Origin of the sequence: Enterobacter cloacae complex sp. P16RS2 (assembly GCF_014982155.1) — a bacterium.
GTDB lineage: Bacteria > Pseudomonadota > Gammaproteobacteria > Enterobacterales > Enterobacteriaceae > Enterobacter > Enterobacter cloacae_M.
Genome location: NZ_JADCKW010000003.1, coordinates 1 through 110,517 on the forward strand (window position 1 = coordinate 1; position 110,517 = coordinate 110,517).

At 56.3% G+C, this 110,517-nt stretch carries 99 protein-coding genes and 1 pseudogene; 38 read left to right on the forward strand and 62 right to left on the reverse strand.

Features of this window, described 5'->3' with window-relative positions; genetic code table 11:
- From INF68_RS00660 to INF68_RS00795, 28 genes are all read right to left on the reverse strand, one after another.
- Positions 1–3,976: DUF6531 domain-containing protein (locus tag INF68_RS00660; RefSeq protein ID WP_193525200.1), on the reverse strand; the 3,976-nt coding region annotated here is incomplete at its 3' end.
- A 3-nt stretch (positions 3,977–3,979) separates the two neighbouring features.
- Complete coding sequence (locus tag INF68_RS00665; RefSeq protein ID WP_126786365.1) at positions 3,980–4,420, reverse strand: DcrB-related protein; 441 nt, start codon at positions 4,418–4,420, stop codon at positions 3,980–3,982.
- A 75-nt stretch (positions 4,421–4,495) separates the two neighbouring features.
- A complete protein-coding gene (locus INF68_RS00670) occupies positions 4,496–5,572 on the reverse strand; it encodes a hypothetical protein (protein ID WP_193525201.1) in 1,077 nt (358 codons plus the stop codon).
- Between the two features lie 3 nt (positions 5,573–5,575).
- Positions 5,576–6,016, reverse strand: a complete 441-nt coding sequence (locus INF68_RS00675; protein WP_223604326.1) for a hypothetical protein — start codon at positions 6,014–6,016, stop codon at positions 5,576–5,578.
- 208 nt (positions 6,017–6,224) lie between these two features.
- On the reverse strand, positions 6,225–6,731 hold the full coding sequence (locus INF68_RS00680; RefSeq protein WP_223825968.1) for a hypothetical protein: 507 nt from the start codon (positions 6,729–6,731) through the stop codon (positions 6,225–6,227).
- A gap of 1 nt (position 6,732) precedes the next feature.
- Complete coding sequence (locus tag INF68_RS00685; protein ID WP_126786367.1) at positions 6,733–9,318, reverse strand: type VI secretion system Vgr family protein; 2,586 nt, start codon at positions 9,316–9,318, stop codon at positions 6,733–6,735.
- 65 nt (positions 9,319–9,383) lie between these two features.
- Positions 9,384–10,802, reverse strand: a complete 1,419-nt coding sequence (locus INF68_RS00690; protein ID WP_126786368.1) for a serine/threonine-protein kinase — start codon at positions 10,800–10,802, stop codon at positions 9,384–9,386.
- Positions 10,803–10,826: 24 nt separating this feature from the next.
- A complete protein-coding gene (gene tssH, locus INF68_RS00695; protein WP_126786369.1) occupies positions 10,827–13,442 on the reverse strand; it encodes a type VI secretion system ATPase TssH in 2,616 nt (871 codons plus the stop codon).
- 38 nt (positions 13,443–13,480) lie between these two features.
- Entirely contained in the window at positions 13,481–14,524 is a 1,044-nt protein-coding gene (tssG, locus tag INF68_RS00700; RefSeq protein ID WP_126786370.1) for a type VI secretion system baseplate subunit TssG, read from the reverse strand.
- Positions 14,521–16,392 carry a type VI secretion system baseplate subunit TssF gene (gene tssF / locus INF68_RS00705; RefSeq protein WP_023312147.1) on the reverse strand — a complete coding sequence of 624 codons (1,872 nt, stop codon included), beginning with the start codon at positions 16,390–16,392 and terminating at the stop codon, positions 14,521–14,523. The genes tssG and tssF overlap by 4 nt, the downstream gene beginning before the upstream one ends.
- Positions 16,393–16,394: 2 nt before the next feature.
- Positions 16,395–16,958 carry a type VI secretion system baseplate subunit TssE gene (tssE, locus tag INF68_RS00710; RefSeq protein WP_023312148.1) on the reverse strand — a complete coding sequence of 188 codons (564 nt, stop codon included), beginning with the start codon at positions 16,956–16,958 and terminating at the stop codon, positions 16,395–16,397.
- Positions 16,951–17,763 carry a type VI secretion system accessory protein TagJ gene (locus tag INF68_RS00715; protein WP_126786371.1) on the reverse strand — a complete coding sequence of 271 codons (813 nt, stop codon included), beginning with the start codon at positions 17,761–17,763 and terminating at the stop codon, positions 16,951–16,953. Before INF68_RS00715 ends, tssE begins: the two co-directional genes overlap by 8 nt.
- A gap of 9 nt (positions 17,764–17,772) precedes the next feature.
- Complete coding sequence (locus tag INF68_RS00720; protein ID WP_126786372.1) at positions 17,773–18,771, reverse strand: hypothetical protein; 999 nt, start codon at positions 18,769–18,771, stop codon at positions 17,773–17,775.
- Positions 18,772–18,787: 16 nt separating this feature from the next.
- On the reverse strand, positions 18,788–19,585 hold the full coding sequence (locus INF68_RS00725; protein WP_023336024.1) for a PP2C family serine/threonine-protein phosphatase: 798 nt from the start codon (positions 19,583–19,585) through the stop codon (positions 18,788–18,790).
- Positions 19,582–21,339, reverse strand: coding sequence for a type VI secretion system-associated FHA domain protein TagH (tagH, locus tag INF68_RS00730; protein WP_126786373.1), 1,758 nt, complete (start codon positions 21,337–21,339; stop codon positions 19,582–19,584). Before tagH ends, INF68_RS00725 begins: the two co-directional genes overlap by 4 nt.
- An 86-nt stretch (positions 21,340–21,425) precedes the next feature.
- Positions 21,426–21,779: a T6SS amidase immunity protein Tai4 family protein gene (locus tag INF68_RS00735; protein WP_109845063.1), complete on the reverse strand. Its 354-nt coding sequence runs from the start codon at positions 21,777–21,779 to the stop codon at positions 21,426–21,428.
- A gap of 1 nt (position 21,780) precedes the next feature.
- Entirely contained in the window at positions 21,781–22,203 is a 423-nt protein-coding gene (locus INF68_RS00740; protein WP_109845064.1) for a putative T6SS immunity periplasmic lipoprotein, read from the reverse strand.
- Between the two features lie 67 nt (positions 22,204–22,270).
- Positions 22,271–22,753 (reverse strand): type VI secretion system tube protein Hcp, encoded by a 483-nt coding sequence (locus tag INF68_RS00745; protein ID WP_008502640.1) that lies wholly within the window; start codon positions 22,751–22,753, stop codon positions 22,271–22,273.
- Between the two features lie 681 nt (positions 22,754–23,434).
- Positions 23,435–24,100 (reverse strand): hypothetical protein, encoded by a 666-nt coding sequence (locus INF68_RS00750; RefSeq protein ID WP_025913122.1) that lies wholly within the window; start codon positions 24,098–24,100, stop codon positions 23,435–23,437.
- Positions 24,101–24,198: 98 nt separating this feature from the next.
- Positions 24,199–25,698: a type VI secretion system contractile sheath large subunit gene (gene tssC, locus INF68_RS00755; protein ID WP_014884232.1), complete on the reverse strand. Its 1,500-nt coding sequence runs from the start codon at positions 25,696–25,698 to the stop codon at positions 24,199–24,201.
- Positions 25,699–25,701: 3 nt separating this feature from the next.
- The gene (gene tssB / locus INF68_RS00760; RefSeq protein ID WP_008502644.1) at positions 25,702–26,226 is read right to left on the reverse strand and encodes a type VI secretion system contractile sheath small subunit; all 525 of its coding nucleotides are present in this window, start codon (positions 26,224–26,226) and stop codon (positions 25,702–25,704) included.
- Positions 26,227–26,301: 75 nt separating this feature from the next.
- Positions 26,302–27,318 carry a type VI secretion system protein TssA gene (gene tssA / locus INF68_RS00765; RefSeq protein WP_047741740.1) on the reverse strand — a complete coding sequence of 339 codons (1,017 nt, stop codon included), beginning with the start codon at positions 27,316–27,318 and terminating at the stop codon, positions 26,302–26,304.
- A gap of 11 nt (positions 27,319–27,329) precedes the next feature.
- A complete protein-coding gene (gene tagF, locus INF68_RS00770) occupies positions 27,330–28,046 on the reverse strand; it encodes a type VI secretion system-associated protein TagF (protein ID WP_126786374.1) in 717 nt (238 codons plus the stop codon).
- Between the two features lie 16 nt (positions 28,047–28,062).
- Complete coding sequence (gene tssM, locus INF68_RS00775) at positions 28,063–31,683, reverse strand: type VI secretion system membrane subunit TssM (RefSeq protein ID WP_126786375.1); 3,621 nt, start codon at positions 31,681–31,683, stop codon at positions 28,063–28,065.
- Positions 31,684–31,685: 2 nt separating this feature from the next.
- On the reverse strand, positions 31,686–32,924 hold the full coding sequence (locus INF68_RS00780; protein WP_033145801.1) for a DotU family type VI secretion system protein: 1,239 nt from the start codon (positions 32,922–32,924) through the stop codon (positions 31,686–31,688).
- 17 nt (positions 32,925–32,941) lie between these two features.
- Positions 32,942–34,285 carry a type VI secretion system baseplate subunit TssK gene (gene tssK, locus INF68_RS00785; protein WP_193525202.1) on the reverse strand — a complete coding sequence of 448 codons (1,344 nt, stop codon included), beginning with the start codon at positions 34,283–34,285 and terminating at the stop codon, positions 32,942–32,944.
- A gap of 28 nt (positions 34,286–34,313) precedes the next feature.
- Positions 34,314–34,817 carry a type VI secretion system lipoprotein TssJ gene (gene tssJ, locus INF68_RS00790; RefSeq protein WP_126786376.1) on the reverse strand — a complete coding sequence of 168 codons (504 nt, stop codon included), beginning with the start codon at positions 34,815–34,817 and terminating at the stop codon, positions 34,314–34,316.
- Between the two features lie 23 nt (positions 34,818–34,840).
- The gene (locus INF68_RS00795) at positions 34,841–35,335 is read right to left on the reverse strand and encodes a hypothetical protein (RefSeq protein WP_033145802.1); all 495 of its coding nucleotides are present in this window, start codon (positions 35,333–35,335) and stop codon (positions 34,841–34,843) included.
- 1,001 nt (positions 35,336–36,336) lie between these two features.
- Between INF68_RS00795 and INF68_RS00800 the strand changes: the two genes are divergently transcribed.
- Together INF68_RS00800 and INF68_RS00805 are read left to right on the forward strand one after the other, a co-directional pair.
- The gene (locus INF68_RS00800; RefSeq protein WP_126786377.1) at positions 36,337–38,625 is read left to right on the forward strand and encodes an FdhF/YdeP family oxidoreductase; all 2,289 of its coding nucleotides are present in this window, start codon (positions 36,337–36,339) and stop codon (positions 38,623–38,625) included.
- Positions 38,626–38,647: 22 nt separating this feature from the next.
- Positions 38,648–39,544: a LysR family transcriptional regulator gene (locus INF68_RS00805; protein ID WP_126786461.1), complete on the forward strand. Its 897-nt coding sequence runs from the start codon at positions 38,648–38,650 to the stop codon at positions 39,542–39,544.
- Here INF68_RS00805 and INF68_RS00810 read toward each other — a convergent pair.
- Both INF68_RS00810 and INF68_RS00815 read right to left on the reverse strand, forming a co-directional pair.
- Entirely contained in the window at positions 39,523–40,281 is a 759-nt protein-coding gene (locus INF68_RS00810; protein WP_126786378.1) for a phosphate/phosphite/phosphonate ABC transporter substrate-binding protein, read from the reverse strand. The two genes, INF68_RS00805 and INF68_RS00810, sit on opposite strands and share 22 nt — an antisense overlap.
- Positions 40,274–41,245: a fatty acid desaturase gene (locus INF68_RS00815; protein WP_126786379.1), complete on the reverse strand. Its 972-nt coding sequence runs from the start codon at positions 41,243–41,245 to the stop codon at positions 40,274–40,276. The genes INF68_RS00810 and INF68_RS00815 overlap by 8 nt, the downstream gene beginning before the upstream one ends.
- Positions 41,246–41,394: 149 nt before the next feature.
- On the opposite strand from INF68_RS00815, the gene INF68_RS00820 reads away from it, so the two are divergent.
- The 5 genes from INF68_RS00820 to INF68_RS00840 all read left to right on the forward strand — a co-directional run bounded on the left by INF68_RS00820 (position 41,395) and on the right by INF68_RS00840 (position 45,151).
- Positions 41,395–42,375 carry a GlxA family transcriptional regulator gene (locus INF68_RS00820; RefSeq protein WP_126786380.1) on the forward strand — a complete coding sequence of 327 codons (981 nt, stop codon included), beginning with the start codon at positions 41,395–41,397 and terminating at the stop codon, positions 42,373–42,375.
- A 78-nt stretch (positions 42,376–42,453) separates the two neighbouring features.
- A complete protein-coding gene (gene gap / locus INF68_RS00825) occupies positions 42,454–43,464 on the forward strand; it encodes a type I glyceraldehyde-3-phosphate dehydrogenase (RefSeq protein ID WP_126786381.1) in 1,011 nt (336 codons plus the stop codon).
- A gap of 281 nt (positions 43,465–43,745) precedes the next feature.
- Positions 43,746–44,450, forward strand: a complete 705-nt coding sequence (locus tag INF68_RS00830; RefSeq protein ID WP_126786382.1) for a hypothetical protein — start codon at positions 43,746–43,748, stop codon at positions 44,448–44,450.
- Positions 44,450–44,671, forward strand: coding sequence for a hypothetical protein (locus tag INF68_RS00835; protein ID WP_058841373.1), 222 nt, complete (start codon positions 44,450–44,452; stop codon positions 44,669–44,671). The genes INF68_RS00830 and INF68_RS00835 overlap by 1 nt, the downstream gene beginning before the upstream one ends.
- Entirely contained in the window at positions 44,672–45,151 is a 480-nt protein-coding gene (locus tag INF68_RS00840; protein ID WP_064672699.1) for a type VI secretion system tube protein Hcp, read from the forward strand. It abuts the gene before it with no gap.
- 48 nt (positions 45,152–45,199) lie between these two features.
- Here INF68_RS00840 and INF68_RS00845 read toward each other — a convergent pair whose 3' ends face one another.
- A complete protein-coding gene (locus INF68_RS00845; protein WP_109845073.1) occupies positions 45,200–46,387 on the reverse strand; it encodes an MFS transporter in 1,188 nt (395 codons plus the stop codon).
- 115 nt (positions 46,388–46,502) lie between these two features.
- On the opposite strand from INF68_RS00845, the gene INF68_RS00850 reads away from it, so the two are divergent.
- Together INF68_RS00850 and INF68_RS00855 are read left to right on the forward strand one after the other, a co-directional pair.
- A complete protein-coding gene (locus tag INF68_RS00850) occupies positions 46,503–47,459 on the forward strand; it encodes an AraC family transcriptional regulator (RefSeq protein ID WP_109845074.1) in 957 nt (318 codons plus the stop codon).
- A 102-nt stretch (positions 47,460–47,561) separates the two neighbouring features.
- Positions 47,562–49,247, forward strand: a complete 1,686-nt coding sequence (locus INF68_RS00855; protein WP_126786383.1) for an alpha,alpha-trehalase — start codon at positions 47,562–47,564, stop codon at positions 49,245–49,247.
- A gap of 62 nt (positions 49,248–49,309) precedes the next feature.
- On the opposite strand, the gene INF68_RS00860 is transcribed toward INF68_RS00855, so the two are convergent.
- On the reverse strand, positions 49,310–51,412 hold the full coding sequence (locus INF68_RS00860) for a TonB-dependent siderophore receptor (protein WP_193525203.1): 2,103 nt from the start codon (positions 51,410–51,412) through the stop codon (positions 49,310–49,312).
- A gap of 112 nt (positions 51,413–51,524) precedes the next feature.
- Positions 51,525–51,779, reverse strand: a complete 255-nt coding sequence (locus INF68_RS00865) for a GlsB/YeaQ/YmgE family stress response membrane protein (RefSeq protein WP_008502662.1) — start codon at positions 51,777–51,779, stop codon at positions 51,525–51,527.
- Between the two features lie 208 nt (positions 51,780–51,987).
- Between INF68_RS00865 and INF68_RS00870 the strand changes: the two genes are divergently transcribed.
- On the forward strand, positions 51,988–52,719 hold the full coding sequence (locus INF68_RS00870) for a flagellar brake protein (RefSeq protein ID WP_126786385.1): 732 nt from the start codon (positions 51,988–51,990) through the stop codon (positions 52,717–52,719).
- A 37-nt stretch (positions 52,720–52,756) separates the two neighbouring features.
- Here the strand turns inward: INF68_RS00870 and emtA are convergent, their stop codons facing one another.
- On the reverse strand, positions 52,757–53,368 hold the full coding sequence (gene emtA, locus INF68_RS00875) for a membrane-bound lytic murein transglycosylase EmtA (RefSeq protein WP_047652285.1): 612 nt from the start codon (positions 53,366–53,368) through the stop codon (positions 52,757–52,759).
- 107 nt (positions 53,369–53,475) lie between these two features.
- Here emtA and ldcA point away from each other — a divergent pair, with 107 nt between their 5' ends.
- Entirely contained in the window at positions 53,476–54,390 is a 915-nt protein-coding gene (ldcA, locus tag INF68_RS00880; protein WP_109845079.1) for a muramoyltetrapeptide carboxypeptidase, read from the forward strand.
- Between the two features lie 97 nt (positions 54,391–54,487).
- Positions 54,488–56,221 (forward strand): potassium/proton antiporter, encoded by a 1,734-nt coding sequence (locus INF68_RS00885; protein WP_109845080.1) that lies wholly within the window; start codon positions 54,488–54,490, stop codon positions 56,219–56,221.
- A gap of 94 nt (positions 56,222–56,315) precedes the next feature.
- Here INF68_RS00885 and dadX read toward each other — a convergent pair whose 3' ends face one another.
- Positions 56,316–57,386 carry a catabolic alanine racemase DadX gene (dadX, locus tag INF68_RS00890; protein WP_126786386.1) on the reverse strand — a complete coding sequence of 357 codons (1,071 nt, stop codon included), beginning with the start codon at positions 57,384–57,386 and terminating at the stop codon, positions 56,316–56,318.
- A gap of 9 nt (positions 57,387–57,395) precedes the next feature.
- Positions 57,396–58,694, reverse strand: a complete 1,299-nt coding sequence (locus INF68_RS00895; RefSeq protein ID WP_126786387.1) for a D-amino acid dehydrogenase — start codon at positions 58,692–58,694, stop codon at positions 57,396–57,398.
- A gap of 321 nt (positions 58,695–59,015) precedes the next feature.
- On the opposite strand from INF68_RS00895, the gene INF68_RS00900 reads away from it, so the two are divergent.
- Positions 59,016–60,548, forward strand: a complete 1,533-nt coding sequence (locus INF68_RS00900; protein ID WP_023293929.1) for a SpoVR family protein — start codon at positions 59,016–59,018, stop codon at positions 60,546–60,548.
- A gap of 71 nt (positions 60,549–60,619) precedes the next feature.
- Here the strand turns inward: INF68_RS00900 and fadR are convergent, their stop codons facing one another.
- Positions 60,620–61,339 carry a fatty acid metabolism transcriptional regulator FadR gene (fadR, locus tag INF68_RS00905; protein WP_023312180.1) on the reverse strand — a complete coding sequence of 240 codons (720 nt, stop codon included), beginning with the start codon at positions 61,337–61,339 and terminating at the stop codon, positions 60,620–60,622.
- 200 nt (positions 61,340–61,539) lie between these two features.
- Here fadR and nhaB point away from each other — a divergent pair, with 200 nt between their 5' ends.
- The gene (gene nhaB, locus INF68_RS00910; RefSeq protein ID WP_126786388.1) at positions 61,540–63,078 is read left to right on the forward strand and encodes a Na(+)/H(+) antiporter NhaB; all 1,539 of its coding nucleotides are present in this window, start codon (positions 61,540–61,542) and stop codon (positions 63,076–63,078) included.
- 143 nt (positions 63,079–63,221) lie between these two features.
- Positions 63,222–63,752, forward strand: coding sequence for a disulfide bond formation protein DsbB (gene dsbB, locus INF68_RS00915; protein ID WP_047652291.1), 531 nt, complete (start codon positions 63,222–63,224; stop codon positions 63,750–63,752).
- Between the two features lie 123 nt (positions 63,753–63,875).
- Here dsbB and INF68_RS00920 read toward each other — a convergent pair whose 3' ends face one another.
- The 3 genes from INF68_RS00920 to INF68_RS00930 form a co-directional block, all read right to left on the reverse strand.
- Positions 63,876–64,316, reverse strand: coding sequence for a YcgN family cysteine cluster protein (locus INF68_RS00920; RefSeq protein ID WP_024909872.1), 441 nt, complete (start codon positions 64,314–64,316; stop codon positions 63,876–63,878).
- Positions 64,317–64,409: 93 nt separating this feature from the next.
- Entirely contained in the window at positions 64,410–65,069 is a 660-nt protein-coding gene (locus INF68_RS00925) for a fumarylacetoacetate hydrolase family protein (RefSeq protein WP_029742142.1), read from the reverse strand.
- A 47-nt stretch (positions 65,070–65,116) separates the two neighbouring features.
- Positions 65,117–65,392 carry a YcgL domain-containing protein gene (locus INF68_RS00930; protein WP_126786389.1) on the reverse strand — a complete coding sequence of 92 codons (276 nt, stop codon included), beginning with the start codon at positions 65,390–65,392 and terminating at the stop codon, positions 65,117–65,119.
- 123 nt (positions 65,393–65,515) lie between these two features.
- Here INF68_RS00930 and minC point away from each other — a divergent pair, with 123 nt between their 5' ends.
- From minC to minE, 3 genes are read left to right on the forward strand one after another with little or no spacing between them, the layout of a single operon-like run.
- Positions 65,516–66,223 carry a septum site-determining protein MinC gene (gene minC / locus INF68_RS00935; protein WP_023312186.1) on the forward strand — a complete coding sequence of 236 codons (708 nt, stop codon included), beginning with the start codon at positions 65,516–65,518 and terminating at the stop codon, positions 66,221–66,223.
- Between the two features lie 23 nt (positions 66,224–66,246).
- Positions 66,247–67,059 carry a septum site-determining protein MinD gene (gene minD / locus INF68_RS00940; protein WP_023312187.1) on the forward strand — a complete coding sequence of 271 codons (813 nt, stop codon included), beginning with the start codon at positions 66,247–66,249 and terminating at the stop codon, positions 67,057–67,059.
- Between the two features lie 3 nt (positions 67,060–67,062).
- Positions 67,063–67,332 (forward strand): cell division topological specificity factor MinE, encoded by a 270-nt coding sequence (gene minE, locus INF68_RS00945; protein WP_008500504.1) that lies wholly within the window; start codon positions 67,063–67,065, stop codon positions 67,330–67,332.
- A gap of 73 nt (positions 67,333–67,405) precedes the next feature.
- Here minE and rnd read toward each other — a convergent pair whose 3' ends face one another.
- The 5 genes from rnd to INF68_RS00970 form a co-directional block, all read right to left on the reverse strand.
- On the reverse strand, positions 67,406–68,533 hold the full coding sequence (gene rnd, locus INF68_RS00950) for a ribonuclease D (protein WP_126786390.1): 1,128 nt from the start codon (positions 68,531–68,533) through the stop codon (positions 67,406–67,408).
- 71 nt (positions 68,534–68,604) lie between these two features.
- Positions 68,605–70,290 (reverse strand): long-chain-fatty-acid--CoA ligase FadD, encoded by a 1,686-nt coding sequence (gene fadD / locus INF68_RS00955; protein ID WP_126786391.1) that lies wholly within the window; start codon positions 70,288–70,290, stop codon positions 68,605–68,607.
- 203 nt (positions 70,291–70,493) lie between these two features.
- The gene (locus INF68_RS00960) at positions 70,494–71,075 is read right to left on the reverse strand and encodes a Slp family lipoprotein (protein ID WP_126786392.1); all 582 of its coding nucleotides are present in this window, start codon (positions 71,073–71,075) and stop codon (positions 70,494–70,496) included.
- Between the two features lie 37 nt (positions 71,076–71,112).
- Positions 71,113–71,808, reverse strand: coding sequence for a tRNA (adenosine(37)-N6)-threonylcarbamoyltransferase complex dimerization subunit type 1 TsaB (gene tsaB, locus INF68_RS00965; protein ID WP_126786393.1), 696 nt, complete (start codon positions 71,806–71,808; stop codon positions 71,113–71,115).
- Between the two features lie 66 nt (positions 71,809–71,874).
- Positions 71,875–73,785, reverse strand: a complete 1,911-nt coding sequence (locus tag INF68_RS00970; RefSeq protein WP_126786394.1) for an ATP-dependent DNA helicase — start codon at positions 73,783–73,785, stop codon at positions 71,875–71,877.
- A gap of 133 nt (positions 73,786–73,918) precedes the next feature.
- Between INF68_RS00970 and INF68_RS00975 the strand changes: the two genes are divergently transcribed.
- Positions 73,919–74,263 (forward strand): RidA family protein, encoded by a 345-nt coding sequence (locus INF68_RS00975; protein WP_109845087.1) that lies wholly within the window; start codon positions 73,919–73,921, stop codon positions 74,261–74,263.
- Between the two features lie 6 nt (positions 74,264–74,269).
- Here the strand turns inward: INF68_RS00975 and INF68_RS00980 are convergent, their stop codons facing one another.
- Positions 74,270–74,461: a YoaH family protein gene (locus INF68_RS00980; RefSeq protein WP_033145823.1), complete on the reverse strand. Its 192-nt coding sequence runs from the start codon at positions 74,459–74,461 to the stop codon at positions 74,270–74,272.
- Positions 74,462–74,522: 61 nt separating this feature from the next.
- Between INF68_RS00980 and pabB the strand changes: the two genes are divergently transcribed.
- From pabB to INF68_RS01000, 4 genes are all read left to right on the forward strand, one after another.
- Positions 74,523–75,848, forward strand: a complete 1,326-nt coding sequence (gene pabB, locus INF68_RS00985) for an aminodeoxychorismate synthase component 1 (RefSeq protein ID WP_126786395.1) — start codon at positions 74,523–74,525, stop codon at positions 75,846–75,848.
- A gap of 6 nt (positions 75,849–75,854) precedes the next feature.
- A complete protein-coding gene (locus INF68_RS00990; RefSeq protein ID WP_126786396.1) occupies positions 75,855–76,433 on the forward strand; it encodes a CoA pyrophosphatase in 579 nt (192 codons plus the stop codon).
- Positions 76,434–76,617: 184 nt separating this feature from the next.
- Positions 76,618–77,982 (forward strand): L-serine ammonia-lyase, encoded by a 1,365-nt coding sequence (gene sdaA / locus INF68_RS00995; protein WP_023312197.1) that lies wholly within the window; start codon positions 76,618–76,620, stop codon positions 77,980–77,982.
- Between the two features lie 130 nt (positions 77,983–78,112).
- Complete coding sequence (locus tag INF68_RS01000; RefSeq protein WP_126786397.1) at positions 78,113–79,711, forward strand: cyclic diguanylate phosphodiesterase; 1,599 nt, start codon at positions 78,113–78,115, stop codon at positions 79,709–79,711.
- Between the two features lie 6 nt (positions 79,712–79,717).
- Here INF68_RS01000 and yoaE read toward each other — a convergent pair whose 3' ends face one another.
- Positions 79,718–81,277 carry a CNNM family cation transport protein YoaE gene (gene yoaE / locus INF68_RS01005; RefSeq protein ID WP_109845092.1) on the reverse strand — a complete coding sequence of 520 codons (1,560 nt, stop codon included), beginning with the start codon at positions 81,275–81,277 and terminating at the stop codon, positions 79,718–79,720.
- Between the two features lie 462 nt (positions 81,278–81,739).
- On the opposite strand from yoaE, the gene manX reads away from it, so the two are divergent.
- The 5 genes from manX to mntP all read left to right on the forward strand — a co-directional run bounded on the left by manX (position 81,740) and on the right by mntP (position 85,895).
- Positions 81,740–82,705: a PTS mannose transporter subunit IIAB gene (manX, locus tag INF68_RS01010; RefSeq protein WP_032658500.1), complete on the forward strand. Its 966-nt coding sequence runs from the start codon at positions 81,740–81,742 to the stop codon at positions 82,703–82,705.
- Between the two features lie 46 nt (positions 82,706–82,751).
- Positions 82,752–83,552, forward strand: coding sequence for a PTS mannose transporter subunit IIC (manY, locus tag INF68_RS01015; protein ID WP_008500490.1), 801 nt, complete (start codon positions 82,752–82,754; stop codon positions 83,550–83,552).
- Positions 83,553–83,564: 12 nt separating this feature from the next.
- Positions 83,565–84,416 (forward strand): PTS mannose transporter subunit IID, encoded by an 852-nt coding sequence (locus tag INF68_RS01020; RefSeq protein WP_006810994.1) that lies wholly within the window; start codon positions 83,565–83,567, stop codon positions 84,414–84,416.
- A 55-nt stretch (positions 84,417–84,471) separates the two neighbouring features.
- The gene (locus INF68_RS01025; protein ID WP_126786398.1) at positions 84,472–84,930 is read left to right on the forward strand and encodes a DUF986 family protein; all 459 of its coding nucleotides are present in this window, start codon (positions 84,472–84,474) and stop codon (positions 84,928–84,930) included.
- A 398-nt stretch (positions 84,931–85,328) separates the two neighbouring features.
- Positions 85,329–85,895, forward strand: a complete 567-nt coding sequence (gene mntP / locus INF68_RS01030) for a manganese efflux pump MntP (RefSeq protein WP_029741998.1) — start codon at positions 85,329–85,331, stop codon at positions 85,893–85,895.
- Here the strand turns inward: mntP and rlmA are convergent.
- From rlmA to mgrB, 7 genes and pseudogenes are all read right to left on the reverse strand, one after another.
- Positions 85,892–86,707 carry a 23S rRNA (guanine(745)-N(1))-methyltransferase gene (gene rlmA / locus INF68_RS01035; RefSeq protein ID WP_126786399.1) on the reverse strand — a complete coding sequence of 272 codons (816 nt, stop codon included), beginning with the start codon at positions 86,705–86,707 and terminating at the stop codon, positions 85,892–85,894. The genes mntP and rlmA overlap by 4 nt on opposite strands.
- Before the next feature lie 65 nt (positions 86,708–86,772).
- Positions 86,773–88,491: a peptidoglycan glycosyltransferase FtsI gene (gene ftsI / locus INF68_RS01040; RefSeq protein ID WP_045355990.1), complete on the reverse strand. Its 1,719-nt coding sequence runs from the start codon at positions 88,489–88,491 to the stop codon at positions 86,773–86,775.
- 219 nt (positions 88,492–88,710) lie between these two features.
- Entirely contained in the window at positions 88,711–88,920 is a 210-nt protein-coding gene (gene cspE, locus INF68_RS01045; protein WP_001062678.1) for a transcription antiterminator/RNA stability regulator CspE, read from the reverse strand.
- A gap of 13 nt (positions 88,921–88,933) precedes the next feature.
- Positions 88,934–89,078, reverse strand: a pseudogene (locus INF68_RS01050) (DUF2627 domain-containing protein).
- A gap of 525 nt (positions 89,079–89,603) precedes the next feature.
- Positions 89,604–90,593, reverse strand: coding sequence for an MBL fold metallo-hydrolase (locus INF68_RS01055; RefSeq protein WP_126786400.1), 990 nt, complete (start codon positions 90,591–90,593; stop codon positions 89,604–89,606).
- A 23-nt stretch (positions 90,594–90,616) separates the two neighbouring features.
- Positions 90,617–90,907, reverse strand: coding sequence for a YebO family protein (locus tag INF68_RS01060; protein WP_126786401.1), 291 nt, complete (start codon positions 90,905–90,907; stop codon positions 90,617–90,619).
- 74 nt (positions 90,908–90,981) lie between these two features.
- Positions 90,982–91,125 carry a PhoP/PhoQ regulator MgrB gene (mgrB, locus tag INF68_RS01065; RefSeq protein ID WP_006175995.1) on the reverse strand — a complete coding sequence of 48 codons (144 nt, stop codon included), beginning with the start codon at positions 91,123–91,125 and terminating at the stop codon, positions 90,982–90,984.
- Between the two features lie 161 nt (positions 91,126–91,286).
- On the opposite strand from mgrB, the gene INF68_RS01070 reads away from it, so the two are divergent.
- Positions 91,287–91,526 carry a YobH family protein gene (locus INF68_RS01070; RefSeq protein ID WP_023312207.1) on the forward strand — a complete coding sequence of 80 codons (240 nt, stop codon included), beginning with the start codon at positions 91,287–91,289 and terminating at the stop codon, positions 91,524–91,526.
- Positions 91,527–91,594: 68 nt separating this feature from the next.
- Here INF68_RS01070 and kdgR read toward each other — a convergent pair whose 3' ends face one another.
- Positions 91,595–92,386, reverse strand: coding sequence for a DNA-binding transcriptional regulator KdgR (gene kdgR / locus INF68_RS01075; protein ID WP_023312208.1), 792 nt, complete (start codon positions 92,384–92,386; stop codon positions 91,595–91,597).
- Positions 92,387–92,565: 179 nt separating this feature from the next.
- Here kdgR and INF68_RS01080 point away from each other — a divergent pair, with 179 nt between their 5' ends.
- Positions 92,566–93,939, forward strand: coding sequence for an MFS transporter (locus INF68_RS01080; protein WP_126786402.1), 1,374 nt, complete (start codon positions 92,566–92,568; stop codon positions 93,937–93,939).
- A gap of 50 nt (positions 93,940–93,989) precedes the next feature.
- Here INF68_RS01080 and htpX read toward each other — a convergent pair whose 3' ends face one another.
- The 4 genes from htpX to INF68_RS01100 all read right to left on the reverse strand — a co-directional run bounded on the left by htpX (position 93,990) and on the right by INF68_RS01100 (position 98,413).
- A complete protein-coding gene (gene htpX, locus INF68_RS01085; RefSeq protein WP_014884290.1) occupies positions 93,990–94,871 on the reverse strand; it encodes a protease HtpX in 882 nt (293 codons plus the stop codon).
- 193 nt (positions 94,872–95,064) lie between these two features.
- Complete coding sequence (prc, locus tag INF68_RS01090; protein ID WP_126786403.1) at positions 95,065–97,113, reverse strand: carboxy terminal-processing peptidase; 2,049 nt, start codon at positions 97,111–97,113, stop codon at positions 95,065–95,067.
- A 19-nt stretch (positions 97,114–97,132) separates the two neighbouring features.
- On the reverse strand, positions 97,133–97,819 hold the full coding sequence (proQ, locus tag INF68_RS01095) for an RNA chaperone ProQ (RefSeq protein WP_014884292.1): 687 nt from the start codon (positions 97,817–97,819) through the stop codon (positions 97,133–97,135).
- A gap of 96 nt (positions 97,820–97,915) precedes the next feature.
- A complete protein-coding gene (locus tag INF68_RS01100; RefSeq protein ID WP_008500476.1) occupies positions 97,916–98,413 on the reverse strand; it encodes a GAF domain-containing protein in 498 nt (165 codons plus the stop codon).
- A gap of 132 nt (positions 98,414–98,545) precedes the next feature.
- Here INF68_RS01100 and yebS point away from each other — a divergent pair, with 132 nt between their 5' ends.
- The 4 genes from yebS to INF68_RS01120 all read left to right on the forward strand — a co-directional run bounded on the left by yebS (position 98,546) and on the right by INF68_RS01120 (position 104,297).
- Positions 98,546–99,829 carry a membrane integrity lipid transport subunit YebS gene (gene yebS / locus INF68_RS01105; RefSeq protein ID WP_023312213.1) on the forward strand — a complete coding sequence of 428 codons (1,284 nt, stop codon included), beginning with the start codon at positions 98,546–98,548 and terminating at the stop codon, positions 99,827–99,829.
- Entirely contained in the window at positions 99,798–102,431 is a 2,634-nt protein-coding gene (locus tag INF68_RS01110) for a PqiB family protein (RefSeq protein ID WP_126786404.1), read from the forward strand. The genes yebS and INF68_RS01110 overlap by 32 nt, the downstream gene beginning before the upstream one ends.
- A gap of 77 nt (positions 102,432–102,508) precedes the next feature.
- Entirely contained in the window at positions 102,509–103,951 is a 1,443-nt protein-coding gene (gene rsmF / locus INF68_RS01115) for a 16S rRNA (cytosine(1407)-C(5))-methyltransferase RsmF (protein WP_047173213.1), read from the forward strand.
- Between the two features lie 106 nt (positions 103,952–104,057).
- Positions 104,058–104,297, forward strand: a complete 240-nt coding sequence (locus INF68_RS01120) for a YebV family protein (protein ID WP_008500472.1) — start codon at positions 104,058–104,060, stop codon at positions 104,295–104,297.
- A gap of 34 nt (positions 104,298–104,331) precedes the next feature.
- Here INF68_RS01120 and pphA read toward each other — a convergent pair whose 3' ends face one another.
- A complete protein-coding gene (pphA, locus tag INF68_RS01125) occupies positions 104,332–104,976 on the reverse strand; it encodes a protein-serine/threonine phosphatase (protein WP_047173214.1) in 645 nt (214 codons plus the stop codon).
- 166 nt (positions 104,977–105,142) lie between these two features.
- Here pphA and INF68_RS01130 point away from each other — a divergent pair, with 166 nt between their 5' ends.
- Positions 105,143–106,084, forward strand: coding sequence for a VirK/YbjX family protein (locus INF68_RS01130; RefSeq protein ID WP_126786405.1), 942 nt, complete (start codon positions 105,143–105,145; stop codon positions 106,082–106,084).
- A gap of 517 nt (positions 106,085–106,601) precedes the next feature.
- Positions 106,602–107,273 carry an SOS response-associated peptidase gene (locus INF68_RS01135; protein ID WP_193525204.1) on the forward strand — a complete coding sequence of 224 codons (672 nt, stop codon included), beginning with the start codon at positions 106,602–106,604 and terminating at the stop codon, positions 107,271–107,273.
- On the opposite strand, the gene INF68_RS01140 is transcribed toward INF68_RS01135, so the two are convergent.
- Together INF68_RS01140 and INF68_RS23130 are read right to left on the reverse strand one after the other, a co-directional pair.
- Positions 107,266–108,531, reverse strand: coding sequence for a Y-family DNA polymerase (locus tag INF68_RS01140; RefSeq protein WP_193525205.1), 1,266 nt, complete (start codon positions 108,529–108,531; stop codon positions 107,266–107,268). The genes INF68_RS01135 and INF68_RS01140 overlap by 8 nt on opposite strands.
- Positions 108,531–108,836 carry a hypothetical protein gene (locus INF68_RS23130; protein ID WP_216786940.1) on the reverse strand — a complete coding sequence of 102 codons (306 nt, stop codon included), beginning with the start codon at positions 108,834–108,836 and terminating at the stop codon, positions 108,531–108,533. Before INF68_RS23130 ends, INF68_RS01140 begins: the two co-directional genes overlap by 1 nt.
- Before the next feature lie 112 nt (positions 108,837–108,948).
- On the opposite strand from INF68_RS23130, the gene INF68_RS01150 reads away from it, so the two are divergent.
- Both INF68_RS01150 and INF68_RS01155 read left to right on the forward strand, forming a co-directional pair.
- Positions 108,949–109,311, forward strand: coding sequence for a GtrA family protein (locus INF68_RS01150; RefSeq protein WP_193525207.1), 363 nt, complete (start codon positions 108,949–108,951; stop codon positions 109,309–109,311).
- On the forward strand, positions 109,308–110,225 hold the full coding sequence (locus tag INF68_RS01155; protein WP_193525208.1) for a glycosyltransferase family 2 protein: 918 nt from the start codon (positions 109,308–109,310) through the stop codon (positions 110,223–110,225). Before INF68_RS01150 ends, INF68_RS01155 begins: the two co-directional genes overlap by 4 nt.
- The last annotated feature ends 292 nt before the right edge of the window (positions 110,226–110,517 follow it).

The window sequence follows — 110,517 nt, forward strand, 5'->3', positions numbered from 1 at the left end:
ACGGATGCACCCACCCGAGCGCATTCGTCGCATACTGGTAAAGGTTTATCCCCCCCGCCAGCCCTATCGGGTCCTGCTGCGTAAACCGCCCGCAGTCCGGGTCGTAATACCGGAAGAGATTGTAGTGCAGCCCTGTCTCACGGTCCAGGTATTGCCCCTGCATGCGCAGGTTCTGAGAATATCCTGATACCTGCGTCTCGCTTTCCCGCAGCAGCTTGCCCCAGGCACTGTTCACCCCCTCCCAGCGCACCTGCCCTTCACTATCCGTCATCCGCTCCGGCGTGCCGTTGGGCTGGCAGTGGAACCAGAAGATCTCTGGAGCATTAACGCCATCAATACGTGCCAGCGGATCGTAGCTGTCCTGGTCGCTGTAGACGTAGGTCAGCGGCACATCCCCGTGCACCTCCTGCAGCAGGCGGAACCCTTCCCAGACAAACCGGGTGGTGACCGGCTTGCCGGTTGGCTGTCCGCCCAGCATCTGGCGTCGCGTTTTGCTGATGCGGCGACCGAGCGGATCGTAGCGGAAGCTGACCTGCGTCTGCGGTTTATTGCGGTCCCGCGGCTGGCTGATGACTTCCGTCAGGCGATGTTCACCGTCGTAGCGGTAGTGCCAGCGGGTCTGGCCGTTATCTTTCTCCACGGTGCGGCCGTGGATGTCATAGCGCCAGCGAATGCCGTTCAGCTGCGTCAGGCGGTTGTGCGTGACCTTCTCAGCAGATCCTTCCAGCGGGTTACCGGCTGCATCCCAGCGCCACTGCTCCTGGCCGGGCAGCGTGCCGTCCTGAACCAGCAGGCGCCCGGCGCTGTCGTACTGCCAGCGGTACCAGCTGAAGGGGTTATCGTCCCGCTCTTCCCGCACCAGGTTATTGCGGTAGTCGTAATCCCAGCGGCGGGACCAGCGGCGCGGCGACGGGCGCTGGGCATTGCCGGTAAAGACATCACGGCGATGCAGTCGGCCAAGACGATCGTATTCGCTGCGGGTGGTCAGCAGCCCCTGGGTGCGGCTGGTCTCCCGGTGGAGCTCGTCGCGGGTAAAATCAGAGACCGACAGCTTATCAAGAGCAATGCTGAGCAGATGCCCGCTGCCGTAGTAGAACTGCTTCAGCTCGCGGCCGTCGGGAAGCGTGACGGAGGTGCGGTTGCCCAGCGCGTCATACTCCCACGCCAGCTCGCCGAGCTCGCCCGCTTCGCGCGTCACGCGACCGAGCGCGTCATACTCAAAGGCGAGCTCCTGCTCTGCCTCGGTGGTCCACGCGTCGGCTGCAAGCGCAGGATGCAGCCCAATCCGGCTTAACAGCCCGGACGGCGTGTAGTGATAGCGGGTCTGCCCCTCCGGCGTGGTGCGGGCGACCAGCTGGCCGCTCGCACTCCAGGCGAAGGCGTGGGTGATGGCCTCCGGATGACCGGCGGCAAACGTGCGCGCTATCGTGCGTCCGCTGGCGTCGTAGCGATACTGCGAGGCTACGCCATCCAGCCCCACCTCTTCCAGCAGCAGCGAGTCCGCGCCCCAGCGGAACTGATACGCTTCGCCGTTTTCGTTTTCCAGGGCAATCAGACGCCCTCGGCTGTCCCAGCGGCGACGGACCTCTTCACCCTGAGGATTACGGGTGGCGGTTAAGCGCCCCGCCTCATCGTATATGAACTCGCTCTCTTTCCCGTCGGCGCCCGCATGCTTCACCGGCAGGCCACGTTCGTTCCATTTGAGCGATTCCGTCCAGCCTTCCGGGCGATCGAGCTGCACCGGACGCCCTGCAGCGTCGTAGCGATATCGCGTCTCTTCCCCGTCGGCGCCAGTCTCAGCCACCAGCCAGCCCAGCGGATGGTAGCGGTAGCGGGTAATACGCCCGGAACAGTCCGTCGAACGAACGATCTGCCCGGCCTCGTTGTACTCCTGGTAGCGGCTGTTTCCGGCGGCATCAACCTCTTCAACGACCTGGCCGAACGCGTCCCGGCGCAGCTGCGTCGTCTGCCCCATCGGGTCCACCACGCGCTTAAGGCCGTGATGTTCGTCGTACCAGAACCGGGTGGCGCTGCCGTCGGCTTCGATAATGGCCGCAGGAAGCGCGCGGTGCTCCAGCCAGGTGGTAGTGCGGGTATTGCCGTCGGGGTCGATCTCCTGAACCCGGTTGCCCATGTCGTCGTAGACGAAGGTAACGGCATTGCCGAGCGGATCGATGCGACGCGTCAGAAGCTCGTTCTCGTCCCACTCGTAGAGCCAGTTTTCACCGCGCTCGTCAACGTAGCGGACGATCAGATTTTGCGCGTTCCAGTAGTGGCGGCGCGTCTGGCCGTCGTAGTGCTCGACGGTCGTCAGCCCAGCGGCTAAATCGTAGCTAAAGCGGCACCCGTCCCCGGTGCTGGTGCGGTTTTCCACCACGCGCCAGTGGTCGAATTTTTTCCAGCGGTATTCGCTCTCCAGGCCGCCCGGCATCCGGTGCCAGACCATCAGCCCGTGCTCGTTATAGCGGTATTCACGCGTCACCACGCCGGAGGCGTCCGTCGCGCTCGCCAGCTGGCCGCGCGCGTCGTAGCCCCACTGCATCAGCGGCCATGTATGGCTACCGTCGAAATGGCTGGCAGCGGTAACGCGCTGCGGGAAACGTTCATCGTCATAGCGCAGGGTGACGTCTATCGCCCGCGGCTCGTCGTGAAGACCAACCAGCCTGCCGTGCTCGTCCCACTCCGTCAGCAGCGCGTTGCCGTATTCATCGCTGAGGGAGGCCAGACGCAGGATAGATGGATTCGCCCGGGTCGGTTTATACAGACGCCACACCGCGCCGTCATCGTCGGCAATCGCCACGTCGCCGTTCTCATTGCGGCGGATGATAATGCCTTCGCTGATGCTGTAAAACGCGCGGTCGACAGGGGGCAGCTCGAAGCTCAGCTCGCGCCCGGTTTCGTCGAACCAGGTCGCGTTGTCTTCTTCCAGCGCCAGATAGCTGTCAAAGGCGGTTGCCCAGCCCAGACCGAACAGCCCTTCGCGGGTGGTCAGGCTGTTGTAGCTGCGCTGCCAGCGAAGCGGAAAGCGCCCCGGCAGCGAGAAGTCGAGCTCGTCGTCGTCATTCAGCACCTTCACGCCGGTGGCGGCATGAACCGGGTGCGAGGAGCCAAACACGGCATTCACCGCCATATCGGCCAGCATCCCGCCGCCGGCTGCCGCCAGCGCGCAGGGCATGTTTTTCAGGATCTTGCCCGGACGCCCGCGCAGCAGTGAGAGCGCAATCATCCCCAGCGCCAGACCCGGCGTTTTACCGCTTTTGATATCGCGGACCGTGAGCGTGTCGCCTCCGATGATCACGTTCGGGGAGACGTCGTCGGAAACGGTGCCTTCGCAGGTGGTGCGATCTTTGGCACGCACCGCAGGCTGCCCGTTGATAAAGACGCTTTTAGAGCCTTCCGCCAGATACTGCGGTCCGGAGTGCTTTTCGCACGCCACCTTGTCTTCTTCCAGCGGCGAGGTTCCCGCGGCGGCAGAGGCCACGCTCGGCTGCCACATTTCGCTACCAAACTGACCGGCTGCGGATAGCAGCATGCCCGCGTAATCGGCAAAGCTGCCCGGCGACTGTGGCTCAGGAGACGGCGTATCGGCGGGCGTCAGCGTGCCTGCCGCGCGCGCGGCGGGGATTGCGTTGGTGAGAACGTTACTGGAACCGGTAGTGATTTTACCCGCAGGCGACGGCGGGAAAAGCGCATTGCCTAACCCCTCAGCGGCGTTGCTAATATCGTCGGTAATACCCGCGACGTTCGCCAGCACGCCACCGATAATCCCGCTTAACAGACAGCTGGATCCTATTGCCGCCACGCCCGCTGCGGCCGCCCCTGCGCCCAGCAATGGCGCCGCTACGGTTGCAGCTGCGCCTACCGCCGCGCCGATCACCGCATAGGCGGCGCCTTCCGCCACAATGCTGGTGATGTCAGCAAAAATGCTGGAGTGAATAATCTCGTCGCCCTTACGGGCCGCGTTGTTATCGCTCATGCCTTACACATTCCGGTTGTCGTTTAGCGTCAGACTCTGCTTAAGCGCGCTCCAGCGCACCTCGTCCTCTTCGGTAAAGGCTCTGAGTGCCGAGAGGGTAAAAATCATCAATACCGGTTTGCCCGGCGTTTGAACGGCCAGCTGTTTTTGCCACAGGTGCTGCCCGTTACGGTCAAAGGTGGTTTCAACTTCCAGCCCGTTAATTTTTCCGTCAGGCCCGGCTTTTACGTTCCGGAATTCGCTCTGGGCAATTTCGCCCATCTGAGGACGCAGCACATCCCACTGGCGGTGAAACTCTTGTTCGTAGTCGCTGCCATCGGGAATCACGCCGCGGCTGACCACCACGGACAGCCCGCTTTCGTCATCGCGAATAATATTCATGCTGTTATCCTGCCAGGCAGCAGGAAAAAGGGAAAACGAACCTTCCTGAAGGGTGTATTTCATAAGTGAACTCGGGATGATTAATATTGTGAGAAACAAAAAGGCCAATCCATGCTGGCCCTTTGGCTGGCTGTTTTATTATTTACGCCATTGACCTGACTGTTCGACTAAAACCTGGCTGCCTTTGCTGACAACCAATTTCGCGGGTGCATACGTCACAGTATAAACGATCTCGCCATTCTTGTACGTTGAGCCGATTATTTTACCTGCGTTGTCGTGCAATGTTTTTCCCTTTAAGGAGATCGTACTGTTATCACTTTTGCGCACGCCGAGATAAACCATCTGGTCACATTCGCTATCAAAATGACCACACCTGTTTATCAGCGAAATAGCGAACTTTTCGGTGTCCAGTTTTCTGGTTTCAGCGTGATGAACCGAAGCGGCTTTACGTAACGTATAACGCAGCGGAGTATAATCATTTCCTTTTTGTGGAGGCGTTACCAGACGCCATTCCATTTCACTCCCCTTTATTGCCAGAACAGCACGTCCGCCTGGGCCGCCAAATGAAGAGTTGAATTCAACGCTGGCGCGATTGCCAGCGATCGTACCGGTAAGATTACGCTCATCTTCTTCCGGGCAATCTATGCGGTTTCCTTTTTGGGAGATATAGCAATAAGACCCGGTGATACGGTTGCCTGATTCAGATAACCGCAGGGTTAACGTCGAGTCGCTCCCGGATTCTCCAGCCCACTCCCCGTCAAACGCGAGGCCTGATTGGCTGCTTTTTGCAAACTGCATCGTATTGAATCTGGCGGCCCATTGCTGAATATCGGCATGAATAACCGGGCTATTATCAGATGACCGATATTGTATAACGTCCGACTCCGGAACCACCCAGGCCGCAAAGATTTTGCCGTCAGGATTGATGACCAGCGCTGACGCATTCTCCTGGTAGAGATCCTTTAGCCAGCCTTCAACAAACAATCCGCCGCCTGCCGCGGTATGCGGTTCACCGAAGACATCAAAGTTATCAATAAAGGTCTGGTAATGATTTCCCAGCAGCGTCCTGAGACTGTCTGTCACTTCGCTGTCGTTAACGATGCGGCTAACCGTATCGAGCTTATTGTATTGCGATAATTCAAGCGCCGATGACGTTTCAACAACGCCTGTCAATAAAGCGGTGAACAAAACGGCTGCCAGATACTTTTTGGTCATAAATTATTCTGAAGAGCCATTGTTGTAATTCATGGTTATTTTCAAAACGTTGCCGTCTTTCATCTCAAACGAGAGCGCTTTTTTACCCAACTCGTAGGTAATCCACTGTTCCCCCGAATCATTGTCGACCTGACCGGTACCGTATGCGCTGTTCAATTCCTCTCTCGTTGAACCCACATGGATACCACGCGGCGTTGCGAAGCCTTCGGCAGTCACCGTAATTTGAGACACGATATAATCATCAACGCTTCTTTCCGCTTTATCCCACCAGAGATTAGAACTGAATATTTCTAACCCAGCCCTTTGATGCTGGAAGAATTTATAATTAGTTCCGTCAAAAGGAACCTCACCGGTAAAACTGCCTTCCACCGGCACGTCAAATTTAAGCGCGATATTAGAAGCCCATCTGTCGCCCAGGGCGATGGACTGGTCTTTGACCTTCACGGAAAAATCCTGTTTTGTCAGAACGGGCGGCATAGCCTCTGCCAAAACCACAATGCTACTCAGACAACTAAACATCAGGGAAAAACAAAGAAATATAGGCGTGTGTTTTTTCACGTTTATCGTCACTAACTTGATGTAAATTACGCTTTTCACGAATACTGCAAACCGGCAGCGAAATACCCGTGCCGGCATGAAAACACAACACTTATTAACGATCGTAACGCGACATAACGACTCTATTTAGGCATTCCTGGTTCATTACCGGAAAACTAAATGCCCATGCAAGTCCTCTCTCATCAGCAACGGTTCGGTATCCTACTGATTGTCCTGCGGTATTCCCTCGAGGAATGTTAGAAATTTTAACATCAGGGAAATGAGTTTTGACTTGTTCGAGCGTAATGCAAGGCTGTTCGATTACAAACGAGACAAGTGAGACACTATTATCCCCGTTTCCCCATAAACGAACATCTAAATCGCTGATACGTGTTCCATCAGATAATGTGAATGGAACTGACGTATAACGGTCTTTCACTTCTGGATTTTTTTGGACCAGTGGTTGATGGAAAAGTTTACTGACATCCTCGGTCTGTTTTCCCCAGACTGTTTTGAGTTCTTTAACAATATGCCATAACGAATCTTGGTTCATGTTTGTTTGTCCTGCGTAAGAAAAAGATGAAAATAGTGGGAGCAAAAAGAGGATGGTATTTTTTGTCATTCTACTTACCATAGAAACCCCCGTAATAATCGCTGTAATTGAGATCGGTACCCGAAGCTATTTCGCCTTTACCGTAGACTTTACCTATAGCTTTTGCAGCGTCAACCCGCGACAGCTCTCCATTTACCATTTTATCATAGGCTGCATTGTAAGCTTTGAGATTTTCCGGGCTTCCTGCTATATCAATATCAATACCGCCATTTCCCAGAATTTCACGCTGTATTTTGATATTATTCAAGGTTGCACCACCTTCATCCATAAGCTGGCTGTTAACGAAATTTTCTTTACTAGAATAGTCCGCTGCAACAGGATATGTTGCATGCCCTGCTTCATGAGCCAGTGTTTGTACTGTATTGGCCGTGTCTTCCATGTGTTCGGGATCCATAACGATCAGTTTATTATCCGAATCAGTATAACTTCCCCCTCCAGTCGCACCTGGTTGAATCGCCCATCCCTTGTCTTTCAAATCTTTTAGCTGAGTTTGAAGGGTCGGTGACTTGTTGATTTGTTTAACAACATCATCATTGAAAGGCATAACGTCTGAGCTATTCGGATTATTTTTATAAACATAATTCCCTTTCAAAGGCGGGGCTGTTGTTGACGCCGAAGCTGGAGCAGGTTTCGATTGGCCTGCTGCTGGAGCCGCAGCAGGGGCAGGACGACTAGCGCTCTCTTGCGGTGAAAACTTCGCCTGCACCGCCGCATCAATATCCCCTTTATGCCCCGAACCCGGTGCCGTTGTGCCCGGCTTGGTGCCAGAGGTATTCAGATGCAGCTTACCGCCCGTGGTGATATACCCATCCCCTTCCACGAAGAAGTTAAACTCTTTGCCGATGAGGTTAATCTTGCCGTTAGCATTCAGCTCAATAGCGCTCTCACCGGAGACCAGCCGCAGCTTCGTCCCGGAAGCAATAACGTACTGCTCCACCGCCGCGTCCAGCTTGCCTTTCCCCGTCAGGATCTCGGTTCCGCCTTTCACGGCCTGAGTCTGGTTCGCTTCCACGCGATGCAGTTCATTTTTCTTCACGTAATGGCTGCGCGCCCCGCCGACGCTGTGCGTTTCATCGTTCTTAACGCTGGTGTCCATGTTGCGCTCGGCCTGGATCCACACCTGCTCTGCGCCCGCCTTGTCCTCAAAGCGCAGGGCGTTGGCGTTGTCGACGGAACCGTCTTTCGTGCGGCTCATAAAGCCCATCTGCGTCGCCGCGGCCGGTAGCGCCCACGGCGGCATGCTCGCGTCGTTGTACACGCGACCGGTAATAATCGGACGGTCCGGATCTCCGTTGATAAAGTCCACCACCACCTCGTCGCCGACGCGCGGGATTTGCACCCCGCCGTAGCCCTGGCCCGCCCACGCGCTCGACACGCGCACCCAGCAGGAGCTGGTGTCATCGCCCTTCGCCAGCCGATCCCAGTGGAACTTCACCTTCACGCGACCGTATTTGTCCGTCCAGATACTCTCGCCGTTCGGCCCCACCACTTTCGCCGTCTGCGGGCCGTAGGTGCGCGGCCACGCCGTGGTCTGCGCCGGACGGTAGACCACCGCCGACGGGATGACCGTAAAATCGGTGCGATGAATGGTTTCACCCTCGCCGCTCGCGTAGCGGTTCTCTTCGAAGTGGTAACCCGCCGCCGTCACCAGATACTCGCCGTTGTCGCTGAAGAACGGCGCGTTGGTTAACGTGAAGGTGTGGCCAGGCGCAATCCCCGCCGCCGTGGCGGTGGCCTGAATCTGCTGATGCTCAACCTGCCAGCGTTCCTGACGGATACGGGCATAGAACTCCCCGTGGCCTTTGTCCACAAAGCGCCCCGGCCAGTCGTACACGTCGATGCTGCCCGGCTTTGGCGACGCCGGGTTCTGCTGGGCCTGGAACAGCCACGCGTTCGGCTTGCGGAAGTCATAGTCGTCGAGGCTGTAAATCCCCGGCGTCACGCTGTCCTCCAGCGCCCACTGGCTGATGCCCTCCTCATCCGTACTGCCGCCTGATGGCGTCTGATGGTAAGGAATAACCTCATAGCCGCTGAACGGCTGATGCTGCGTGGCGGCGTCGGTCAGTACCAGGGTGTGTTTGTCCGCCTCGTGGCTGAAGTGATAGGCAATCCCCTCCAGCTCCATCAGGCGGCTGATGAAGTCCAGGCTCGACTCCTGATACTGCACGCAGTAGTCCCACACCCGGTAGCTGCCGGTGAGTTTGTCCTCAACGTTGACCTGATGCTCACCCAGCAGGGTTTTGACAATCTGCGGCACCGTCTGCCCCTGAAAGATACGCAGGTTACGGTCGCGCTTCATCGGCCACAGGTCCGGCTCCACCGTCAGCTGGTACACCGCATAGCGGGTGCCCGTCAGCTCGACGGCGCTGACCGCCACGCGGGTAATCTTGCCGTTAACATAGCGGGACGTCAGCAGGCTCTGCGTCGGGATGGTCACCGTGACCGGCTGGCCCAGCAGCTTACTGCGGTCAATGCGCGCGTCCGTGCCGAGCACGGTCAGCGTCAGCGCGAACGACTCGGACATCGCCTCGCGGCCCGTCAGTTTCCAGAACAGAAGCCCCTCCACCGGGAGCTGAACGGTAATTCGGTTGAGCATAATCTTTATTCCATCTAGCTTATGCGATGCAGAAAAGAGGTTCGCATCTGTGACTGAGCGTAATTCTAAGGGTTCACCAGCCAGGTGCCGGGCTTCGCAATATCCAGCGTCTGGCTACGGGTTCTTCCGTTGCCCTGCAGTTCAATCTTCACCTCACCGGCTGGCAGCTTGAGCGATGCATAGCCGTTGGTTCCCGGGCGCAGCGCTTTTGGCTCGCCGTTTACTTTCAGCGTTTCGCCGTCGAGGATGCGGATATAGACCAACGCAACAGGGCTCGCGACAGGCGGTGGCGTCTGCTGGGCCGTCGCCTGCTCGTTAACCTTCGCCGTTTCCGGCTTCACGTCCGGCGCGTTTGCGGCGGTCTCAGTCGGACGCGTCTCTGCCGGTGGCTGTGCAGCCTGCTCTGGTGCATCTTTGCCGCCGCTGAACAGCATCGCGCCAGCGACAACGCCGACCAACACGCCTGCGGCAACCATGCCCGGGGTCTTGTAGCGACGCCAGTCGAGCAGCGAAGACGGCTGTTCCTCCTCCACCGGTACCAGCATCGTGCCGGGCTTTTTCGCCGCCAGCACATCGTTGATACCCGCGACCGGCATTTCAATCAGCGCGGCGAACTCGTCGATGGACTGCGGACGGTCCTCCATGTGCAGCGCCAGCGCGCGGTCAATGGCCTGCAGCAGCGGGATGGAATAGCCCTGCGGCATGATTTCCACCAGCGGTTTGCAGGTATCCTGAATTGAGCGCACCACGCTGACCGGCGGCGGAGAACCCACAATCAGGGTACGCAGCACCGCGCCGAGGGCATAAATATCCGTCCACGGGCCCTGCTCGCTTTCGTTGTCGTCGGTGTACTGCTCGATCGGCGCAAAGCCCGGGCGCAGCATGGTTTCCGTTTCGTCGGAGAGGTTACCGATGGTGCGGCGCGCGGAGCCGAAATCAAGCAGCACCGGCAGGCCGTTATCCTGAATCTGAATGTTATCCAGAGAGATGTCGCGGTGCAGATAGCCTTCGTCGTGAATGGTCTTGATTGCACCGAACAGCATCGGCAGCGTGCGGCGGATCCAGGCCTCGTTGATCAGCTCCGGTTTTTCTTCACGAAGGCGCGACAGCGTGGTGCCGCTGTAAAACAGCGTCCCCATGTAGGCCGTGTCGTTTTGCACCCAGAAACGCAGGACGTGCAGCAGGTTCGGGTGGTTAAAGCGCGCCAGCAGACGGGCTTCCTGAATAAAGCTGTTCAGGCCTGCGGAAAACGCTTTGCCAAAGCGCTCGCTGCGCAGCACCAGGGTCATGTCGTCGCCGCGCACGGCGAGCGAGGAAGGCATAAATTCTTTGATAGCGATAGTGCGTTCGAGCTGGTGATCCCACGCGCGATAGACGATGCCAAAACCGCCGCCGCCGATCACCTCTTTGATTTCAAACTCGTTGAAGCGGTACCCGACCGGGAGCGCGTTTGGGACAGTCCGATTGTTATCATTATCCGTCATCTTTTACAGTTCTCTTGATGATTATTACGCGGCAAACTGACAGTGAAACTCGCCCTGCTCGCAGGTGACGTGCAGACGTCGGTACTGCTCGTCGCTGCGGCTGGCGGTAAGTAAGATCTGGCTCATCTGAGGCAGCAAGGTGTTGGTCAGAATAGCATCCACCATGCGGCCGCCGGACTCCACCTCGGTACAGCGCTGAACAATCTGTTCCACCACGCTGTCGTCAAACTCAGAAATAATGCTGTGATTCTCTTCCAGACGACGCTGAATGCGCTTGAGCTGCAGGCGAACAATCTGCCCCAGCATCTCGTCGCTGAGCGGGTAGTACGGCACCACCAGCAGGCGGCCCAGCAGCGCCGGTGGGAATACCTCCAGCAGCGGCTGGCGAAGGGCGCCGCTTAACGCGTCAGGCTCCGGCATCAGCTCCGGATCGGCGCACATGGCGCTAATCAGGTCGGTGCCGACGTTAGACGTCAGAATAATGATGGTGTTACGGAAATCAATGTGGCGCCCCTCGCCGTCTTCCATCCAGCCTTTATCAAAGACCTGGAAGAAGATCTCGTGGACGTCCGGGTGCGCTTTCTCAATTTCGTCCAGCAGCACCACGCTGTACGGACGGCGGCGCACGGCCTCGGTCAACACGCCGCCTTCACCATACCCTACGTACCCCGGAGGCGCACCTTTTAAGGTGGAAACGGTGTGCGCTTCCTGGAACTCACTCATGTTGATGGTGATAACGTTCTGCTCGCCGCCGTACAGGGATTCCGCGAGCGCCAGCGCGGTTTCGGTTTTACCGACCCCGGACGGGCCGCACAGCATAAAGACGCCCACCGGTTTGTTGGGATCGTCCAGCTTCGCACGCGAGGTTTTCACGCGGCGGGCAATAAGATCCAGACCGTGACGCTGGCCGATAACGCGCTGGTTGAGCGTGTCGGCGAGGTTGAGCACGGCGTCGATCTCGTTTTTCACCATCCGGCCCAGCGGGATCCCGGTCCAGTCAGAGACCACCGCGGCAACCACGTTTTCATCCACCGCCGCAAACAGCAGCGGCTCATCGCCCTGCAGGGCGTTCAGCGCCTGCTGCCGTTCCGCCAGCTGGCCGCGCAGCTCGGTGCTATCATCATCGCCCGCCGCGAACAGCGCCGCGCGCAGGCGAATAATCTCCTGCACCAGGCCGCGCTCTTCTTCCCAGCGCCGGGCCAGGGCTTCGCGTTTTGTTTCATACGCGTCGCGTTCGGCGAGTAAAGCGGTCACGCGATCGGCGTCACCGGCTCCCACGCGCGCTTCGCGTTCAGCAATCTCAATTTCCACGTCCAGCGCGGCAAGGTGGCGCAGGCATTCTTCGAGCTGCGCGGGCGGCGCGCTCTGGCTGACCGCGACGCGGGCGCAGGCGGTGTCGAGCAGCGCAACGGCTTTATCCGGCAGCTGACGCGCCGGGATGTAACGATGCGACAGCTTCACCGCCGCGCTGACCGCTTCGTCGAGCAGCAGCACCTGGTGGTGCGTCTCCAGCGGCGACACGGTGCTGCGCAGCATCAGAATGGCTTTCGCTTCGTCCGGCTCGTGCACCTGCACCGTCTGGAAACGGCGGGTCAGCGCCGGGTCTTTCTCGATGTACTTTTTGTATTCCGCCCAGGTGGTGGCGCCGATGGTGCGCAGCTGTCCGCGCGCCAGCGCGGGCTTCAGCAGGTTCGCCGCATCGCCGGTTCCCTGCTGGCCGCCTGCGCCAATCAGGGTGTGGATCTCATCGATAAACAGAACGATCGGCGTGGCGCTGGACTGGACCTCATTGATTAACGCCTGCAGACGGGCCTCGAACTCGCCTTTCATGCCTGCGCCAGCCTGCAGCATGCCGATATCCAGCAGCCACAGCTGAATATTTTGCAGCGGCTCCGGAACGTCGCCGTCGGCGATACGCAGCGCCAGCCCTTCCACTACCGCCGTTTTCCCGACCCCGGCTTCCCCGGTCAGCAGCGGGTTGTTCTGGCGGCGACGCATCAGGATATCCACCATCTGGCGGATCTCCTCGTCGCGCCCGACAACCGGGTCAATCTTCCCTTCGCGGGCGCGGGCGGTCAGGTCCTGGCCGTACTGGGCCAGAGTCCCCTGCGCCGCAGGTACCGCACCCGCCGGTGCGTCTGCGGCGGCAGCGGCCTGCTGCGTCTCTTTGCTGTTGGCGCAGATAGCGTCGAACTGCTCAATCAGCACCTCGACGTTAAGGCGGGTGAACTGCGACGAGATGCTTTTCAGCACGTTGGCCAGGTTCCAGGTTTTAAGCATGCCGATCAGCAAATGGCCGCCGCGAATACGGCTGACGCCAAACTTCAGCGATCCAAACACCCAGGCGCGCTCCACGGCGCTGTCGATATGTTCAGAAAGATCGGAAACGGAACTCGCCCCGCGCGGAAGGACGTCCAGCGCGGCCACGATATCGCGCGTCAGCTGCTGTTCATCAAGGGCAAAGTGGCGGATGACCTGCTGCAGATCGCCATCCTGCTGCTGCATCAGCTGATGCAGCCAGTGCACCAGCTCAACGTACGGGTTGCCGCGCAGCTTGCAGAACGCAGTGGCGCTTTCCAGAGAGGTAAATAACAGCGTATCCAGTTTGCCGAAAAGCACGGCACGGCTAATTTCTGACATGTTAGTTTCCATTAACAATGATTCGGTATACGGAAGGATTACCGCTCTGCGCGATACACCAGATCGCCTCGCGGGACAGGCTGCGGCTGAAGGCCCAGCCAGGTGTTATAGCCTAATCGCCCATTGCTGCCGAGCGTGGTGCCCTGCACCGCGTCTTCACGCAGGATCACCCGCGTTTCCCATTCAAACTCCACCCCGGCGTACTGACGCACCCAGTCGCGCAGTTCGGTGACCCAGGCTTCACCCGGCAGAAAACGGTTGTACTCCTCCGCGCTTAACGGGCCAATTTCGATGCGAAACTTGTGCTGCACGTCGCGGACGGCGACGCCGAGAAAGGCGGATTCCCCCATGCGCGGCATGCGGCGCCCTGCGCCAAGCTGCGCCTGCTCGCGCGTGGAAAGCGGCATCCACTGCGGCACGTTGCTCACCAGCTTAACCGGCGCTTTAAAATAGTTGCGCAGGATCTTCTCCAGCCCCTCCGGATCCCGCCCGTGACGGGTCAGGTGTCCGGCGTGGGTAAATCGCGCATGCGAGCTCAGGCTGCCTTTGTTCATCTGCCCCGGCTGGCCCATGCCAATCAACGATGCCAGATACCCCTCAAAGCGCCTGTTGTCGGCGCGGTCCAGCGAGACGGTGGGCTGTGCATCCGCCCAGGCGCGGTAAAACAGCAGCGCAAGGCGGTGATGGAACAGATCGGCAAACGCGCTGAGGCTGGTGTCCTGATGATGATAAATACGCTCGCGGGCGTATTCGGTCATGTGGACCGGCAGCGGGCCGTTCGGGCCAAACAGGCCGAAGCTGAGGATAGATACCTCATGCAGCCCGCTCTCTTCCCGCTGACGCACCAGGGCCAGCGTCGACGGTGCAAAACTCATCGACGGCTGCTGACCGATGCGCAGCGGCTCAAATTTCGGCAGCGGCGCGCGGCCCAGCGGGTAGCGCTCGCCGCCCTGGGCATCAATGCGCCTTAACAGCTGAAACAGATCGTAGCGCCAGGGCGTCTTGCGAACCCCTTGCCAGAATGCGTCCGGCAGACGGGTCAGGCGATGCACGCGCAGCGGTGCAGTGGCAGCGTCACTCATATCAGCGCCCTTTTACCCATGCGCGGCGCCCAGTAGCCAATCTCGCCGCGCTGCTGACTTTTCAGGGTGAACTCCGTAAAGCTGTTGATGGACACCAGGCGGGCAAAGAGACGTTCCATCACGCTGCCAAAGAGCCACGGGCTGGCGCCGGAAAAGGCTCGCTCATCCACCGTCAGGGTAATGCCGATCCCGCGGGCGAAAACGACCGGGCCGGGTTCAGGCACGCGGCGGTGAACCGGCTCCAGCACGCAGTGGCGTACCCCCTCCACCTGACGCGCAACGGGCGTTTCTGCCAGGTTGGCGTAAAGCCCTAACAGCTGGCGCAGCGCGGCCGCGCCGTCTTCATTTTCGCTGTCCATCAGGCTGAGGTAGTTCATCTGCAGCTGGCTGATGAGCCGCCAGGTGCTGAACCCTTCCGCCAGCGCCGGACGCGGTGGCGTCGGGCCTTTGCGCAGGGTGAGGGATTTCACCGGCATGGAGTCGGCCATAATGAACTGCCCGAGCTCCTGCTGCAGCATCAGCGGCAGGTCGCGGCTGGTGCACAGCACCTCGGCAGAGATATAGCGCAGGTTTTCCTGCCACGGGGCGTGCTGTTCATCCACCAGCGAAACAAACACCTCTGAACCGATGTAGCCGGTACGTGTGCCGTAGCGCAGGGCGTGCTCGGACAGCACGCGCTGTTCGCGGCGAAGGGAAAAATAGGCCCCGTAGTTGCCCGCATCGCCGCTCCAGGTGCTCCAGAATGGACGAAACGTCTGGTCATCGCGCTGGCCGTCCGCGCTGCCATAGATTTTTTTGACCGCGTAAATTTCATAATCCAGCGGACGAATGTTATCGACCACCAGATGGTATTCATGCTGGCCTTCATTCAGCTTCTGACGCGCCGCGACCTTTGGGAAAAGGTTGATGACCGGGGTACAGTGCAGCGCCAGATGGCTGGCATCGACCACGCGCTCCAGCTGTTCATCCGACTTATCCAGCAGAATGAAGATGTCGAAGGCTTTTTCGCCTTCACAGCGTTCGATAAGCGTGCCCAGACCGCTCAGGCTGATGAAGCGGAAGCGGGCCGGAAAGGCGAAATACTCCTGCAGCAGGCGGTAGCCGTCAAAGTTGCGCAGATCGTCAGGAAGCAGAGCCTGGTCAGGCTCAAAGCCCTCCTGGCGCAGCGCGTCCGACGCCAGCAGCTGTCGCTGCGGCTGCGGGCTGACCGTCTGGCAGACGATCCCGGCGTGATGCTCCATCACCAGCTCCAGCAGCTTCAGCGCTTCAATGTCCGGACCGCCGAGGAAAAATTCCAGACGGTCGAAATCCAGGTGCCCGAGGTTTTGCGGGCCGTCGCAGGCGATGCGGATCCTTAAGGCGCTGCCGATCTGCCGCTGGCTCAGCCCCAGCTGCGCCAGCGGCAGATCGGCGGGCACGCCGCCCAGCTCGACCTTATCGATTTTCAGCGGCAGCAGGTTGACCTCGTGCGCCGTGGTATAGCTGCAGGTCACGCCGGTTTTTTTCAGCGCCAGGCTGTCCATCATGGTGCCGCGCGGCACAATGAAGCCTTTGCTCAGGTCGCCCCGGCTGCTGTCGGGTTCAATCTCCGCGATCGCCATCGACGGCGTGGGCGCGAGATAGTTAGGCGCAATCATCTCCAGCAGACGCTGGGAGAAGCGCGGAAACTCCGCGTCCATTTTCATCTGCACGCGGGAGGTCAGGAAGGCGAAGCCCTCCATCAGACGTTCGGTATAGGGGTCCGCCACTTCGATGCCGCGCATGCCCAGCCGTCCGGCGACTTTTGGGTAGCGTTCGGCAAACTCGGCCCCCATTTCGCGCAGGTAGGCCAGCTCGCGGTTGTAATATTCGAGCAGTTTACTTTCCATGATTACCCCGCATCTTTCAGTTCAAAATGGCCGTTTTCCAGATCGACATCGGTACGAAACAGAAACTCCAGCGGGTACGGCACACACCATAAACGCCCTTTGATCTCGATGGAGAGCACGTTGTGCAGATCCAGCGAGGAGGTATCAGACACGCAGCGTACCTGCAGCCCCTGCGGCAAAATGCGCGGCTCAAAATTGATGATGGCCTCGGTGAGCTTGCGCTGAATGTCGTGCCATTCGATATCCGACATCCTTTTCCCGGCCAGCGGCGCGACGCCGAAGTTGACCACCGAGCGCTTCACGTGCGGCAAGGCGCTCAAGTCGCCGGAGGCATCGTGGTTGATGGTGTTAAACAGCCACTGCAGATCGCGCAGGACGTTGCGCCGCAGGGCGGCGTGGGTGATCAGATTGCTGTTGGCCGACTCGCGCTTTTTTTCCGGGTCGTTATCGGTGAGACGATCCAGCAGCGAGGGCTGCATTTTGTCGCGCGCCCCCACCTTCTCCTGCCTGCTGCGGGCTTGCCAGCCGCTGCGCAGCAGATCGCCTTCGCCTGCGGGATTACTCATCGGCTCCATCCGTCGCAAACGTCACGAGGCTTAATGACAGCAGCGGGTATTCGCTTTGCTCGCTCAGCCAGGCCTTCTGGCCCCTGCCTTCGTAAAGAATGCCGTCTTCGTCGAGCGGCTGCCATTCGGTGGTGCGGCCTAATTTGACCGCATCAGTGGCATCGGCAGCAAACGGGTAACGCGCCGGGATCTGACACACCTGCTCCGTACCGTCGGTCAGGCGCACCAGCGCGTGACGCCAGACCAGATCGGTCACGCTGGCGGGCGCCTGGAAACGGATCTCTGCGATGGCGCTGAACGGCAGCCAGAAATAACGGCCGTTCACGATGGTTTCGCAGACCGGGCCGAGACGGGCATCACCATCCATCAGCCAGTCAAACGCCTGCGTCTCCTCGTTTTCGAGGATAATCTGGCCGGCGGTGGCCTCAGCCCGATCGAGGGCGTCCAGACGCAGCGCCCGGGCGCGCTCGCCCTCCTCGCTCAGCGCCGCGGCCAGGGTCGTCAGCCACGGCCACTGGGTTTCAGGCATAGCCGGACGCGCTTGTCCCGCCATCACCTGCGCGCGCTGCAGTTCGCCCTGAATGGATTGCTCCAGCAGCGTGACGGTGGGTTTCGCCTGAGGCTTCAGCGCCAGCCAGCTTTTCAGCTGGGTCAGCGCGCGCGTCCAGTTGCCGCTGAGGATTAAAAACTGCACGAACGCGGCGCGGAGGTCGGCATCTGCCGGACGGGCTTTGATTTCAGCCTCAAGGCGCGCCAGCGCATCGCTGAGCGACTCGCCCGCCAGGTGTTGATAGAGCGTATTCATAGACACTCCTTAATTCGCCGCGCGCCATGCGCCAACGGCCGGATCGCGCAGTTGAGGACGCAGGGTGTCAATCAGCACGATATTCAGCGGCGTGCCGGGTGCGACCCAGGCGCTCCAGGTTTTTTTCACCGCCGCGATACGCGCCTGCAGTTTTGCATCATCGCTGGCGGTTTCACGGGAGATCTCCACCGCTACGGTGCCGTTGCTTTTCCAGCTATTCAGGGCGCTATCGTAAGGCAGGATCATCCAGCTCTGGTCGCTGTCTGGGGTGCTGAATACCATGCGCTCTTTGTTGACGGAGGTGATCAGCGCGTTTTCAGGATCGGCGCTTTGATTCAGACCCGTCACCGGGAAGCCATGAATGTAGGTCACCGCCATCTCTTTCTGTCCGCCGTTGCGGGACTGCGAAACCACGGTGTGTCCGCTCAGCCAGCTGCCGTTACCGCAGCGGGTGGTGTCAGAATCCGGAATAAAGAGCGCCGGAGCGGAAGCGCCCCCTTCCCAGAAGGTGCGCAGGTGGCAGCCGTCCTGCAGGGTAAATTCCTGCCACGGCGTGCGGTCAGCCGCGACGGTGCGGGAAGCCACGTTCTGGTCCGGCGGCAGCAGCGCGCCGCTGGCTGGGGTTGCGGAGACGGTCGCAGCAGGCGCGGCCTGCTCCTGTTTCACCACCAGCGCCCAGTCCTGCGCTTTGCCTGCCGTACCCTGCGCCAGCGTGGTACCCGCCGGATCGTTGAGCGTCCAGCTAAGCTTATTCACTTTGCTGCACTGGTGTTCCAGCAGGGAGCCAAGACGCGGCACAAAGTTCTCCAGCACGGAGACGTCTTTCTTACCATTCGCCACAATGCGCAGCACCACCTCAGGCTTACACCAGCTCTGCGGCGTGTTGTCTTTGATGTTGTCGATCCAGATATCCAGCTTCTGCGCAGGAGACTGCACGATGCGGAAATTCTCAGCCTGCGCGGTGGAGGTGACCGCCAGAAGTGCCAAACCCGATAGCCAAAGTTTCATATCGTTCCTTGTGTGTCTAATCAGTTCCGCAGGGAAGAAATTGTGCTGCGTCAGAGAGGGTGTGCAGCAAAGTGGTGTCCTGAGGGTTGCCCATCCATACCGCCAGGGCAGTATAGTTATCCTGAGCATTCCCCTCCTGTTCGCCATTCTTTTGAATGATTTGGTTCATTAAGGTCAGCCACTCCTGCGGCGTATTGACCATATGCAGCGACTGCTTCATTTGCTCTTCGCTAACGCCGTGCCAGAACCCGTCGGTGCAGAGTAAGAATGCATCGCCGTCTTCAACCTGCACCACGTCGCTGTAGCTCGCTTCCGGCCCGCCGTTTTCAATCCCCAGCGCGAGGTACAGCAGATTGCTGTTGAGATCGTCGGTCTGGTGCCCGGCGTCTTTCATCTGCTGCACCAGGCTGTGGTCGGTGGTCACATGCCACAGCCATCCCCGGCGAAACAGGTACAGGCGGCTGTCTCCGGCGTGCGCCCAGTAGGCCAGACCGTAATCACGGTCAATGAACAGGCTGACCAGCGTCGTGCCCATCCGGCGATAGTCCTGAACGGCCTGCTGTTCGCTGAGGATGGTGCGGTTCGCCGTCTGCACGTAGTCGCGGATATGCTGCGCATTAAGATGTTTGTCGCCATCGAAGCGGGAGATAATGCTGTTGCGGGCCAGCTCTGCAGCCACCTCACCGCCCGGCAGGCCCGCGATGCCGTCGCAGACGACAAAGCAGGCTGAACGTTCCCCTATGGTTTCTCCCGTCTGATCCTGGTTGCTGGCGCGCGTCCCCTGGCGGGAGAGAGAAGCCGTTGCGATATTCATTTGTCTTCCGATCCGCTCTGTGAGTCTTTGTACTGATTCACCTCCATGTCGTACGCATGAAGGAACGCCTCGCCGAACAGGGTGTGGAAGTCATCCTCAATCTCGCCCGCCGTCTCGCCATAGCTGCGAACAAAATAGTCCCACAGGGCGGCTTTGCGGCTGCCCGGCAGCGCCAGACGAGAGGTCATCCCGTTCTGCTTCGCCTGCTCTTCCAGCTGTTCCGGGTTAAAGGACTGCAGCATCGCGGCAATGATGGCGCGGATACCGGAGATCATGCCCAGCTGGTGCGCCTGTAGATCGATAAGCGCGTCGCGCACGGATTTGGTGGGCGGCATAAAGCCCGGCATTGGGGTGCCGAACATCTGGATCAGCACGGTTTTGCCGGTCGGCAACAGCTTGAACGGGTTGTTGGCATCGTCCAGCACCATGGTCATATCGGCCTTCACGCCACGCTTGAGAATGGAACGCGAGGAGAGCAGCGCCACTGTCCCCTGAGAGAACATACCGAGGATTTGCCCGAGCTGACGCATATTTTCCCGGTCAAACTGCGGGACGGGCTGCATTTCGCTCAGACCCATGCCTTCCAGCAGCGCCTCCAGCAGCTCGCCCTGCAGCACTTCGCCCTTCTCACCGCTGTTCGCCGTAGCGGTTGGGGCGGCGGCGTTATTGACCGGGTCAATGCGCAGACGGCCCTTCGGGGCCTGAGCGCTGCTGCGCGCAACGGCCTGTGGCGTAGGCATGGTGAAGCCTGCGTAATCCGGTCGCGCGGGCTCTTCTTCAGCACGCGGTTCTTCCTGCGGCTCAGGGGCGAACAGCGGAGAATCGGCCAGCATGTTCTCTTCCTGCTCGGGTTCCGGCACTGGCGCAGGCTTTTCGTCAACAATGTCATCCGGATGGGTCAATGGCGCGCCGCCCATCAGCCCGAGCGGGTCGTCATTACGCGCGGCTGGCGCGCTGGCCTTACCGCCAAACAGGGCCAGCGGATCGAGCTCATCCGTCGCCTCCTCTTCTGGCTTAACGGGGTTCGTCTCGCCCGGCGGCACCAACGTTGACGGGGTGACGTCGTCAAAAATACTCTCTTTTTTGAACAACGCTTCGTCGCTGAACAGCGTGTCCGGGTCAACGTTCTTACGCTCGAGCTTTGGATCGCTGTCGTTGAACATCGCCAGCGGATCTTCAGCGTTACGCTCCGGGGCCGAAGGCTGGGAGAACGGATCGTGCGATGCAGCAGGCTGCGGTTTTGTACGGTTGCTGGAGATGCTGTCGGAGATGGAGAACTCCTGCATCAGGCTATCCCAGATCTCCGTTGGCACGGCGGTTGGCTCGGCCTTCCCGCGCGGTGCGGCGCTCGCCGGCTTCGGTTGCGCAGCGGGCGCGGCTGCCGGACGCGCCTGCTGATGCATACTGGCCGCCATACGGCTCACGGGCTGCGTATCGTGGATCAGTTCGGTGACTTCAATACGGTAGTCATCAATACCGAGAATGTCGCCATCCTGCAGCTCAACCTGACGCCCTCGCTCCAGCGGAATGTCATTTAATACCACGCGGGTGACGCTGCCACGGTTGGTCACGCGGCATTCGCCCTGGGCGTCAACGTGAACAATCGCCTGCAGACGAGAGATGGTGCGGTCATTATCCGGCAATACCAGATTGTTATCCGTACCGCGCCCAATGGTGCCGCCCGGGGCGTAAAAATCACAGCTGCTTTGCGGCGGCTGATGACCGGGTTTCGTAGAAATAATCGTGAATCGCATGGCGTATTCCTGCTGGTATGATTAGCGCTCAAACGCTGCCGCTCTCGGGGCGAGAACGGCGGCGTTTGGGGGCGATTCCATTGGTTCTATTTTGCGGTTTTGAGCGGACGAATCGCGTCGCTGTTGGCGATTAAGCTGCACTTTAAAACCTGATATTGACCCGGTTCGGTACCACCTACTTTCTCTTTCAGTAAAGAAACAATCACCTTGTCAGCTTTTTCAAAATTCTCAGCAGGGAGATTGCTTGCTTCCAGCCATGCGGCCGCACTGGCCTCTGCATCATCTTTGAGACTTTTACTGTCCGCAATCTTACTGATGCATCGATTTTGCACCCAGTTTTCTAAGATTTGTTGCTGAGAAAAAGCACTCACATCAGGAAGTGTTTGGGAACAAGCAACGGAGGCATTTAAAACCAATACAAGCAGCAATAAACGTTTCATTTCAGGCTCCAGAAAGTTGCGTTGGTAGGAATAATTTAAACTGGCCTGAGGGACCTTCTTCTAAAATGAAACGAGCCGCATAACGAATAGAACCGTTTTTCCCTGACACTTTCAGAGCAATATCATATTCTCCCGCTTGCCACGTAATCCCCGTCCACTGATGACATTGTTGGGTCGTTAACGTCACCTCAGGGCTAAACGTTGACGGCGGCGATATCGCCTTCCATTCATTTCCCGCGCGTTTCATTATGGTGGGTGAATGACTGGTGACAGGCGCGTCTACCCCAGAGTTAGCAGGAATAGCAAAGCAGGGCTCGTTGTTCTTTAGCGTAACCGAAAGTGACTGATATTGTGCAGGATGAGACACACAGGCGTTCGCCATTAACGTGACTGCAAACACACTGAATAACTTTTTTATAACCATGCCCGCCGATCCCAAGGGTTCTTGACGCTGATAAAGACCGGGGAAAATTCCCCGGCCACATGCGCAATTACGCTTCTTTGTTCTCTTTGATGTTCCAGCCAGCGCTACTTTCAGCACCTTTACCACCAGAAGTGGTCTGCTCCCAGTACTGCTGTTTCACTTTCGCAGCCTGGAATGCGTAGGTCACACCCACGGTGTCGCCGTTGTCTGCACCGGTGTACTGAACGGAAGTCACCAGCACATCTTCCAGCGTAATGCGGGAATATTCCACCTGCTGGCCGCCCGCTTTACACACGGACAGCTCAACCTTAGTCAGGTGTTTACCGCTGGCGCAGTGTTTCAGGATTGCTGTAGTGGATTTGTCGATCAAGGCATTAACGTGCAGATCGTTAAAGTTAACTTTACCGGCACCGCCGCCACCGCCAACGCTCATATTACCAGGCTGGGAAGCGCCCCAGGAGAAGGAGGTAATATCAGTCCAGCCGGTGTGGTTAGAATCTTTAGATTCGCCCGTAACACCCTCGACCTTCAGAAACATATCAATAGCCATAATATCTACTCTTCGTGGATGAAAATTATTGCTTTCGAAAAAGCACTTATATGGCAAACAGGAAAGCATGGGGCTGAATAAAACCGTCCATATTTTACCTCTGCCTCTAGCCTGACGAATTCGTACTTCGTACAGACTCTTCAGAGTGCCTGCAATTGCAACCACCCTAAATTTTGTTAGTTACACTTCATGGTAACTAAGCGCTAGACAATCATTCACTGTATCATCTAGAATATTTTCAATCGTCTATCATTCATCAAAGGCAACATAACATGAAGAAAATATTGTTATTAATACTTACCATTGTATTTTTAATTATCGCAATTTTCACAACTGTAGATCTTTTTCAGTCCACCTGGTATGTATTTTCATTAGAAAAAGTCACTACAACTTCTGCAGGTTTACTTTTTGGAAAATTACTTTTCCTGCTGGTCATACTTTTAGCATTTTACTTCTCGCTAAGATTTTTGCGCAAATCAAAGCCTTGACTTTAATTTTTCCGCAAAATAGTAAATAGCGATAGATGCAACTAAGAGAATGATTAATAGAGCGGCATTTATCGTTATTTCCAAAATGGTTACCGACCAATCAAAAACAAAAATATAATAGCCAAGAGTTGAGAAAAAAAGCATAAATGAAACAATAAGCATGAGATAGACTATAACGTACTTTGATGCTCTTTCAAACACGAGTAGCTCCTGCTAAAAACTGACTAAAAATCTCTTTATCTATGGCACCATGACTCTGTTGGAAATTTATAGCTTCAATAAATGGCTTAACATTATCTTCAACGAGAAAATATAACAAATCTAAATCGCCCGCACCACGCAACTCATAGTAAACATTTTTGTTTAATTTTAATAGATCGTATGAGGCATAAACTGAGCGAGAAATTGAAGCCCCCACACTTAATACACCAGTAAGCCCTGCAGAAACAAGAAATCGCGGCACAATTTTTGAAACGAATAGCGTAATTAATTCATTTACGAAAACCATTTTAAAGGCTATACCACCTACTTGCGACCCACCGACTTTTAGGAGAAGTTCCTTAGATTGTTCTTCAGATAAACCAGACAGATATCGTTTGACCACTGTATTGATTAACCGACGCACATCTTCTGATGTAAGCCCTTTTTTTATTAAAGTTAACAATCTAATTTTATCTGTTTCATTTCGCCACCGATGGTCTGTATCCAGAAAATCTTTTGTTAACATCCATAAGTCTTCTGGAATTGACATAAAACCATCGACCGCGCTGCGAGCGAAAATTTCTGGGCCACTTTGTTTACGCGTATCAAAAATTTTCAGCATGCCATCTGCAATTTCTTTTGGTGAACTCGTTCCCAAAGTTGATTCCTCCTGAGGTTCATGAATGTCGATGGCTTTCTAGATGAATTTTGCCAATGTAGTTTACTTTGCCGGCCCTCCAGGGCCGGCACTCATCATCACGCGTCTTTCGTCTTCAGCGACGGCAGTTTAGATACCAGACGCAGGGAAACGGTCAGACCTTCCAGCTGGTAGTGAGGACGCAGGAAAAACTTCGCGGCGTAGTAGCCCGGGTTATCTTCAATCTCCTGCACCTGCACTTCCGCAGCGGCCAGCGGTTTGCGGGACTTGGTCTCCTGAGAGGAGTTCGCCGGGTCACCGTCAACGTAGTTCATGACCCAGTCGTTCAGCCAGCGCTCCATCTCTTCGCGCTCGCGGAAGGAGCCGATTTTGTCGCGCACGATGCACTTCAGGTAGTGGGCAAAGCGGCAGCAGGCGAACAGGTACGGCAGACGAGAGGCCAGACGCGCGTTGGCGGTGGCATCCGGGTCGTGGTATTCGGCCGGTTTCTGCAGCGACTGCGCGCCGATGAAGGCGGCAAAGTCGGAGTTTTTGCGGTGAACCAGCGGCATAAAGCCGTTTTTCGCCAGCTCGGCTTCACGACGATCGCTGATGGCGATCTCGGTCGGGCACTTCATGTCCACGCCGCCGTCATCGCTCGGGAAGGTGTGGCACGGCAGGTTTTCAACCGCCCCGCCGGACTCCACGCCGCGAATCGAGGTGCACCAGCCGTACTCTTTGAAGGAGCGGTTGATGTTGGCGGCCATCGCATACGCGGCGTTCGCCCAGGAGTAGCTGTTGTGGTTCGCGCCGTCGGTCTGCTCTTCGAAATCAAAGCTGTCGACCGGGTTAGTGCGAATGCCGTAGGGCAGGCGCGACAGGAAGCGCGGCATCACCAGGCCCAGATAGCGGGCATCTTCGGATTCACGCAGCGAACGCCAGGCGGCATATTCGGTGTTCTGGAAGATCTTGGTCAGGTCGCGCGGGTTAGCCAGCTCCTGCCAGGACTCCATCTGCATCACGCCCGGTGCGGTACCGGTGATAAACGGACAGTGCGCCGCAGAGCCGATGCGCGCCATTTCACCCAGCAGCTCAACGTCCTGCGGGCTGTGGTCGAAGTAGTAGTCGCCCACGATGCAGCCAAACGGCTCGCCGCCGAACTGACCGTACTCCTGCTCGTAGATTTTCTTGAAGATCGGGCTCTGGTCCCAGCCCACGCCCTTGAAGCGCTTCAGGGTGCGGCCCAGCTCCTGCTTGGAGATGCTCATAAAGCGGATCTTCAGCATCTCGTCAGTTTCAGTATTGTTCACCAGATAGCTCAGACCGCGCCAGGCGCTCTCCAGCTTCTGAAACTCTTCGTGGTGAATGATCTGGTTTACCTGCTGCGACAGCTGCTCGTCGATACCGGCGATCAGGTTCTGAATGGTGCGGTAGGTGTCGTTGGAGAAAGTGACGGTGTTTTCCAGCGCCTGCTGCGCCAGCGTTTTAACCGCGCTTTCGACGGCTGAACGGGCCTGATCGGTTTTTGGGCGGAACTCTTTGTTCAGCAGCGCGCTGAACTCATCCTGGCTGAACGCCTGACCCGCCTGCTGCTCGTGTTGTTGAGTCTGGTTGCTCATCGATTATTCCTCGCTACCTTTCGCGCTTTCGTCATTTTTCGGCAACTGGCTCAGGGATTTGAGCAGTGTCGGATCCTGCAGAATTTTAGCGATCAGCTCTTCCGCTCCGTTTTTGCCGTCCATATAGGTCAGCAGGTTGGAGAGCTGGGTACGCGCTTCCAGCAGCTTGTTCAGCGGCTCGACCTTGCGGGCCACCGCATCCGGCAGGAAGTCGTCCATGCTGTCAAAGGTCAGATCCACGTTGAGCTTGCCTTCGCCGGTCAGGGTGTTATCCACCTGGAACGCCACGCGCGGCTTAAGCGCCTTCATGCGTTCGTCAAAGTTGTCGATGTCGATTTCGAGGAATTTACGCTCGTCGACGGCCGGCAGATTTTCAACCGGTTTGCCGACCAGATCGGCCATGACGCCCATCACAAACGGCAGCTGAATCTTACGTTCTGCACCGTAGATCTCTACGTCGTACTCGATCTGCACGCGGGGGGCACGGTTACGTGCGATGAATTTCTGCCCACTGTTACTCATTGCCATGATGTTCTCCATCAAAGATGCGCGGTGAAGGTGAAACGGCAGGCTCCATGCCTGTCGTCATAATGCCTGGACGCGTTATTCGCGGCGCCCAAAGATGTTTTCAAGTTGGTTAACGCCGTCTGGCGCCAGGTCGCGAATAATGTCCATAAAGTTAAGTTCTGACAGCCGCTGCACCCGTTCAATCATCAGCGGTGCGGGGTGGCTCGGTTCGTACTGCGCAAAATACTGCTTCGCTTTTTCCAGCATCAGCTGCGCGTCGGCGCGGCTGGTGACCTGCACGCTGCGCCAGTCGGTCACCGGCTGAACGGGCTGCGCTGCCGTCGACTGCTGCTCGGCCTGGGGTTCTGCCTGCGCCTCGCGGTTCGGCAGCAGCTTGCTGATGTCGGTTACCTGACACGCGCTGGCGACCAGTCCGACGGTTTTCAGCAGCTGCTCCATCTCGGGCACGCCGCTTTCACCGAGATGCCCGGTGAGCAGCTCGCGAATCGCCAGCAGACGTTCATTAATGACGATAACCGCGGCGGTTCCCGGCTGGTCGCCGCGGGCCAGCTCGTCAATCAGCCGTGGACGGCCGCCGGGATAGTCCGGACATTCCGTTTTGCTGCCGTCCAGCAGGGCCTGGGCATCCCGGAGCGAAATTTCATCGCCGTTTGAACGCAGAAGCGAGGCGTTTCGCACGGCGACGGTGAGGTCGGATTTATCGCTCAACCCCGCCAGGGCGTTAATGCGATAGAACGGATCGGTTTCGCCATACTCTTCCAGCAGCGGATAGAGCGTCTCCCAGTAACGGGCGATCGCCTCCTGCACCAGCAACAATCCGTCCGCGTAGCCCGCAAGCCCGCGGCGGCGCGTCCAGGCATGGGTTAACGCCAGCAGTACTCGAAGATCTTTGGTGCGGGTCAGCAGGCTGGTGGCGTATTTTTCCACCGTGTTCCAGTCAGCGGGCTCTGCCGGGATAATGGTGTCGCCAAACTGCTGTTCCGCTTTGCCCTGACTGGCCTGATTCATGATCTGGAAGTCGGCGTCGTACTCCAGGTTTTCGCCGCAGGGTTTTTCGGGGCTTATTGGCGCGAGAAATTCTTCAATATTCATGAGATCCCTGCTTATTCAAACATGGGCGGATAAAGACCGTGACGCCCCGGACGGGCGCCCCCTGCCGGGTCGAACAGCAGGGTGAAAAGCTGCCCGGTAAAGTTACCGCTGTGCACGTGGGTGTACAGCGGGTAGCCGTCGCAGCGGTTGGTCCACCAGTAGCTGGTCTGGCGCAGCGGATCGAAACACTCGGCCGCCTGAGGCCAGCCCAGCGTGCTCTGGCCGTCCTCGTCATAGCCAATCACATCAAGGATGTCGGAACGCTTTTGCGGCTCGACGGGCTGCGGCGGCGGGATGGTCATCAGCATCTCATCCAGCTGCGAGGCTGAAAAACTGTTGCGCACCGCGTGCAGCCCCAGGCGCCCAATCTGCTGGTACCAGCTTTCGGCCTGGCTGAGCAGGCTGGTCGACCACTCTGACGGGGCGAAGCTCAGCTGAAGGCAAACCGGATACTGGCGGCCAACGCTGTCGCGGCCGGGCAGCAGGCAGCCCATCTGGATCATCTGGCTTCCCAGCATCGGCGGTACCACAAAATTCCAGACTGGCGCTTTGTGAAACTGGCGCTCGCCGCTGCGCTGCTCTTCCTGCTGCCAGGCCAGCAGACCGACCTGGAACCAGTGTGACCACTGGCGCTGTAAAGTGTCAGGAAAGCGACGCTGCAAAAAATCTCCGGCGCTGGGTAACTTGCCATACCAGCTGTAGCGGTTCATCGCAGGGGTATTCGTCATACGGCTGTCCTTGCGGTTATGGGCATGAGAAACGGGGAAGCTGGAACGGGTTACGAATGCTGTTTGGCGCAAACTCCAGCGTGACCTGATGTCCGTCGACGTTGAAGGTGGCCTGACGGCTCAGGCTACCCGCGCCCGGGCTGGTGCTCGCTTTATCAAAGAAGCGGTTGAGCGCCCAGGCGCCGTTGGTGACCAGCGTCGCCGTGCTGCCGTTCGCCAGCCCCAGCTGCATGCGTACCTGGTTGGTGCCGCCCGGCCCCGGCCAGTTCATGATCTGCACGGCCTGCGGGCCGTGGCTGTAGCGCAGCAGCTGGCCGTCGACGTCCAGCGTCAGGTTCAGAATGGAGTTATCCATTCGCACGGTGCGAACCGTCACCTTGAAGGACGGCGTCGTGGCGCCATTAGCAAAGAAAGCGTCGCGAATCGACTGGGCCTGCTGGAACGGTCTCAGCAGCCCTTCGCTTCCCGGCAGCGTTTTACCATCGATGCCCGGCATAAAGCGCCAGTTTGCCTGCGTGGTATCCACTTTATTGGTCAGATTGTCGCGGAAGAAAGCGTCCATCAGCCCGGTTCCCGGCGCAAACATGCGCGCGAGATCGTCGGGGGTGACCTCGGTGCTGGCGCTGCGCACCAGCGGGTAACGGCCGGCAATCGCCTGACGGCAGAAACCGCCCACCTCAACGTTAATCCGCTTCCGCACGTTTTCGAGGTCGCGGCGCTGGGTATCGCTGCTGGCGCCCACCGCCATATTGCTGAACATGGTTTGCAGCCCTCCCGGCAGGCGACCGGCGCTGGCCTGCAGGCGGCTGATCGCCTCTCCGCCCGGTGCCGGCATGCCGCTGTTGGCCGCGTCCTGAACCGCAGTCAGGTAGCGATAGAGCTCATCCACCTGCTTGAGAAAATCATCAAACACGATGGTCTTCCCGCCCTTCTCCAGCGGCTGCGCCAGCTCAATCATCGGTGCGTAGTGGTCGGTGACCAGCTGTTCCGGTGCCTGGGTGACCACGGCGGCCTGGGTTGGCGCAGCGTCATTGTTGCTGAACAGCGCTTCCAGCGTGCGGGTGGCGCGGTTGCTCTGCGCCTGCGCTTTATCCGCATCTTCCGGCGCTGGCGCATTGCGTGACAGCGTCAGGACCTGGCTCAGGTTCTGCACCAGACGGCGCAGCGGCGAGTTTGCGCCGGAGAGCAGGCGCGCGGTGTTGATGCGCTGGGAAAGATCGGCGCTGTTATTGAGCTGAATGTCGGCGAGGAAGCGATCCCAGTTAGCGATAAAGTCGCGCATGTAGAGCTGGCGCACGGCGTTATCGATCTGCTGTTTATCCTCCTGCGCCGTCGCGGCCCCCAGCACCCAGGCGTCGTCCTCGTGCAGGGCGGAGGTTACGCTGTCAATCTGGCCGTTAAAGCTTTTCCAGTAACCGTCCGGCGTATACAGACCCGGCACGCCTTCGCTCACCGGCTTGCCGCTTTTGCGTGAAAACACCAGCTCGCTCTGCGGTCCGCCCAGGTCGGAAAGGGAGACCGGCTTGAGGTTGTCATCATGTTCCAGCAGGCGTTTGAGACGACCGTAAACGCGCGTGGAGAGCGGCTGCTGATTGATCATCGCTCTTTCGCGGGCCACCAGAGATTCATCCTGCGCGTACGGTGAGGCCTGAATTTTCGGTTCCAGCAGCTGCGTCAGGTGCCATTCAAGCTGCTGCAGCTGCGCCTTCGTGACGTTCTGCGGAAGATTTCGCTGCAGGTTGAGCATCACCCACGAATGCAGGAATTTACCGTCGTAGTGCTTTGGCTGATACAGCATCTGATAGGCTTTCAGCGCTTCATAGCTGTATTCCACGTCGCTGCCGTTGTCGTTGCGCAGCCAGGTGGTGATGTGCATGGCAACGGCAGGCAACAGCATCTGATCCAGCGCTTTCTGGTACAGCGACTGCGAGGCATCGCTGACGTCATCCCCGCGATAGAGTCCCATACGGCGGGATACGGGCGGATCGTTGACATCAAACGCGTCGCTTTTCGGCAGGTCAACCAGACCGTTCAGCAGCGGCAGCAGATCGAACAGGTCACGCTGGGTCTGGTTCTGCAGCGCCTTGCTCTGCTGATCCAGCAGCGGCACCTTCGCATCCACCTCTTCCAGATAGGCCTTGTTTTTGGCATAGCTGGTCAGCCACAGACCGCCGAGGATCACCAGCAGGGCCAGCAGCGCCGCGTAGCCGGACCAGGTCACCGCCCGGTTGCGCAGCTCCCACCAGCGGTTTTCGCCCGCGATCCCGGCTTCCTGGAAGATGACGTTTTGCAGGAGGTTCTTAATGAAGAAACTCTGACCTTTTGCCCCCGGGATCGGCGCTTCTTTGCTGACCGAATCCCAGTTATCCGCCTCTCCCCCTTCCGGTAGCGACAGCGCGCGGTTCAGTTCGCCCATCACGCGGTCGAACGGCATACCTTCCTGCGTCCCGCTGGCGAAGTAGATCCCGCGCGGAGAGAACTCGGTTTCGAAGTTGGAGCGGGCGAAGACCGTGCTCAGGTAGTCCGCCAGCAGCGGACGCAGCGCGGCGAACTCCTGCGGGAAGAGATACGCTTCGGCGCGGGTTTTCGCGTCATGCTCTTTCAGCATGGTTTCCGGCAGCCCGGCATCGAGGCGCTGCTGCAGCAGGGAAAACTCCTGCTGGAAGTTGCCCATCAGGTCGTAATCGGCGTGTTTGGTTTGCTCCCACGGCAGGGTAAAGCCCCAGATCTGGTCGCGCTGCGCTTTGTCGTAGTCGGCAAACCAGGCGCGGAAGCCTTTAAGCAGGTCGGCCTTGGTCACCATCACGTAGACAGGGAAGCGAATACCCAGCTGTTCATGCAGCTCGGACAGACGCTGGCGCAGGTTTACCGCCTGCTGGCGGGACGCCTCGGCGGACTGGGTGAGCAGGTCAGAAATGCTGATGGTGATGATGACGCCGTTAATCGGCTGGCGGCGGCGATACTTACGCAACAGGTTGATGAACTCCAGCCATTCGCCGGCGTCCTGTACCTGCTCGCTCTCCTGGGTGGTATAGCGGCCCGCCGTGTCCAGCAGCACCGCCTCATTGGTAAACCACCAGTCGCAGTTACGCGTGCCGCCAATGCCCCGCAGCGCGGTTTTACCGAAGCGATCCGCCAGCGGGAACTGCAGCCCGGAGTTAACCAGCGCCGTGGTTTTACCGGAGCCCGGCGCGCCGATAATGACGTACCACGGCAGCTGATAGAGATATTGCGTGCTGAAGCGCTGCGTCCACTGGGCGCCCTGGCCCGCCTTGCTGAAGTGCGCTTTTTTCAGCATCTGCGCGGCTTCATCAAAGCGGCTGGCGAGGATCTGCTCCTCGCTGTTCAGCCGCTTCTGCGGATCCGCCGCTTCCGGGCTGGCGGTGTTCTCTTTGAGCTTGTCCATCAGCTTGCGGTTCAGCCAGGCATTGTACAGGCGCGGCAGAATGTGGCCCTGCGCCCAGAGCAGATAGACCACGGCAATGCTGATAATGCGGTTCTGTTCAGACTCAAGCGGTCGGGTGTCCACGATGGACAACAGGGGACCAATCATCCAGATCACCGCCGCAAGCGCCGTTACGCCGAGGAAGCTCCACAGAATGCGGTTGGTCAAGATGGAAAGAAGTGTAGTCAGCATCCTTAGTTTCCTTGCGGCAATCCGTTCAGCTCGGCCTGAGTGTTTTCAGGCGACACCAGCAGAGTAATTTCCACACGGCGGTTACGGGCGCGGTTTTCAGGCGTCGTGTTCGGCGCCACCGGGTTAATCTCGCCCCGCCCTTCCGCTTTCACGCGGCCAGGCTGAGAGAGGCTTCCCTGCAGCATTTTCTGTACCGAGCGGGCGCGTTCCAGAGAGAGTTCATAGTTCGAGGCAAAGCGCGCGCTGCGGATCGGCACGTTGTCGCTGTAGCCCACCACCAGAATTTTGCCGCTGACGTTATTCATCGCCTGCGCAATGCGGTTGATGACCGGTTCATAGCGGTCACGCACGACGGTAGAGGCAGAGGCAAACAGCCCGTCGCCCTTCAGGATAACGACGCTGCGGTCCGCTTCGTCTTTCACCGCGACCAGGCCAGCCTCGATTTCAGGCTTCAGGAAGCCGCGCAGGTTCAGCACCGCTGGAAGCTGACGGGCCGGCTGCTGAATAGTGGTTTCCGGCAGCTGGGACTGATAAATCTTCGCCAGCACCGGGTTGGTGTTATCGCCAAGCCGCCAGTTAAGCACGATATAAAACAGACAGGCGATAAACCCGGCCAGCGCCACGCAGGCCCACAGGGGAACCATCGGCCGCCAGAGCTTGCGCAGCACCGGACGATCTTCCGGATGGGGAGAAAGCGGCGGCGGATAGCTGCCGCGCACGCCGCGGATCATCTGCCACAGCCGCTGCTTGATGGTTTCAAGCTGTGTGCGGCCATTATCCAGTACCCGATAGCGTCCTTCGAAGCCCAGCAGCAGGCAGTAGTTGATCATCTCCAGCAGCAGAATATGCTCGCGCGGGTTCTGCGACAGGCGCGCCAGCAGCTGGAAGAACTTCTCACCGCCCCAGGTTTCGTTATGGAAGGTCACCAGCAGACCGTTGCTTGACCAGACGCCGCTGCTGCCCCAGGGGGTGAGCGCGGCGGCCTCATCGAGCGCCGTACACAGGCAGTAACGCGCCCCGACGATCACTTCGTAGGGCAGCCCCGCCTGCTGGCAGCGGACTTCGAAACGGCGAATCTCATCGATCAGGCGCTGGCGTAACGCCACCTGATCGTCATGGGAGACCGAATGACGGATCTGCGGAATCGCGTTGAGCAGCGGATTGGCGGCCGCCACCAGCTGATTGTTGCTACTGGCTCCGGTAAACGCGGCATCACTGCCGGTGTCCTGTCGTTCCTGCATATTAAGCGCTCGCTTTATTATTCTGTCGGGCTACGGATGGCCCAAAACTCCATATCCAGCCCCGGGAACTCCCCTGCAAGATGCAGGGCGAATGCGCCGGACTTATCCATCTCGTGCCACAGCTCGCTGCCCTTCTCCAGTTCAAAGTAGCTGTAGCCGGCATGCCACGGGATCTGCGGCGGCGCGACCGGCATGGCGCGCAGCATAATGCCCGGCAGCTGAAGCTGAACCAGATCGCGGATTTTCGAGACCGGCGCGACCTTCATCTGCGCCGGGAAATGGGTTTGCAGGTGTTCGCCTGGCACATTGGCTTTTACCGCCAGCACGAACCCGAACTCGCGCACCATGCTGGTTTCAGGCACCGTGGCGATGTTCAGGCCGTGAGAGCGTTCGTTAAGCGGCAGCTGGATCGCGTGGTCTTCCATCACCAGCGACAGTCCCTGACGCAGCATCAGCATCAGCTTGCTGAAGCAGTTTGCCAGATCGTCATGATCGTAAATCGGCAGCACGCTTTCGGCGGTACGCTGCGACGTCCAGGTGGCTAGCTCGGTCGCAAACGGCAGCCAGCTGCGCCAGAGCGTTTCCGGATGCAGCAGCGGGAGGGTTTTTAAATGAGATACTTCGCCCAGATGACGGTTAACCAGCGACAGCAGCGTGAACTCAATCAGTTCGGAGGTGTTAAAGCGGCCAGGCTGGCGCAGACGACCGCCAATTTGCTGGCTGCGCTGGACCAGCAGACCGTGCAGATCGTTGATCATGCTGTAGATCTGCGGGCTGTTGTTGGCGTTGAGCATCGGCGGGATGTAGCTGTTGTCGAGCCGCACGTGGTTGTCGTTACGTTTCTCCGTCACAAACGCCACGCCGATGGCGGTCCATTCCGCCGTGAGGTCTTTTTCCAGCATCAGGGTCAGACGCAGGCGGCCAAACTGGACGGTGGCATCCCCCACCGACATGGCGTTGTCGTCTTCCACCTCTTGCTCGAAAGCGATGAAGCGCGCCAGCGAGGCCGGCTCTTCGCTAAAAACCACCTCTTCTCTCTCGCCGCGACGAACAGGCAGCGCGAGCACCACCTTTTCGTTGGTGAGGTTGTCAGGAATTTTCAGCGGTACAGGACCGTTGCGCCCGTTACGCACCTGGAAAAAGGTGCCGTCCGGCAGCAGGCCACTGCAGTAGCTCAGGGCAATGCATCCCTGACGAAGCATCGCTTCATCCAGTTCCACGTCAAGAAAGCCCCAGAGATATGACCGCTGTAGCGCGCCCCATTCACGAACATGGTTGAGCAGATAGCTTTCAGTCCGCTGAAAATGGTGTGGACGCAGGAACATGCCTTCGGTCCAGACGACCTTTTCTGCTTTCGTCATGATGATGTGTTTCCTGTGTTGAAGCGCGTTACTGGCTGATGACCCGAATGCCGTTCACGTCGAGAAAAACGTTGGCCTGAAGTTCATCCGCGGACCATTTCCAGAACTGGTAGATATGATTTTCGCCAGGCACAGGCAAAGGGAGTGAAACGCGCCATTTTTTGCCATCCAGCATCTGATACTCCGCCATCACGCCGATGTAGCGGGCCTCCGGAGAGCTTTGCCCGGTGAGGGTTTTGGACAGCTGTCCCGGCATCAGGAAGAACACGTCGCTGTTCAGCAGATTCGCGCCAAGCGTGGCTGACGCGTTGTTCTGCAGGGAGTAGAAGTCGCTGGACATGAAATCCGCATCGGATTTCAGCAGCAGCACCCGGACCTTAAGCGGCGCAGATTCATTGATTTGTGGATGAGCCTGAAACTGCAGATTGTAGCGGGAGGGGTCGCTGTGTGAAGACGACGTACAACCACTGACCAGGGCGAAAATCACCGCGTAAAAGAATAACCACAGCTTATGAAAATTTTTATTATTCATAAAAATGCGCTCATGAAAGCCGTTTAGTTCAGGATCCAGGTACCGTTAGCACTGTCTTTGCAGGCTTTGCTGTTGCCGTCGACGTCGACACAGGTCGCTTTTTTACGCGCCTTCGGACGAATGGCCTGTTTACGCACGGCGGCGTCGTACAGGTCGGCCTTGATCACGGCGCGCATCGGGACGTAACCAATCAGCTGATCGTTACCTTCATCGGCAAGCGCCATCCAGTAGTGTTCAACCTGACCCAGCACCACGTACGTTTTTCCGGTGTCGAGAGTACGGATAACTTTGCCGCCGAAGTCAGGACGGCTCATCAGGGAGGCCGGATACATGGCGCGATACGGTTCGTTGACCGGGTTGAACTCCGCCGGTGGCGTCACAGCGTGACGGTGGGTTAAGGTCACGCCGTTGACCTGGCTAGTCTCGATCGTATCGTCGTTGATCACAGGTTTCTGCGGCGCTTTACAGCCCGCCACCGCCATTACAAACAGAAGTGAAAACAGTACGCGCATTTTCATATGCTTTTCCGTAGCGATATTTCGATGATGAAGATAAGGGGGTGAAGTTTGACTTAGGTGCTATTGTTAAAATAGCCAGGATATTTTCGGGGCGTTACTATTTTAAGGGCATAGCTACCGCACGAGCCCTTCAGAATAAGGCCCAGTGTCTTCCTGACATATTTTGACAAACGGTAAACAAGTTTACATGAGCTTCGTCTCAATTCAATATTTACCGCTACGTAACTGTTGGTAAATGAAGCAGTCGGAAAATTATAGGATTAATCCTATGAAAAAAACCCGATACGACCTACACGCTGTTATTTTTCCACCGCACTACCAATCATGTTGTTGTATTACAAAGAAAAATAACAAAAGAGAACCACTTTCATTAACGCAATACTGCTATTATCGCCACTACCATAATTAGTAGAATTCGCGTATTGGTGAGGTCAGCAGAATATATGAACATGAATTATTTGTTGCACTAACAGGGTATCTTTAATATTAATCGTAATTTACGCTTAGAATAGTTCCGTATCCTCCATTCCGCGTGGCGTTAATTTCACGACTCAAAATAACTTTATATTTCGCGTTGCGACAATTACCCGGTCAGGCCTGAATTTTAATCGTCAATCATTAAGCCTGAGTTAACCATCCTGACATTATCGCAGCAGAAAATGCTCGCAATAGCCCGCCAGCTGCGAACATAGTTTATTGCTGCCGCCCACAGGCTTCATTCGAAACTTTATTGCTGCTACATCCTCTCCTGCTCGTCCCATCTATCTTGCCTACCGTTTGATAGATAAGATTTATTATTAAAATGATAAAATTTCGTTATAATTTCTTTAAATGTTTAAGCATCAGATCCAATAAATCACTGTAATAAAACGAATTTAAGATAAAGCATTTTTCCACGCCGCATGCGCGTAGCCATCCGGTCGTCATTGCTTTCGCTTATTGTCTTGTACAGCGCTTTTACGGGTTCAGACGTTGTGTGACCGAACAAATCAGGAGTGGGTATGAATAAGAAAAGACGCTCGGTGCCGGGTATCAGACACTATGACGGTCCTGCCGGAGGCTGGGGGGCGTTAAAAGCGACGGCTATCGCGGTGCGTACCCAAATGGATACCTTTGATGCTTCCGCCACGCTGCTGCGCACCAACCAGCCTGACGGTTTTGACTGCCCGGGCTGCGCGTGGCCGGATAAAGAACACAAGTCGACGTTCCAGTTCTGTGAGAACGGCGCCAAAGCCGTGACCTGGGAAGCCACCAGCAAACGCGTTACCCCCGCGTTTCTGGCCGAAAACAGCGTCTCCTCGCTGCTGGCAAAATCGGACTTCGAACTGGAAGGCTACGGTCGACTGACGTATCCCCTGCGCTATGATCGGGCAAGCGATACCTTCCGGCCCGTCGACTGGGAAGAGGCGTTTCAACGCATCGGCGAAGTATTGCGCGGGCTCGAACCGGACCAGGTCGAGTTCTATACCTCCGGACGCGCCTCTAACGAAGCGGCGTATCTTTTCCAGCTCTTCGCCCGCGAATACGGCACCAATAACTTCCCCGACTGCTCGAATATGTGCCACGAGGCCACCAGCGTCGGTCTGCCGCGTTCGATTGGCATCGGGAAAGGCACAGTCTCGCTGGACGACTTTGATAAGACCGAGCTGGTGATCTCCATCGGCCACAACCCCGGCACCAACCATCCGCGAATGATGGGGACGCTCCACGAGCTGGCCCGTCGCAACGTGCCGATTATCGTCTTTAACCCGCTGCGCGAACGCGCCCTCGAACGCTTCGCCGACCCGCAAAGCGTGATTGAAATGGCGACCTACGGCTCAACGGATATCGCCTCGACCTATTTCCAGGTGAAGGCCGGGGGCGATGCCGCCGCGCTGAAAGGCATTGCCAAACATCTGCTGGAAATGGAGGCCGAACGCGGTGACGTGCTCGACCATGCGTTTATTGCCGAACACACCCAGGGCATTGAGGACTTCACCGCCGATATCGCGCAAACCCGCTGGGACGAGATCGAGCGCGAGTCGGGCCTGAACCAGGCGGCGCTCCAAAAGGTGGCCGATGCCTATGCGAAATCAAATGCCACCATCATTACCTACGGAATGGGCATTACCCAGCACAATAAAGGTACGGCAAACGTCCGCCTGATCGCCGATCTGCTGCTGCTGCGCGGGAATATCGGCAAGCCCGGCGCGGGTATCTGCCCCCTGCGCGGCCACTCTAACGTTCAGGGAAACCGCACCGTCGGGATTAGCGAGAAGCCAACCCCGGCCTTCCTGAACCGTCTGAAGGACGTTTTCGGCTTTGAGCCGCCGTCTCACCACGGACACGATGCGGTGCAGGCCACGCAGGCGATGATCGACGGCCGCGCGAAGGCGCTCATCTGCCTAGGGGGTAATTTTGCCGTCGCGATGCCCGATCACGAGCGGGGTTTTCCGGCGATGGGTAACCTGGATTTGAGCGTGCACGTCGGGACCAAGCTCAACCGCACTCATCTTCTGGTGGGCAAAGAGACCTTTATCTTTCCGTGCCTCGGCCGCACCGAGCTGGATCTCCAGGCCACCGGCCGTCAGTCCATTACCGTCGAAGATTCCATGTCGATGGTGCACGCCTCGTCCGGCAAGCTGAAGCCCGCCTCGCCGTTGCTTCGGTCAGAACCGGCTATCGTCGCCGGCATGGCGAAAGCCACGCTGCCGGAAACCCGCGTGGACTGGCTAACGCTGGTTGAGGATTACGACCGCATCCGCGATCTGATCGAGCAGACCATTCCGGGCTTTGAGAACTACAACGCGCGGATCCGCGTTCCCGGCGGCTTTCGCATGCCGCTGCCGCCGACGCAGCGCATCTGGCCAACGGCGACGGGGAAAGCGATGTTCTCGGTGTTCGACGGCGTTCACGAGAACGCCAGCGGCGAAGGTGAGCACGTTCTGCGCCTGATCACGCTGCGCAGCCACGACCAGTACAACACCACCATTTACGCGCTGGACGACCGCTACCGCGGCGTGTTTGGCCGCCGCGACGTGCTGTTTATGAACGAAGATGATATGGCGCAGTCAGGCCTGGAACACGGCGACCGCGTGGATATCGAAACCGCCCTCCCCGGCAGCGTCCAGCGTCTGAAGGACATTACCGTGGTGGCGTACAGCATCGCGCCGGGCACCGTCGGCGCCTATTATCCGGAGGCCAACGTGCTGGTGCCGCTTGATTATCTGGATAAGGACAGCGGTACGCCGTCGTATAAATCCGTTCCGGTTCGCATCACCCTGCGCTCGAAAGAGATCCGCATGCTGTAAGGCTGCTCGCGCAGAGATAATGATGGATATTAAACAGTTAAAATATTTAATCGCGCTAGACGAGACCCGCCACTTTGGTAAAGCGGCCTCGCAGTGCAACGTCACCCAGCCGACCCTCTCCATGCGCATCCGCAGCCTGGAAGAGGAGCTGGGGCTGGTGCTGATTGTGCGCGGGCAGCGCTTTGAAGGGTTTACGCCGGAGGGGGAACGCATCCTCGCGTGGGCCCGCGCCCTGCTTGCCGCGCACGACGGGTTACAGACGGAAGCCGCGCTGTGCAAAGGCCAGGTGGTGGGTGAATTACGTCTCGGGATGGTGCCGCTGGCGAGCGTGGATCCGATGATCTTTATTCGCCTGCTGACGCAAAAATACCCGGAGCTGACCTACAGCCTCTATTCCATGTCCTCCGCGCAGATTGCCGACGGCGTCAGCCGCAATCAGCTTGAGCTGGGAATTTGCTACCTCAACAGCATCGACACCAGCCTGTTTGACGTTATCCAGCTGCCAAAAACCAAGATGGGCCTGCTGCACGACGTCCGCCATTTTCAGCTCGGCCAGGCAACGCTGACCTGGTACGATCTGACGGATTTTCCGCTGGGCTTCCTGACCAAAGGGATGCATTACCGGGCGCATATGGAGGCCAGCTTTAAATCTGCAGGCATCGAACCGACGTCCGTTTTCGAGAGCGACTCGACGTTCCAGATCATTCAGGCGGTTCAGAGCGGCGTGTGCTGCGCCGTCATGCCGCTGAACAACGGGCTGGAGGCACTGAACAGCAACTTCAGGATTGTCCCCATCGCCGACGCGAACATTGAGGCTCCCGTCGGCCTGATTATGCGCGGGCAGAAGCCCGTCTCCTCGCTGGCGCTGCGCTGCTTTACCGACGCGCAGGAGATTTATCACGCGGACAATGAGGCGTAGGCCTCGCGCGTCACCACGCTAAAACCGTCGATCAGCACCGCGTCGCGCATCTCCCGGTATTCCGGCGCATCCACCAGCTCGCGGAGCGCATCGCGAATGGCGTCAAGCGTTTCAGGCGAGGTGTTATGCGAGGTGATCAGCGGCAGTCCGGGCGTCAGCGGGGTGCGGTCAATGACCGCCAGCCCCGCAAGCCGTTCCGGCTCATGGCGCTGCAGCAGAGCCCAGGTCACACAGTCGATGGCTGCAATATCCCCCGCCCCGCGCTTCACATCTATCAGCGACTGGCGATGGCTACCGCTAAAGGACGTTTGCGCGAAAAAGGGACCACCGCTCGCCAGGGGAGCCACTTTTTTTCGCAGCGCATTGTAGCCGGACTGGGAATCCGGGGAGTTACAGACCGCACGACGTCCGCGAAAATCCGCCAGCGTGAGGTGCCGATCCTCCTCGCGCACCGCCAGAAAGCTGCGGTACTGGATCCCTTCGCAGCCCGGTGCCGCGTAGTGAAAACAGCCGACCACCTGCACGTCCGGGAGCAGCGTGACCAGCGGATAACCGCAGGTCTGGCTGAGGATAAGCGCAGGCTGTTGCCAGTGGGTCAGCAGATCGGACTCCGGCCAGCTGGGGTCACGATCGACGGTCACACCACGCGCGGCCAGCAGCCCCTTTACCGCCAGCCAGAGCGCGCGGGTGTCGGCGCGATCCACGGCATACATGGGAAATGCCAGCAGGTTACTCATACCCTTCCCCCTGTTGTTTTGCGGGATGAACGGTGACGTCAACGGGCCTGACCCAGAACTGACGCAGCCATTCACCATAGCCCCTGACGAGAAAACCGTGGTTTCGCCGCTGGTACGCCTCCCGGTTTTGCTCGTAGATGGCCTTCAGCCCGTACCAGGGAACGCCCGGCAGATCGTGATGTACTGAATGGTAGTTGAGATTCAAAAACAGCACCCGCCAGAACAGCCCCGCCTCATTAATAACGGAGCGCGCCAGCGGATCGTCCGCCGCGCGATGTTCGAAAAACGATCGGACCTTGGTCAGCGCCAGCGCCGGATAGCTGACCGCCAGCACAAACCAGACGGGTGAAAAACCGGTACGCGTCATCCAGGCGAAGAGCGCCACCAGCAGCAAAACGTGAACCAGCCACATCGCCATCGCCCGCAGGTGAAGGTGGCGAAATGCCGTCACGGCGCTGCCCAGCGTCTGCAGGATATCCAGCAGCGGGGCCAGCACCAGCCGCCCGGCGAAGGTATTTCGGGCGCGGATCGTACGCTTCTGCCAGGGGGAAAAGCGCGCCCAGCTCTCGTCGGTAAAATAGTATGACTCCGGGTCATCCACCGGATGGGTCAGGCTATGGTGCCGATGATGGGCGAGATGGGAGTCCCGATACAGGCCATACGGATACCAGACCGCCAGCGGGAGCGTGCCAAACAGCTGGTTGAGCCAGGCAAAACGCGTGGGGTGTCCGTGGATCAGCTCATGCTGCAGCGACATGTACCAGGCGGTAAACCAGATGAGCAGCAGCGTGGCGGGCAGCAGGCCGAGCGTTTGCCAAAACGCCAGCGTGGCAAACCAGCCTGCATAAATCGTGAACATTACCAGCCAGGTAGGCAGTTCGCTTCGCCATAAAAAACCCGATGCGAGATGGCGGATTTGTTCGCGTTGTTGCGGATGTAAATAGAGGGAGCTTCGTTGACTCATTCCTTCAGACGCCGTTTCGCCAGAGACAGAGCCCTGAAGATCGGGGATTACGCCTGAAATAACAAAGAACTTAAATCGCTTTGCTTTGCCAGAAACGTGGGGGTCATGCGTTTCTTGACTTATTCTGTAATAAAGGTACTTTTCAGGACATGAAGAAGATCCTGATTATTGTTCCCGACGGCGGCATGCTGTTTGAAGCCGCCGGTATCGCCGATATTCTGATGCAGGCCAACCGGCTGCATCCGGAAGGGCTTGCGCAGCCCCGCTACCGGATTATCATCGCCACCACGCAGCCTCACCAGGTGATTCACGGCCAGTCCGGCCTGAATCTGCTGGCGGACTATCGTCTGCCGGAGCTGGATCCGCGCGAACCGCTGGACACCATTATCATCACCGGACGCGGCATGAACGAGCAGGAGAGCACGGCGGTGGTGGACTGGCTGCACCTCGCTGCGCCGCACGCCCGGCGGGTAGCCTCTATCTGCGGCGGCGCGATGCTGCTGGCCCAGACCGGCCTGCTGGACGGTCGCCGCGCCACCACCCACTGGCGGCTGCTGGAGACGATGCAAGCCCAGTACCCGTCAATCCAGGTCGAAGGCGGCCCGCTGTATATTCAGGATGGCCCCATCTGGACCTCCGGCGGCGTGAGTTCCGGGTTCGATCTGACCCTGGCGCTGGTGGAAGACGACTACGGATTTACCCTCGCCCGCGACGTGGCGCAGGATATGGTGATGTATCTGCGCCGTCCCGGCGGCCAGCTGCAGTTCAGCCGTTACAGCCTGCAGCAGCCCGGCGCATCCGGTCCGATAAGCGAACTGCAAACCTGGATCCTGCAAAACCTGACCGCCGACCTGTGCGTGGAAAATCTGGCCGAGAAAGCGGCAATGAGCCCGCGTAATTTCACCCGCGTGTTTACCCGCGACGCGGGAGTTTCTCCGGCCCGCTACGTGACCGAAGCGCGTCTGGCCGCGGCCCGCCAGCTGCTTGAGCAGACCTATGACTCCCTTGAGCGCGTTGCCGAGCAAAGCGGGTTTGGCACCAGCATTAACCTGCGCCGCATCTTTGAGAAACAGCTTCACCTCACGCCCGGCGAGTACCGCCAGCGCTTTCACTGCCGCAAAATGGCGTAATATGATCCTTTTTTGTCGTTTACGCCAACCGGCCCGACGCCTACAGTGACTCCAGACAACAGAGATAAGGAGTGCACCATGGTTAAGGTCGGTATTAACGGTTTCGGCCGTATCGGACGTAATTTCCTGCGCGCGGCGCTGGGCAACCCGGATCTGCAGATTGTGGCCATTAACGATCTGACGGACAGTAAAACCATCGCCCACCTGCTGAAACATGATTCCCTTCTGGGCACGCTTCCCGCGCCCGTTGAAGCGGCAGACGGCACGATGCAGGTAGACGGGCAGCGAATCGCCGTATTTAGCGAACGCGATCCGGCGAATATCCCGTGGCGTGACGTCGGCGTTGACGTGGTGATTGAGGCCACCGGCTTCTTTACCGAGCGGGAAAAAGCGGCGGTGCATATCACCCACGGCGGCGCCAAGCGCGTCATCATTTCCGCCCCCGGGAAGAACGACGACCTGACGATTGTGATGGGGGTTAATCACGAGCAGTACGATCCAGCCCGTCACGCGGTGGTGAGTAACGGGAGTTGCACCACGAACGGCCTGGCGCCTGCCGCTCAGGTGCTGCATCAGCAGTTCGGGATTGAGCATGGCCTGATGAACACCACGCATGCCTACACCAACAGCCAGGCGCTGCACGATCAGCCGGAGAAAGACCTGCGCGGCGCGCGTGCGGCGGCGCTGTCGATTGTGCCTTACTCCAGCGGCGCGGCAAAAGCGCTGGGGAAAGTGATCCCATCCCTTGACGGCAAACTGACCGGGTACTCCCTGCGCGTACCGGTGCCGGTGGTGTCGATTGTAGATTTAACGGTAACGCTGAGCCGTAACGTGACCGCCGAAGAGGTGAACGAAGCGTTCCGCAACGCGGCCGCCAGCGGGCCACTGAAAGGTATTCTGGGCTATAGCGATGAACCGCTGGTCTCCAGCGATTATCAGGGCGACCCACGCTCCTCGATTATCGACGGGCTTTCCACGCTGGTGATTGGCGGGAACATGGTGAAGATCCTGGCGTGGTATGACAACGAGTGGGGCTTCTCAAACCGTCTGGTGGATCTGACAGTGTGGATGGATAAGAAAGGGCTGTAAGTCTTACCGTGAGGCCTGGTGGCGCTTGCGCTTACCCGGCCTACAAATTATGTCATCATCCAGTAATATCTCCCCATTCCTCGCTGAATATCTAATTCTCAATAATCTCAAGTTTATTTAACTCTTTCTAATTCATCGCATCAATTATAAAAACGCACCAATTAACTTAGAAAATAGGTTAATGTTTATTCTTTACTTTACGTTTAAAAGTGCGAGTCCGATCACTGTCCTTAGACGATAACGTAGACCATGATACACCCTGCACATAACAGGGCCATATTATGTATTATAGCAAGGAAATTATAGAAAGAATTGGATCCGATAAAGATCTCGCATTAAGGCTCGATCGTGCCGTGGCGGGGGTAAAGGATGGTGCCATCGAATATTTAAATAATCTTGGCGATGCGACCACGCGATTGCTTTATTATACCTCTTGCTTCACTGATAATTATCAGGATGTCTGTAAAAAATTGGGTTCGGAAGATTTGAGGTTTTTAGCAGGAGTCGCCGAGCTTGTTAAGCATAGAGATGTAATTTTTAGAATGGTAAGGATTTATATTGAAACGATGCTTCATAACAGATCCATTATTCAAAGAAAAATCATTCTCGAAAAATTAATACCATTTACAACAAACTATTCAGTAAAGCAAGTATCTAAGAACGGTTTGATTTATGCTGTCACGTCATACATCTGTTATGGTAATAAAATGAACGCGGCCGTAAAAAGTGCATTTATGAGAAAGGTTGGTTTGAGCACAGGAGGTGTAATTACCGTATTAAACCTTTACGCTATAGTTCAGCATGCGGCAGACAGCGCAAATACACTTAAAAAATTTCAGCCGTTATTTTACCATGCGCTGTATGTTGAAAAGCTGGAAATGATGTATTTCCTTATTGAACCGGTGATAATGAAAGCCGGTTATCTTAACTTAAACACTGCATCCGATAGCGAAATTGCTGATGCGCTGAATAGAATGATGCGATAATGTGGCAATCGATAAAAGCATTTTTGAAACAATTTTTAAAAAGTTTCTTACAAGACATTATGGATGATTTTTTTTGGTATGGCACTGGAATATTCGCCATCATTCTCGGTGCTGTCGTGGTGAGTTTTATAGAAAACGAAAAAATTGCACTACGAATCGTTGGGATTATTATATTAGTTGTGTACTTCATTGCATTTCGTTACAAAACAAAGGATCAATAAATGTCTACACCAGCACATATATGGTTTACTGACGAAAATAATGCTCCCGTATTAGGCGAGTGTTTAATGCCTACAAGATTGGGCTCTACCGAACTCAAATCGTTTAATCACTCCGTCTGGATCCCCACCAGTTCCAACACGGGAAAACTGACAGGAACGCGCCTTCATGTTCCCATTACCTTTGAAAAAGAAATAGATCGCATCACACCCCATCTTTTTCGTGCCGTATGTACAGGTAAAACCTTCAAAACGGCATTAATCAAAATGTATAAAATTGATGATGCCGGTATTGAGCGCGAATACTTCAATATCACTCTGGAAAACGTCAAAATAACTAGGATCTCGCCAGTATTGCACCCGCTCGGTATCGCAAGTGCGCATATGGAAGAAGTCGAACTCCGCTATGAATCGATTGAATGGAAATATTGCGACGGGAATATCATGTTTAAAGACACCTGGAATGAAAGAGCAACAGCATAGAACAATGAACGCCCGTTAAGTCCCTCTCCCAAAGGAGAGGGAAAAGGCTCACTCTGCTTTCACTTTCACGCCCATAAACACAATCACCATCGCCGTTACCAGCAAAAGACCGCTGCCCGCGAATACGCCGCTGGCACCGTTGAGGTCAAATACCGCCCCGCCCCCGGCCGCACCGGCACTGATTGCCAGCTGAATTGAGGCCACCAGCAGCCCGCCTGCACTTTCGGCTTCATCCGGAACGGTGGTAGCAAGCCAGGTTGACCAGCCCACCGGAACCAGACCAAATGCAAAGCCCCACAGCGCGACCAGGAACCCGTCCAGCATCGCCAGATGACCAAACGCCACCATCGTGAGCGCGAGAACGCCCATCGCAAACGGCACCAGCGCCAGCGTCAGGCGCAGATTACGAGCCAGCAGATGCCCTGCAACGGATGTGCCGACAAAGTTGGCGAGCCCAAAGCCCAGCAGGATCAGCGAAATGGTCTCCACGCTCGCCTGCCCCACCGTTTCCAGGAACGGGCGCAGGTAGGTAAAGAAGGCGAAATGGCCGCTGAAGATCAGGATGGTCGCCAGCATGCCGCCGATCATCCCCGGACGACGCAGCACGCGAAACAGCGTACTCAGGCTGCCGCTGCTCTCCGGCTTCATGGACGGCAGGACCCAGAGCTGCCACAGCAGCGCCAGCATGCTCGGTAGAATGCAGAGAACAAAGACGTTGCGCCAGCCGATCAGGCTGCCCAGATAGCTGCCCAGCGGCGCCGCGACCACCGTGGCTATCGATACGCTGGAGAAAATCACCGCCAGCGCCTTCGGCACTTTATCTGCCGGAACCAGACGCATCGTGGTCGCCGTCGACATCGCCCAGAATCCCCCGATGGCGATCCCCAGCAGCAGGCGGCCCATCAGCAGGACGTGCAGGTTGGGCGCAAAGGCCACCAGCAGGCTGGAGATAATTTGCAGCAACGAGAAAAACATCAGCACCCAGCGGCGGTCGATACTCTTGGTTGCCGGGGTGATCAGCAATCCGGTGACCAGCGCCACCAGCGCGGTAGCGGTGACGGCCTGCCCGGCCATTCCCTCACTCACGCCCAGGCTCGCGGCCATGGGCGTTAACAAACTCGCCGGCAGAAATTCTGCCGTAATCAAACCAAATACCCCCAGCCCCAGTGAATAGACGGCCCGCCAGGCGGGTTTTGCAGGCGCTACCGCCTCGCTCGCCGCGACACATGAACTCATCTGTTGATCTCCCGTTATAAAAATGTGACTACTGTCGCAAAAGAATAGAAGGTTCACCCTGGACGATCTATGACATATAATCTCCACTTATTGATTATTCGTCCGGAGTTGCGCCATGACCGTCCAGTCACCCGATCTGATCAGCGAACTTTTACGCGGCATGCGCCTGTCAGGGGTGAAATACCGGCGGATTGAAGCCAGCGCGCCGTTTGGCGTCGCCTTCCATCAGGCGCCCGGTAGGGCGCAGTTTCATTTCGTGAGCCACGGCAGCGCCCAGCTGCGGATGGAAAGCGGTGCGACGTTCGAACTGAGCAGCGGAGACGCCCTCTTTATTCCAGGCGGCAATTCCCATGCCCTACTCTCCGACGAGCGGGCCACCATTACCCCGGTCAGCGACTTTCCCAGCGAGCCTATCTGCAGCTCGGTGTGTGCCATCACCTGCGAGCCCTGCCCGGAAAGCGAGAACACCCTCATCTTTAGCGGGTGCATGGATTTTGAGCTGGGCGGGATGCAGCCGCTGATCAAGGCGATGCCGGAAGTGATGATGGTCAGCCGGCTGATGTCCACCTGGCCGGAGATCCACCCGCTGCTGGCGGCGATGGAGCGGGAATCCGTGGCGCGTCAGGCCGGGTACGCCGGGATCCTTGCGCGTCTGGCCGACGTGGTGGCGGCGTTAATCGTGCGCGGCTGGGTTGAAGGCGGGTGTGGTAAAGCCACCGGCTGGGTGCAGGTTCTGCGCGACCCGCGCCTGAGCCGGGCCATTTACGCCATGCACCAGCAGCCCGGCCTGAACTGGAGCGTGGCGGATCTGGCAAAAGAAGCGGGCACGTCCCGTTCCGTGTTCGCCGAACGGTTTCTGGCCGCGACGGGAACCACCCCGGCAAAATATCTCAGCGAGCTGAGAATGCGCCTGGCCATCCAGTACATTCGCCACGAAAATCAGCCGATTGAAACCGTCGCGCTGCGGCTGGGGTACGGCTCTCTGGCGGCGTTTAGCCGGGCATTTAAGCGCATCATTGGACATGCGCCGGGCACGCTGCGGGAAGCCAGCCAGACGCCGGAAGAGGTCTGACGGGTAGGCAATTATTAACGCGAAGCGGGCAATATTCGTCTAAGGTTTTCAGGTGATTGACAACAGCGGTCACGCTGTTTAGTGAAGACAGGAGACGAACTGATGATAAGACCTCGTACACTACGCCCCGCATTCTTGCCCCTTGCGTTAGGAGGCGCGCTGCTCGGCGTCGCGACTTGCGGTTATGCCGACGATAGCCCCGCAGCCCAGACAACCTCACCCGATATTTTGCTGGGCCCTCTGTTTAACGATGTGCAAAGCGCCAAACTGTTTCCCGATCAGAAAACCTTCGCGGATGCCGTCCCCAAAAGCGACCCGCTGATGATTCTGGCGGATTACCGGATGCAGCACACGCAGTCCAGCTTTGACTTACGCCACTTTGTCGAGATGAACTTTACGCTCCCTGCGGAAGGGGAAAAATATGTTCCGCCTGCTGGACAAAGTTTACGTGAGCACATTGACGATCTCTGGCCCGTGCTGACGCGCACCACGGATAAAGCCAGCAACAAATGGGATTCCCTGCTGCCGTTACCCAAACCTTACGTTGTGCCCGGCGGACGTTTCCGCGAGGTCTACTACTGGGACAGCTATTTCACCATGCTGGGCCTGGCAGAGAGCGAACATTGGGACAAAATCAGCGACATGGTGGATAACTTTGCGTATGAGATTGATACCTTCGGCCACATTCCCAACGGCAACCGCAGCTATTACCTGAGCCGCTCCCAGCCGCCGTTTTTCTCAATGATGGTTGAACTGCTGGCGACCCACGACAGCGATGCGCTGAAGAAGTACCGCCCGCAGATGGAGAAAGAGTATGCCTACTGGATGGACGGCGTCGACGGCCTTCAGCCCGGGCAGGCTAACAAACGCGTGGTAAAACTGGACGACGGCGCGATCCTCAACCGCTACTGGGACGATCGCGACACCCCGCGCCCGGAGTCCTGGCTTGACGACGTGAATACCGCCAAAAGTAACCCTAACCGGCCTGCGACCGAGATCTACCGTGATTTACGTTCCGCTGCGGCCTCGGGCTGGGACTTTAGCTCCCGCTGGATGGACGATCCGCAAAAGCTCGGCACCATCCGGACCACCAGCATTGTCCCCGTGGACCTGAACGCCCTGATGTTCAAGATGGAAAAACTGCTGGCCCGGGCAAGCCAGGAGAGTGGCGATGCCGCCAGCGCAAACAAGTATGAGGCGCTGGCCACCGCGCGCCAGAAAGCCATCGAGAGCCACCTGTGGAATGATAAAGAGGGCTGGTACGCCGATTACGATCTGAAGAGCAAGAAGGTACGCAATCAGCTCACGGCCGCAGCCCTGTTCCCGCTTTACGTGAAAGCGGCGGCGCAGGATCGTGCCGATAAAGTCGCCGCGGCAACTTCATCGCGCCTGTTGAAGGCGGGCGGTATTGCGACCACCACCGTAAACAGCGGCCAGCAGTGGGATGCGCCAAACGGCTGGGCTCCGCTGCAGTGGGTGGCGGCGGAAGGGTTGCAGAATTACGGCCAAGAGAAGGTCTCGATGGACGTGACCTGGCGCTTCCTGAAGAACGTTCAGCATACTTACGACCGCGAAAAGAAACTGGTCGAGAAGTATGACGTGTCGACAACCGGTACGGGCGGCGGCGGCGGAGAGTATCCGCTTCAGGACGGCTTTGGCTGGAGCAACGGCGTAACGCTGAAGATGCTGGATCGGGTCTGCCCGAAAGAGAAACCGTGCGACAGCGTGCCGGAGAATCAGCCTGCGGCGAATGATGAGGCTGCGCCGGTGAAAGCTGCGGCGCAGTAAGGGTATTGCCGGGTGGCGGCTACGCCTTACCCGGCCTACATTTTGAACTCACAGGGAGTTACTCAGAAACTATAACTCGCCCCTAACTGATACGTCCTGTCACGCCCAATCCAGCAGTTGGTCGCGTCGTAGCAGGTCAGCGTCTCTTTATTGGTGATATTCTGCGCGCTGGCTTTAAGCGTTAGCCCTGCCAGCGAGGGCAGGATTTCGCCCATCCGGTACGAGGCCGCCAGATCGTACTGCGTAGTGCCGCCCAGTTTTCCCGCATCGTTTGCCGGAGAGATTTCCATCGGCCCGGTGTAGCGTGCGCCAGCCCCCAGCATCAGTCCTTTCAGCGGCGTGTTGTCAAAGGTGTAATCCCCCCAGAGGTTGAAGGCATTCTCCGGCACCTGCGTTGGACGTTTCCCTTTGTACTTGTCATCTTGCGTATTGATCGCGTGGGTGTAGGCATAGTTAGCAATCAGCGTCAGGCTGTCCGTCGGGCGGCTAATGGCGGAGAGTTCTGCCCCTTTGGATTCCACTTCCCCGGTCTGACGAAAGTTCAGGAAGCCCGGATCGGAGGTGACGACATTTTTCTGCCGGATGTTAAACACCGAGGCGGTAAATGTGGTGGCGTAGTCGGCCAGCAGATATTTCACCCCGCCCTCCACCTGCTTGCTGGTGGTCGGTTTGACGTCTTTCGCCACGAGCGTGCCCTGCGGTGAGACCGGCGCAAAACCTTCTGAATAGCTTATAAACGGCGACAGACCGTTATCGAAGGCGTAAAGCGCGCCCAGGCGTTTGGTGACGCGATCCTGCGACACCCAGGCTTTATCACCGTTTTGCAGGTAGTTGGTGGTGACGGAGCGGTAATCGTCGTAGCGCAGGCTGCCCAGCAGGTTGAGGCCGCCAAATTCAACCTGATCCTGCAGGTAGTAACCGTTCTGCTGATAGCTCAGACGGTTTTTCTGGGCGGTATACAGCCCTAATGCGCTTTCGCTGATTTGCGAATAGTCAGGATTGCGCATATCCATGCCCGGCGTGGTCGACGCGTAGCGATAGTGGAAATGGGAGTTCAGCTTCTGATAGTCAAACCCGGCCAGCAGGTGGTGTTGCCAGTCGCCCAGCGCAACGGTTTTGGTCACCTGGTTGTCAATGTTGAAGCTCTTTAGATCTTCATCGGTGGTGTAGGCAAAGCGGTTGAGCTGATAGACCTCGCTTCCCGTCCCTGTCGCATAGACGCTGCGCTGGTGGGTATCGACGTCGAAATAGCGCGCCTTCTGGTTAAAGCCCCAGCCGCTGTCAAACTCATGTTCAAAGCTGTAGCCCAGCATCCACTGACGCTGCTTAAACCCGCTCCATTCGTCTCCTGCGTAATCACGCTTGCCCGCATATTTCGAGCGCAGGTAGGCGAGCGGCAGCGGGTTAGACGGCGTCAGGCTCGGGGTGTTTTGCGCCAGCGCGTCCAGGGTAAGGCGGGTTTTACTGTCCGGCTGCCAGGTGACGGACGGAGCAACCAGGTAATTTTCATACCGGGTGGTGTGCGGCTGATCGTCATTTTCCGTCGCTTTGCCCAGCAGACGGTAGTTCCAGTCGCTGTCGGCAATCTGCCCGGTTGAGTCGAGATAGCCCTCTTTCAGGTTGCGGTTGCCGGTGTTAACGCCGATCTCCGTTCGGGCTTCTCGCTGCGGTTTTTTACTTTGAATATTCACCAGCCCGCCCGGCGAGCCGCCGCCGTAAAGGACCGATGAGGGGCCTTTCAGGATATCAACGCTGTCGATCAGCAGCGGATCGATGCGCGCTTTGGTATTGCCGGTGACGTTATAGGGCAGCTGCAGGCCGTTGTAGAACTCCTGGTCGACGGTAAAGCCACGAATTTTATATTCGCTCATGTAGGAGGTATTTCCCCGAACCTCGGTTGAGACGCCTGGGGCATAGCGCAGAATTTCATTCACCGAATTCGCATGGCGCTTTTCAATTTCCGGCGCAGAGAGGGTCGTGATGACCTGCGGCGTTTTACTTTCAGCAACGGCCGATTTTGTGGCGCTGTTCGTCCAGGCCGGCAGCGCGCTGCCCTGCTCTGAGCCGGTGACGACGATAGTGGATTCTTCGGCGAATGCCGGGACCTGCAATGCCACCGTGACGGCGCCTGCCAGGGCGCAAAGCGTAAAACGTGAGGTATTCATAATGTCGTCTTGTTGTTAGATGCAATACGGAACGACAATTATTATCACTTAGATTAACAAATCAATACTCAGGCAAAAAAACGGCCCTCCGCAGAGAGCCGTTCATGTCAATTTATGCTCGTCGCAGTAACCTGAATATGCCCAGCACCACAATGGCACCCACGACAGCGACCAGAAAACTGTGCAGGTCGAAACCACTTATGTTGCCTCCAAAGCCAAACATCGTCGCCAGCCAGCCGCCCACAACCGCACCAACGACCCCGAGTACACAGGTCAAAATAAAGCCGCCGCCATCGTTTCCCGGCATGATCAGTTTAGCGATAGCGCCAGCAATAAGACCAAAGATAATCCAGGCGATGATACCCATAGCGATGCCCTCTTGCAGGTTTAACGCGTGCGCAGAAAACCTTCTGCACAGCTAACTTAAGTATAGGTCATCGCCGGAAAACCATTTTCATCTCACCGACTTATCTTTGCTTAAACAGGCAAAAAAAACTCACCGGTTTGTATTAAGTTTCATTGCAGATTGCCGATAACGCTAAGACAGTCTGTCATCAATCAAGGAGCCATCCGGCGTGAGTCATTACAGTGAGCAGTTCCTCAAGCAAAATCCGCTGGCTGTATTAGGGGTATTACGCGACCTGCAAAAAGGTGAAGTGCCGCTGCGCATCAGCTGGTCGAATAATCAGTTCATCAGCAAGATCCTTGACGCCTCGCAGGAGCGGCTGGTGATTGATTTAGGCAGTCAGGAGTATGAAAACCGCGCGGCGCTAAAAGCGGAAAATATCGCGGTGATGGCCGAAACGCAGGGCGCCAAAGTGGAGTTTGTCCTGTCGCGGCTGGAACTGAGCGAATACCAGGGACTGCCGGCTTTTGTTACCCCGCTTCCGACCAATCTCTGGTTTGTTCAGCGTCGTGAATATTTCCGCATCAGCGCCCCGCTCCATCCCGCCTATTTTTGTAAGGCCAAAATGCCTGACAAAAAAGAGATCCGCTTCCGCCTCTTCGATTTGTCGCTGGGCGGCATGGGCGCGCTGATGGATACGCCGAAACCGGAGGGGCTGGTAGAGGGCATGCGGTTTACGCAAATTGAACTGGATATGGGTGGCTGGGGTCGCTTTTATTTCGATGCGCAGCTGATTGCCATCAGCGACCGCACCGTCGTGGACAGCAAAAATGAAACCATCACCACGCCGCGTCTGAGCTTCCGTTTCCTGAACGTCGGGCCCGGCGCAGAGCGTGAGCTTCAGCGTATAATCTATTCCCTGGAGCGGGAGGCGCGGGAACGCGCAAATAAAGTTCTGTGAAGAAATCGGGCAGCGTGACCGCCGCCCGTCTGCGGCATTACATGGCATCCATCGCTTTCTGTACTTTCCAGATATAACGAGGCGCCTGTGGTGCCGGGTGATTTTTCGCCACATGCTCAAAGAATTCGTCTTTGTCCATGTCGTTAATCTCTTCTATCGCCTCTTTGCGGTCAGAGGAGAAGGTTCTGAGCAACGCGCCGGCACCGTTAACGTAAGACACCACCAGCGCGTACTGCATCACCTCCGGATCCTTAATCCCCTTCAGCACGCCATGCTCCATAATGCTCAGATAGGCCGTGCCCATTGAAATGTTGCGTTCCGGGTTTTTCAGCTCGCTGGTCGACGGCTGGCCGCTCCAGCCCATGTAGCGGTAAACCTCTCTCCCCGCCGTTGACGCTTTAAGCTGCATCAGCCCCACCGCATTGGATTTGCTGACAAGCGTGGGATTACCGCCGGACTCCACCGCAATGATCGCCGTGATGAGACGCGGGCTTACGCCCCAGGCCTTCCCGGCTTGCTCACTGATCGGCATCCACTGCATGGCACGTTTCACCGGCACTTCCGGGTTCCAGGGCGGGTTTTGATAATCATGTTTGGTACTACAGCCAGCGAGCAACACAATCAAAAAAGCAAACCATCTCAATTTCACGTCATCTATCCTTATAGCCGGTCATCGCGGTGCGCCGCCTCTTGAAGCAGGCAGCGTATAAGCGGCATGATATAGACAATTAGTTTCTCATTCAGCAAGGAATTGCCATGTCTCAGTTTCATCTTATCGCGCCGTCGGGCTACTGCATTAACCAGGACGCGGCGCAGCGGGGCGTTCAGCGTTTGCTGGAATCCGGCCACCAGGTAGAAAATCAGACGATTATCCCCCGCCGCCAGCAGCGTTTTGCCGGTACCGAAGCGCAGAGGCTGAATGATATCAATAGTCTGGTGAACCTGACGGGCGAAAACCGGATTGTGCTTGCAGTGCGCGGCGGATACGGTGCGAGCCGGCTGCTGGAGAGCATTGACTGGCAGGGGCTGGCGCTGCGCCAGCAGCAGGATCCGCTGCTGATCTGCGGCCACAGCGATTTCACCGTCATCCAGCTCGGGCTGCTGGCCCTGCATAACGTCATCACCTTCAGCGGTCCGATGCTGGCCGGCAACTTCGGCGCACCGGAGCTGGATGCGTTTACCGTGGAACATTTCTGGCGCGCGCTGCGCAATTCCACCTACAGCGTGGAGTGGCAAGGCAATGGACCGCACTGGGAATGTGAAGGCCAGCTCTGGGGCGGCAACCTGGCGATGCTGGTCTCGCTCATCGGCACCCCGTGGATGCCGCAAATCGAGGACGGCATTCTGGTGCTGGAAGATATCAATGAACATCCTTTCCGCGTCGAGCGTATGCTATTGCAGCTTTATCATGCCGGTATTCTTGAACGCCAGTCTGCGGTTGTGCTGGGCAGCTTCAGCGGCTCTGCTCCGAATGACTATGACGCGGGTTACTCCCTTGAGACCATGGTCGACTTCGTTCGCTCGCGGCTGGATATTCCGGTCATCACCGGTCTCGATTTCGGCCACGAGCAGCAAACCGTGACCCTGGCGCTGGGGGCGCACGCCACCCTGATCCACAATGATTCCGGCAGTCGGCTGACCATCAGCGGTCATCCTGTCATAAAGGCATAAAAAAGCTGTTATACCCCCTTAATAAAACGCTGTTGCCGTTGTTAATATGTTAGGGTTTTAGTAACAGCGTTAACATTGAGGTGGGAGTAAGAGAACATTGGATGCCGCAGCGATAATCAGCCTTTTCATTTTGGGTTCCGTCCTTGTAACCAGCAGTATTTTATTAAGTTCATTTTCATCGCGTCTCGGCATACCTATTCTTGTCATTTTCCTCGCCATCGGCATGCTGGCCGGCATTGATGGCATTGGCGGTATCCCTTTCGATAACTACCCCTTCGCCTACATGGTGAGTAACCTCGCGCTGGCGGTGATCCTGCTGGACGGCGGGATGCGCACCCAGGCAAGCTCCTTCCGCGTGGCCTTAGGGCCTGCGCTGTCGCTCGCCACGGTCGGCGTGTTGATTACCTCCGGCCTCACCGGAATGATGGCCGCGTGGCTTTTCCATCTCAATATCATGGAAGGTTTGCTGATTGGCGCCATCGTGGGCTCAACCGATGCGGCAGCGGTGTTTTCCCTGCTCGGCGGAAAAGGGCTTAACGAACGCGTTGGCTCCACGCTTGAGATTGAATCCGGCAGTAACGATCCGATGGCGGTATTTCTCACCATTACGCTTATTGAGATGATTCAGCAGCATGAAAGCGGGCTGAGCTGGATGTTTGCGTTACATATCCTGCAGCAGTTCGGTCTGGGGATCGTCATCGGCCTGGCGGGGGGATACCTCTTACAGCAGACGATCAACCGCATCTCGCTGCCCGCGGGGCTTTACCCCCTGCTGGCGCTGAGCGGCGGCATTCTCATTTTTGCCGTCACCACCGCAGTGGACGGCAGCGGTATTCTCGCGGTCTATCTCTGCGGGTTCCTGATGGGCAACCGCCCTATTCGCAACCGCCATGCCATTTTGCAGAACTTCGACGGACTGGCGTGGCTGGCGCAAATCGGCATGTTTCTGGTGCTGGGCCTGCTGGTCACGCCATCGGACCTGCTGCCGATCGCCGTTCCGGCGCTGCTGCTGTCCGCATGGATGATCTTCTTCGCCCGTCCGCTGTCGGTATTTGCAGGCCTGCTGCCGTTTCGCGGCTTCAACCTGCGCGAGCGGGTGTTTATCAGCTGGGTGGGCCTGCGCGGCGCGGTGCCGATTATCCTTGCGGTGTTCCCGATGATGGCCGGTCTGGATAACGCGCGGCTGTTCTTTAACGTGGCGTTCTTCGTGGTGCTGATTTCCCTGCTGTTCCAGGGAACCTCGCTCGGGTGGGCGGCGAAAAAAGCCAAAGTGGTGGTCCCGCCCGTGGGCTGGCCGGTCTCCCGCGTGGGGCTCGATATTCATCCGGAGAACCCGTGGGAACAGTTTGTCTATCAGCTGAGCGCCGACAAATGGTGCGTGGGAGCCTCGCTGCGCGATTTGCACATGCCGACCGAAACGCGCATTGCCGCCCTGTTCCGCGATAATGTCCTGCTGCACCCTACCGGCAGCACCCGCCTGCGCGAGGGGGATATTCTCTGCGTGATTGGTCGCGAGCGTGACCTGCCCGCGCTGGGCAAGCTGTTCAGCCAGTCGCCTCCGGTGGCGCTGGACCAGCGCTTCTTCGGCGATTTTATTCTGGAAGCCAGCGCCAAATTTGCGGATGTGGCGCTGATTTACGGTCTGGATGAAGGTGCTGAAGACGGTGATAACCCGCAAACGCTGGGCGAAATCATCCAGCAGCGGCTTGGCGCTGCCCCGGTCGTGGGAGACCAGGTGGAGTTTGCCGGGATGATCTGGACCGTTGCCGAAAAAGAAGATAACGCGGTGCGGAAAGTCGGTTTGAGGCCGATGGAAGAGGAAGTGGAGTAGTTTTTTTGCCGGGTGGCGGCTTCGCCTTACCCGGCCTACAAAACCCTCGAAAGTAGGTCGGGTAAGCGTTAGCGCCACCCGACACAAACATTTGTTACACCGTCACAACCGGCACTCTCGGTGCCAGCGCGCACATCAGTTCATACCCCACCGTGCCCGCCGCGGCAGCAACGTCATCAATCTTAATTTCGTTACCCCACAGCTCGACCGGTGAACCGATGCCCGCCTGCGGGCATGGCGTCAGGTCAACGGCCAGCATATCCATTGATACGGTGCCCACCGTTCCCGTGCGAACCCCATCGACCCAGACCGGCGTACCGGTGGGCGCGATGCGCGGGTAGCCGTCGGCATAGCCGCCCGCCACGATGCCAATCCGCTGCTCGCCTTTTGCCCGGTAGCGGCTACCGTAGCCCACCGTGTCCCCGGCCTTCAGCGTCTGCACGCCAATGATTTCACTGCGCAGGGTCATGACCGGCTTGAGGCCGCTGTTGGCGATATCCTGCCACTGACCAGAGGGAGACGCACCGTACAGAACGATCCCCGGACGCACCCAGTTATAGTGCGCCTCGGGATGCCACAGCGTAGCCGCCGAGTTCGACAGCGAGCGCGGGCAATCCAGCCCTTCTGCCGCCTGCTCAATGCGGACCATGGCATCGGCAATACCGTCGGGTTTTTCCGCGTCGGCAAAATGCGCCATCAGCGTCATTTCGCCCACGTTTTTCATGGCGCGCAGCTGCTGCCAGACCGTATGCACCCGCTCAGGCTGAAAGCCCAGGCGGTTCATGCCGCTGTTCACCTTGAGGTAGATATCCAGCGGAGCATGGAGCTTCGCATCCTGGATCGCCTTAATCTGCCAGTTGCTGTGAACGCTGGTGGTCAGACGGTACTTGTCCAGCAGCGGCAGATCGTCCGCATGGAAGAAGCCTTCCAGCAGTAGAATCGGCCCTTTCCAGCCGCGCTCGCGCAGCAGAATGGCCTCTTCCAGATTCAGGAGCGCAAAGCCGTCGGTCGCGCTCAGCGCGCTCCAGATACGATCGATACCGTGGCCGTAGGCATTCGCTTTCACCACCGACCAGACGCGCGCGCCGGGGGCCGCCCGACGAACAATTTGCAGATTATCCTTAAGGGCCTGCAGGTTCAGCTGGGCCAGAACAGGACGGGACATGACAACTCCTTAGCTATGCGCGCCGTGCAGGTGCTGTGGACGCGAAGGCGTAAACCCCGATTGATAGCGCGCGGCGCTTAAATCGTCAAACGGAATTGCCGGCGTGCGTCCGGAAATCAGGTCGCTCAGCAGCTGACCCGATCCGCAGGCCATCGTCCAGCCGAGCGTGCCGTGTCCGGTATTGGTCCACAGGTTTTTGAACGGCGTGCGGCCCACGATCGGCGTGCCGTCCGGGGTCATCGGACGCAGGCCGGTCCAGAACGTCGCCTGCTCAACAAAACCGCCGCGCGGGAAGAGATCGCCCACGACCATCTCCAGCGTTTCACGACGCGGCTGCAGCAATTCGGTGTTGAAGCCGACAATTTCCGCCATGCCGCCTACACGAATACGGTTATCGAAGCGGGTAATGGCGATTTTGTAGGTTTCGTCCAGAATGGTCGACACCGGCGCGCCGCTCTCTTCTTTCACCGGAATGGTCAGCGAGTAGCCCTTCAGCGGATAAACCGGAATGTCGAGAATGCCTTTCAGCATGGCGGTGGAGTACGAACCAAACGCCATCACGTAGGCATCGGCTTTGATCACCTCGTCGCCGCACTTCACGCCGTAAATTTTTTCGCCTTCCGACAGCAGCTTGTCGACAGAGGTGTTGAAGCGGAACTTCACCCCCGCCTGCTCGCACATCTGCGCCAGACGTTGCGTAAAGAGCTGGCAGTCGCCGGTTTCGTCATTCGGCAGGCGCAGGCCGCCCGTCAGCTTATGCGCCACTTCCGCCAGCGCCGGTTCAACCTGGCCAAGCTGGCTGGCTTCCAGCAGCTGGTACGGTACGCCGGCATCTTCCAGCACGGCGATATCGCGGGTGGCATTTTCGTACTGTTGCTCGGTGCGGAACAGCTGCAGCGTCCCGCCCTGACGGCCTTCGTACTCAATCCCCGTCGACGCTCGCAGCGCTTTCAGACAGTCGCGGCTGTATTCCGCCAGACGCACCATGCGCCCTTTGTTCTCCATGTAGTGGCGGATGTCGCAGTTGCGCAGCATCTGCCACATCCACTTCAGCTGGAACTGCGTGCCGTCAAGGCTGATGGCCAGCGGCGCATGGCGCTGGAACATCCATTTAATCGCTTTCAACGGAACGCCCGGCGCAGCCCACGGCGCCGCATACCCCGGAGAGATTTGCCCGGCGTTCGCCGCGCTGGTTTCAAGCGCGGGACCGGATTCACGATCGATAACGGTTACGTCATGTCCCGCCTGACTTAAATACCAGGCGCTGGTTACCCCAACGACACCACTTCCCAGTATGACAACACGCATAGCCACTCCATTATGTGCAAAAGAACAATCTTCTAATTACAGATTGATAACCTAGTTGAAAATATTATTCAACATACGACTTTTTTATGGTGACTTACCTCACACATCCCCCAGCATCAGAGGATAGTGCTAATTTGGGATCTCCTGCTGCGCGTTATTTTTAACCAGCATAATATGCTGAGGCATACCGTTTTTTTGCCGTATCAAAAACGCGAAATCGCAAAGAAAAAATTTCTGCCCCAGCACGCTTTTTAACACGTTGATCTATGCTTGAAAGGAGGCTCTCCAGACAGAGAGAGCACCCACAACGAGGGCGCGCTAATGGCTACTATTGATTCCCTGAACAAGGACAACACACGTCTGAGCGATGGACCCGACTGGACCTTCGAGCTGCTGGATGTTTACCTCGCCGAAATCGACCGGGTCGCAAAGCTGTATCGTCTGGATACCTATCCCCATCAGATTGAAGTCATTACGTCCGAACAGATGATGGACGCCTACTCCAGCGTCGGGATGCCGATTAACTATCCGCACTGGTCGTTTGGTAAAAAATTTATTGAAACGGAACGGCTGTATAAGCACGGCCAGCAGGGGCTGGCGTATGAGATTGTGATTAACTCCAACCCGTGTATCGCCTATTTAATGGAAGAGAACACCATTACCATGCAGGCGCTGGTGATGGCGCATGCCTGCTACGGGCATAACTCATTTTTCAAGAATAACTACCTGTTCCGTAGCTGGACGGACGCCAGCTCCATCGTCGATTACCTGATCTTCGCCCGCAAATACATTACCGACTGCGAAGAGCGCTACGGCGTGGACGAAGTGGAAAAACTGCTCGACTCCTGCCACGCGCTGATGAACTACGGCGTGGATCGCTACAAACGCCCGCAGAAAATCTCCCTGCAGGAGGAGAAAGCCCGGCAGAAAAGCCGCGAAGAGTACCTGCAAAGCCAGGTGAACATGCTGTGGCGTACCCTGCCGAAGCGTGAGGAGGAAAAAACGATCGCCGAAGCGCGTCGTTACCCGTCCGAGCCGCAGGAAAACCTGCTCTATTTTATGGAGAAGAACGCCCCGCTGCTGGAGCCGTGGCAGCGTGAGATCCTGCGCATCGTGCGCAAGGTGAGCCAGTATTTTTACCCGCAAAAGCAGACGCAGGTCATGAACGAAGGCTGGGCGACCTTCTGGCACTACACCATTCTTAACCATCTGTACGACGAGGGAAAAGTGACCGAGCGGTTCATGATGGAATTCCTCCACAGCCATACCAACGTGGTGTTCCAGCCGCCCTACAACAGCCCGTGGTACAGCGGTATTAACCCGTATGCGCTTGGCTTCGCCATGTTCCAGGATATTAAGCGCATCTGCCAGTCGCCGACGGAAGAAGACAAGTACTGGTTCCCGGATATTGCCGGTTCTGACTGGCTGGAAACGCTGCACTTTGCGATGCGCGACTTTAAGGATGAGAGCTTCATCAGCCAGTTTATGTCGCCGAAGATCATGCGTGATTTCCGCTTCTTCACCGTGCTGGACGATGACCGCAACAACTATCTGGAGATTTCCGCGATCCATAATGAAGAGGGATACCGTGAGATCCGCTCTCGCCTCTCTTCCCAGTACAACCTGAGCAATCTTGAGCCAAATATTCAGGTATGGAATGTCGATTTGCGCGGCGACCGCTCCCTGACGCTGCGCTATATTCCGCACAATCGCGCGCCGCTGGATAAAGGGCGTAAAGAGGTGCTGAAGCACGTGCATCGCCTGTGGGGCTTTGACGTGCAGCTGGAGCAGCAGAATGAAGACGGGAGCGTCGAGCTGCTGGAACGTTGCCCGGCGCGGTTGAATACGCTGTAGTGACGCTTTTGCCAGGTGGCGCTACGCTTACCGGGCGAAAAAAAAACCTCTCGTATGAGAGGTTTTTTCTTTTAGCGAGTCTGAATCGCTAAATCACCCGGCAGCGTTTTCTGCATACGGTGCCAGATTTCACCGGAATCGTGACCGTAGCGGCGCACCGTCTCATAAACCTGATCGTGCAGGCCTTCGGTACAGAGCTTGCTCAGCTTGTGGTAGAAGCCCAGCGCCAGGCTACGCGCTTCCGGATTGGCAAAGTAGTGGCGGCCAATGCGAGTATAAAGCCCTTTCATACCGTTGAGGATCAGGCCATACACCGGGTTGCCGGAGGCAAACGCCAGGCCGCGAAACACGTTGTAATCGAGGGTGGCAAAAGCATCGGCGTGATCTTCCACCTCGTTCGCTGTGGCCAGCACCGCAAGGGCGTCTTCCGGATGCTGACGGAAAGCGGTACGAATAAAGATCGTCGCGATGTTGGTGCGAACGGAGAGCAGATTATCAATGAGCTGCGGCACGCTTTCATGGTCGAGACGCGCCAGCGTTTCAAGAATGTTCAGCCCGGACGTTTCCCAGAAGTTGTTCACTTTCGTAGGCTTACCGTGCTGGATCGTCAACCAGCCATCGCGCGCCAGCCGCTGAAGCACTTCACGCAGCGTGGTGCGAGTGACGCCAATCAGTTCAGAGAGTTCGCGTTCAGCCGGAAGAATGGACCCCGCAGGGAAACGATTATTCCAGATGCTTTCAATGATGTACTCTTCCGCGAAACCCGCCGGGCTCTGCGCCTTAATGACCATAGTGAGATTTCCATTACACAGCTTTAGCAAATTGGACTCATCATACCAGAGGCACGCAGTAGCAGGTAGCGCGGCAAAGAGAGAAAAGAGGGATCGCCGTTTCATTTTTGTGAAATTTACAATGCAGCCTTACCCGCCTCCAGGCCGCGATTTTTGCGTATACTGATGTTTTGTCTTACTTGACGGGAAGGACGTCTGTTGTGGAAATTTCTTTTGGGCGCGCGCTATGGCGCAATTTTTTAGGTCAGTCTCCTGACTGGTATAAGCTGATACTGTTGGTTTTCCTGGTCGTTAATCCCATCATTTTTAGCGTGAATCCCTTTATCGCCGGCTGGCTGCTGGTGGCGGAGTTTATCTTCACCCTGGCCATGGCGCTGAAATGTTATCCCCTGCTGCCGGGCGGATTGCTGGCGTTTGAAGCCGTCGTCGTCGGTATGACCAGCGCCGAGCATGTCAAAGCAGAGCTGGCGTCAAATCTCGAAGTGCTTCTGCTGCTGATCTTTATGGTGGCGGGTATCTACTTTATGAAACAGCTGCTGCTGTTCATCTTCACGCGCCTGCTGCTCAGCATTCCGTCGAAAATGTTCCTCTCGCTGGCGTTTTGCCTTGCCGCCGCCTTCCTGTCGGCCTTCCTGGATGCGCTGACGGTCGTCGCGGTAGTGATCAGCGTAGCGGTTGGGTTTTACGGTATTTATCACCGCGTGGCCTCCTCTCGCCCAAATGAGGACCTGCAGGATGACAGCCACGTCGAGGCGCATAACCGTGACGTGCTGGAACAGTTCCGCGCGTTTCTGCGCAGCCTGATGATGCATGCAGGCGTGGGTACCGCCCTGGGCGGCGTGATGACCATGGTGGGCGAGCCGCAAAACCTGATCATTGCCAAAGCGGCGGGCTGGCACTTCGGTGATTTCTTCCTGAGAATGGCCCCGGTGAGCGTACCGGTGCTGATCTGCGGGCTGGCGACCTGTCTGCTGGTGGAGAAGTTTCGCCTCTTTGGGTACGGGGCGCAGCTCCCGGAGCCGGTACGTCAGGAACTGCATAAATTCGATGTGCAGAGCCGAAGCCAGCGGACGCGCCAGGAGATGCTACGACTGATTGCCCAAGGGATCATCGGCGTCTGGCTTATCGCGGCGCTGGCGTTCCATCTTGCCGAAGTGGGGCTGATTGGCCTGTCAGTCATTATTCTCGCCACCACCTTTACCGGCGTGACCGACGAACATGCCATCGGCAAGGCGTTTACCGAAGCCCTGCCGTTTACCGCCCTGCTGGCGGTGTTCTTTGCCGTCGTGGCGGTGATTATCGACCAGCACCTGTTCGCGCCGATTATTGCCTTTGTATTACAGGCGTCACCGGATGCTCAGCTCTCGCTGTTTTACCTGTTTAACGGCCTGCTCTCGTCGATCTCAGATAACGTCTTTGTCGGGACGGTCTACATCAACGAGGCCAAAGCGGCCATGGAGCAAGGCGTTATCAGCGCCGGACAGTTTGAGCTGCTGGCCGTGGCGATCAACACCGGTACCAACCTGCCGTCGGTAGCGACGCCAAATGGCCAGGCCGCCTTCCTGTTCCTGCTGACCTCCGCCCTCGCGCCGCTCATACGTCTTTCTTATGGCAGGATGGTGTGGATGGCGCTGCCCTATACGCTGGTGCTCACGATCGTCGGATTGCTTTGCGTCAAAATTACCCTCATTCCCTGTACGCAATGGCTGGTACAAGCGGGTATACTTGCGGCGCAGTAAACTATGCATCTCGGGCAGTTCGCTGCCCGTTTGCCTTTTCGCACGATAAACATCCAATTACGTTTTATTTCGCCAGGTACAGGTGGCGCGAAAAACGAATTCGTTTACACTGCGCTTTCTAAGCATGTTCCAGGGAAATGATTATGTTGAGATTTTTAAACCAGTGCTCCCGCGGTCGCGGAGCGTGGTTGTTAATGGCCCTGACCGCCTTTGCGCTGGAAATGGTCGCGCTGTGGTTCCAGCACGTAATGGGTCTTAAACCTTGCGTGCTGTGTATTTACGAACGCTGCGCGCTGTTCGGCATTATGGGCGCAGGTCTGGTGGGTGCAATTGCCCCTAAATCGCCGCTTCGCTATGCCGCTATTGCCATCTGGATTTACAGTGCCTGGAAAGGGATTGAACTCTCCTGGCAGCACACCATGATGCAACTGCATCCGTCACCGTTTATGACCTGTGATTTTGCCGCCCGCTTCCCGAGCTGGCTGCCGCTGGACAAATGGCTGCCGCAGGTGTTTGTTGCATCCGGTGACTGCTCCGTTCGTCAGTGGGAATTCCTGACGCTGGAGATGCCGCAGTGGCTGGTGGGCATTTTTGCGGCCTACTTCGTCGTGGCGCTGCTGGTGCTGATCGCTCAGCCGTTCAAACCGAAGAAACGCGATCTGTTCGGAAGGTAAAAGCAAAACGGCAACCTCGGTTGCCGTTTTTAGTGCTTGCGCCCTCTCCCGTGGAAGAGAGTTGGGGTGAGGGCGTCAGGCCGCACAAGCACAAAAAAACCCGCCTCGGCGGGTTTTTTAATCTCAACGGGTCGGGTGGTTCATTATGTGATCTTCCCAGTCACGCACCTCGGACTCTTTCACCGCAATGTGGCGCACAGAAATACGTTCACCGTGCATCGCCGCTTTTGAACCGGTTAACAGCGGATGCCAGTCAGGCAGACCTTTCCCTTCCGCCAGCAGGCGATACGCGCAGGTATGCGGCAGCCATTCAAACGTCGGCAGATTATCCCGGGTTAACTTGATGCAGTCAGGCTCAAATTCAAACCGGCGCTCATAGTTGCGGCACTGGCAGGTTTTAATGTTTAACTGCTTGCAGGCAACGTTGGTGAAGTAGATTTCGTCCGTATCTTCATCCATCAGCTTGTGCAGGCAGCACTGCCCGCAGCCGTCGCACAATGATTCCCATTCCGCGTCAGTCATGTCGTCGAGAGTTTTGCTTTGCCAGAAAGGGATGTCGTTCATCAGGATGTCCACACGTCAAAAGAAAGCGCACCTTATAACGAGTCTGGCACGTTGTTGCAAGTTTTGCCGCCCTCTTCAGGCGGCAAGATGGGGTTACAGCACGCGGGTTTTCAGCGACAGGCCGTTGAAACCGACCTCAAGCTCGTCACCGCTGAGTAGCGGGCCAACGCCTTCTGGGGTTCCGGTCAGGATCACATCGCCTGGTTTAAGGGTAAAGAAGCGGCTCATGTAAGCGATCAGCGGCACGATCTTATGGATCATGTCTGCCGTGGTGCCCTGCTGGCGGATCTCGCCGTTAACCTTGAGGCTGAGCGGCGTGTCCTGGGGATCGCCGGTAAATTCGCTCACCGGCACAAACGCCGAAATCGGGCAGGAATTATCAAACCCTTTGGCTTTTTCCCACGGCTGCCCTGCTTTCTTCATTTTACCCTGCACGTCACGCAGGGTCAGATCCAGCGCCACGCCGTATCCGGCAATCGCTTTTTTGACATGTTCTTCTGAGGCCTGGCGCAGCGTCGCGCCGATCAGCACGGCAAGTTCAACTTCGTGATGCACCGAACCCAGCCCCTGCGGCAGCGCCAGCGGCTGGCGGATATCGCACAGCGCCGTTTCAGGCTTAATAAACAGGACCGGCTCTTCTGGCGTCGCGCTGCCCATCTCCTGAATATGTTTTGCATAGTTGCTGCCTACGCAAACCACTTTGCTGACGGGATAATCCAGTAATGCACCTTGCCAGTTATGATGTTGATACATGGTCGACCCCTAAACGGTTGATGTGTTGTGCCCAAAAGCAGTTGAGACTATTTTTTGCCGTTCGCCTCAAGATGCTTTTTTAATAAATTCTCGGGTGGCGGTGGAAGCTGTAAATAATAGCCCTGCTCGGCTAAGGCCGTTTTCACTTTATCCAGATCGGCATTAATCAGTTTCTTACGACCATCAAGCGGCAGCAGCATCGCCAGCTGTGGTCGGCCAAAGTTCTTCATTAATTCTTCAGGCACGCGTGAAAAATCGTCTTTCTTTTCGACATAAAGATAGGTCTGGTCACGGCTTGTACTTCTGTAGATCACACAAAACATGTTTTTACTCTGAATTAATGGGTGGTTGCTTGCCTCAATATACTCCTGACTATAACATGCCTGATACTCTTCGGAATATCGCAGCGAGTGGTTGCGGTTAATAGCAAATTGAGTAAGGCCAGGATGTCAAACACGCCCATCGAGCTTAAAGGCAGTAGCTTCACCTTATCAGTGGTACATTTGCATGATGCAAAACCCGAGGTTATTCGTCAGGCGTTAGAAGACAAAATCGCCCAGGCTCCCGCCTTTCTGAAGCACGCCCCTGTTGTTATCAACGTCAGCGGTCTTGAGGCTCCGGTTAACTGGAAGCTTCTCCAGCAGGCCGTCTCCTCGACCGGACTGCGTATCGTGGGCATCAGTGGCTGCAAAGATACTGAGCTGAAAGCGGAAATTGAGCGTGCGGGGCTGCCCCTTCTGAATGAGGGCAAAGAAAAAGCCTCGCGTGCGGCACCCGTTGCCGTGCAAACACCCCCTCCTGCGGTGCAAAACGTTACTACCGTCACAAAAACGCGAATGATTGATGTGCCGGTTCGTTCCGGTCAGCGCATTTATGCACCAAACTGTGATCTGATTGTTACAAGCCACGTCAGTGCTGGCGCTGAGCTGATTGCAGATGGCAATATTCACGTATACGGTATGATGCGTGGACGTGCGCTCGCAGGTGCAAGTGGCGATCGAGATGCGCAAATATTTTGTACTCACCTGACGGCGGAACTGGTGTCCATCGCAGGTGAATATTGGCTGAGCGACAAGATCCCAGCCGAATTTTATGGCAAAGCGGCTCGCCTGCTTCTGGCAGACGACGCGTTGACCGTTCAACCGTTGAATTGATCCCTTTTTAACAAGGAATTTCTATGGCACGCATTATTGTTGTTACTTCGGGTAAAGGAGGCGTTGGCAAGACCACCTCCAGCGCGGCCATCGCTACTGGTTTGGCCCAGAAGGGAAAGAAAACCATCGTTATCGATTTCGATATCGGTCTGCGTAACCTCGACCTCATCATGGGATGTGAGCGTCGCGTCGTGTATGACTTCGTGAACGTCATTCAGGGCGATGCCACGCTGAACCAGGCGATGATCAAAGACAAGCGCACCGAGAACCTCTACATTCTCCCGGCTTCTCAGACGCGTGACAAAGACGCCCTGACCCGTGAGGGCGTGGAAAAGGTGCTCGACGATCTGAAAAAAATGGATTTCGACTTCATTGTCTGCGACTCCCCTGCGGGCATCGAAACCGGTGCCCTGATGGCGCTCTACTTCGCTGATGAAGCGATCATCACCACCAACCCTGAAGTTTCATCCGTGCGTGACTCAGACCGCATTCTGGGCATCCTCGCCTCAAAATCCCGTCGTGCGGAAAATGGCGAAGATCCGATTAAAGAACACCTGCTGCTCACCCGCTACAATCCGGGCCGCGTGAACAAAGGTGACATGCTGAGCATGGAAGACGTGCTGGAGATCCTGCGCATTAAGCTGGTGGGCGTTATCCCGGAAGATCAGTCCGTGTTACGCGCCTCTAACCAGGGCGAGCCAGTGATCCTTGATACAATGGCAGATGCAGGTAAAGCTTACGCCGATACCGTTGACCGTCTGCTGGGAGAAGAACGTCCTTTCCGCTTCATTGAAGAAGAGAAGAAAGGTTTCCTCAAACGCCTGTTCGGAGGATAAGTTATGGCATTACTGGACTTTTTTCTCTCGCGGAAAAAGAACACCGCCAACATCGCAAAAGAACGTCTGCAAATTATCGTTGCGGAGCGTCGTCGTAGCGACGCCGAGCCTCACTACCTGCCGCAGCTGCGCAAGGACATCCTGGAAGTGATCTGTAAGTATGTGCAGATTGACCCGGAGATGGTCACGGTGCAGCTGGAACAAAAAGACGGGGATATTTCGATTCTGGAGCTGAACGTTACGCTCCCGGAAGCGGAAGAGTCGCGTCCGTAGGTTTGTGTTTTCGTCGCCCCGGTAAGCGCAGCGCCACCGGGGAAATATGCCGGGTATATCGCCCGGCATATTTTTATCGCGGGTAACCTTCCAGCAGCGTATTCAGGCGATCGGCCATCAATTTCCCGCGCCAGCCCGCCATCATCTCCGGCACGCCATTCTGCGGCTTCAGCTTCCAGTGCCAGTTCAGCAGCTGGTTAATCTGACGACGTGAGGCGAGCAGTTCCGCACTCAGCTTGCTTTCCGTTGCAACTGCCTGCACCAGCGCTTTGATATCCTTAAACGCTTTGCGATAGCCCGGCATGTCCATCAGGTTCAGCAGCGGTTCCGGCAGCGCGTCTTCCGGCAGCTCCTGCGCTTTTGCGACCAGCGCCAGCAGGGTTTTACCGTGGAAGCGGATCTCGCTGCCCGACAGCCCAATGCTGTCCAGCTCGCCCAGGCTGCCCGGCATATAGCGCGCCACCGCCCAGAGATGCTCTTCGCGAACCACAAAGTTAACGGCCAGATCGCGCTCGCGCGCTTTACGCAAGCGCCAGTCTGCCAGCAGCTGCAGGCATGCCAGCTGACGCGTGCGCAACTGCCAGGCGTTGGTGATATCGCGCCAGGCCTCTTTCGGGTCAACCACTTCCTGGCGACGCTGCTGGGTCATACGGCACTCGTCCAGCGCAGCAGCGAGCCAGCCGGAGGCTTCTGCCTCTTTCATCAGCTGTCCGGCAATCGGCAGCAGGTAAAACACGTCTGCCGCCGCATACTCCAGCTGACGCTCGGTAAGCGGGCGCGCCAGCCAGTCGGTACGGGATTCGCTTTTATCCAGCGTCAGGCCCGTATACTCCTCCACCATGGCAGCAAAGCCCCATGAGAGCGGACGATTGCTGAATGCCGCGAGGATCTGCGTGTCAATCAGCGGCTGGGGCATGATGCCAAAGGTGTTCAGAAAGACTTCCAGATCTTCACTGCCTGCGTGCAGGTATTTCGTCACGGCGGTATTGAGCAGCAGGTCACGCATCGGCGTCCAGTCGGTAATGCCGAGAGGGTCAATCAGCGAGACGTGTTTACCGTCGTACATCTGAATCAAACCCAGCTGCGGATAATAGGTCCGGGTACGGACAAACTCGGTATCCAGGGCAATGGCAGGAAAGTCGCGCGTCACTTCGCACAGCGAAGCCAGCTCGTCGTTGGTCGTGATCATCTGGTAATTCAAAACGGGTTCTCTTTTGTTTGCGCCCATAAAAAACGCCGGCTTAACCGGCGTCTGGGCGATTAGCGTGAAGCTCAGGCCTTATTGTCTACTTTGCCACGGGCTTCGTCACGTAATTCTCGTCGTAATATCTTCCCGACGTTGGATTTTGGCAGCTCGTCGCGGAATTCCACCAGCTTCGGCACCTTGTAGCCCGTCAGCTGACGACGGCAAAACGTTACCAGCGCTTCCTCCGTCAGGGAAGGATCTTTTTTGACCACAAATATCTTCACCGCTTCACCGCTGCTGCCGGAAGGGACGCCGACAGCCGCCACTTCGAGTACGCCGCTGTGCTGCATGACCACGTCTTCGATTTCATTCGGATAGACGTTGAAGCCGGAGACCAGGATCATATCTTTCTTGCGATCGACGATGCGCAGGAAGCCCTCGTCATCCATTACCGCAATATCACCGGTGTGCAGCCAGCCGTCTTTGATGATTTCGTCGGTCGCATCGGGACGCTGCCAGTAGCCCAGCATCACCTGCGGACCTCTGACGCAAAGCTCCCCCGGCTCGCCCGGCGCGACTTCGTTATCGTTATCATCGACCAGTTTGGCCTCTGTCGAAGGAACCGGCAGACCAATGCTTCCACTGTGATAGTCGATATCGTGTGGGTTCACGCTGACCAGCGGAGCACATTCCGTCAGCCCATAGCCTTCCAGCAAATACTGGCCGGTAAGCTTCACCCAGCGCTCGGCGACCGCCTGCTGAACCGGCATGCCGCCGCCCGCAGAGAGATGCAGCGTGGAGAAATCCAGCTGCTGGAACTCTTTGTTATTAAGCAGCGCGTTAAACAGAGTGTTCACCCCCGTCATGGCGGTGAATGGGTATTTCGACAGCTCTTTTACCAGGCCCGGTATATCGCGCGGGTTGGTGATGAGGATGTTCTGACCACCCAGTTCAATAAACAGCAGGCAGTTCATGGTCAGCGCAAAGATGTGATACAGCGGAAGCGCGGTGATCACCACCTCTTTGCCCGGATGCAGCAGCGGCCCGTAGGTGGCGTTCACCTGTTCAAGGTTTGCCAGCATATTGCGGTGGGTAAGCATGGCCCCTTTGGCGACGCCAGTGGTCCCGCCCGTGTATTGCAGAAACGCAAGATCTTCCGCCACCACTTCGGGTTTCACATACTGCATACGGTAGCCCGCATGCAGCGCGCGGCGGAAGGAGATGGCGTCCGGCAGGTGGTACTTTGGCACCAGGCGCTTGACGTATTTGACGACAAAGTTAACCAGCGTGCCTTTGGCGGTGGAGAGCTGATCCCCCATGCGCGTCAGGATGACGTGTTTAACCTGAGTTTTGTCGACCACTTTTTCCAGGGTATGGGCGAAGTTGGACACAATGACAATCGCGGCCGCGCCGCTGTCGTTCAGCTGATGCTCCAGCTCGCGCGGGGTGTACAGCGGGTTAACGTTGACGACAATCATCCCGGCTCGCAGGATACCGAACAACGCCACCGGGTATTGCAGCAGGTTTGGCATCATCAGCGCGACGCGGTCCCCTTTTTGCAGCCCCAGCCCTTCCTGAAGATACGCCGCAAACGCGCGGCTACGCTCCTCAAGCTTACGGAACGTCATGACCTCGCCCATATTCACGAATGCGGGCTGGTCCGCGTAGCGCCTTACCGAGTGCTCAAATAATTCCACCAAGGATTGATAACGGTCAGGATTGATCTCAGCAGGAACATCTGCGGGATAACGGTTAAGCCAAACCTTCTTCAATGCATCACCTCTGAAATGAGTGTTCGTCGTCATCACAACCCCGATAATAAACAGTTTGTTAACATTATATTAACTCAGCGTACCAGTTTATTAATTGTTCACATTTAAGGTTGCGAAGCGCGTCACTCTTTTTTTTCGTTTTATCCGTAAAAAAACAGAGACAGCGGCTGAGCCGCTGTCTCTTTTCTAACAATAACAGTGAGTTACTCAGTAACGATCGTCTGAACCTGTGCAGGACCCGGGTTATACCAACCCCAGCCCGGGTAGCCGTAACGATAAGGATGTGGACCCCACATCCACGGATCCATCGGCTGAGGCGGCATGACTACCTGCTGTGCCAGCCGCCAGCGTTTATACCCGTTGACCTGCATGGTCATAAATTTATACGGCGTGCTGCCGATTTTGCCCTGCACGGCGCCGGTAATCGGCCCGACGACGGTCACCAGCTGCCCGCGAAAATCGACCGGATCGAGGAAACCGCTGACGTCCGCGTAGATACGCCCGCGAGAGGCCTCCCCCAGTACCGGCCGCGCGCCGCTGTCCAGCGGAACGGTGGCGATCTCGAGACGGGTTTTCCCCTGCTGGTTTTGTACGTCGATGACCTTACCGCCAAAGCGCGCTTCCTGACCGACGTACAGCTCAGGGGCATTCATCACCCGAACCAGATCCTGCTGTGGCGTCGGGCTGCTGCCCTTAATCGCATCAGGAACGGAAACGCATCCGCTCAGTGCTATGGCAACCGCGCCTGCCATAATAAGGCGTACTATTTTAGTCTGAACCGCCATGATGCGACTCCTTTTTCTCAGTTCCTGTTACTGAGATTCACTCGCGGCCCGGAAGTTTCTTCCACGCAACGGTGTTTCGCAAATAAACCGGCTCCGCCTGTTCAACGGCCACGGTTTTTCCTGCCGCGAGCAGCCGGGAGGCAATCGGAAGCATATCTTCCGCAGCCGGCAGCAGCATGTTGCCGTCCACCAGCGTCACCCCGGTACCGCTCGCCATCTCCGGCCACGCAGGCCAGCCGGTGCCGACGGTCGCCCACTCGCCGGACAACTGCTTCAGTCGTTCAGTGACCGCTTCCGGCTTGAGCACGGCTTCCGTCTCTTCGCCGTGCCACACGCCCTGCTCGTCGCGGGTGTATTCGGCCCAGTAAACTTCGCCCATGCGGGCATCAATCGCGGCCAGCACGCGCGTTGCCCCGGTCATGCGACATGCGCCCTGCGCCATCGTGGCGAGGGTAGAGACGCCGATCATCGGCAGTTCGGCGCCCAGCGCCAGCCCCTGCGCAATGCCGATCCCGATACGTACGCCCGTAAAGCTGCCGGGGCCACGGCCAAAGGCCAGCGCATCGAGGTCGGTTAAGGAGGTGTTGCCCTGGGTTAAAATGGCTTTTACCAGGGGCAGAATGCGTTGGGTGTGTTCCCGTGGGCACTCTTCGAAATGAGCAGAAACAGCACCGTCGTTCAACAGAGCGACAGAGCAAGCCTCTGTCGCGGTATCAATAGCCAGAATTCGCATCAGTCGTCGCGCTCTCGCAAGGGTCAGTCACAAAATGGCGCGCATCTTAGCATACTCCCGGGTAAATTACTCCGCCGTTGGGTTTGCCAGGAAGCGCACCGCGCGTTTTATGTCCCGCGTCCGCGGCGCGGGCGGCAGGCTGGCAAGGAAGGTGGCGCCGTAAGGGCGCATCACCAGCCGGTTATCGCAAATGACCAGCACTCCGCGATCGGTAACGTCGCGGATCAATCGCCCCACCCCCTGCTTGAGGGTTATCACCGCGTCCGGCAGCTGTACCTCATCGAAAGGATCGCCCCCGCGCAAACGGCAGTCTTCCATGCGCGCCTTCAGCAGCGGATCGTCCGGGGAGGTAAACGGCAGCTTATCAATGATCACCAGCGAGAGCGTATCGCCGCGCACGTCCACCCCTTCCCAGAAGCTGCTGGTAGCTACCAGCAGGGCATTTCCGGCGCTGACAAACTGCTGTAACAGCTGGCCTTTGCTGGTTTCCCCCTGCAGCAGCACCGGTAAGGTCATGGTGGCGCGGAACTGCTCGGCGAGGTCACGCATCATGGCGTGAGAGGTGCAGAGCATAAAGCAGCGGCCGTTATTGGCCTCGATCATCGGTTTTAACATCGCGGCCAGGTGGCGCGCCGCGCCCGGCTGGTTCGGCAGCGGCAGATTACGGGGAACGCAGAGCAGCGCCTGTTTTTCGTAATCGAACGGGCTCGGCAGGAGCAGGGATTCCGCCTCCTCAATACCAAGACGTTCCGTGAAGTGATGCAGATCGTCATTCACCGACAGGGTTGCCGAGGTGAAGATCCAGCTTCCCGGTTTTTGCGCCATCACCTCTTTAAATTTATCCGCCACCGTCAGCGGCGTGAGCGCCAGCGTGAAGTGCCGCGAGGTGCACTCATACCAGTAGCTGAACCCCGGCTGGTTAATCTCTTTCAGCCGTTTGAGCCGCCCGCGATACAGCGTGGCGCGTTCGAAGGCCGCGTCCAGCAGCGCGGAACGGCCGAGAGACAGTTTTGCCACGTCGTAGCAGAGTTCGAGGGCATCATCGAGCAGCAGCAGCGCGCGCTGGATGTTTTTGTCCGCCAGCAGCTCACGCAGGTTACCGCGATAGCCCGGCTCGCCGAGCTGCAAGCGGAAATCCTGCGCGCTTTGGGCCAGACGGTCGGCGCACTTCTGCAGCTGCTGGGTATCTTTGAGTTCGGTCCGGTAAGCGATGGTGAAATCTTTCGCCAGATCCTGCAGCTGGCGGCTGGAAAGCGACTGGCCGAAGTACTGGCTGGCGATGTCCGGAAGCTGGTGGGCTTCGTCGAAGATCATCACGTCCGCCTCCGGGATCAGCTCGCCAAAACCGCTGTCCTTCACGACCATATCCGCGAGAAACAGATGGTGGTTCACCACCACCACATCCGCGTCCATCGCCGTTTTGCGCGCTTTCACCACAAAGCATTCTTTATACAGCGGGCAGTCGCTGCCGAGGCAGTTGTCGTTGGTGCTGGTCACCAGCGGCCAGGCAGGCGAGTCTTCCGGCACGCTCGCGCAGGTGCTGATATCACCCTCTTCGGTCTGGTTCGCCCAGGCGCGAAGGATAATAACGTCGCTGAGGGTTTGCACCGGCAGGTCGCCGCCCGCCAGCGCCTGCTGCTCAAGACGTTCCAGGCAGAGATAGTTAGAGCGCCCCTTCAGCAGGGCCAGACGCCCCTTGTATTTCAGCGCTTTCGCCACCGTGGGCAAATCGCGGCTGTAGAGCTGATCCTGCAGCGCCTTCGATCCGGTGGAAATAATCACCTTCTTCTTCGCGCGCAGCGCCGGAGCAAGGTAAGCATACGTTTTACCCGTGCCGGTTCCGGCTTCGACCACCAGCGGCTGAGCCTTATCGATGGCGCGTGCAACGGCGTGCGCCATCTGGCGCTGAGGCTCACGGGGCTTGAAGCCGGGAATAGCCTGCGCTAATTGACCTTCAGGGGAAAAATCGTCTGCCACGGTGCTCTCTCACTGTATTTTTGCACAGGGATTATGTCAGCCCATCCTCTCCTGTGCCACCCCAAATAGTGACGACACGAGAACAATATGGCAGTCTTGCCGCCTGACGACGAAAAATAACGAGGAAACGTTTATGACAATTGTGCGCATTGATGCCGAAGCCCGCTGGTCTGATGTGGTGATCCATAACCAGACGCTCTACTACACCGGCGTACCGGCTAACCTGGACGCGGATGCGTTCGAGCAGACGTCTAACACCCTGGCGCAGATTGACGCGGTGCTGGAAAAACAGGGCAGCGACAAATCCCGCATTCTGGATGCGACGATTTTCCTGGCAAACAAAGAGGATTTCGCGGCGATGAACAAAGCCTGGGATGCATGGGTAGTGGCGGGTCACGCGCCTGTACGCTGTACCGTACAGGCCACGCTGATGAAGCCGGAATATAAGGTAGAGATTAAGATTATCGCGGCGGTGTAGGCCCGATTACTCTTCTGGATCTTCATCTTCATCTTCGAAACGCGCCACGATCCGCTCGCCGGAATGACTGGCGCGAATCTCCTCTGCGACAACGGTAATCGCCTGTCCGCTGCTCATCCCCTGGGACATCAGTTCCTGAATTCGCTCAACCGCTTTCTGCTGCTGTTCATGGCTCAGAGAAGGTAAACCTGCAAACATCGTCAACTCCTGCTAAATTATTCGCGCTAATTATTTCACGCTGCCCGGTAGTATGCCACACATGAACATGCGCTTCCCCACTGTTATTACCTTGCCCTGGCGTGCAGACGCCGCTGAATTCTGGTTTGCCCGCCTGAGCCATCTTCCGTTTGCGATGCTTTTGCATTCCGGCCATGCGGACCATCCCTATAGCCGCTTCGACATTCTGGTGGCCGATCCGCTAAAGACGCTGACAACCGATGACCTGTCGTTAACGGACGATCCCCTGAAGCTGCTGCAGCAGGCCATTAACGCGCTGGGCTTATCTGCCGCACCAAACCTGGACCTCCCTTTTCAGGGGGGCGCGCTGGGCCTGTTTGGTTACGATCTGGGTCGCCGTTTCGAAACGCTGCCGGAGCATGCGCAGGCTGATATTTCCCTGCCAGACATGGCCGTGGGGCTGTATGACTGGGCGTTAATAGTCGATCACCTGAAAAAAACGGTTTCCCTGCTGAGCCATCATGACGTGCAGGCGCGTCTGGCCTGGCTTGAGGCGCAACAGCCTGCACCGGCACAGACGTTTACCTTGACCTCAGGCTGGCGCTCAAATATGAGCGCAGCGGAGTACGCCAAAAAATTCGCGCGCGTTCAGGCGTATCTGCAAAGCGGTGACTGCTATCAGGTTAACCTTGCCCAGCGCTTCCAGGCGACATACCGGGGAGATGAGTGGCAGGCGTTTACCCGTCTTAACGCCAGCAACAAGGCGCCGTTTAGCGCGTTTGTCCGTCTGGAACGGGGGGCCATACTCAGCCTGTCACCCGAGCGCTTTATCCATCTGGCCGAGGGCACGATTCAAACCCGTCCGATTAAAGGCACCCTGCCGCGTCTTGCCGATCCCGACGCCGATCGCCAGCAGGCGGAAAAGCTCGCCGCCTCTCCGAAAGACCGCGCCGAGAACCTGATGATTGTCGATCTGATGCGTAACGACATTGGCCGCGTCGCCGAACCGGGCAGCGTGCGCGTGCCGGAACTGTTTGTCGTCGAGCCTTTCCCGGCGGTGCATCACCTGGTCAGTACCATTACCGCGCGTCTACCCGCCTCTCGCACCGCCTGCGATCTGCTCCGTGCCGCGTTTCCGGGCGGCTCCATCACCGGCGCGCCTAAAATTCGCGCCATGGAAATCATCGATGAACTGGAGCCGCACCGCCGCAATGCCTGGTGCGGCAGCATCGGCTATATCAGCCTGTGCGGCACCATGGATACCAGCATTACCATTCGCACGCTGACGGCCTGCGACGGAAACCTTTACTGCTCGGCCGGGGGCGGCATTGTTGCCGATAGCCAGGTCGATGCGGAATATCAGGAAACCTTTGATAAAGTTAACCGTATCCTGAAACAACTGGAGTAATCACGGGTGGAAAAAGAGAACCTGACGCTGGACGATTTCTTATCTCGCTTTCAGCTATTAAGACCGCAGGTCAACCGCGAAGCGCTGAACCAGCATCAGGCGGCCGTGCTGATCCCGGTCGTGCGTCGCGCGCAGCCGGGCCTGCTGCTCACCCAGCGTTCTCCCCATTTACGTAAGCACGCGGGTCAGGTCGCCTTTCCGGGTGGCGCAGTGGACAGCTCCGACGCCTCGCTGATTGCCGCCGCGCTGCGGGAAGCGCAGGAAGAGGTTGCCATTCCGCCAGAGGCCGTTGAGGTCATCGGCGTGCTGCCGCCCGTCGACAGCGTTACCGGTTTTCAGGTCACGCCGGTGGTCGGCATTATCCCGCCTGGCCTGCAGTATCACGCCAGCGTCGATGAAGTTTCAGCGGTGTTTGAAATGCCGCTCGAAGAGGCACTCCGGCTCAGCCGCTATCATCCGCTCGATATCCATCGACGGGGGCATGACCATCGGGTCTGGTTGTCCTGGTATCAGCATTATTTTGTCTGGGGCATGACGGCGGGCATCATTCGCGAACTGGCGCTGCAAATCGGCCTGAAACCTTGACTATACTTTACATTCCATCCTTTTTCGCAGGTTTGCGATCCGCGTCGCGCTATTAGCAAAACCCATCGTTAACCATTAGTTTAATTCATGTGAATAGTTAAGCCGAGGTCGGTGTTCCCTCTTACACTATGCGCAGTTATAACATCGTTACTGGAACCCCGGTAACCCTGTCAGGAGTGTGAAAGTGATTAGTATATTCGACATGTTCAAAGTGGGAATTGGCCCTTCGTCTTCCCATACTGTTGGCCCGATGAAGGCCGGTAAACAGTTCGTCGATGATCTGGTCGAAAAAGGATTACTGGAAAGCGTTACCCGTGTCGCCGTGGATGTTTACGGCTCGCTGTCATTAACGGGTAAAGGCCACCACACCGATATCGCCATTATTATGGGTCTGGCAGGCAATATGCCGGATACCGTAGATATTGATGCCATCCCGGCATTCATCCGCGACGTGGAAACACGCGGCCGCCTGCTGCTGGCAAACGGCCAGCAGGAAGTCGATTTCCCGCAGGATGACGGCATGCGTTTCCGTAGCGACAACCTGCCGCTGCATGAAAACGGCATGACCATTCACGCTTACAGCGGTGAAAAAGAGATTTACAGCAAAACGTATTACTCCATCGGCGGTGGCTTCATCGTGGATGAAGAGCATTTTGGCAAAGACAGCGTCGGCGACGTCAGCGTACCGTACCCGTTCAAATCGGCTACCGAGATGCTGGGCTACTGCAAAGAGACCGGTCTTTCACTGTCCGGCATGGTGATGCAGAACGAACTGGCCCTGCACAGCAAAAAAGAGATTGAAGACTATTTTGCGAACGTCTGGCAAACCATGCGCGCCTGTATCGACCGTGGGATGAACACCGAAGGCGTTCTGCCGGGTCCACTGCGCGTACCGCGTCGTGCCTCTGCCCTGCGCCGTATGCTGGTGACCACGGACAAGTTCTCCAACGACCCGATGAACGTGGTTGACTGGGTAAACATGTTTGCCCTGGCGGTTAACGAAGAGAACGCCGCCGGTGGTCGCGTCGTGACGGCGCCAACCAACGGTGCGTGCGGTATCGTTCCGGCAGTGCTGGCGTATTACGATCACTTTATTGAGCCCGTGACGCCGGACATCTACATCCGCTATTTCCTTGCGGCTGGTGCCATCGGTGCGCTGTACAAAATGAATGCCTCCATCTCCGGTGCGGAAGTGGGCTGTCAGGGTGAAGTGGGCGTTGCCTGCTCCATGGCGGCAGCGGGTCTGGCAGAGCTGCTGGGCGCAAGTCCTGAGCAGGTCTGCGTGGCGGCGGAAATCGGTATGGAACATAACCTCGGTCTGACCTGTGACCCGGTCGCGGGCCAGGTTCAGGTGCCGTGCATCGAGCGTAACGCGATTGCCTCGGTGAAAGCCATCAACGCCTCACGGATGGCGATGCGCCGTACCAGCGAACCTCGCGTATCGCTGGATAAGGTGATTGAAACCATGTACGAAACCGGCAAGGACATGAACGCGAAATACCGCGAGACGTCCCGCGGTGGCCTGGCCATTAAGGTGCAGTGCGACTAATACTGCCTTTCGCCCATCTGCAACGGATGGGCGAATTTCCCTCTTCTTTCTCGTCTCCTTCTGCTTTCCCCACTACACTTTTACTGTTGCGTCCGGCTTTTGTGGCTGGTGGCTTATCAGGCGACCGTTCATGCAAACTGCACAAACGATCATTAAAAACTATCGCCGAAAACGCGTTATCGTCTGTGTGACGGTTGCGCTCCTCACGCTCATCCTGACGTTAGGCATTCGCTTTATTTCACAGCGCAATGTTAACCAACAGCGGATCCTCGATTTTACAAGCCACACCGTTCGCGCCCTTGATAACGTCCTGCTTTCTTTAGAGAACCGCCGCAGCGTGCTGCAGCCCCTGGTTGGGCAGCCCTGCCCGCAGGCGCACCTGGCGCTGCGAAAGCAGGCCGCCATTTTGCAGACGGTACGCTCCATCGCCCTGATTAACGACGGAATCCTGTACTGCTCGAGTATTTTCGGGAGCCGCAATGTGCCCGTTCGCGACTTCCTGAAAGAATTACCCGCCAGCACGGCGAAGCTAATTTTATCGAGCGACCAGTGGCTGCTTAAGGGTAGCCCGATATTGATCCAGTGGTATCCCGTCTCTCAGGACGGTGAAGCTGGCGTTATCGAAATCATCAATATCGATCTGATTGCCAAAATGATCCTCGAGCCCCAGCGCCCGCTCATCAATGACGTGGCGCTAACCGTAGGCGATCGCTTTCTGCGCTATGGACAACGCGTCAGCGACAGCCTGACGTTTGATGAGGAGGGCTCTCTTTTCCGGCAATCGTCAACCCGAAACCCTTTCACCATTACGGTCAGCGGGCCAGGCCCTGGAGAATTAGCCTTAAAAAGCCTGCCAGCCCAGCTGCCGCTGGGACTCATGCTCAGCCTGCTGCTGGGCTATCTCGCCTGGCTGGCAACGGCAAACCGGATGAGCTTTACGTGGGAGATCGATATGGGCATTGCGGCGCGGGAATTTGAGCTTTTCTGCCAGCCGCTGGTGAATGCCCGTACCCAGGCGTGCACCGGCGTGGAGATCCTGCTGCGCTGGAATAACCCCCGTCAGGGTTGGATCACCCCGGAGGTGTTTATCCCTCTGGCAGAAGAACATAACCAGATTGTCCCCCTGACCCGCTACGTCATCGCCGAAACGGTGCGCCAGATAGGCTACTTCCCTTCCAGCGCCGGTTTTCACATCGCTATTAACGTCGCCGCCAGCCATTTCCGTCACGCGGTGTTGATACAGGACCTGAACCGCCTCTGGTTCAGCGCCTGTCCGCGCCAGCAGCTGGTGATTGAACTCACGGAACGAGATGCGCTGCTGGATGCGGATTATCGCATCGTGCGCGAACTGCATCGCAAAGGGGTGAAGCTGGCCATCGACGATTTTGGTACCGGGAACAGCTCCCTCTCCTGGCTTGAAAAGCTTCACCCGGACGTGCTGAAAATCGACCAGTCGTTTACCACCGCCATCGGCACCGACGCCGTGAACTCGACGGTGACGGATATGATTATTGCGCTGGGACAGCGGCTGAATATTGAACTGGTGGCTGAAGGGGTCGAGACGGAGGAGCAGGCGCGCTATTTGCGCCGCCATGGCGTGCCTGTCCTGCAGGGGTTTTTCTATGCGCGGCCCATGCCGCTACGGGATTTTCCGAAGTGGCTGGCGGGAAGTTCGTCCCCGCCAGCGCATCATAATGGGCACATCGTGCCCTTAATGCCGCTGCGCTAAGCTGGCTTACTCATCTTCGTCGTGGACTGATTGTTCTTTAACAATGCGAACCATATCAACGCGATAGTCGTTGGCTTCAACGATCGTAATGTGCAGCGGCGCCAGCTCGATCACATCTCCGACGCGCGGGATTTGCCCATTAACGGCGATCACCAGGCCGGCAACGGTCGCGATGTCTTCTTCATCGTTGATCACGTTTTCCAGCCCCAGCGTGTGCGAGAGCGCGTGCAGGTCGGTGGTACCTTTAACCAGCCAGCCTTCACCGTCGGCAACGATCTCTGGCGTTTCGTCGGCATCCGGGAATTCACCGGCAATCGCTTCCAGCACGTCCAGCGGCGTGACCAGCCCCTGCACTACGCCAAACTCGTTGGTGACGATAACAAAGCTACCGCGAGCGCGGCGCAGCACCCCGAGCAGGTTGATAGGATCCAGCGTTTCCGGCACGACAATCGCAGGCGACGCGGCGGCAACGGCTTCCACGTTGACGCCCTCTTCCAGGGCCACCAGCATCTCTTTTGCCCGCACCACGCCGATGATCTCATCCAGCTCACCGCGGCACACCGGGAACAGGCTGTGCGGAGAAGAGAGCAGCTGCTGGCGAATTTCATCGACGCTCAGGTTTGCATCAACCCAGCTGATTTCCCCGCGCGGCGTCATGATGCCGCGCAGCGAACGGGAGGCCAGGGAGAGCACGCCGTTGATCATGTAGCGTTCTTGTTCCACAAACGCCCCTTCCGGGACCGGAACCGGGTTATGGTTTTCGGAATCAGACTGGACGTTCACCTGACGACGACCGCCCATCAGCCGCAGAATCGCGTCTGCGGTACGGGCGCGCAGCGGCTGATTCGACTGCTGCTTAATAAAGTTACGGCGCGCAATCTGGTTGAACAGCTCGATCAGAATCGAGAAGCCAATCGCGGCGTACAGGTAGCCTTTCGGAATATGGAAGCCAAAACCTTCCGCCACCAGGCTCAGACCAATCATCAGCAGGAAGCTCAGACACAGCACGACCACCGTCGGATGCTGGTTGACGAAGCGCGTCAGCGGCTTCGAGGCCAGCAGCATGACCGCCATCGCAATAACGACCGCCGCCATCATTACCGGCAGATGATTCACCATGCCGACCGCCGTGATCACCGCATCCAGCGAGAATACCGCATCAAGCACCACAATCTGCAGCACCACCACCCAGAAGCTGGCATAGCCTTTACCGTGCCCATCATCGTGCTGACGGTTTTCCAGCCGCTCATGTAACTCCGTCGTCGCTTTGAAAAGCAGGAATATCCCCCCGATCAGCATGATTAAATCACGCCCGGAGAAGGTATAGTCCATGACGGAGAACAGCGGTTTGGTCAGCGTGACCATCCAGGAGATGACGGAGAGCAGCCCCAGTCGCATAACCAGCGCCAGCGAGAGACCAATCAGACGCGCTTTATCACGCTGTTTTGGCGGCAGTTTGTCCGCAAGGATGGCGATAAACACCAGGTTATCAATGCCGAGAACAATCTCCAGCACCACCAGCGTGAGCAATCCCACCCAGATTGACGGGTCCATTAAGAATTCCATGACAAGCTCCTGCTAAAGGAATGACGAAACGGTGCCCCACTCAACGTGGGTAAAACAGAGGCAAACAGAGTCGATACGTGGCGAGGGTCGCCGGTGAATAAGGCGCGAAATGGCCTGGTTGATGACTGACGTCGGTGACGGTCCATATAGTGGGCTGTAACCCTATACTCCTGAACGATTAAACGGAGGCTAAACATATCAGAGACACTGTGTTTTTAGCAAAGATTTACGTTCCTTTGCAAAGTTCTGTAACACAGCGGCTTTACTCTACGGATAAATCTGTAACGCGTGGCTAAATTACGGATCTTCATCACATAAATTATTTTTTCACTATCTAAAATAATTCGCGGAAGTCTTAGTTTTTTGAACTCTAACCCTTATCTGAATCGATTCGGTTCGCCAATACGATTCTCAGTACGACTGCCTGGCAGGCGTATTAATGATAATAAAAGGAGGTAGCAAGTGACCATTGCTATTGTCATAGGCACACATGGTTGGGCTGCTGAGCAGCTACTCAAAACGGCAGAGATGCTGTTGGGCGAGCAGGAAAACGTCGGCTGGATCGATTTCGTTCCCGGTGAAAACGCCGAGACGCTGATAGAGAAGTACAACGCTCAACTCGCGAAGCTGGATACCAGCAAAGGCGTGCTGTTTCTCGTTGATACATGGGGCGGCAGCCCGTTCAATGCCGCCAGCCGCATTGTCGTCGATAAAGAGCACTATGAAGTTGTCGCCGGGGTTAATATTCCCATGCTGGTGGAAACCTTCATGGCGCGCGACGACAATCCGGCGTTCGATGAGCTGGTGGCGCTGGCCGTTGAAACCGGTCGCGAAGGGGTAAAAGCCCTGAAGGCGCAGCCGGTTGAAAAACCTGCCCCTGCGCCTGCAGCGGCACCAAAAGCGGCAGCACCGGCAAAACCGATGGGCCCGAACGATTACATGGTCATCGGCCTGGCGCGTATTGATGACCGCTTAATCCACGGCCAGGTCGCCACGCGCTGGACCAAAGAGACCAACGTTCGACGCATTATCGTGGTCAGCGATGAAGTGGCCGCTGATACCGTACGTAAAACCCTTCTGACTCAGGTTGCTCCTCCTGGCGTTACCGCGCACGTCGTGGATGTCGCCAAGATGATCCGCGTTTACAACAACCCGAAATACGCGGGTGAACGCGTGATGCTCCTGTTCACTAACCCGACAGACGTTGAGCGCATTGTTGAAGGCGGCGTGAAAATCACCTCCGTGAACATTGGTGGTATGGCCTTCCGTCAGGGCAAAACGCAGGTCAACAACGCCATTTCAGTCGATGCGAAAGATATCGAGGCATTCAACAAGCTGAATGCGCGCGGTATTGAACTGGAAGCCCGTAAGGTTTCTACGGATCAAAAACTGAAAATGATGGATTTGATCGGCAAAGTTGGGAAATAAGCCCGTGCCGGTTCTCATATAAAGTTTATGTAATAGGAGAAGTGCAATGGAGATTACCACTCTTCAGATTGTGCTGGTGTTCGTCGTCGCATGTATTGCGGGTATGGAATCCGTACTTGATGAATTTCAGTTCCACCGCCCTCTGGTGGCCTGTACGCTGATTGGGGCCGTTCTGGGTGACATGAAAACCGGTATCATCATCGGTGGTACCCTGGAAATGATCGCCCTGGGCTGGATGAACATCGGCGCGGCGGTTGCGCCCGATGCCGCGCTGGCCTCTATCATTTCGACCGTTCTGGTTATTGCTGGTCACCAGAGTATTGGTGCCGGTATCGCGCTGGCGATCCCGCTGGCTGCAGCTGGCCAGGTTCTGACCATCATCGTTCGTACTATCACCGTTGCCTTCCAGCACGCGGCGGATAAGGCGGCCGAAAACGGCAACCTCACGGCACTGTCGTGGATCCACGTTTCATCCCTGTTCCTGCAGGCGATGCGTATCGCGATCCCGGCGGTTATCGTGGCGATCTCTGTTGGTACCAGTGAAGTTCAGAGCATGCTGAACGCCATTCCAGAAGTGGTCACCGGCGGTCTGAACATCGCGGGCGGTATGATCGTGGTCGTCGGTTATGCGATGGTCATCAACATGATGCGCGCAGGCTATCTTATGCCGTTCTTCTACCTCGGCTTCGTGACCGCTGCCTTCACCAACTTCAACCTGGTTGCACTGGGTGTGATTGGTGCGGTAATGGCGATTCTCTACATCCAGCTCAGCCCGAAATACAACCGCGTCGCGGGTGCCCCAGCGCAGGCTGCTGGTAACAACGATCTCGATAACGAACTGGACTAACAGGTGAGCGAAATGGTTGATATGACAAAAACTACCACCGAGAAAAAACTCACTCCGGGTGATATTCGTGGCGTGTTCATCCGTTCTAACCTGTTTCAGGGTTCATGGAACTTCGAACGTATGCAGGCGCTGGGCTTCTGCTTCTCCATGGTACCGGCTATCAAACGCCTGTACCCGGAAAACAACGAAGCGCGCCGTCAGGCGATCAAGCGTCACCTGGAATTCTTTAACACCCATCCTTATGTAGCTGCTCCGGTTCTGGGCGTAACGCTGGCGATGGAAGAACAGCGTGCGAACGGCGCAGAGATTGACGACGGTGCCATCAACGGTATCAAAGTCGGCCTGATGGGCCCGCTGGCCGGTGTCGGTGACCCAATCTTCTGGGGTACCGTGCGTCCGGTCTTCGCGGCGCTGGGTGCCGGTATCGCGATGAGCGGCAGCCTGCTTGGCCCGCTGCTGTTCTTCATCCTGTTCAACGCCGTGCGCCTGCTGACCCGTTACTACGGTGTGGCCTACGGCTACCGTAAAGGGGTGGACATCGTTAAGGACATGGGCGGCGGCTTCCTGCAAAAACTGACTGAGGGGGCGTCAATCCTCGGTCTGTTTGTCATGGGGGCGCTGGTTAACAAGTGGACGCACGTGAACATCCCGCTGGTGGTCTCGACCATCACCGGACAGGATGGTCAGACCCGCGTCACCACCGTGCAGACGATTCTGGACCAGCTGATGCCGGGCCTGGTGCCGCTGCTGTTGACCTTCGCCTGCATGTGGCTGCTGCGTAAGAAAGTGAACCCGCTGTGGATCATCGTTGGCTTCTTCGTCATCGGTATCGCGGGCTACGCTGTCGGCCTGCTGGGTCTTTAAGTTTCAATGCTATAGGCCGGGGGCTTGCCCCCGGTTTTTTTTATCTGGAGGATGAATGACTGTCACGGACATCGTACTGGTTTTATTTATTGCTACCCTTCTGGCTTACGCGATCTATGACGAGTTCATCATGCCCCGCCGTCACGCCGAGACACTGCTCTCCCTTCCCCTTCTGCGACGCGGGCGCGTGGATGCGTTTATCTTCGCGGGTCTCATCGTTATTCTTATTTACAATAATGTCACCAGCCATGGTGCAATATTAACCACATGGTTATTATGTGCGCTGGCATTAATGGCGGTTTATCTGTTCTGGATCCGCACGCCGAAAATCATTTTTAAATCCCGCGGATTTTTCTTCGCCAATGTGTGGATAGAATATAACCGTATTAAAGAGATGAATTTATCCGAAGACGGTGTGCTGGTGATGCAATTAGAACAACGCCGCCTGCTTATTCGGGTGAAGAATATTGACGACCTGGAAAAGATATACAAGTTACTCGTTAAAACTCAATGAGTTAAATATATAGCAATGGCTATATTCTGTGTTTATCTTGCGCAAGAAATATAGCCAAAGCTATATCCCTTTCGTTAATTTGTGCTCTATTTGTTAACGATATTTTCACGCTTAAAGACAAATGAAAATCGTTATCACCAAGCATTTTAAATAATGCCTCTTCGTTGTTGTTTTATATTCTCAAAATATGTTAAGGTTGCGCCCGTCGTTGGGGAGTAGCCGATTTCCTGCTCGCAGGAAATGTACGTGTCAACATACTCGTTGAAAAACGTGGCGCGTACGGATCGCTGACAGCACATCTTATGTGCGGCGCGATCAGGCGAGACCATAGATACATCAACTGCTGTTTACTGGGGGCAGTGATGTGTCATATGGATATCCCCGGTCTGGATGCTGTTATGAATATCTCCGCTACGATCCTCCTCGCTTTTGGCATGTCCATGGACGCTTTTGCGGCTTCCATCGGAAAAGGCGCCACGCTCCACAAACCTAAGTTCTCAGAAGCCCTGCGTACCGGCCTCATTTTTGGCGCTATCGAAACGCTGACGCCGCTTATCGGTTGGGGACTTGGCATGCTCGCCAGCCAGTTCGTGCTGGAGTGGAACCACTGGATTGCCTTCGTACTACTGGTGTTTCTCGGTGGCCGAATGGTGATAGAAGGTTTTCGCGGCGGTGATGATGAAGACGAGGAGCCGCAGCACCGCCACGGGTTCTGGCTGCTGGTCACCACGGCGATTGCCACAAGCCTTGATGCAATGGCCGTCGGCGTCGGTCTGGCATTCCTGCAGGTCAATATTATCGCCACCGCGCTGGCCATCGGCTGCGCAACGCTGATCATGTCTACGCTGGGCATGATGGTCGGACGGTTTATCGGCCCGCTGCTGGGTAAACGCGCCGAGATCCTGGGAGGAATTGTGCTGATTGGCATTGGTGCCCAGATCCTCTGGGCACACTTCGCCGGTTAATCTTCGCGCTGCCAGACGTGGATACTGAAATCCGTCTGGCAGTTAAATATTGATTGTAGAGCTAACGCTTCCCACACTTCCGGTTTTGCCCGCCACGCGAACGGCGTCATCTGCAGCAGCGCGATTGCTTCTTCCCCTTTAAGCGTCATTTCATACGCCACGCTTTGCTCCTGCTTCAGGTTAAAACCGGCCAGCTGTTCAGAATGAGGGGCATGCAGTCGCACTTCGTCGTAGATCAGCCCTTTCAGCTCCATCAGATGACGCGGGCCCGGCGTCACGGTGACGACCCATCCGCCCGGTTTCACCACGCGAGCCAGCTCTTCCGCCTTGCAGGGCGCATAAATGCGGATAACAGCATCCATGCTGGCATCGTCAAACGGCAGCCGGTGACTGGATGCCACGCAGAACGTCACGTCCGCGTAACGCTTTGCCGCCGCGCGAATGGCCACTTTCGACACGTCCAGACCGAATGTCAGCGCGCCCTTCTCACGGGCAATCCCGGCAAAGCGTGCGGTGTAGTACCCTTCCCCGCAGCCAATATCGAGCATGGCGGTGGCAGAATCCGGCAAAATGTCATTAAGCATCTGCGCGACGGTCTCCCGCAGCGGCAGATAGTGCCCGGCATCCAGAAACGCGCGGCGCGCCTGCATCATCTCTGCACTGTCGCCTGGATCGCGGGAGCGCTTATGCTGCACCGGCAGAAGATTCACGTAGCCTTCTTTTGCCATATCAAACTGATGCCCCTGCGGACAGGTATAGCTTTTATCTGAATGCGTCAGGGGGGCGTGGCAAAGGGGGCAGCTGAAGGACATGGTGACTCCGGAGCATAATCAAAGGGCGAAGTGTACCGCTATTCGCCCTGGTTATAAACGCCCGGTTAACGCATAACGATAAGGTGATCGGAGCCCGCCGGTAACCCGTCAGGTTTTACATTCTCCAGACGCAGCACGTTACCCATAATCTCGCTGAAGACAGGCGCGGAAACGGCACCGCCGTAGTAGGCGCCATTTTGCGGATCGTTAATGACCACCACCAGGGCAAAGCGCGGATCGCTGGCGGGCGCAACGCCGGCCGTATACGCAACGTATTTATCGACGTACTTTCCGCTGTCGTCAATTTTCTTCGCCGTGCCGGTTTTCACCGCCACCCGGTAATCGCGAACGGCGGCCTTAACGCCCCCGCCGCCGGGCAGCGCAACGCTCTCCATCATGTGCTCCACCTCGTGCGCGATCTCTTCCGGCATGACGCGGTGCCCGATTACGGGTGGATCGATACGCGTAATCGAGAGAGGTCGCTCGAGCCCGAAGCCGCCGATCGTGGCGTAGACGTGCGCCAGCTGGAGCGGCGTCACCATCAGCCCGTAGCCGAAGGCAAAGGTCGCACGATCGAGCTGGCTCCAGTATTTACGATTTGGCAACAGCCCCGCGCTCTCGCCCGTTAAGCCAAGCCCCGTATTCGTGCCAAACCCAAAGTTTCGATAGGTATCAATAAGATGCTGGACAGGCATTGCCAGGGAGAGTCGGGATACGCCGGTGTCGCTCGATTTTTGCAGGATCCCGGTCATCGTCAGTTCAGGATAATAGCCCACGTCGCGGATACGATGCCCGTCAAGGGTATACGGATGAGTGTCAATCACGCTGTCCGGCTGGACCAGGCCCTGCTGCAGGGCCGTCATCAGCACCAGCGGCTTGACCGTCGAACCGGGTTCGAACGTATCGCTGATCGCGCGATTACGAAAATCGTTTATCGTCGCGCCTTCCCGATTATTGGGGTTGAAATCCGGATAGCTCGCCATGGCGAGTATTTCCCCGGTTGGGATATTTATTAGCACCGATGCGCCAGACTCGGCCTTGTTCCAGGCCACGGCATTATCGAGCGCATCTTCGGTGATGGTTTGCAGCCGCTCGTCGATACTTAACTGGATGTTATGCGCCGGTGCGGGCGCCACTTCCGTCAGGTTTTCAACCACGCGTCCGTAGCGGTCTTCCCTTACCTGTCGCACACCCGCCTTGCCGGTCAGCTGCGCGTTAAAGCTTTTTTCCACGCCTTCAATACCCTGCCCGTCAATATTGGTGAAGCCAATCAGGTTCGCTGCCACATGGCCGGCAGGATAAAAACGGCGAGATTCATCGCGTAAATTGATACCGGGCAGATTCAGCTTATCGATCCACTTCGCCTGTGCGGGATCGACCTGACGGGCAAGATAAATAAAACGCCCCTGCGGGTTGGCGTTGATTCGCGCCGAAAGTGTGCCCAGCGAGAGATGCAGCGCGTTTGCCAACGCCTGCCAGCGTTCGTCAATGCCAACGCCCCCTTTTGCCAGCACCGTTTTAGGATCGGCCCAGACGGCCCGGACGGGCACGCTCACCGCCAGGGGGCGACCTTCGCGATCCATTATCATGCCCCGCGGCGCATCAATCGCCAGCTGGCGGAGGGATCGCATATCTTCCTGCTTCACCAGATTGTCAGGCTTGATGATTTGCAGCCAGGCAACGCGGCCCAGCAAAAAAGCCAGACTACAAAAAATAGCTAAGCAGAGCAGCACAAAACGCGCTGGCGTGAAATTGCCAGCGGTCGTTATCAATTTCTTCTTCACCTGAACCCCAGAACTGTTAAACAACGCCCTGATTTAACGGGAAAAGATGGGTTTAAGGTGGCAAAACAGTGCTACTAACCTCGCAGCTTTGCAACAAGTTACTAACAAGACCGCCAATGGTAATATTTTGAAAGATAAGGGACATAAAAAAGCCCCGCATTATGCGAGGCTTTATGTCTGAGATTGAAGTGCTAGGCGCTTCAGTCAGCAGCGGTTCGATCAGATAGCAGTTACGTTAACTGCAGCTGGGCCTTTCTGGCCGTCCTGAATTTCGAACTCAACGTTCTGGCCTTCAGCCAGAGTTTTGAAGCCGTTACCCTGGATTGCAGAGAAGTGTACGAACACGTCTTTGCTGCCGTCAGCAGGAGTAATGAAACCAAAACCTTTAGACTCGTTGAACCACTTAACTTGACCTTTAATCTTTGCCATTTTGCAAAATTCCTTAGAGTGTTTTCTTAGCCCGCAGGCATTAACTGAGATAAAACTGAGACATTACTGCATGAGGCACTAATATAAGGTTCGGCAGAGAAGCGGTATTCAACGACAACGTGTTTACTCAGGACTTCTTTACTGAAAATGCCACACATAAACAGAACTGTACCTCGTTTGACCCAAAACGTGTTATCACACACTATGTTTAATATGGCAAGCCATTTTTAAACATGTCTCGATCCGCCGCACAAATTCGAACAGTGCCTGTCAGGTTTTGCACAATTATGCGCATCACTTACAGACAGCTCTGCTGCGTAACAAAGACCCAGCGTTGCTTTCACAAGCGCTGTAATCTAAGACTTTTTTAACATAGCTCAATCATTACGAAGCGTCCAGCAAACGGGAAAAGAAATCTTACGTCCTGATTGAGTTAGAACAATTTGTGAAAACTTATGCTTAAATCATTGTAACGCGACCAAATTGTTTCAGAGAAAAAACACTGTTAATAACCCGCGCCAAACTGTATTAAAATGCACCAACTAATAAACAGTGTTATGCACCAAAATAATGAAATTTTTATGACTCTGCATCAAAAGAAGGCAAGCAAAACGTTTCGATAAAAATAAAACATTCCTGCACGCGTTTACATACAGAATATATGCACTACGTTATCGCTTCGCTTATAAGGATAAATATTCACCAACTTTCAGTACCCTGAAAGAATGATTAACTGGTGCTAAATTATCTAGCGCGTCAGTTAACTCCCGCACAGGTTCATCGAGGGCTTCATCTGCCAGTTCAAACACGCCCCAGTGAATGGGAAACGCCAGAGGACAACCCAGCTGCTGCCACAATGCCACCGCAGATTGCGGATCCATATGATGGACAGCCATGAACCATCGTGGGGCATAGGCACCTATTGGTAACGCGGCAGCATCGATATGGCCAAGGCGTTCAGGTATCAACAGCAGCTCAGGCGAATACCCCGTATCTCCGCTGAACCAGAAACGATGATGTCGACCTTCCATAACCCAGCCGCACCATAATGAGCGATTGCGGTTCCATGGCGTGCGCATACTCCAGTGCTGTGCCGGTACGGCGGTCAGCGTCATCCCCTGCCAGGTGAAGCTCTGCCACCAGTCGAGCTCAACCACGCGTTTTGCCCCCCGGCGGCGAAACCAGTCGGCAAGGCCCAGCGGAACAAAAAAACTGACCTCGGGGAAGCGTTTGAGAATAAGGCGAATGGTCGCGTCATCAAGATGATCGTAATGATTATGGGAGATGACGACCGCATCAAGCTGATTGATTTGACAGACTGACAGCGCGGGAGGCGTTTTGCGCTGGGGTCCCAGGAAAGGGAGTGGAGAAGCGCGCTGTGAAAAAACCGGATCGGTAAGGATGATATTGCCGTCCAGCTGCAGCATTACGCTCGCGTGTCCCAGCCACCATACCCCATCTTCATGAGGTTGCGTAAGCTCAACCGGTTGCCACCACTGTTGGATAAAGTCTTCATAGCCCAGCGCGGGTGGCTTCGGTAAACCGGCCTCTTTACGCGCTTTGCGCCAACGGTCAAGATCGCCGGGTTGATGTCCGACAGGATCGGTATTACGAAAACCGTTCGGGGTGTGATGTTTCAGGGAGGGGTCATACCAGGGATTTTTCCAGACCACAGCCACCTCCCAGCATAAAAAGATTAACGCTCAGCCACCAGGCGGATAAAGTCGTCTTCGTCTTTGCTTTCTTCAGCGACCACGTCTTTCGGCGCGTCTTTCTCTTCCGGTTCGTTAGCCTCACACAGACGGCGTAGCAGCGCATTCTGACGTTTTTGCTGATCGAGCAGCGCTTCCAGCAGTTCAATCTGCTCGTTAGTACGGGAGCTGGCGCGGTTCACAAAAAACCAAATGACCAGGCCCACAAGCAGAACAACCAAAGAAATCATCAGGGATGCCATATTCAGCAGCCCTGAATTCAGTAACTCACCCATTTCACCACCTCAATAAAAACGTCTATTTTACCACTGGCGCGAAGGAAGGAAATCACCTTGAGAAAAAATGCGTATTACCACGGAATAAACTTATTGATTGCGCAAACGCCGCTAAAAAACTGTACATCCTGATCGCACATCACATTGATCGTCTGCGTCCATAACACCACGCACGCTATCAGCACGATAATCAGAATTACCCAGCGTATTTTTTTCACTCCACACTCCGTCTAAAAACCTGATGTAACGAGGTTAACACGCTTATCTTAAACAAGGACTAACTGTACCGCCATCGCACTTTTTTCAGAATCCTGCACTTGTTTCATCGTGTAAACCGTTTACGCTAGCTTTATGATAACAACGACAAAAGAGGCTAATGATGCGCTTCATTATTCGAACAATTATTGCACTGGCTATCGTCTGGATTGGCCTTCTGCTCACGGGTTATGGCGTGCTTGTTGGAAGCACCGAAAACGCAGCCGGGTTAGGGATTCAATGTAAATATTTAACAGCACAGGGCGTGAGCACTGCGCAATATCTGCATACTGACAGCGGGATCGTTGGCTTGACCAACTGTCCGGTCCTGCGAAAGACATCCGTCGTGATTGATAATGGCTAATCAGCAGGTGACATGACTGATATAAAAAACGCCGCAGCAGATGCGGCGTTTTTTTATGCGAGCAGAGATTAAAACGGGTAGTCGTGATAACCCATTTGTTCAGAAATCTTACGTGCGGCAGTGTGCAGAATAGCCACATACTCATGCAGACGCTCTTCGGAGAAGCGTAAGGTTGGGAAGGAGATACTTAAGCCCGCGATTACTACGCCAAAGCGGTCAAACACCGGAACGCCGATGCAGCGCAGCCCTTCTTCCTGCTCTTCGTTATCTTCGCCATACCCCTGCTCGCGTACGCGATCGAGCACCGTTAACAGCGCGTCTGTGCTGGTAATAGTTCGTGAGGTACTTTGCTTGTATTCCACGCCTTCGAGGATCTGCTTCACTTCTTCACGATCGCGCCACGCCAGCAGAACCTTACCAATCGCGGTGCTGTAGAGCGGGTTGCGACGACCAATGCGCGAGTACATGCGCAAATTGTACATGGAGTCGATTTTATGGATGTAAACAATGCTGTCTTCATCCAGCGCACCGAGATGGATGGTCTCTTTGGTCAGGCGAGAGATTTCACGCATCTGGATATCAGCGCTGCGGATCAGGTCAACATTTTGCAGCGCACGAGCGCCCAGCTCAAACAGCTTAAGCGTCAGAGAGTATTTTTCAGATTCGCCTTCCTGGGCAACGTAGCCCAGCGACTTCATGGTTTGTAAAAAGCGATACACGGTGCTTTTAGACATCATCACGCGCTGCGACAACTCTGTAATACCTATTTCACGCTCTTCCCCAAGCGCCTGTAAGATGCCAAACACCTTCAGCACGGAAGAAACAGAATCTGGCTGTTTATCCAAATCCGCAATAGCCATTTACCACCTCATAGCGAGTGTTTTATAAAAATCAGAACCGGTTTTTATTATAAGTTCCCCTCATGTCACCTGCAATCAATCCGCGTTTACTTCGTTACAAATCTGCGACATATCGCGGCTGTAACAATGCTAAAATAGTTACCCTGAGAATAATTTCACGCTGAGCTTTTTTAATCCTAATGGAAAAGATCCTTTCCGATGGTCTGCCTTTACCCCAGCGGTATGGCGCTATAGCGACCATCATTATCGGTATCTCAATGGCCGTCCTTGACGGCGCAATCGCGAACGTTGCCCTGCCAACCATCGCCAGCGACCTGCATGCCTCTCCCGCCAGTTCGATATGGATCGTTAACGCCTATCAGATTGCGATTGTGGTTTCCCTGCTCTCGTTCTCTTTCCTGGGCGATATGTTCGGTTACCGTCGGGTGTATCAATGCGGTCTGGTGGTTTTCACCTTCACGTCCTTGCTATGCGCCCTTTCAGATTCGCTGCATACCCTGACGCTTGCCCGCATCGCGCAGGGTTTTGGCGGCGCGGCGCTCATGAGCGTAAACACGGCGTTGATCCGCTTAATTTATCCCCAGCGTCATCTGGGGCGCGGCATGGGGATAAACTCGTTTATTGTCGCCGTCTCTTCCGCCGCCGGGCCGACTATTGCGGCGGCGATCCTTTCCGTTGCGTCATGGCAATGGCTGTTTGCTATTAACGTGCCGCTGGGCATTGTCGCTATATTCTTTGCCCTGCGCTTTCTTCCCGCTAACGGCCCTAAAAGCACCATGCCGCGCTTCGATGTGGCGAGTGCAGTGATGAATGCCCTGACCTTTGGCCTGCTGATTACGGCGCTGAGCGGCTTTGCGCAGGGACAGTCTCTGATGCTTACCGGCGCGGAGCTCATTTCCCTGCTGGCGATCGGCTTCTTCTTTGTTCGCCGTCAGCTCACTCTCCCCGTGCCTTTACTGCCGGTGGATCTGCTGCGTATTCCCCTCTTTTCCCTCTCCATTTGCACGTCAGTCTGCTCGTTCTGCGCCCAAATGCTGGCTCTGGTTTCTCTGCCCTTCTTTCTGCAGAGCGTGGTCGGCCGTTCAGAAGTGGAGACCGGCCTGCTGTTAACCCCCTGGCCACTAGCGACCATGGTGATGGCGCCGCTGGCAGGTTACTTAATTGAACGTGTCCATGCCGGTTTACTGGGAGCATTGGGGCTTGCGGTGATGGCGACAGGCCTTTTCGCGCTGGCTCTACTACCGTCATCGCCAACCGATCTGGACATCATCTGGCGCATGATTCTGTGCGGCGCAGGGTTTGGCCTGTTCCAGTCCCCTAACAATCACACCATCATCACATCCGCGCCGCGCCATCGCAGCGGAGGTGCCAGCGGCATGCTGGGGACCGCGCGCCTTCTGGGGCAAAGCAGCGGCGCGGCGCTGGTCGCCCTGATGTTTAACCTCGCCGGGCAAAACGGCAACCATGTTGCGCTTCTCACCGCGGGAGCCCTTGCCTCGCTCGCGGCGGTCGTCAGCGGCCTGCGCGTGACCCAGCCCAGGGTTCAGGCATAAAAAAAGCCGGGCGGAGTGTTCTCCTGCCCGGCTTATTAGAGTTCTTAGCGTTACTTCAGATATTCCCCACTGCGCAGCGCTTCGATACGTTTATCCAGCGGCGGGTGAGACATAAACAGCTCGCTCAGCGATTTGGATTTACCGTTAATGCAGAAGGCCATCATGCTGTTCGCTTCCTGCGGCTCATAGCTAGTTTTCAGACGCTGCAGCGCGGCAATCATCTTCTCACGACCAACCAGCTTCGCCGAGCCGGCATCCGCGTGGAATTCACGGTGGCGGGAGAACCACATGGTGATGATGCTGGCCAGAATACCGAATACCAGTTCCAGAACCATCGAAACGGCGAAGTAGATCAGCGGGTTGCCGTTGCTCTCTTCACCTTCATCACGGTTTCCGCCCATAAAGCCTGCCGCGATCTGCGCCAGAATACGGGAGATGAAGATCACGAAGGTGTTCACCACGCCCTGAATCAGGGTCATGGTCACCATGTCACCGTTGGCGATATGGCTGATTTCGTGGGCAATAACCGCTTCGGCTTCGTCACGGCTCATGTTCTGCAGCAATCCGGTACTGACGGCAACCAGTGACGCATCGCGACGGGCGCCCGTGGCGAAAGCGTTGATGTCCGGGGCATGGTAAATCGCCACCTGCGGCATGGCGATCCCGGCCTGACGGGATTGCTGAGCCACCGTGTTCATCAGCCACTGTTCCATATCGTTACGCGGCTGTTCAATAACCTCACCACCCACCGATTTCAGTGCCATCCACTTCGACATCAGCAGGGAGATGAACGAGCCACCAAAACCAAACAGCAGCGCCATAATCAACAGACCCTGAACGCTGCTCGACTGAATTCCTGTCAGGCTTAGCACGAGCCCGAAAACCACCATGACCGCCAGGTTGGTGAGCAGGAAGAGCGCGATTCGCATCATAATTTTCTTTTTACCTCAGTTTAACAAAACGCACTATGCGATTACCCACATCGTATGGGTATTGCGGCTATTTTCAAGCATCCGGCGGGCGTAAGTCACCAGAAAGACACAACTTTACACAATTGGAAATCTGACTGACGGAAGGATGCAGAACAAAAAGAAACAGGCACAATTTCTTGTGCCTGTTGGAAGGTTATTTTGCCGGAGCGGGCTGTACGGCTGCTTTCTCTTTTTCCTGATTCGCCAGGTCGAGAGCGATATGCACCGTCTCGTCCAGATACGGATCCGGCTCCTGGTAATCTTTTGGCAGATCGTCCAGTTTCTTGAGCAGAGGCTTGCCTTCGCGCTTGAAGCGATCGTTGATACGCGCCAGGCGGGTTGCATCATCCTCGTTGTTCTCTTTCTCACGCTGTGCGTAGTTCAGAGAAACGATATTCCGCTTATCTTTCAGGGCGTTGAATCGTGCAATGTCCTTCATGATGTACTGGAACTCCGGATCTTTCGCGATGCGGTCGTTATGCGCTTTCAGCAGTTCAGGGCCAAATTGCGTCATATCACCCGCTTTCACGTAGGTCGCGGCATTGATGCTGTCCCACGGCAAGGCGTTATCTTCAAACTTCTCGCCGGTTTCCGTCTCTTCCGTGCCTGTCGGCATCATGATGTCCGGCGTTACGCCCTTACGCTGCGTACTGCCGCCGTTCACGCGGTAGAATTTCTGAATGGTGTACTGAACCGAGCCCAGCGCAGGCCATTCCGGACGCAGCATCTGATCGTAAATACGATTCAGAGAGCGATACTGCTGAACGGTACCTTTCCCGAAGGTTGGCTCACCGACGATCAGCGCGCGGCCATAGTCCTGCATTGCAGCGGCAAAGATTTCAGACGCGGAAGCACTGAAGCGGTCAACCAGGACCACTAGCGGGCCTTTGTAGTAGACCACTCCGTCGTTGTCGGCATCTTCACGCACTTTACCGTTGTTATCGCGCACCTGAACCACCGGGCCAGATGGAATGAACAGACCGGAGAGTGAAACCGCTTCCGTCAGCGCCCCGCCGCCGTTACTGCGCAGGTCGATGATAATGCTGCTGACGTTCTGCTTTTCAAGCTTCTGCAGCTGAACCTTCACATCGTCAGTCAGCCCCACGTAGAAGCCAGGAATATCCAGAACACCCACCTTCTCTTTACCCACGGTTTTCACCGACATTTTCACCGCGCGGTCTTCCAGACGGATACGCTCGCGGGTCAGGGTAACGATACGGGTTTTGGTGCCTTTACCTGCTGGCAGAATTTCCAGACGAACCTTGCTGCCTTTCGGACCTTTGATCAGCGCAACCACGTCATCGAGACGCCAGCCGATCACGTCGACCATGTTCTGGCCTGTTTGTCCTACACCCACAATGCGATCGCCTACGCTAATCGCTTTGCTTTTGGATGCCGGGCCACCCGCGACCATGGAATTGATCACCGTGTAATCATCGTCCATCTGCAGCACCGCGCCGATACCTTCCAGAGACAGGCTCATCTCGGTATTGAACTGTTCGGTGTTGCGTGGAGAGAGATAGTTGGTGTGCGGATCGATTTCGTGTGCAAAGGCGGTCATCGCGAGTGAGAAAACATCCTCGCTGTTGGTCTGCGCCAGACGACGGATAGCAAATTTATAACGACGCGTCAGCGTGTCACGGATCTCTTTTTCGTCTTTGCCGGTCAGCTTAAGGCTCAGTTCGTCGTATTTAACTTTGCCGTCCCAAAGCGCATTCAACTCGGCTTCATCTTTTGGCCAGGGCGCTTTACTGCGATCCAGATTAAAGGTGTCGTTGCCGGTGAAGTCCATTGGACGTTCCAGCACTTTAAGCGCGTACTGATAGCGTTCAAAACGACGCTTTTGCGACAGGTTGTAGAGATCGTAGAACAGATCCAGCTTGCCTGAACGCAACTCGTCACCCACCTCGGATTTGCGCTTAGCGAACTGCTCGACATCGCTGGCGAGCAAAACGTTATGGCTGTAATCCAGCAAGTTCAGATAGCGGTCAAAGATTTTGGCCGAAAAGGCCTGATCGAGATCGAACTGACGATAGTGCGAGCGGGTAAAACGTGAGGTCACGCGCTCGCTCACCGTCGCGTGCTGCGTCTCTTCCTTGAGAACCGGAATTTGATCAACACGCGTGATATCGTCCACTGCAAAAGCGTGACCTGTTATGGCAAACAGGCCCGCCAGCGCGGTGAGCTTAAAAAAAGTGTTCATGCCAGGCTTGGCCTCCGTTTCAGAACAACAAGTGTTCTGCGCGTACAATCATTGACATACCAGAAGTCAGCTGTACACGAACGCCATCTTTGGTGATTTCCAGTACGGTGGCGTCCATAGCATTGTTACCCGCTTTTACCTTCAGCGCCTGACCTACGCTCAGGGCGTTAATGTCAGAAACCGGCGTATGGCGCGGCTCTTCACGAGGGGCACGCGGGGCTTTTGCTGCTGGTTTGTCTGCACGCGGTTTGCGATCGTTATTATCGTGACGACGCGGCGCAGGGCGTGGTTTACGCTCACGACGAGGCGCTTCTTCCTGGCCGTTTGCCGCGGCGGCTTCGCGTTTTTTCGCCTGCTGTTCTGCACGTTGTGCCTGAACGCGTGCTTTGGCTTCTTCAAGCTGCTTGCGCGCGTGCTCAACGTGCTGCTCGTCCAGCTCACCGCAAGGGTTGCCGTCGAGGTCCACGCGGGTAGCGCCTGGTTTGATACCGTACAGGTAACGCCAGCTCGAAGTATAAAGACGTAAGGCGGAACGCAGCTGAGTTTTGCTGAGGTTCATTTCCCCTTCAACACGCGCCACCAGATCCTGAAAAATACCGACTTTCAGGGGACGAGCTTCACCTTCCGCGCTGAAGCACTGCGGGAAACGCTCGGCCAGAAATGCGATAACTTCTTTACTGCTATTCAACTTAGGTTGATTTTCCATGAAATTTCCTGATTACAACGGACGTTGCCAACAAGCGCAGGCATGAACAGGCGTCATTATAATGACGCTATCAGTAAATGCTACGTTATCCGTTGATTATCCTGCGACGCTCGCAAAGAATTTTTGATAATCGGTTGCAGCGAGTACGTTTTCCAGATTCGCCACCAGCTCGCGTAGCCCCTGTTCGTCCTCGGTTGTAAAGCGACTGAAGACCGTACTGTCGATATCCAGAACGCCAATAATCTGATTTTTGACCACCAGCGGCAGAACGATTTCAGAATTACTGGCAGCATCACAGGCAATATGCCCGTCAAACGCATGAACGTCTTCCACACGCTGGACCTGATTTTCGGCCACCGCAGTGCCGCATACGCCACGCCCTACCGGAATACGCACGCAGGCCAGTTTGCCCTGGAACGGGCCGAGCACCAGCGTTTCACCTTCCAGGAGGTAAAAGCCGGCCCAGTTCACGTCAGAGAGACGTTCAAACAGCAATGCGCTAGTATTTGCCAGAGTGGCTAAGAAGCTGGTCTCACCCGCCATCAATGCCTTAAAATCGCGGTTCAGATCCGCGTAGAATTCTGTTTTGTTCATTATTCAATCACTTAGTTGTCTTACAAATTTACCGCATAGCCTATTAAAATAAGCATTAAATGCGCTCATGCTCAAGATGAATCCGTTCATGAGTTATTATAACTTTCAACAATACTTATTTGTGCGCAGCTGATGGCCTTAAAAACAACCAAAATTACGCCAACAAGAAAGATAACTGTCCATACGGTAAGCGAAGCTTTGCCACGTGCACATTATCAGCGTTGCCCCCAGTGCGATACGCTTTTTATGTTGCCGAAGATGAAATCGCACCAAAGTGCCTTTTGTCCGCGCTGCGACGCCAAAATTCGCGATGGCCGCGACTGGTCGCTAACCCGTCTCGCCGCTATGGCCGTCACCATGCTGCTGCTGATGCCCTTCGCCTGGAGCGAACCGCTGCTGAAACTTTACCTGCTTGGCGTGCGCATTGACGCCAACGTACTGCAGGGTATCTGGCAGATGACCCGTCAGGGCGATCCCATCACCGCTGCCATGGTGCTGTTCTGCACCGTTGGCGCGCCGCTGGTGCTGGTCGCCGCCATTGCCTATCTGTGGTTTGGCAATATTCTCGGCATGAACCTTCGCCCGGTGCTGCTGATGCTGGATAAGCTCAAAGAGTGGGTGATGCTGGATATTTATCTGGTGGGCGTGGGCGTTGCGTCAATAAAGGTACAGGACTACGCCTTTTTGCAGCCCGGCATCGGACTCTTTGCTTTCATCAGCCTGGTATTGCTGAGCATACTGACGCTTATCCACCTGAACGTTGAACAGCTCTGGGAGCGATTTTACCCTCAGCGCCCCGCCACGCGTCCTGATGAAAATCTGCGCGTCTGTCTGGGATGTCACTATACCGGCTTGCCCGACGCGCGTGGTCGCTGCCCGCGGTGCCACATTCCGTTGAGGCTGCGGCGCAACAACAGCCTGCAAAAATGCTGGGCCGCGCTGATCGCTTCCCTGGTGTTTCTGATCCCAGCCAATATGTTGCCGATTTCCATCATTTACGTGAATGGCGGGCGTCAGGAGGATACTATCCTCTCCGGGATTATCTCCCTTGCGCACAGCAACGTCGGGGTGGCGGCGATCGTCTTTATTGCCAGTATCCTGGTTCCCTTTACCAAAGTGGTGGTGATGTTTACCCTGCTCATCAGCATTCACTTTAAATGTGAACAAGGCTTACGGACCCGCATTCTGCTGCTGCGGTTCGTCACCTGGATTGGCCGCTGGTCAATGTTAGATCTGTTCGTGATTTCACTGATGATGTCGCTCATCAATCGCGACCAGCTACTTGCTTTTACAATGGGACCCGCGGCTTTTTATTTCGGCTCTGCGGTGATATTGACTATTCTTGCTGTGGAATGGCTGGATAGCCGCTTACTTTGGGATGCACATGAGTCAGGAAACCCCCGCTTCGCCGACTGAAGCGAGAATTAAAACAAAACGCCGCATTTCGCCATTCTGGTTGCTGCCCGTCATCGCCCTGATGATTGCAGGCTGGCTTATCTGGACGAGCTATGAAGATCGCGGGAGTACCGTCACCATTGATTTCCAGACCGCCGACGGCATCGTCGCCGGGCGAACGCCCGTTCGCTTCCAGGGGGTTGAAGTGGGTACGGTTCAGGACATCTCCCTTGGAAAAGGGCTGAACAAGATTCAGGTGCGGGTCAGTATTAAATCTGACATGCAGGATGCCCTGCGCAGCGAAACGCAGTTCTGGCTGGTCACGCCAAAAGCCTCTCTGGCCGGCGTGTCAGGGCTGGATGCGCTCGTGGGCGGTAACTATATTGGCATGATGCCGGGTAAAGGAGAGCCGCAGGATCACTTTGTTGCCCTGGATACACAGCCCAAGTACCGCCTCAATAACGGCGATTTAATGATCCATCTGCAGGCGCCGGACCTCGGTTCTCTGAACAGCGGTTCGCTGGTCTATTTCCGCAAAATCCCGGTTGGTCGCGTGTACGATTACGCGATCAACCCGAATAAACAGGGCGTCACCATCGACGTGCTGATCGAGCGTCGCTTCACCAATCTGGTGAAAAAAGGCAGCCGCTTCTGGAACGTCTCCGGCGTGGATGCGGACGTCAGCCTGAGCGGTGCGAAAGTGAAGCTGGAAAGTCTGGCCGCGCTGGTGAATGGTGCCATTGCCTTTGACTCCCCGGAAAATTCAAGCCCCGCCACCGCTGATGACTCATTTGGATTGTACGCTGACCTGGCGCACAGCCAGCGCGGCGTGCTCGTCAAACTCGCCCTGCCCGATGCTAAGGGGCTAAAAGCGGGTTCGACGCCGCTGATGTATCAGGGGTTGCAGGTTGGTCAGCTCACCAAAATGACGCTCAACCCGGGCGGCTCGGTCACCGGCGAAATGACTGTCGATCCGAGCGTGGTCGATCTCCTGCGCGAGAAAACGCGTATCGAAATGCGCAGTCCAAAGCTCTCTCTGAACGATGCCAGCCTCAGCACGCTGTTGACCGGCAATACGTTTGAGCTCATCCCCGGCGAAGGTGAACCCAGCAATAGCTTCGTGATTGCCCCGGCGGATAAATCCCTGCTGCAAAAGCCGGGCGTAGTGACCGTCACGCTGAATGCGCCAGAAAGTTACGGAATCGAAGCCGGTCAGCCGTTAATTTTACACGGCGTGCAGGTCGGCCAGGTGCTGGAGCGTAAGCTCTCCGAGAATGGCGTGACCTTCTCGGTCGCCATCGATCCGCAGTACAGCGACCTGGTGCACGGTGACAGCAAATTCGTGGTGAACAGTCGCGTCGACGTGAAGGTGGGTCTGGACGGCGTGGAGTTCCTCGGCGCCAGCGCCAGCGAATGGGTTAACGGCGGCATCCGCATTCTGCCCGGCGATAAAGGCCCCGTTCGCGACAGCTATCCTCTGTATGCCAACCTGGAGAAAGCGGTTGAAAACAGCCTGAGCGATCTCCCTACCACCACGCTGACGCTAAGCGCCGAGACGCTGCCGGACGTACAGGCGGGCTCCGTGGTGCTCTACCGCAAGTTTGAGGTTGGGGAAGTTATTACCGTTCGCCCGCGTGCGGATGCGTTTGATATCGAACTGCATATCAAGCCGGAGTACCGCAAGCTGCTGACGCCAAACAGCGTCTTCTGGGCCGAAGGCGGCGCGAAAGTTCAGCTTAACGGTAACGGGCTGACCGTGCAGGCCTCCCCGCTCTCACGCGCGCTGCGCGGGGCGATTAGCTTCGATAACCTCAGCGGCGCGGGCGCGAATCTGCGTAAAGGCGATAAGCGTATTCTCTTCCCGTCCGAAACCGCCGCACGCGCCGTGGGTGGACAGATTACCCTGCACGCGTTCGATGCCGGCAAGCTGGCGGAAGGCATGCCAATTCGCTATCTCGGCATTGATATCGGGCAGATCCAGAAGCTGACGCTGATTACCTCGCGCAACGAGGTGCAGGCCACCGCCGTGCTGTACCCGGAATATGTGCAGACCTTCGCCCGGACGGGTTCGCGCTTCTCGGTGGTCACGCCGCAGATCTCGGCCGCGGGCGTTGAGCATCTCGACACCATCCTGCAGCCGTACATCAACGTTGAGCCGGGCCAGGGCAATGCCCGTCGTGATTTCGAGCTGCAGGAAGCCACGATCACCGACTCGCGCTACCTTGGCGGCCTGAGCATCGTGGTGGAAGTACCGGAAGCGGGCTCGCTGAGCATCGGCACCCCGGTACTGTTCCGCGGCATTGAAGTGGGTACGGTCACGGGCCTGACGCTCGGTACGCTCTCCGACCGCGTGATGGTGGCGTTACGCATCAGCGAGCGTTACCAGCACCTGGTCCGCAATAACTCGGTATTCTGGCTGGCGTCCGGCTATTCGCTGGACTTTGGCCTGACGGGAGGCGTGGTGAAAACCGGCACCTTCAACCAGTTCATTCGCGGCGGTATCGCGTTTGCCACGCCGCCGGGCACGCCGCTGGCACCAAAAGCGCAGCCGGGTAAACACTTCCTGCTGCTCGAAAGCGAACCGAAAGAGTGGCGTGAATGGGGAACCGCCCTGCCGCGTTAATCTGACAGGCTCCGGTGTCAACGCACCGGAGCCTTTATGTTACACTGCGCACCTGAACTTTTCCCTGTGGTGTGCCCGTGGCTCAAAACTCCGTATTTCTTCCTGAACAATTCCTGGCGCAGATGCGCGAGGCGCTTCCCTCTCACCTGTCGTTAGACGATTTTATCGCCGCCTGCCAGCGTCCGTTACGCCGAAGTATTCGCGTCAACACGCTGAAAATCAGCGTCGATGATTTTCTGGCGCTGGTCTCGCCGTACGGCTGGCAGCTTACGCCGGTCCCGTGGTGCGCCGAGGGTTTCTGGATCGAACGCGATGACGAAGCCTCGCTGCCGCTGGGCAGTACCGCTGAACATCTGAGCGGTCTGTTCTATATTCAGGAAGCCAGCTCGATGCTGCCGGTGGCCGCCCTGTTCGCCGATGGCAATGCGCCTGAACGCGTGATGGATGTTGCCGCGGCGCCCGGCTCAAAAACCACGCAAATTGCCGCCCGGATGGGTAACCACGGGGCGATCCTCGCCAACGAGTTTTCCGCCAGCCGCGTGAAGGTGCTGCATGCCAACATCAGCCGCTGCGGTATACATAATGTTGCCCTGACGCACTTTGACGGACGCGTGTTTGGCGCCGCCTTACCGGAAGCCTTCGATGCCATTCTGCTGGACGCCCCCTGCTCCGGCGAAGGAGTGGTGCGTAAAGATCCCGATGCGTTAAAAAACTGGTCCGTGGAAAGCAACCTTGAGATCGCCGCCACGCAGCGCGAGCTGATCGAGAGCGCATTCCATGCCCTGCGTCCAGGCGGCACGCTGGTCTATTCAACGTGCACCTTAAACCGCGATGAAAACGAAGACGTCTGCCTGTGGCTGAAAGCGAACTACCCGGATGCCGTGGAGTTTCTGCCGCTTAACGATCTGTTCGCCTCGGCACAGGAGGCGGTCACGCCGGAGGGTTTCCTCCACGTGTTCCCGCAGATTTACGACTGCGAAGGGTTCTTTGTGGCGCGTCTGCGTAAAACGCAGGCGGTTGCTCCCCTGCCCGCGCCTAAATTTAAGGTCGGCAACTTCCCGTTTGCTCCCCTTAAAGGTCGCGATGCAGCACAGCTTGAAGCCGCCGCCAAAAAGGTTGGGCTGGTCTGGGATGAGAGTCTGCACCCCTGGATGCGTGATAAAGAGATATGGCTGTTCCCGGCACAGATCGAGCCGCTCATCGGAAAGGTCCGTTTTTCGCGAATCGGGATCCGCCTGGCGGAAGTGCATAACAAAGGCTATCGCTGGCAGCATGAGGCCGTTATCGCCCTTGCCGGATGCGAGAATACCTTTGCCCTGACGCATCAGGAAGCCGAAGAGTGGTACCGTGGTCGCGATGTCTATCCGGACAGCACGCCATCAGGCGATGAAGTGATAGTGACGTATCAGGGATATCCGCTGGGGCTGGCAAAAAAAGTCGGCTCAAGGCTGAAAAACAGCTATCCGCGCGAGCTGGTTCGGGATGGCCGTCTGTTTACCGGTAACGATCGCACAGCCTGAAAAAAAGCGCATTTTTTTACTGGCGATTTTGCTCTCCTTGTCTACGATCAAAAATGGGTGATCGCACTGGTCATACCAGATTTTGACAACCGACCCGGAGAGCACTATGACGAAAACCAGCGTGCGTATTGGCGCTTTTGAGATCGACGACGCAGAGCTGCGCGGCGAAGCACAAGGCGATCGAACGTTAAGTATTCCCTGCAAATCCGACCCGGATTTGTGCATGCAGCTCGATGCATGGGATGCAGACACCAGCGTCCCGGCAATACTTGATGGCGAACATTCTGTCCTTTACCGTGAGCATTACGATAGCAAAACCGATGCCTGGGTCATGCGTCTTGCCTGACCTAAAGAGAACCCGCCCGAAGGCGGGTTATTTATTACTGCAGCTGCGCCAGCGTGAAGTAACCGTCGAAAACAGCCCCCGTATCAATGTAGTGCAGATTATTAAAATCGTATCTTCTGTCGAGGGGCGTATGCCCAAACCAGAAATGATCCGCGCCGCTGATGCCCTCTCCTTTGCCCACCATAAATCCCATCAGCCTGTCGCGGTTCCATAAGACGCGCTGGGCGCTAACCGGTTTTTGCCAACAGTATTCCGCGGCCGGATAATCAGCATGGGCAATCACATTCAGACCGTTCGCACAGGTTATCTCGATGATATGCGGTAAATCGCGACAGGCGTCGAGCAACGACAGGGCAAGCTGCTGCTGGTCGCGTTCAAGATGCGAAAACCATATTCCACCATTCATCGTCCAGAGAGAAAAATCGTTATTATCCAGACTGTCGAGAGCCATTTGCTCATGGTTTCCACGCACGGCACGAAACCATTTTTCATGAATTAACTGCAGGCATTTAACGCTATCAGGGCCACGATCGATCACATCCCCGACTGAAATAAGTAAATCCTCATATGGGTTAAAATGACGGCGTTTAAGCTCATCCATAAGCCACTGGTAACAACCGTGTATATCGCTGACAACCCAGACGTGACGCCACATCCCACCTTCAATTCGCTGATACATAGGACCTCCTTTAAACAGTATAGCCGCCGCAGAAAAGGCAACAGACAGGCGCGGTCATCACGAAGTCAAACAAACGGTAAACCAAACAGAAATAAAGATCCTCGCGCTATTAATCCCCTTTTCCTGGCTCTTTAGAATAAGGGCAGAAAAAAAGAGGGGTCTTCACGTGTCTAATACGCACCTGCATAACGATGTTTTCTATCCGCATCGCACAAATATTATTTCCGAGCTGGTGAACGGCAAACGCGTTCCGGGTCCGATCTGGCGCAAACGCGAATATCGTCTGAAGTTCCTTTTACGCTCGCTTCTGTTCTGGTCCTCCACCCATCGCATGCTGGAAGCCCTTTCGGGGCGCGACGATTTCGACAGGCTGCTGGCCTCTCAAATTACGTTGCCCAGCAAGACCCACCGACAATATCTGATGCGCGGCCTGACGGCTAACGATCGCGCCGACGCTATCGTCAACCATTACTACTGGATTGATAGCCTGAAAGAGAGCGGTCTCGCTCAGGCCCTGACGAGCCCGCAGGAGCAAACCGTTGTGCAGTTCCATGCTAAAGACGGCGTAACCTATACGGTCAATGCTTCCTCTGCGGGAAAAGCCGAGCGCGAAGGAGAAAGCACGCTGTGGCTACACGACAACGAGGATACGCTGCTGGCCAGCCTGACCTTTAGCGTCGCGCGCAGCAACGGTCAACAAGTCATGGTCATTGGCGGGCTTCAGGGGCCCCGTCGCTGCGTATCGCGAGACGTCATTAAACAGGCCACCCGCGCCTGTCACGGCCTGTTCCCTAAGCGCGTGTTGATGGAAGTTCTTTTTCAGCTGGCTGCACAGTCATATGTCCGGGCGATTTTTGCCGTCAGCGATGAAGGGCACGTTTTCCGCGCGTTGCGATATCGCCTGAGCAAAGGCCGCCATTTCCACGCCAGCTACGATGAATTTTGGGCATCTCTGGACGGTAAAAAACTTTCAAGCTTCTGCTGGCAGCTGCCGCTGCAGATGGAGCGTAAATCCCTTGAAGAAATTGCCAGTAAAAAACGTGCCGAATACCGCCGTCGCTTTGAGCTGCTCGATGAAATAGAGGCGTCCGTGAAGTCCCGCTTTTAACGATGACTCTTGCTTTATCCGACTGTACACGAAAATTTAACAAAACTGGCAAAAAGGGCTGGACTTCGGCATGCTGTGTTGTGTTATGTTTTAGCAGGACGTACAGGATGTACGCGCTGTATGAGAAAGATTGCGTTGGGATTACGCGTTTACTTTCATACAGATAAAAAGAGACCGAATACGATTCCTGTTTCCGCTACAACCAGCACTTTTTGATATAATTCATGTAGTTACATGTCGAAAACCCGTCAAATACGGGTTTCAATGCTTACCAATACATCCATTCAAGATCAAACCGTTGCCATCTTTTTCGAGTGAGCGACGAGTGAAGTTAGGGATCGCACCGATCCGAAAACTCCCCCTCTTTTGCGTAGCTCCTTCCAGTTTCGCAACACGCCGCTTTACGCATTTCATCCTCATCAGCATAATCGCCCCGAATCCGTTTGTAAGACTTAACCAGCGCGCGCTACTTTTTCTCCCTGCCCTATACTTTCAGTCTGACTGACTGGAGGTTTCTATGTGTGGACGTTTTGCACAAGCCCAAACCCGTGAAGAATATCTGGCTTACCTGGCCAACGAAGCAGATCGCGACATCGCATACGACCCGGAACCCATTGGCCGGTACAACGTCGCACCCGGTACCAAAGTCCTGCTGCTGAGCGAACGCGACGAGCAGCTGCATCTCGATCCGGTGGTCTGGGGTTACGCGCCCGGATGGTGGGATAAAGCACCATTGATAAACGCGCGAGTTGAGACCGCGGCAACGAGCCGCATGTTCAAACCTCTCTGGCAGCATGGCCGGGCGATATGTTTCGCCGACGGATGGTTCGAATGGAAGAAGGAAGGCGACAAGAAACAGCCCTACTTCATCCACCGTGCCGATGGCCAGCCGATATTCATGGCAGCGATCGGCAGCACACCTTTCGAACGTGGCGATGATGCAGAAGGATTTCTCATCGTGACGTCTGCAGCTGATAAGGGCCTGGTCGACATTCACGATCGCCGTCCACTGGTTCTGTCTCCAGAAGCGGCCCGGGAATGGATGCGGCAGGATATAGGCGGGAAAGAAGCTGAGGAGATAGCCGCCGACGGAGCTGTGCCGGCGGATAAGTTTATCTGGCACGCCGTGACGCGCGCCGTGGGTAATGTGAAGAACCAGGGTCCGGAGTTAATCGAGCCCGTCACCTGACAACAAGCAGATCTGAGTATCTCGTCGTATACCGTGGCGAAAGCATTTCCCGCTTCATCTGCCACTGCTGCTGCACGCCCTGGCCTGCAAAATAGAGCGTGCCTTTACCGCCTTTGGCATTGAGCTGGTCAAGTACCTGCATCAGCTGTGCGCTGTCTTCGCGCGGCGCGTTCTCGTCGAACAGGTTGAGCTGAGCAACCCCCTGACTGAAGAAGTCACCAAGCATGATCCCAGCCTTTTGGTACCGATGTCCATCCTTCCAGATTGCATCAAGGCACCTGGTGGCGGCGTTGATAATATCGCGGCTGTCCTGGGTAGGTGTCAGAAGCTTTACCGATGCGCTATTGCCGTAGTATCGCTCGTTCAGCGCAAACGGCGACGTCTTCACGAACGCCGATATGTAACGACAGTATTGATGCTCGCCGCGAAGCTTCTCTGCTCCGCGGGCGGCATAGCTGCAGATGGCCTGACGCATCTGTTCGTATTCGGTAATCCGCTCCCCAAACGATCGGCTACAGACTATCTCTTGCTTCATCGGAGCGAACTCTTCCAGCTCAAGGCATGGCTCTCCGCGCAACTCGCGCACCGTTCGCTCCAGCACGACATTGAAGTGTTTGCGGATAACGGCGATATGCGTGTCCGCCAGGTCGAGCACGGTCTTGATGCCCATCGCTTCAAGCTTCTTGCTGATGCGGCGGCCGACGCCCCACACTTCATCAACGGGTAGCAATGCCATAAGCTTTCGCTGGCGATCGACGTTCGACAGGTCCACCACGCCGCCAGTGGCTTTCCAAGTCTTTGCCGCGTGATTGGCTAGCTTTGCCAGGGTCTTTGTCTGAGCAATCCCTACGCCGACGGCCAGGCCGGTATTCCTGCGCACTGCATCTTTCAGCTCATGGCCGAACTCTTCCAGCACGCGGCAGTTACGCACGCCAGTCAGGTCACAAAAGGCCTCGTCGATTGAATAAATTTCGACGCGAGGGCTCATTTCCTCCAGCGTTGTCATCACCCTGTTGCTCATGTCAGCGTAGAGCTCGTAGTTTGAACTGAAGCAAACCACGCCCTGATGCCGGAAGTAGTCCTTACATTTGAAGTACGGATCGCCCATTTTAATGCCGAGCTTCTTGGCTTCAGCAGAACGGGCTATTACACAGCCGTCATTATTTGAGAGCACGACAACCGGCTTCCCCCGTAGATCCGGCCTGAATACTTTCTCGCAGCTCGCATAAAACGAGTTAACATCAACCAGGGCAAACATCACATCACCGGATTGTCGTCGACCCATACCGGGCTAATGGTATGCGTGACCACGCCAACAAGGCGAACATCATCAAGAGCCTCGCCTTCTATGGCCTCACCATCATCAGTAATGAGCGAGTCACCGGCCCAGTACGCATGCTGCTGTCGGCCGCAAAACCAGATGAGCAAGGTGTCTCCGCGCTTAAACAGGGTTGAGCCCTCAACGACCTCATAGCCTCCCTGTATTTCAACTATGCTTGCCGAAGAAGAGAGTGGATCTGTTACCGCAATGAAGGCGGGGTGTATGTCTTCTGTGCGTGGCATAATCACCTCACAATATAACTGTATACATATACAGTATCGTCAAATATGAGGGTCGATCAAGTTTCACAGTGGTGCTAAACTTCAGACCTTTCAGAATTGACTGATTTATATAATGTTAAAGCTCTTTGCTAAGTACACATCAATCGGCGTCGTCAACACGCTCATTCATTGGGTTGTGTTCGCTATTTGCATATACGCGTTTCACACAGGTCAGGCACTTGGCAACTTCGCCGGTTTCGTCGTGGCGGTGTCGTTCAGCTTCTTCGCTAACGCCAGGTTCACCTTTAAGTCTTCGACAACCACGATGCGCTACATGCTCTACGTTGGATTTATGGGAACACTAAGCGCTGCTGTAGGTTGGTGCGCTGATAGATCTGGCATGGCCCCTATTATCACGTTAATCATCTTCTCCGCCATCAGTCTGGTGTGCGGCTTTATCTATTCAAAGTTCATTGTCTTTAGGGATGCGAAATGAAAATTTCTCTGGTTGTTCCCGTCTTCAACGAAGAAGACGCGATACCGATTTTTTATAAAACGGTGCGGGAATTTGAAGGGCTTCAGCAGTATGAAGTCGAGATAGTCTTCATAAACGACGGCAGCAAAGACGCCACAGAATCAATTATCAGCGCGCTTGCTGTTTCCGATCCGCTTGTGGTACCGCTGTCATTCACAAGAAACTTCGGTAAAGAGCCCGCTCTGTTCGCCGGCCTTGACCATGCGACCGGTGAAGCGATTATCCCGATCGACGTAGACTTGCAGGACCCTATAGAAGTCATTCCTCACCTGATAGAAAAATGGCAGGCTGGGGCTGATATGGTTCTAGCTAAACGCTCTGATCGCTCAACAGATGGAAGATTGAAGCGCAAAACCGCAGAATGGTTTTATAAACTCCACAATAGAATAAGCAATCCGAAGATTGAAGAAAACGTTGGTGACTTCCGCCTCATGTCTCGTGAGGTTGTAGAAAACATTAAACTTTTGCCAGAACGTAACCTCTTCATGAAAGGTGTTCTGAGCTGGGTTGGAGGTCGTACAGATGTGGTCGAATATGCCCGCGCTGAACGCGTTGCTGGTAGCACCAAATTCAACGGATGGAAACTATGGAACCTTGCGCTTGAAGGTATTACCAGTTTTTCCACTTTTCCATTGCGTATGTGGACTTACATCGGGCTTATTGTTGCCGGACTGGCATTCCTTTATGGCGCGTGGATGATTTTGGATACTTTAGTATTTGGTAACCCAGTGCGGGGCTATCCGTCGCTTCTTGTTTCAATATTATTTTTGGGCGGTGTGCAACTAATTGGGATTGGAGTGCTTGGGGAATATATTGGAAGAATATATACTGAATCTAAACAAAGACCAAAATACTTATTAAAAAAGGGTTTGTAATGAAACTAATAATTATTAGATATGCATTACCGTTCATATTGGCATTAATAATATGCTTCACTTCCGTGTCATTGATGATGATGAACACGGGAGACTATTATAGAGCGGTCTTTCCATTCATTGAGAATATACAGCAATTTACAATGAATCTGCCTTTGCACTATGAATTAAAAGGTAACTTCTCTTCATTAACCTCATACGAATACAAAAGCTCATATAGTTATATACTATATTTTTATGCTTATATTGTAAGCGTATTTACCAATATCTTTTATGTGCCGATATATTCTTC

Excerpts from the sequence above, each read along its gene's own strand:
- INF68_RS01135 (WP_193525204.1), top strand. The coding sequence starts at position 106,602 with ATGTGTGGACGTTTTGCACAAGCCCAAACCCGTGAAGAATATCTGGCT.
- cspE (WP_001062678.1), bottom strand. The coding sequence starts at position 88,920 with ATGGCAAAGATTAAAGGTCAAGTTAAGTGGTTCAACGAGTCTAAAGGT.
- manY (WP_008500490.1), top strand. The coding sequence starts at position 82,752 with ATGGAGATTACCACTCTTCAGATTGTGCTGGTGTTCGTCGTCGCATGT.
- INF68_RS01080 (WP_126786402.1), top strand. The coding sequence starts at position 92,566 with ATGGAAAAGATCCTTTCCGATGGTCTGCCTTTACCCCAGCGGTATGGC.
- INF68_RS00865 (WP_008502662.1), bottom strand. The coding sequence starts at position 51,779 with ATGGGTATCATCGCCTGGATTATCTTTGGTCTTATTGCTGGCGCTATC.
- yebS (WP_023312213.1), top strand. The coding sequence starts at position 98,546 with ATGGCCTTAAAAACAACCAAAATTACGCCAACAAGAAAGATAACTGTC.
- INF68_RS01150 (WP_193525207.1), top strand. The coding sequence starts at position 108,949 with ATGTTAAAGCTCTTTGCTAAGTACACATCAATCGGCGTCGTCAACACG.
- INF68_RS01110 (WP_126786404.1), top strand. The coding sequence starts at position 99,798 with ATGAGTCAGGAAACCCCCGCTTCGCCGACTGAAGCGAGAATTAAAACA.
- tssC (WP_014884232.1), bottom strand. The coding sequence starts at position 25,698 with ATGAGCAACCAGACTCAACAACACGAGCAGCAGGCGGGTCAGGCGTTC.
- INF68_RS00745 (WP_008502640.1), bottom strand. The coding sequence starts at position 22,753 with ATGGCTATTGATATGTTTCTGAAGGTCGAGGGTGTTACGGGCGAATCT.
- minD (WP_023312187.1), top strand. The coding sequence starts at position 66,247 with ATGGCACGCATTATTGTTGTTACTTCGGGTAAAGGAGGCGTTGGCAAG.
- INF68_RS00680 (WP_223825968.1), bottom strand. The coding sequence starts at position 6,731 with ATGACAAAAAATACCATCCTCTTTTTGCTCCCACTATTTTCATCTTTT.
- INF68_RS00740 (WP_109845064.1), bottom strand. The coding sequence starts at position 22,203 with ATGGTTATAAAAAAGTTATTCAGTGTGTTTGCAGTCACGTTAATGGCG.
- INF68_RS00830 (WP_126786382.1), top strand. The coding sequence starts at position 43,746 with ATGTATTATAGCAAGGAAATTATAGAAAGAATTGGATCCGATAAAGAT.
- INF68_RS00780 (WP_033145801.1), bottom strand. The coding sequence starts at position 32,924 with ATGCAGGAACGACAGGACACCGGCAGTGATGCCGCGTTTACCGGAGCC.
- INF68_RS00735 (WP_109845063.1), bottom strand. The coding sequence starts at position 21,779 with ATGAAACGTTTATTGCTGCTTGTATTGGTTTTAAATGCCTCCGTTGCT.
- pphA (WP_047173214.1), bottom strand. The coding sequence starts at position 104,976 with ATGTATCAGCGAATTGAAGGTGGGATGTGGCGTCACGTCTGGGTTGTC.
- pabB (WP_126786395.1), top strand. The coding sequence starts at position 74,523 with ATGAACATGCGCTTCCCCACTGTTATTACCTTGCCCTGGCGTGCAGAC.
- INF68_RS00900 (WP_023293929.1), top strand. The coding sequence starts at position 59,016 with ATGGCTACTATTGATTCCCTGAACAAGGACAACACACGTCTGAGCGAT.
- INF68_RS00925 (WP_029742142.1), bottom strand. The coding sequence starts at position 65,069 with ATGTATCAACATCATAACTGGCAAGGTGCATTACTGGATTATCCCGTC.
- INF68_RS00930 (WP_126786389.1), bottom strand. The coding sequence starts at position 65,392 with ATGTTTTGTGTGATCTACAGAAGTACAAGCCGTGACCAGACCTATCTT.
- minC (WP_023312186.1), top strand. The coding sequence starts at position 65,516 with ATGTCAAACACGCCCATCGAGCTTAAAGGCAGTAGCTTCACCTTATCA.
- prc (WP_126786403.1), bottom strand. The coding sequence starts at position 97,113 with ATGAACACTTTTTTTAAGCTCACCGCGCTGGCGGGCCTGTTTGCCATA.
- INF68_RS01155 (WP_193525208.1), top strand. The coding sequence starts at position 109,308 with ATGAAAATTTCTCTGGTTGTTCCCGTCTTCAACGAAGAAGACGCGATA.
- INF68_RS00835 (WP_058841373.1), top strand. The coding sequence starts at position 44,450 with ATGTGGCAATCGATAAAAGCATTTTTGAAACAATTTTTAAAAAGTTTC.
- INF68_RS00805 (WP_126786461.1), top strand. The coding sequence starts at position 38,648 with ATGGATATTAAACAGTTAAAATATTTAATCGCGCTAGACGAGACCCGC.
- INF68_RS00665 (WP_126786365.1), bottom strand. The coding sequence starts at position 4,420 with ATGAAATACACCCTTCAGGAAGGTTCGTTTTCCCTTTTTCCTGCTGCC.
- tssB (WP_008502644.1), bottom strand. The coding sequence starts at position 26,226 with ATGGCAATGAGTAACAGTGGGCAGAAATTCATCGCACGTAACCGTGCC.
- INF68_RS00720 (WP_126786372.1), bottom strand. The coding sequence starts at position 18,771 with ATGAAACTTTGGCTATCGGGTTTGGCACTTCTGGCGGTCACCTCCACC.
- INF68_RS00895 (WP_126786387.1), bottom strand. The coding sequence starts at position 58,694 with ATGCGTGTTGTCATACTGGGAAGTGGTGTCGTTGGGGTAACCAGCGCC.
- kdgR (WP_023312208.1), bottom strand. The coding sequence starts at position 92,386 with ATGGCTATTGCGGATTTGGATAAACAGCCAGATTCTGTTTCTTCCGTG.
- INF68_RS01060 (WP_126786401.1), bottom strand. The coding sequence starts at position 90,907 with ATGGGTGAGTTACTGAATTCAGGGCTGCTGAATATGGCATCCCTGATG.
- INF68_RS00860 (WP_193525203.1), bottom strand. The coding sequence starts at position 51,412 with ATGAATACCTCACGTTTTACGCTTTGCGCCCTGGCAGGCGCCGTCACG.
- tssK (WP_193525202.1), bottom strand. The coding sequence starts at position 34,285 with ATGACGAAAGCAGAAAAGGTCGTCTGGACCGAAGGCATGTTCCTGCGT.
- INF68_RS00980 (WP_033145823.1), bottom strand. The coding sequence starts at position 74,461 with ATGTTTGCAGGTTTACCTTCTCTGAGCCATGAACAGCAGCAGAAAGCG.
- INF68_RS00960 (WP_126786392.1), bottom strand. The coding sequence starts at position 71,075 with ATGGCGGTTCAGACTAAAATAGTACGCCTTATTATGGCAGGCGCGGTT.
- rlmA (WP_126786399.1), bottom strand. The coding sequence starts at position 86,707 with ATGTCCTTCAGCTGCCCCCTTTGCCACGCCCCCCTGACGCATTCAGAT.
- fadR (WP_023312180.1), bottom strand. The coding sequence starts at position 61,339 with ATGGTCATTAAGGCGCAGAGCCCGGCGGGTTTCGCGGAAGAGTACATC.
- tssM (WP_126786375.1), bottom strand. The coding sequence starts at position 31,683 with ATGCTGACTACACTTCTTTCCATCTTGACCAACCGCATTCTGTGGAGC.
- INF68_RS00920 (WP_024909872.1), bottom strand. The coding sequence starts at position 64,316 with ATGAACGACATCCCTTTCTGGCAAAGCAAAACTCTCGACGACATGACT.
- INF68_RS01070 (WP_023312207.1), top strand. The coding sequence starts at position 91,287 with ATGCGCTTCATTATTCGAACAATTATTGCACTGGCTATCGTCTGGATT.
- tagF (WP_126786374.1), bottom strand. The coding sequence starts at position 28,046 with ATGACGAATACCCCTGCGATGAACCGCTACAGCTGGTATGGCAAGTTA.
- INF68_RS01000 (WP_126786397.1), top strand. The coding sequence starts at position 78,113 with ATGCAAACTGCACAAACGATCATTAAAAACTATCGCCGAAAACGCGTT.
- INF68_RS00685 (WP_126786367.1), bottom strand. The coding sequence starts at position 9,318 with ATGCTCAACCGAATTACCGTTCAGCTCCCGGTGGAGGGGCTTCTGTTC.
- INF68_RS01120 (WP_008500472.1), top strand. The coding sequence starts at position 104,058 with ATGACGAAAACCAGCGTGCGTATTGGCGCTTTTGAGATCGACGACGCA.
- INF68_RS00820 (WP_126786380.1), top strand. The coding sequence starts at position 41,395 with ATGAAGAAGATCCTGATTATTGTTCCCGACGGCGGCATGCTGTTTGAA.
- INF68_RS00800 (WP_126786377.1), top strand. The coding sequence starts at position 36,337 with ATGAATAAGAAAAGACGCTCGGTGCCGGGTATCAGACACTATGACGGT.
- INF68_RS00975 (WP_109845087.1), top strand. The coding sequence starts at position 73,919 with ATGACAATTGTGCGCATTGATGCCGAAGCCCGCTGGTCTGATGTGGTG.
- dadX (WP_126786386.1), bottom strand. The coding sequence starts at position 57,386 with ATGTCCCGTCCTGTTCTGGCCCAGCTGAACCTGCAGGCCCTTAAGGAT.
- INF68_RS00690 (WP_126786368.1), bottom strand. The coding sequence starts at position 10,802 with ATGACGGATAATGATAACAATCGGACTGTCCCAAACGCGCTCCCGGTC.
- tagH (WP_126786373.1), bottom strand. The coding sequence starts at position 21,339 with ATGCGATTCACGATTATTTCTACGAAACCCGGTCATCAGCCGCCGCAA.
- tssH (WP_126786369.1), bottom strand. The coding sequence starts at position 13,442 with ATGTCAGAAATTAGCCGTGCCGTGCTTTTCGGCAAACTGGATACGCTG.
- INF68_RS00840 (WP_064672699.1), top strand. The coding sequence starts at position 44,672 with ATGTCTACACCAGCACATATATGGTTTACTGACGAAAATAATGCTCCC.
- tssA (WP_047741740.1), bottom strand. The coding sequence starts at position 27,318 with ATGAATATTGAAGAATTTCTCGCGCCAATAAGCCCCGAAAAACCCTGC.
- INF68_RS00845 (WP_109845073.1), bottom strand. The coding sequence starts at position 46,387 with ATGAGTTCATGTGTCGCGGCGAGCGAGGCGGTAGCGCCTGCAAAACCC.
- mntP (WP_029741998.1), top strand. The coding sequence starts at position 85,329 with ATGAATATCTCCGCTACGATCCTCCTCGCTTTTGGCATGTCCATGGAC.
- proQ (WP_014884292.1), bottom strand. The coding sequence starts at position 97,819 with ATGGAAAATCAACCTAAGTTGAATAGCAGTAAAGAAGTTATCGCATTT.
- INF68_RS23130 (WP_216786940.1), bottom strand. The coding sequence starts at position 108,836 with ATGCCACGCACAGAAGACATACACCCCGCCTTCATTGCGGTAACAGAT.
- INF68_RS00715 (WP_126786371.1), bottom strand. The coding sequence starts at position 17,763 with ATGAATACGCTCTATCAACACCTGGCGGGCGAGTCGCTCAGCGATGCG.
- INF68_RS01140 (WP_193525205.1), bottom strand. The coding sequence starts at position 108,531 with ATGTTTGCCCTGGTTGATGTTAACTCGTTTTATGCGAGCTGCGAGAAA.
- tssE (WP_023312148.1), bottom strand. The coding sequence starts at position 16,958 with ATGAGTAATCCCGCAGGCGAAGGCGATCTGCTGCGCAGCGGCTGGCAA.
- tssF (WP_023312147.1), bottom strand. The coding sequence starts at position 16,392 with ATGGAAAGTAAACTGCTCGAATATTACAACCGCGAGCTGGCCTACCTG.
- minE (WP_008500504.1), top strand. The coding sequence starts at position 67,063 with ATGGCATTACTGGACTTTTTTCTCTCGCGGAAAAAGAACACCGCCAAC.
- yoaE (WP_109845092.1), bottom strand. The coding sequence starts at position 81,277 with ATGGAATTCTTAATGGACCCGTCAATCTGGGTGGGATTGCTCACGCTG.
- INF68_RS01020 (WP_006810994.1), top strand. The coding sequence starts at position 83,565 with ATGGTTGATATGACAAAAACTACCACCGAGAAAAAACTCACTCCGGGT.
- INF68_RS00810 (WP_126786378.1), bottom strand. The coding sequence starts at position 40,281 with ATGAGTAACCTGCTGGCATTTCCCATGTATGCCGTGGATCGCGCCGAC.
- INF68_RS00855 (WP_126786383.1), top strand. The coding sequence starts at position 47,562 with ATGATAAGACCTCGTACACTACGCCCCGCATTCTTGCCCCTTGCGTTA.
- INF68_RS00670 (WP_193525201.1), bottom strand. The coding sequence starts at position 5,572 with ATGACCAAAAAGTATCTGGCAGCCGTTTTGTTCACCGCTTTATTGACA.
- INF68_RS00850 (WP_109845074.1), top strand. The coding sequence starts at position 46,503 with ATGACCGTCCAGTCACCCGATCTGATCAGCGAACTTTTACGCGGCATG.
- ldcA (WP_109845079.1), top strand. The coding sequence starts at position 53,476 with ATGTCTCAGTTTCATCTTATCGCGCCGTCGGGCTACTGCATTAACCAG.
- INF68_RS00725 (WP_023336024.1), bottom strand. The coding sequence starts at position 19,585 with ATGAATATCGCAACGGCTTCTCTCTCCCGCCAGGGGACGCGCGCCAGC.
- dsbB (WP_047652291.1), top strand. The coding sequence starts at position 63,222 with ATGTTGAGATTTTTAAACCAGTGCTCCCGCGGTCGCGGAGCGTGGTTG.
- tssJ (WP_126786376.1), bottom strand. The coding sequence starts at position 34,817 with ATGAATAATAAAAATTTTCATAAGCTGTGGTTATTCTTTTACGCGGTG.
- htpX (WP_014884290.1), bottom strand. The coding sequence starts at position 94,871 with ATGATGCGAATCGCGCTCTTCCTGCTCACCAACCTGGCGGTCATGGTG.
- INF68_RS00815 (WP_126786379.1), bottom strand. The coding sequence starts at position 41,245 with ATGAGTCAACGAAGCTCCCTCTATTTACATCCGCAACAACGCGAACAA.
- tsaB (WP_126786393.1), bottom strand. The coding sequence starts at position 71,808 with ATGCGAATTCTGGCTATTGATACCGCGACAGAGGCTTGCTCTGTCGCT.
- INF68_RS01100 (WP_008500476.1), bottom strand. The coding sequence starts at position 98,413 with ATGAACAAAACAGAATTCTACGCGGATCTGAACCGCGATTTTAAGGCA.
- INF68_RS00795 (WP_033145802.1), bottom strand. The coding sequence starts at position 35,335 with ATGAAAATGCGCGTACTGTTTTCACTTCTGTTTGTAATGGCGGTGGCG.
- gap (WP_126786381.1), top strand. The coding sequence starts at position 42,454 with ATGGTTAAGGTCGGTATTAACGGTTTCGGCCGTATCGGACGTAATTTC.
- tssG (WP_126786370.1), bottom strand. The coding sequence starts at position 14,524 with ATGAGTGACGCTGCCACTGCACCGCTGCGCGTGCATCGCCTGACCCGT.
- INF68_RS01025 (WP_126786398.1), top strand. The coding sequence starts at position 84,472 with ATGACTGTCACGGACATCGTACTGGTTTTATTTATTGCTACCCTTCTG.